Raw genomic sequence first — 114448 nt, 5'->3', positions numbered from 1 at the left:
CTCCGATGGCCCGCTTCGGCGGCCTCGTCGCCTCCGGTCTGCGGGATGTCACCCATGATCCGGAGGCGCTCGACTCCGCCGGGTTCTGGGCCGTGGCCGCGGACTTCGAAGGGCATCTGACCTGCGCCCGTTTCGACGACGTGCGGACCGAACCGGTGCCCGTACCCACGCCGGGGCGGTGGCGGGGACCCGACGCCGGTGGCTGGACGTCGTCGCTCGACCGCACCGCGTACATCACCGGCGTACGCCGCGTCCGCGAACGGATCGCGGCGGGCGACGTCTATCAGGTCAACCTCTGCCGCGTACTCTCCGCGCCGCTGCCCGATCCGGCCGTGGCCGACGTCGACGCGCTGACGGCTCTGCTGGCCCGTGACAACCCGGCCCCGTACGCCGGGACCTTCCGGCTTCCGGGGCACGGCGTGGAGATCGCCACCGCCTCGCCCGAGCTCTACCTGCGGCGATCGGGCCGCACGGTCGAGTCCGGCCCGATCAAGGGCACCGGCCGTACCGCGGCGGACCTGCTGGAGAAGGACCACGCCGAGAACGTCATGATCGTGGACCTGGTCCGCAACGACCTGGGCCGCGTCTGCGCCACCGGCTCCGTGACGGTCCCGGCGCTCTGCGCGGTCGAACAGCACCCCGGGCTCGTCCATCTCGTCTCGACCGTACGGGGCGAACTCGCGCGGAAGGCGGGCTGGCCGGAGCTGCTGCCCGCCACTTTCCCGCCCGGCTCGGTCACCGGCGCCCCCAAGTCCAGCGCGCTGAAGATCATCGAGGAGCTGGAGACGGCCCCGCGCGGCCCCTACTGCGGCGCCATCGGCTGGGTCGACGCCGACCGGGGCACGGCGGCACTCGCCGTGGGGATACGGACCTTCTGGATCGACCGGACCGCTGAGCGGAGCCCGGTGCTGCGCTTCGGCGCCGGCGCCGGGATCACCTGGGGATCCGATCCGGACAGGGAGTGGGAAGAGACGGAACTGAAGGCGTTCCGGCTGCTCGCGATAGCGTCGGGAGTGGATGAGTCCGGAGTGCGCGGGTCCGGAGCGTACGAGGCGAGCGGAAGGACGGAGTAGATGAAGATCTGGGTCAACGACGGACTGCTGGCGGCCGAAGGCGCCCTGGTGTCCGTGTTCGATCATGGACTGACCGTCGGCGACGGCATCTTCGAGACGGTCAAGGCGGTGCAGGGGCGGCCCTTCGCCCTCACCCGGCATCTGGACCGGCTGACGCGTTCGGCCAGGGGTCTCGGGATGCCCGAGCCCGACCACGACCGGATTCGCCACGCCTGTACGGCCGTCCTGGACGCCAACCCCATGGCGCTGGGCCGCCTGCGGATCACCTACACCGGCGGACTCTCCCCTCTCAGCTCCACACGCGGAACGCAGGCCCCCACCCTGGTCGTCGCCGCCGGTGAGATCCAGCGCCGACCCGACACCACCGCCGCCGTCACCGTCCCCTGGACACGCAACGAACGCGGTGCCGTGGCCGGGCTCAAGACCACGTCGTACGCGGAGAACGTCGTCGCCCTGGCCCGCGCGGGCGAGCAGGGCGCCTCCGAGGCACTGCTCGCCAACACGGTCGGGCGGCTCTGCGAGGGCACGGGCACCAATGTCTTCGTCGTCATCGACGGCGAAGCGCACACCCCGCCCCTCGCCTCCGGCTGCCTCGCCGGAATCACCCGTGCTCTGGTCCTCGAATGGTCCGGTGCCCGCGAGACCGATCTTCCGCTGGATGTGCTGGAGCGCGCGGACGAGATCTTCCTGACCTCGTCGACACGCGACGTGCAGGCCGTCCACCGCATCGACAACCGTGAACTGCCCGACGCCCCCGGGCCGGTGACCAGCAAGGCCATGCGCGTCTTCGAGGAACGGGCCGGCGCCGACCTGGACCCGTAGCCGGACCGGAGCAGGCGCGGTGCCGGATCCGTAAATCGGATGACTCGGTACCGCGCCGTGGGTACAACTCCGGTGATGACCACCACCCTGCGGCCGACCGGGCCGCTCCAACTGGCCGACAACGGCGCGAAGTCACGCACCTACGAGGTCCGCGTGAACAGCCGTCCCGTCGGGACGATCGAGCTGGCCACGGACCCCGGCTCAGGTCCCCCCTGCGGGATCGTGCGCTCGCTGCGGATCGACGAACCCGACCGTCGCCGCGGCCGGGCCACCGTAGCCGCGCTCGCGGCCGAAGAGGTGCTGCGCGGCTGGGGATGCGGTGAGGTACAGGCGTCCGCACCGGCCGGCGCCGTCCCCGCGCTGCGCCTGCTGGAGTCCCTCGGCTACACCGAGCGCAGCCGCAAGATGCTCAAGGAACTGCCGCCCGGACCACCGGTTCTCCCGGCGGGCGTCGAGGGCCGTGCCATGACCGAGGACGAGTACACGGCCTGGGCGGCCCAGACCGTCGACCGCTACGCACGGAGCTGGACCGACCACGGCATGCCGCCGGAGGAAGCGCGCGCCAACGCCGAGGCCAGTCACCGGGACATCCTGCCCGACGGTCTCGCCACCCCGGGGATCTCGATGAGTGTCCTGGTCCACGGGGGAGACGTCGTTGGCCATCTCTGGGTCGCGCCGCGCGAGGTCCGCCCCGGCGAGCGGGCGTCGTACGTGTACGACGTGGCCGTCGCCGAGGACCGGCGCCAAAACGGCTACGGCCGTGCGCTGATGCTGCTGGCCGAGCGGGTCGCCCTGGAGGCCGGGGACACGCTGCTGGGCCTGCACGTCTTCACGGACAACACTCCAGCGGTCCGGCTGTACGAATCGCTCGGGTACGAGACGACCGTCCGCAACCACGTGAAGCGGCTGCTCTGACAGGCCTTACGCGGTGTCCGGCGCGAGCCGTTCGACGATCTCCTCGATCCGCTCGCGCAGCCCCTCCTGGCTCTTGCCGCCGTGCAGCAGCTCACCGTCGATGGCGTACGTGGGTGTACCGGTGACCCCGATCGCCTTGCCCTCGGCCTGGTCGGCGTCGACGATCAGCAGATGACGGCCGTCGATCAGGGCGGTGTCGAACTCCTCGGCGTCCAGCCCCAGCTCGCGCGCGACGTCCAGGAGGACGGGTTCGCCCTTGGCCGCCAGGTCCGCCGTACGGGCCAGCAGCGCTCCCGCGTACGGCCAGCCCTGCCCCTGCTCGGCGGCCTCCTCCGCGGCCTGCGCGGCCGCGTAGGCGTGCTTGTGCTTCTCCAGGGGGTAGTGGCGCAGCCGCGGCTCCAATCGGCCTCCGTAGCGGGCGCGCAGGGCCCGCAGATCCTCCAGTGCGCTGTGGCAGTCGGGGCACTGGAGGTCGTACCAGACGTCGAGGACGACGGGACGCGCGGTCGTGGAGTCGCTCATGGAGGCCAGTCTCCCAGTACGCGGACCGTGCGCGGACCGCCGCCCCCGACCGGGACCTGGGGATGACGAGGTCCCCGATATCTCCCCGAGATCCACCCGGCCGCAGCCCCGGACCGTGGCCCCGACCTGCCTGCCAGGTGCAGGATGGAGACAAGGACTGTTCGGCCGATGACACGCTCTGCCTGGAGGACCCGATGATTGCCGAGACCATTTGCGCGGCGGTGTCAGCGGCGGGTTTGGGTATCGCCGCGATCACGGCGTACCGCAAGCGATTCCTCGCGGCGGCCCGTATCGCCGCCTATGCGCTGGTCCCGGCGGGACTGGTGATGACGGGCCTCGTGAAATGGGTCGCCAATACGGCCTTCAGCCCGACGGCGTGGGCGGGCTTCGCCGTCCTCGCGGTGGCGTGGCTGCTCTTCATGACGACCCGCGCGGTGGAGCGGCGCGGCGGCGGGACCCGCAAGGAGCGTCGCGCGGCGGCCAAGGCGGCGCGGCAGGGCGGAGCGGTCGAGCCCGCCGCGTCCGCGCCCTCACTGGGCGCCGGCGACAAGCCCGTCACCCGGTCGAAGCCCAAGCAGTCCGCCGCACAGTCCGGTGACGACTTCAGCGATATCGAGGCCATCCTCAAGAAGCACGGCATCTGACCTGACCAGGCCCCTGTCCAGGGGGCCGGTGGCACGCACCACAGGTGTGCCGATTCCGTAGGGGATTCCCGGTCACAATCCACGGAATATGATGAACTCCCGGCCTGGTGACACGTGTTGGTCAACGGGTGCCTCCCGGTTGCGTCATGATCGCCCCGAGATGCTCGATACCTCCCGGGGGCAGCCCCCCGCACCCACCGATGAGCAGCGCGGTTGCCTTTTCGCGCTCTCCCAGCCGCCGTTGATGATCTTCCTGGCGGTGATCGGCTCGCTGTTGCTCATGGCAGCGGTGCACGATCTGTTTCTGCTGTGAAGGTCAGCCGGCCGCTTCCTTGCGGCGTGCCCGGTAGGCGGCCACATGCAGCCTGTTGCCGCAGGTGCGGCTGTCGCAGTAACGGCGCGAGCGGTTGCGCGACAGGTCGACGAACGCGTGCCCGCAGTCCGGGGCCTCGCAGCGTCGCAGCCGTTCCTGCTCGCCGGCCACGACCATGAAGGACAGAGCCATGCCGCAGTCGGCGGCCAGATGATCGGCGACCGAGGCGCCCGGCGCGAAGTAGTGGACATGCCAGTCGTAGCCGTCGTGGTCGGTCAGCTGCGGAGTGGTCCCCGCGGCGGCCACCAGCTGATTGATCAGGTCGGCCGCGGTACGTGGATCCGGCGCCGCGAGGACCTCCGCGAAGCGTGTCCGTACGGCCCGTACGGCCCGCAGATCCCGTTCGTCGAGGTCACCCACACCGCTGACGTTCTGGTTCCGTACGAACTCGTACAGCGCGTCGAGGTCGGCGAGCCGGTCGGCCGCCGAGTCGCCCGTACCGTCCTGCGGCGCGGTGTTCACCAGATCGACGACGGTGTCCAGTGCGCTCCGGGTGTCGTGTGGAATGAGCACGATCCGCTCCCTGGCCTGCCGCGGGCCGGTGCCCGCCGATCCCGCCGACTGTAGTCGCTGCCCAGGCGGCAGTGGCGGGGCACAGGCCCGCCGGGAGAGCGCCGACGCCGTCGCAGCGGTGGTTTCCGCGGCGACGGCGCCGGTGTCCTCCGTATGCGGTTTTCCGCACGGCGCCGTCTCCCCGAGTCGGACGGCGCCGAGCAGCTCTCGGCCTGGCTCAGCTCTCGGCCAGGATGTGAGAGAGCTCCGTATCGAGATCGAAGTGACGATGCTCGGTGCCGGGTGGCACTGCGGCGTCGGTCCGTTTGAGGAACGACTCCAGGGCCCGGGCAGGGGCCTCGAGCAGGGCTTCGCCCTCCGGGGAGCTCAGAGCGATGCAGACGACGCCTTGACCGTGACTGCGGGATGGCCAGACTCGGACGTCGCCGGTACCGGTGGGCCGGTGCAGCCCCTCGGCGAGAAGGTCGCGGGCGAAGACCCACTCGACCGTCTCTTCGGCTCCGGTGTGGAAGGTGGCGTGCACGGCGTAAGGATCGGCCGTGTCATACCGCAGGCCCGCCGGTACAGGCAGTGAGGACTCGCTGGATACAACGAGGCGCAGGTGCAGCTCGCAGCTGACCGTGGTGTTCATAAGCGCCAGGGCCTTTCGCTCAGTGTGCGCTCGGGGATTCGCACGTCGGCGAAATCGACATGCCACCTACGGTGCCGTTGTAAACCCCTCTGTCTGTTTTGTGATCCTTCGGGTAGCTCGTACGGCGGTGTGTGACTTCGGGCCATACCGCCATTCCAGTGACGCACAGGATTCCGGTAGGTTGGGCGCCATGCATGCGCAGAGTGACGAGCGGGGGAAAAGCATCGTGTCGACGGCCACACGGCCCGCGACGGGGGACGTGACGGGCGACGCCGCGGCGGCGCCCGAGCGGGAGCCGCGGGAGCTGGGCTCGCGCGCGCCGAGATTCATCAAGGCGTCACGGCCGCTCCACCTGAGCTGGCAGGTCGGCGTTTTCGTCGTCGGTCTCGCGGTGGTGGTCGCGGGCGTCTTCATGCTCGTGCTGCCGGGCCCCGGCTGGCTGGTGATCTTCGGCGGCATGGCGATCTGGGCGACCGAGTTCGTCTGGGCGCAGCTGGTGCTCCGCTGGACCCGGCGCAAGGTCACCGAAGCGGCCCAGAAGGCCCTCGACCCCAAGGTCCGGTGCCGGAACATCATCCTCACCACCGTCGGCCTGGTGATCATCGCCGTGCTGGTCGGGATCTACCTCTGGCTGTTCGGAATCGTCATGCCGTGGAAGATCGAGCAGTGAACCGGCAGGCGTCCTGGAGCGCCGCTGACATGGGGTAATGTGTGCGGTGCACCCGGGCGATTAGCTCAGTGGGAGAGCGCTTCGTTCACACCGAAGAGGTCACTGGTTCGAACCCAGTATCGCCCACGTCCGCAGCCGCAGGCCCCGAAGACCGCACAGGTCTTCGGGGCCTCGGTCGTTCCCGGCCCGGACCCCGTCCCGGTGTTCCCGTCCCGCGCCCGGCAACTGGCCTCTGTGTGCGTCGATTCGGGCCGGATCCGGCCGGTGGGCGCCCGCTCCTGAGTGTGTGGCGGAAGCTTCCGCGTGGTCGCGGGGTGCGGTGCGTGCCACGTACGACGCCATCGGTCCCCCGAGCCCCTGATGCCGGGGCGGGTGCGCCTCATTCGGTTTGAACGAAGCCCGCGCGGGCCTGTATGGTTCAGTGCGTTCCCGGGCGATTAGCTCAGTGGGAGAGCGCTTCGTTCACACCGAAGAGGTCACTGGTTCGAACCCAGTATCGCCCACCGGGAAAGGCCGGTCCGTCAGCGACGGACCGGCCTTCGCGCGTTCCGGCCGCCAACTGCCGTCGCGAGGCCGGGTGACGGCGAATCAGGCGGCGGCGGGCAGTTCGGGCCGCAGTGGCCACGCGGTGTCCACCGTCTCCTCCGCGCCGCCCCGCGCGAACCACGTCTGCAGGCTCCGTGCCTGCGCCGCGTGCCACACGGCCTGGAGCGTGTGCAGCTCGGCGGCGCTCAGTCGCTCCATCCGCGAAGCGAAACGGCGGCCGACCGCCCGTACCACCTCCAGTGCCGCGAGTGCGTCGACGGCCGCGTCGTGTGCCCCGTCCAGCTCCACCTCGTACTGGGCGCAGAGGTCGGTGAGCGTGCGGCGGCCCTTGCGGTAGCGGTCCAGATGCCGGTCGAGGACCTTCGGGTCCAGTACGCACAGCGGGACGCCCTCCAGGCGGCGGTCCAGTGACGAGGCCCGGTGGCGCCGTAGTTCACGGTCGAGAATCGTCAGATCGAACGGAGCGTTCATCACCACCAGCGGCCGGCCCGCGGCGCACTGCCCGGCCACCGCGTCGGCCAGCTCGTCCACCGCCGGGGCCGGCCAACGGCCGTTGCGGTGCAGGAAATCGTCGGTGAGACCGTGTATCGCGGTGGCCGCCTCCGGCACCGGGACCCCCGGATCTATCAGCCAGCGGGTCACCCTCGGTCGCGCCCCCGCCATGTCCTGGACGACGAGGGCGGCGGACACGATCCGGTCCTCCTCGACGTCCACCCCTGTCGTCTCGGTGTCGAATGCGGCCAGTGGCCCCTCGTACCAATACGTCATCCCCGAACTCCTCGCGCATACACGGCAGATGGTGTTCATTCCAACCGCCCGAACCGGTGATACCCGGACAGGTGGTGCGGTACGCGCCGTTTACGGAGGGCTCCGGAGGGTGACAACACAGGTGGCGGGCAAGGAAGATGGCAGCCCGTCGTACCAACTGACCGGTACGGCCCGGAAGGCACCAGAGCCATGGCTCTCGCGAAGCCCGACCCGGGCGGGCTGTTGCCCGAGCGGTTAGCGCCGCTGCGCGGAGCGCTCGCCACCACCGCCTGCATGGAGACCCTCCAGGTGGGTTACCTCCACGCGGTCGCGGCCGCCGCCGGCTGCTCCCTCAGTCAGCCCTTTCCCGACAACGGCATCGACTGGCACGTGAGTCACAGCAGTCCCGGGCACCTCGCGGACGACGAAGCGACCATCAAGGTGCAGCTCAAGAGCACGTATCAGCTCGCGGCCCATCCGCAGGGGCTGGCCTTCTCCTTCGCTCTCGACAACGAGCATCTGGTGAAGCTCGCCCGTACCCCTGTCTCGGTGCACAAGATCCTGATGGTGATGATCGTGCCCAGGACCCAGGACGAATGGCTGCGGGCCGGCCACGACCGGCTCGATCTCAGGCACTGCTGCTACTGGATCAATCTGGCGGGCCATCCGGTGACCGGCCGGTACCGCACCACCGTGCGCGTCGCCACCGCACGGATCTTCGACGACCGGGCGCTCTGCGAGATCATGACCCGGGTCGGGTCGGGAGGGAGACCGTGATGAACCCGCCGTCCGACGAGCCGGTCGACGAGGCGATACCGCCAGGTGACCGCGCCCGCCCGGCACCCGCGATTCCCGGGGCCTGGACCGGGGGAGTGGCCCAGGACCCCGACCCCACCGGGACCGATCCCGCCGTCCTCGGCGCGCTGCTCGCCCGGTACGGCTGGCGGCGACGGGGCGGAGCACCCGGGCGCTATGCCCGCTGGACGCCGCCGGGGCCCGGCAGGGGCACGAGTCTGCTCGTCCCGGAGAGCCGCGCCTTCCCGGACTGCGAGGACCTGCTCTCCGAAGCCCTCACCGCGCTCGCGCGCAGCGCGGCCCCGTCCGCGCGGCAGGTGCTCGTCGGGCTCGCCGTGCCCAGCGACGAGATCCGCTGGTGGCGTGACGTACCGCCGGGGCCGCTCGGCGCGGTGGCCTGGACCGTGCAGGAACAGTTGCGTACGGCGGCGCGGCAACTGCTGCTGGCCGGGGCGCTCGCGGTACGGGCCAAGGCCGGTTACTACGGAGCGCGCCACCGCAGGCAGGCCCAGGCCACCCTCGAAGGGGTGCTGACGGGCCCCTCGCCCGGCGGCCGCGAGCTGACCGCCTTCCTGCCCGTGACGGCCGGGAGGGACCTCGCCGTACAGCTCCACCACGCGCTGTGCGCGGCCCGCGAGGCCACCGACTACCAGCGGGCCACCGGCGGCATGGACGCGTTCGACGCGGCGGTGGCGGCAGGCGTGAGCCGGGAGCTCACGGAGGCACTCGTGGCGCTCGTGCGGGGTACGGAAGGCGCCAGGATCGCCCTGGCGTGGGCGCCGGGCGCGGGCGTGCCGGAAGGGTGCGCGGCCCGTCCCGAGCCCGTCGAGTTCTCGCCCGGCGATCTGCCGGCCCTGCGCGAGGCGAGCAGGCGCTATCTGCGGGACGAGCCGTCCGTGCCGGTCCGGATCACCGGCGCGGTGGTCCGGATGCGCCGGTCCGGGGCCGCCGGCGACGGGTCCGTCCGGCTGCGCGTGCTGGCCGGGGCGGAGATCCCGCACATACGGGTGGCGCTCGACGAGGAGTCGTACCGCATCGCCGGGCACGCGCATCTGGTCGGGCTGCCCATCCGGGTGGTGGGCCGGCTGGAGAGCCGGGGAGGGTTCCGCAGGCTCACCGACGCGAGCGGTGTGGTGGCTGTCCAGGTGGACGAGACGGAGCGGGACCGGCTGCTGAAATCCCTCCAGGAGGACGCGGATTTCTTCGAGGAGGCATCCGGCGGGGACGCCTGACGGCAGCTGCCGGGGAGCGTGGTGACGGGCCTCGGCGGCCCTCACGGCAAACCGTTTCGCGAGCGGTCCTCCGGGCTCGGTACGATTCACAGCGCGCAGTGTTCGCTGTCGCGCCCCGTGAGTCAGGAGAGACCGGTGTCAGACGTCCGTGTGATCATCCAACGCGATTCCGAGCGGGAAGAGCGCGTGGTGACGACGGGCACTACGGCTGCCGAGCTCTTCCCCGGCGAGCGCACCGTCGTCGCCGCGCGTGTGGGCGGTGAGCTGAAGGACCTCGCCTACGAGATCGGTGAGGGTGAGGTCGTCGAGCCCGTCGAGATCTCCTCCGAGGACGGCCTCGCCATCCTGCGCCACTCCACCGCGCATGTGATGGCGCAGGCCGTGCAGGAGCTGCACCCGGAGGCCAAGCTGGGCATCGGCCCGCCGGTCAAGGACGGCTTCTACTACGACTTCGATGTCGAGACCCCCTTCACCCCCGATGACCTCAAGGCCATCGAGAAGAAGATGCAGGAGATCCAGAAGCGCGGGCAGCGGTTCTCGCGCCGGGTCACCAGCGACGAGGCCGCGCGCGAGGAGCTGGCCGGCGAGCCGTACAAGCTGGAGCTCATCGGCCTCAAGGGCAATGCCGCGCAGGCCGCCGACGGCGCCGACGCCGAGGTCGGTGCCGGCGAGCTGACCATCTACGACAACCTCGACGCCAAGACCGGCGAGCTGTGCTGGAAGGACCTCTGCCGGGGTCCGCACCTGCCCACCACCCGGAACATCCCGGCGTTCAAGCTCATGCGCTCGGCTGCCGCCTACTGGCGCGGCAGCGAGAAGAACCCGCAGCTCCAGCGCATCTACGGCACCGCGTGGCCGACCAAGGACGAGCTCAAGGCGTACCTGGAGTTCCTGGCCGAGGCCGAGAAGCGTGACCACCGCAAGCTCGGCACCGAGCTCGACCTGTTCTCCTTCCCGGACGAGCTGGGCCCGGGGCTCGCGGTCTTCCACCCCAGGGGTGGCGTGATCCGCAAGGAGATGGAGAACTACTCGCGCAAGCGGCACGAGGACTCCGGCTACGAGTTCGTGAACACCCCGCACATCTCGAAGGAGCATCTCTTCGAGATCTCGGGGCACCTGCCGAACTACTCCGACAGCATGTTCCCGCCCATCGAGTTCGACGGCCAGAACTACCGCCTCAAGGCCATGAACTGCCCGATGCACAACCTGATCTTCAAGGGTCGTGGGCGTTCCTACCGTGAACTGCCGCTGCGGCTCTTCGAGTTCGGGACCGTGTACCGGTACGAGAAGTCGGGCGTCGTGCATGGCCTGACCCGCTCGCGCGGTTTCACGCAGGACGACTCGCACATCTACTGCACCAAGGAGCAGATGGCCGGGGAGCTGGACTCGCTCCTCACCTTCGTGCTCGACCTGCTGCGCGACTACGGCCTGGCCGAGTTCGAGCTGGAACTGTCCACCCGCGACCCCGAGTCCGACAAGTTCATCGGCGAGGACGCGGAGTGGGAGGAGGCCACCGAGGCGCTGCGCGTGGCAGCGGAGAAGCAGGGGCTTCCGCTCGTGCCCGACCCGGGTGGCGCGGCCTACTACGGGCCGAAGATCTCCGTCCAGGCGAAGGACGCGATCGGCCGGTCCTGGCAGATGTCGACCATCCAGGTCGACTTCCAGCAGCCCAAGCGGTTCGGCCTGGAGTACACGTCGGCGGACGGCTCGCGCCAGCAGCCGGTCATGATCCACCGCGCGCTGTTCGGCTCGATCGAGCGGTTCTTCGCGGTGCTGCTGGAGCACTACGCGGGCGCGTTCCCGGCGTGGCTGGCGCCGGTGCAGGCGGTGGGCATCCCGATCGGCGACGCGCATGTGCCGTATCTCCAGGAGTTCGCCGAGGCGGCGAAGCGGAAGGGGCTCCGGGTCGAGGTGGACTCCTCCTCGGACCGGATGCAGAAGAAGATCAGGAACCATCAGAAGCTGAAGGTTCCGTTCATGATCATCGCGGGTGACGAGGACATGGCCAACGGTGCCGTCTCGTTCCGCTACCGCGACGGTTCGCAGGAGAACGGCATCCCGGTCGACGAGGCCATCGCGAAGATCGCGAAGGTCGTCGAGGAGCGCGTGCAGGTCTGACGTACCGGCGGCCGGCAGGAGGGGGCCCGGGAAAGCGTCAGCTTCCCGTGGCCCCCTCCTTGTCCTCCCGGTCGAAGACCTGGACCAGCCACGACGAGAACGAACCGGTCACCGCCCCCAGCAGCGCCACACCGCAGGCCATCAGGAACACCGCGAACAGCCTGCCGAGCGGCGTCACGGGCGTCACATCCCCGTAGCCGACAGTGGTGATCGCCGAGCAGGCCCACCACACCGCGTCGCCGAAGGTACGGATGGTGGCGCCCGGCGCGCCGCGCTCCTGCTGGTAGACGGCGAGCGCGGCGGCGAAGCTCAGCAGGCCGGAGGTGAGTCCCGCGTACGCCATCACCCGCCCGTACAGACTGAGCCGGGGGCGGTCCCGCCGACGCTGCACGGCCACATACGTGTTCACGATCCGCAGGGGGCGCAGCAGGGGCAGTACGAGGACGACGGTGTCCAGCCAGTGCGACCGTACGAACCGCAGACCCTGGCCGCTGAGCACCAGCCGTACCCCGAAGTCCAGGGCGAAGACTGCCCAGATCAGGAGGGCCAGGGACAGCGCGAGGTCGCGCCAGATCGGGTCGGGGCTCTGGTTCAGGACGCGTACCGCGTAGCAGGCGAGGAAGACCGGCGAGGCCAGGAGAAGGGGCAGATCCATGCGCCGGTCCCAGTGGCGCAGCCGGTCCGGTTCATTCTGGACATACATCGCCCCAGCATCCCGGGGGGCTTGAGGAACGGGCCCGGCGACACGCTTCGCGCCGTCGAAGTCATATGCTGCACACCATGACGAGTGAGCCGGAGCAGCAGATCGGAGTGGGGACCCAGGACGCGTTTCGGCGCCTGTGGACGCCCCATCGGATGGCCTACATCCAGGGCGAGAACAAGCCCACCGGGCCGGGCGCCGAGGACGGCTGTCCCTTCTGTTCCATCCCGTCCAAGTCCGACGAGGACGGCCTGATCATCGCCCGTGGTGAGCGGGTGTACGCGGTGCTCAACCTGTACCCGTACAACGGCGGGCATCTGATGGTCGTGCCCTTCCGGCATGTCGCCGACTACACCGAGCTGGACGAGGCCGAGACCGCCGAACTGGGCCTGCTCACCAAGCGTGCGATGACCGCGCTCCGTACGGCCTCCGGGGCGCACGGCTTCAACATCGGGATGAACCAGGGTGCTTCGGCCGGCGCCGGGATCGCCGCCCACCTGCACCAGCATGTGGTGCCGCGCTGGGGAGGCGACACCAACTTCATGCCCGTCGTCGGTCATACGAAGGTGCTGCCCCAGCTGCTGGCCGACACCCGCGCGATGCTCGCGGATGCCTGGCCCGTACAGCCGTAGCCCATCGTCCTGAGGGCCGTCGCTACGCGTCGTAGGCGTCGGCCTTCTTCGGGGACAGGTCCTGCACCGCGCCGCTGAGGGAGGACGACCGGCTGCTGAAGCGGTCGGTGTCCACGCCGTGCTCCTGGAGCACCTTCAGCGCCGCGTTGTGCGCCACCCGCAGCACCGGCGTCGCGGCGCGCATCGCGTCGTCGGCCATGAAGCGGTGACGCCAGGGCTGGTCGGCCCAGGCGTGCCGCAGGCCGAAGGGCTCCGGCAGCGACAGCTTGCCGCCGAGGAAGTCGAGGATCGGCGGATACCAGGTGAACGGCGCGCGCACCGCGAGCCGGACCGCTTCGCGCGGCGTGACCAGCGGCAGCGTGTGCGAGGTGGTCTCCCAGAACCGGACCGTCTTGGCGCGCGTGACGGTCTTCGGCGAGGACTTCGTCGTGAACAGGCCGTGGACCGGGCCCAGGGCGTGCCCCGTCACCTCGATCCGCAGCGTCTCGTGAAGGACGGTGACCGTGATCATCATGGTGATCACCAACTGGCCGTCCCAGAGGACGAACTGCACACCCAGATAGTGGCGGTTGCCACTGCCGAACTGCTGGTGGTTGCAGATCCGCTGTATCTCGTGGCTCTTGACCTGGTACGCCTCCACATCCTGACCGTCGGGCCGGGACACGGAACCGGCGCCCTCACCGACCGGCACCACGATCCAGTGCGTGACCGAAGGCTTCGGGAAACCACCGGAGTTGAGCGGGCCCCGCTCCAGCAGCTTCATCTGGTCGTGGATCGCCCGTATCACGTCATAGCTGCGGAACTGGTGGATGTCCTTGCCCGGCTCCTTGGAGACCAGCTCCTCCGCGAGCTGCCAGCTGCCCCAGCGGGTGCCCATGCCGAGTATCCCCTTGGGACCGGCGTAGAAGACCACGTTCGAGTGCTGCTCGGCGGTGAGCTGGTGCAGCCCTTGGCGCAGCGCCTCCCTGGCCGAGTCTCCCGGGTTGCCCGGGACGGCGTCGGGGATCTTGGCGCCGAGGCCGCCGCCGGAGAGGAGGTTGTCCCAGCGCAGGCGCAGATCCTTCGCGGTGGCCTCGCAGATCCGCTTGGCGAGCACCCAGCCGATGACGGGGGCGACGATCATGCCGCGCAGATACCAGCCCAGGACGCCGGTGAACGGCAGCTTGATCAGGAAGAGCACGGCCAGGACCGCCACTGCCGTCAGCAGGACGCCGCCCAGCAGGCCGGCCCGCTTGTCCTTCGATCCCGCCATGGTGCGGCGCAGCTGGAACACGGCCAGCCAGACCAGCAGACCGGGCAGGAAGAGCACCCCGAACAGCGCGGTCACCGCGGTCAGTTTCTTGTCCCGCTCCTTACGGATGTGCGTAGCGGCCAGGGCGTGCTCGACCACGGTCTGCGGCTCCATGCCGAAGGACTGGATCAGCGCGCCGCGGCCGCCACCGAGCGTCCGCATCTGCACGGCCCGGGAGAACGCCTCGCCCAGATTTGGCTCGAAGAGCGAGAACTTGCCCTTCGACACACCGGACTTGTGCCACTCGTTGTCGGCCTTGAGGATCTCCTCGACCGGACTGTCCCGGTACGCCGCCGAGGCGAGGGCGTGCGTCGCCGCCGTCTGCCCGGCCGCGCCCGTGAGCGGGACCTGTGCCCCCGGGCTGAAGTCGAATACGTTGTCCGCCACTGCCGCCCCCTCGCCGCCAAGCATCCGTTCGCCGGGGCCGGTTCCCGGCCCACGTGCCCCGCACACCTGCTGGAGCTGGGCACCACAGCGTAACCGGGCGGCACCGTTCGCGTCATGGGTCCTGGCTCTCTTCAGCCACCGGTTCGCTCTCCGGGCGGCCTCCGGCCGCGGGCGCGGGCGGGACCTCCACCGGGCCTTCGCCCCGGCGGCACCGGCCCGTCACGTGATCCGCACCAGGTCACCACCCGGCGACGTCTCCCCGGAGCCGCCCGCCGCACCAACTGTGCGGGATCGGCTACGCGTTGCTCGCCTCCCGTTCGTGGAACGTGTCGGCCACGGCGGGTGGAACGGCCGCGTGATGGCTGTACGAGCGGCTGAACCGGCCGGTGCCGTGCGAGACCGACCGCAGGTCCACGGCGTACCGCCCGATCTCCAGCTCCGGCACCTCGGCCTTGACCAAGGTCCTTCCCGGGCCCGCCTGTTCGGTGCCGACGACCCGGCCGCGCCGTCCCGACAGGTCGCTCATCACCGGCCCCACGTACTCGTCGGGGATCATGACCCGTACCTCGGCGACCGGCTCCAGCAGATGGATGGCGGCCTCGCCGGCCGCCTCCCGCAGCGCGAGGGCGCCGGCCGTCTGGAACGCGGCGTCGGAGGAGTCCACCGAGTGGGCCTTCCCGTCGAGCAGGGTGACCCGGATGTCGACCAGCGGATGGCCCGCCGCGCCCCCGCGCGCCGCCTGGATGCGGATGCCCTTCTCGACGGAGGGGATGAACTGCCGGGGCACCGCCCCGCCCACCACCTTGTCGACGAACTCGACACCGGACCCCGGAGGCAGCGGATCGACCTCGATCTCGCAGATCGCGAACTGGCCGTGGCCGCCGGACTGCTTCACATGACGGCCGCGACCCGCCGACTTCTCGCCGAAGGTCTCGCGCAGCGCGACCCGGTACGGTACGGCGTCCACCTGGACCCCGTACCGGCCGCGCAGCCGGTCCAGCGCCACATCCATGTGCGCCTCGCCCAGGCACCAGAGCACCACCTGACGCGTGTCCGGATTCTGCTCCAGGCGCATCGTCGGGTCCTCGGCCACCAGCCGGGCGAGCCCCTGGGACAGCTTGTCCTCGTCCGCCTTGCCGTGGGCCTCGACGGCGAGCGGCAGCAACGGGTCGGGCATGGTCCACGGCTCCATGAGCAGCGGATCGTCCTTGGCGGACAGGGTGTCCCCGGTCTCGGCGCGGGACAGCTTCCCGACGCAGGCGAGATCTCCGGCGACACAGTGGGCCAGCACGCGCTGCTGCTTGCCGAAGGGGGACGAGAGCGCGCCGGTCCGCTCGTCGACGTCGTGGTCCTCGTGGCCGCGGTCGGCGAGGCCGTGGCCCGAGACATGCACCAGTTCGTCCGGCCGCAGCGTGCCGGAGAAGACCCGTACGAGGGAGATCCTTCCGACGTACGGGTCGGAGGCGGTCTTGACCACCTCGGCGACCAGCGGACCCTGCGGATCGCAGCTGATCCCCGGGCGCGGGGTGCCGTCCGGGGTGGTGACCTCGGGGGCCGGGCGCTCCAGCGGGGTCGGGAAACCGCCGGTGATCAGGTCGAGCAGCTCGACGGTTCCCAGCCCCTGGCGGGCACCGTCCGGAGCGGGAGCCGCCGCGAGCACCGGATGGAAGATGCCGCGCGCCACCGCCTTCTCCAGGTCCGCGATCAGCGTCTTGACGTCGACCACGCCGCCGCCGAGGTAGTGGTCCATGAGGGTCTCGTCCTCGCTCTCGGCGATGATCCCCTCGATCAGCCGGCCGCGGGCCTCCTCGATCAGTGGCAGCCGGCCCGGATCGGGCGGATTCTCCCGGCGCTCCCCGGACGAGTAGTCGAAGATCTTCTGGGAGAGCAGCCCGGTCAGCCCGGTGACCGGGGCGTGCCCGTCGGGGCCCTGAGCGCCGTACACCGGCAGATACAGCGGCAGTACGGCGTCGGGATCGTCCCCGCCGAAGATCCGCGCGCAGATCCGGGTCATCTCGTCGAAGCCGGTGCGCGCCGTGTCCAGATGCGTGACGACGATCGCGCGCGGCATGCCGACCGCCGCGCACTCCTCCCAGACGGTGCGGGTCGTACCCGCCACGGCCTGAGCCTCCTGCGCGGCCGACACAACGAAAAGGGCCGCGTCCGCTGCCCGCAGACCGGCCCTGAGTTCCCCGACGAAATCGGCATAGCCGGGAGTGTCCAGCACATTGATCTTGTACCCGCCCCATTCCAGGGGGACGAGCGAGAGCTGTACGGAACGCTGCCGGCGGTGCTCGATCTCGTCGTAGTCGGAGACCGTCGCCCCGTCCTCGACCCGGCCCGCCCGGTTGACCGCCCCCGCGGTGAGCGCGAGGGCCTCGACGAGGGTGGTCTTTCCCGAGCCGCTGTGGCCGACCAGCACCACGTTCCGTACCGACGAGGGACGGTCGGCCGTCGCCCCCCTGCCGGCGGCCCCGGGGTGTGTATGCGCCTTGTCGCCCATGATTCCTGCCTCCCGATCGTTTTCACGGTGAGGGTTGGAGAGAGAAGTGAGGCGCGGTCCGCAGGAGCCGCGCGGCAGCTCCGGCGATGCCCGCGGTGGTCCTTCGAGCTTCGCACTCCCGCCATGGTGCGTCCATACGTCGTACCCGCAGGCCTGATGCGGGTGCCCACCGGTACGGTGTGGCGGTCCTGGCTACGATGGGTCAGCCGGTGGCCGTAGGGGCCGCTCGGCCCACCGAACCTCGGGAAGGCCATGCTGAACAAGTACGCGCGTGCATTCTTCACGCGTGTCCTCACACCGTTCGCCGCATTTCTTCTCCGTCGTGGAGTCAGTCCGGATGCGGTCACGCTCATCGGTACGGCCGGAGTGATGGTGGGTGCGCTGGTCTTCTTCCCTCGCGGGGAGTTCTTCTGGGGCACCATCGTCATCACGATCTTCGTCTTCTCCGACCTCCTCGACGGCAATATGGCCCGGCAGGCGGGGATCTCCAGCCGCTGGGGCGCCTTCCTGGACTCGACCCTGGACCGGGTCGCCGACGGCGCCGTCTTCGGCGGCTTCGCGCTCTGGTACGCGGGCACCGGCGACAACAACGCGCTGTGCGCCGTCGCGATCTTCTGCCTGGCCAGTGGCCAAGTCGTCTCGTACACCAAGGCACGCGGCGAGTCCATCGGTCTGCCGGTGGCCGTCAACGGTCTGGTGGAGCGCGCCGAACGGCTGGTCATCTCCCTCGTCGCGGCCGGTCTCGCAGGGCTGCACACCTTCGGCGTCCCCGGCATCGACATCCTGCTGCCGATCGCGCTGTGGATCGTGGCCGTGGGCAGCCTGGTGACGCTCGGGCAGCGCGTCGTCACCGTACGGCGCGAAGCGGCCCAGGCCGACGCGGAGTCCGGGACCCCGCGGGGAAGCGGGGCAGCGTCATGAGCGCCGCGAAGGACCGGATGACGGACGCGCTGTACGGACTCGGCTGGGGCGTGGTCAAGAAGCTCCCCGAGCCGGTGGCCAAGGCCCTCGGCCGCACCATCGCCGACCTGGTGTGGAAGCGGCGCGGCAAGAGCGTGCTGCGCCTGGAGTCCAACCTGGCCCGCGTGGTGCCCGACGCCGGGCCCGAGCGGCTCGCCGAGCTGTCGAAGGCCGGCATGCGGTCGTACATGCGCTACTGGATGGAGTCGTTCCGGCTGCCCTCCTGGAGCAGGGAGCGGGTGAGCGACGGCGTCGAGATCAAGGACATAGCCTTCATGACCGATGCCCTCGCCGCCGGGCGGGGCGTCGTCCTGGCGCTGCCCCACATGGCCAACTGGGACCTCGCCGGAGCCTGGCTCACCCGGCAGGGCGTGCCCTTCACGACGGTCGCCGAACGGCTCGAACCGGCAACGCTGTACGACCGGTTCGTCGCCTACCGCGAGGGCCTCGGCATGGAAGTACTGCCGCACACCGGCGGCTCCGCCTTCGGCACGCTCGCACGGCGGCTGCGGGACGGCGGCCTGGTCTGTCTGGTCGCCGACCGCGATCTGTCGGAGTCCGGCGTCGAGGTCGACTTCTTCGGCGACACGGCCCGGATGCCGGCCGGCCCCGGTCTGCTGGCCCAGCAGACCGGGGCGCTGCTGATGCCGGTGGCCCTGTGGTTCGACGATTCACAAGTGATGCGCGGGCGGGTGTACCCGCCGGTCGACGTGCCCGAGACGGGGACCCGCGCCGAGAAGACGTCGGTGATGACGCAGGCGATGGCCGACGCCTTCGCCACCGGAATCGCCGAACACCCGGAGGACTGGCACATGTTGCAGCGGTTGTGGCTCGCGGACCTCGAACCCCGCGCGGACGAGCCGGTCGGGGGGCCCCGGTGAAGATCGGCATCGTCTGCCCGTACTCCTGGGATGTGCCGGGCGGCGTCCAGTTCCACATCCGGGACCTGGCGGAGCACCTGATCCGGCTGGGCCACGAGGTGTCCGTCCTGGCCCCCGCGGACGACGAGACCCCGCTGCCGCCGTACGTCGTCTCCGCCGGCCGCGCCGTCCCCGTGCCGTACAACGGCTCGGTAGCCCGGCTGAACTTCGGCTTCCTCTCGGCCGCGCGGGTGCGGCGCTGGCTGCACGACGGCACGTTCGACGTGATCCACATCCACGAGCCGGCCTCCCCGTCGCTGGGCCTGCTCTCCTGCTGGGCCGCGCAGGGCCCGATCGTCGCGACCTTCCACACGTCCAACCCGCGCTCCCGCGCGATGATCGCCGCGTACCCGATCCTCCAGCCCGCCCTGGAGAAGATCAGCGCGCGGATCGCCGTGAGCGAGTACGCGCGGCGGACGCTGGTGGAGCACCTGGGCGGTGACGCCGTGGTCATCCCGAACGGCGTCGACGTCGACTTCTTCGCCAAGGCCGAGATCAACCCGGCGTGGCAAGGGCGCACGATCGGCTTCATAGGGCGGATCGACGAGCCGCGCAAGGGGCTCCCGGTGCTGATGAGGGCCCTGCCGAAGATCCTCGCCACCTATCCGGAGACACGGCTGCTGGTGGCGGGGCGCGGCGACGAGAAGGAAGCGGTGGAATCGCTGCCCGAGGAGATGCGGGCGCGGGTCGAGTTCCTCGGGATGGTCAGCGACGAGGACAAGGCGCGGCTGCTGCGCAGTGTCGACCTGTACATCGCGCCCAACACGGGCGGCGAGAGTTTCGGCATCATCCTCGTCGAGGCGCTGTCGGCGGGCGCGGCCGTCCTGGCGAGCGACCTGGACGCGTTCGCGCAGGTCCTGGACCAGGGCGCGGCGGGCGAACTCTTCACGAACGAGGACGCGGACGCGCTGGCGGGCGCGACGGTACGACTGCTGGGTGACGCGGAGCGGCGCGCGGAGCTGCGGGAGCGGGGGAGCGCGCATGTGCGGCGCTTCGACTGGTCGACGGTGGGGGCGGACATTCTGGCGGTGTACGAGACGGTGACGGACGGCGCGGCGTCGGTGGCGACGGACGAACGAACGGGCCTGCGGGCGAGGTTCGGGCTGGCGCGCGACTGAACGCGGTACGCCGTCCGGCGGGGGCCGTGGTTTGGGGGTGCGTTGTTGGCGGGGGCGCGGTTTTCGTGTGCGGGTTGTTGCCGGGTGCCGCGCAGGGGCCATGTCCTGCACTGCATGATTTACGGCACGTGCGGACCGGATCTCGGCGTACTGGTTGTCGTGCGCCACAAATCACGCTTTACGTTCCGGACACGACCCCTGCGCGGCCCCCTTCACCGCCCGCCACAGACCACCCCCACCGGGCAGGCGGGCGGAGAGGGATGTCCCACCGGCCGGCAGACGGGGAACCGGCGGGAGGGGGGCGGGGTCGCAGGAGGTGATGTGTCCGGACGTAGAGCGTGATTTGTGGCGCTGCTCGGCCCGCACTCCAAAACAAGCCCGCACGCGCCGTAAATCATGCAGTCCGGACATGCGCCTCCGGAGGCCCCGGGCCCCGCACCACCCACACACCGCACCGCACCCCGTCCCCCCGCCGGAAGGCGATACCGTTGGCGTCCGTGATCGAAACCCTTGTCTGGATCGTCGTGGCCGTCGTCGCGATCGGCCTCTACCTCAGCTGGACCGCCGGCCGTCTCGACCGCCTGCACACCCGTATCGACGCCGCCCGCGCCGCCCTCGACGCGCAGTTGCTCCGGCGCGCCTCGGTCACCCAGGAGTTGGCCACCTCGAACGTGCTGGATCCCGCCGCGTCCCTCCTGCTGTACGAGGCCGCGCACGCCGCACGGCAGGCCGAGGAGGACCAGCGGGAGGTCGCGGAGAGTGAGCTGAGCCAGGCGCTGCGCGCCGTGTTCGGGGAAGCCGCGCAGGTCGAGGTCGTACAGGCGGCTCCCGGTGGCGAGGCTGCGGCGGGTGAACTCGCCGCCGCGGTACGGCGCGTACCGATGGCCCGACGGTTCCACAACGACGCCGTACGGGCCGCCCGAGCCCTGCGCAGGCACCGTAAGGTCCGCTGGTTCCGGCTCGCCGGACACGCGCCGTTTCCGCTCGCATTCGAGATGGACGACGAGCCGCCCGTCGCGCTGGCGGACCGGCCGGGGACCTGAGCCAGTACGGGGACATGACCGGCCGGGGACCTGACCTGGCGGAGGTCCGGGGCGAGGAGAACGATCCACCGGCCCGCCATTGGCCCTTGCTGGGGGCCGGTCCCGAGGCGTTCTCTGGTGGGGCAGTTCTCCATCGTTTTCAGCCTGTGAGGTCGCTTCGTGTCCAGCTCGCTCCCCACCACCCCCCAGTCCGTGGAAAACGCCGCGACCGGTACCGCACGCGTCAAGCGCGGCATGGCCGAGCAGCTCAAGGGCGGCGTGATCATGGACGTCGTCACGCCCGAGCAGGCGAAGATCGCGGAGGACGCCGGCGCGGTCGCCGTCATGGCGCTGGAGCGGGTTCCCGCCGACATCCGTAAGGACGGCGGCGTCGCCCGGATGTCCGACCCGGACATGATCGAGGGCATCATCGAGGCCGTCTCGATCCCGGTCATGGCCAAGTCCCGGATCGGCCACTTCGTCGAGGCGCAGGTCCTTCAGTCCCTCGGCGTGGACTACATCGACGAGTCCGAGGTGCTGACCCCGGCCGACGAGGTCAACCACTCCGACAAGTGGGCGTTCACCACGCCCTTCGTCTGTGGCGCCACCAATCTGGGCGAGGCTCTGCGCCGGATCGCCGAGGGCGCGGCCATGATCCGCTCCAAGGGCGAGGCCGGTACGGGCAATGTCGTCGAGGCGGTGCGGCACCTGCGTCAGATCAAGAACGAGATCGCCCGGCTGCGCGGCTACGACAACAACGAGCTGTACGCCGCCGCCAAGGAACTGCGCGCGCCGTACGAGATCGTCAAGGAGGTCGCCGAGCTCGGCAAGCTGCCGGTCGTGCTGTTCTCCGCCGGTGGTGTCGCCACTCCCGCGGACGCCGCGCTGATGCGTCAGCTCGGCGCCGAGGGTGTCTTCGTCGGCTCCGGCATCTTCAAGTCCGGTGACCCGGCCAAGCGCGCCGCCGCGATCGTGCGGGCCACCACCTTCTTCGACGACCCGAAGACCATCGCGGAGGCGTCCCGGGATCTGGGCGAGGCCATGGTCGGCATCAACTGCGACACGCTTCCCGAGGCCGAGCGCTACGCGAACCGTGGCTGGTAAGCACCGATGAGCACACCGGTGATCGGGGTCCTGGCTCTCCAGGGCGACGTACGGGAGCATCTGGCGGCCCTGACCGCGGCGGGCGCCGTGGCCAGGACCGTACGGCGTCCCGAGGAGCTGGACGGGGTCGAGGGGCTGGTGATCCCGGGTGGCGAGTCCACGACGATGTCCAAGCTGGCCGTGCTGTTCGGGATGCTGGAGCCGCTGCGTACGCGGGTACGGGCCGGGATGCCGGTGTACGGCACCTGCGCCGGGATGATCATGGTCGCGGAGAAGATCCTGGATCCCCGCTCGGGCCAGGAGACCATCGGCGGCATCGACATGATCGTCCGGCGGAACGCCTTCGGGCGGCAGAACGAGTCCTTCGAGGCGGCCGTGGAGGTCGCCGGTATCGACGGCGGTCCGGTCGAGGGTGTCTTCATCCGGGCGCCCTGGGTCGAGTCGGTGGGCGCCGAGGTCCAGGTGCTCGCCGAGTACGGGGGCCATGTCGTCGCCGTACGTCAGGGCAATGCCCTCGCGACGTCGTTCCACCCGGAGCTCACGGGAGACCACCGGCTGCACCGGTTCTTCGGTGACATGGTGCGCTCCGCACGGTGACGGGATCCCGGTAGGATCTCTGCCGAACGGAGCAGAACCGGTTACGCGAAGGAGACAGGCAGATGTCCGGCCACTCTAAATGGGCTACGACGAAGCACAAGAAGGCCGTGATCGATGCCAAGCGCGGCAAGCTCTTCGCGAAGCTGATCAAGAACATCGAGGTCGCGGCGCGTACCGGCGGCGCCGACGTGGACGGTAACCCGACTCTCTTCGACGCCATCCAGAAGGCGAAGAAGAGCTCGGTACCGAACAAGAACATCGAATCGGCGGTCAAGCGCGGTGCCGGCCTGGAGGCCGGCGGCGCCGACTACGAGACGATCATGTACGAGGGCTACGGCCCGAACGGTGTCGCGGTGCTGATCGAGTGCCTGACCGACAACCGCAACCGCGCGGCCTCCGACGTACGGGTCGCGATGACCCGCAACGGCGGCTCGATGGCCGACCCGGGCTCCGTCTCGTACCTCTTCAACCGCAAGGGCGTCGTGATCGTCCCCAAGGGTGAGCTGGGCGAGGACGATGTCCTGGGCGCCGTGCTGGACGCGGGCGCGGAGGAGGTCAACGACCTCGGTGAGTCCTTCGAGGTGCTCAGCGAGGCCACCGACCTGGTCGCGGTCCGTACCGGGCTCCAGGAGGCCGGCATCGACTACGACTCCGCCGACGCCAACTTCGTCCCGACCATGCAGGTCGAACTGGACGAGGAGGGCGCCCGCAAGATCTTCAAGCTGATCGACGCCCTTGAGGACAGCGACGACGTGCAGAACGTCTTCGCCAACTTCGACGTCTCGGACGAAGTGATGGAGAAGGTCGACGCCTGACGCGGCCTCACCTGACGGCCGACGGGGACATGTCCACCCGTCGGCCGGCCGCGGCCCCTCGTCGAGCGCTTTCGCACACTCCCCTCGATGTCTGCCCGTCGCGTTGTCAGTGGCGACGGATACTGTGCCGATCAGGGGTTCCGCCCGAGGGCGGAACGGGTGATCGAACGGAGTGGGGCGCTATGCGGGTTCTGGGTGTTGACCCCGGACTGACCCGGTGCGGAGTGGGCGTCGTCGAGGGCACGGCCGGACGGCCGCTGACGATGCTCGGTGTCGGCGTGGTCCGTACGACCGCGGACGCGGAGATCGGGCCCCGGCTGGTCGCCATCGAGCAGGGCATAGAGGCCTGGCTCGACGAGCACCGGCCCGAACTCGTCGCGGTGGAGCGGGTGTTCGCCCAGCACAATGTCCGTACGGTCATGGGTACCGCCCAGGCCAGCGCGGTCGCCATGCTCTGCGCGTCGAGGCGCGGCATCCCCGTCGCCCTGCACACCCCCAGCGAGGTCAAGGCCGCCGTCACCGGCAGCGGTCGCGCGGACAAGGCACAGGTCGGGGCCATGGTGACCCGGCTGCTGCGGCTCGCCGCCCCGCCGAAGCCGGCCGACGCCGCGGACGCCCTCGCGCTCGCCATCTGTCATATCTGGCGTGCCCCCGCCATGAACCGCCTCCAGCAGGCGCAGGCGGCGGCCCGTTCCTCCCGTATCCCCACCACCACATCCGTACGGAAGGTCACGCGATGATCGCCTTCGTCAGCGGCCCGGTCGCCGCCCTCGCCCCGACCACCGCCGTGATCGAGGTCGGCGGCATCGGCATGGCGGTCCAGTGCACCCCCGGCACCCTCGCCGACCTGCGTATCGGCCAGGACGCCAAGCTCGCCACCTCCCTGGTCGTACGGGAGGACTCACTGACCCTGTACGGCTTCGCCGACGACGACGAGCGCCAGGTGTTCGAGCTGTTGCAGACGGCCAGCGGGGTCGGGCCCCGGCTGGCCCAGGCGATGCTCGCCGTACACGCCCCGGACGCACTGCGCCGCGCCGTCTCCACGGGGGACGAGAAGGCGCTGACCGCCGTCCCCGGTATCGGGAAGAGGGGCGCGCAGAAGCTTCTTCTGGAGCTCAAGGACCGGCTCGGCGAGCCGGTCGGCGCCACCGTCGGCCGCCAGGGCATCGGCACCACCGTCTCCGTCTCCTGGAGCGACCAGCTGCACGCGGCCCTGATCGGCCTCGGCTACGCCACCCGCGAGGCCGACGAGGCGGTCACCCTGGTCACACCCCAGGCCGAGGCCGCCGTGGCCGAGGGGACCCAGCCTCCCGTACCGCAGCTGCTGCGCGCCGCGCTCCAGAGCCTGAACAGAACGCGCTGAGCCGGCGCCGGCTCCCCGACCGTGCCGTACTCCATGGGACCGTCCCACGACGGTCCCGCTCCCCGAGGTGAAACTGAGTGAACTGGGACGACACCAGCAGCGAGGCGCCGATGCCGGCCGAGGCGGCCGAGCGGCTCGTCGGCGCGTCCGCCGATGGCGAGGACCAGGCGGTCGAGGCGGCGCTGCGGCCCAAGTCGCTGGACGAGTTCGTGGGCCAGGAGCGGGTGCGTGAACAGCTCGACCTGGTGCTCAAGGCGGCTCGGGCCCGCGGCGCCACCGCCGACCACGTACTGCTCTCCGGGGCGCCGGGACTCGGCAAGACCACCCTCTCCATGATCATCGCGTCCGAGATGAACGCCCCGATCCGGATCACCTCGGGCCCCGCCATCCAGCACGCCGGTGATCTCGCCGCGATCCTCTCCTCCCTCCAGGAGGGTGAGGTCCTCTTCCTGGACGAGATCCACCGGATGTCCCGGCCCGCCGAGGAAATGCTGTACATGGCGATGGAGGACTTCCGGGTCGACGTCATCGTCGGCAAGGGGCCGGGCGCCACCGCCATCCCCCTGGAGCTGCCGCCGTTCACCCTGGTCGGCGCCACCACCCGGGCCGGACTGCTGCCGCCACCGCTGCGTGACCGCTTCGGTTTCACCGGGCACATGGAGTTCTACGAGAGCACCGAGCTGGAGCGCGTCATCTACCGCTCCGCCCAGCTCCTCGATCTGGAGATCGACACCGACGGCGCGGCCGAGATCGCCGGCCGCTCCCGGGGCACGCCCCGTATCGCCAACCGGCTGCTGCGCCGCGTCCGCGACTACGCGCAGGTCAAGGTCGACGGAAACATCACCCGTGAGGTGGCTTCCGCGGCCCTTCAGGTGTACGAGGTCGACGAGCGTGGACTCGACCGGCTGGACCGGGCGGTGCTCCAGGCGCTGCTCAAGCTCTTCGGAGGCGGACCCGTGGGCCTGTCGACCCTGGCGGTGGCCGTGGGGGAGGAGCGCGAGACGGTGGAGGAGGTCGCCGAGCCCTTTCTGGTACGGGAGGGCCTGCTGGCGCGCACTCCGCGTGGCCGGGTGGCCACGCCCGCCGCCTGGGCGCACCTCGGACTCGCGCCGCCGCGGCAGGCCGCCGGTTCCGGTGGGCAACCCGGCCTGTTCGGGGCGTGACGGGAAGCGGCGCCGTCCGGTCAGGAACCCAGGCGCCTCGCCGGGCGTTGTTCCAACGATGCGGACTCGCTTAGACTCCGCCGATGCCGCCCTTCCGGGTCGGCGTGCCCACCCCCGTATATCAGGCCGCTCGACAGCGCGGTCGTGCGAAGGAAGTTCCCTCCCGTGAGTCTCGTGACCCTCCTCCCCTTCATTGTGCTCATCGGGGCCATGTTCCTGATGACCCGGTCCGCCAAGAAGAAGCAGCAGGCGGCTGCGCAGATGCGCGACGAAATGCAGCCCGGCACCGGTATCCGCACCATCGGGGGCATGTACGCCACCGTCAAGGAGGTGCACGACGACATGGTCCTTCTGGAGGTGGCTCCCGGAGTCCACGCCGTCTACGCGAAGAACGCGATCGGTGCGGTCCTGGACGACGACGAGTACAACCGCATCGTGCACGGCGACGACCACATCGAGGCCGACGCCCCGGTCGTTCCGGACGACGCTTCCTCGCTGACCGGCCCTGACGACTCCGCCACCGCGGACAACGCCAAGATCGACCTGGTCAAGGAGCCCGAGGCCGGCGACGCCGCGCCCGAGAAGGACGCCGCGGCCAAGGACAGCGAGGCCGACGACGCCGCGCCCAAGGCCGACGCCGAATCCAAGGCCGAGGCCAAGGACGGCAAGGCCGACGGCGAGGCCGGCGCGAAGTAGTCACGTCCGTGACGGTGGGCCGTCCAGCGGCCCACCGCGGCTCACGAGCGCGCTGATTTCTGCGGGGGCAGGTCCCCAACACTTCGTGGCCGCTCGGCGCACACCCGGCGTGGGGCGGTTGGACAGGGAGAAACGAGAAGGTGGCAGCACCTAATAAGGGCCGAAGGCAGACAGGGTCCCCAGGCAGGCCAGGGCGCACCCTGGTCCTGTTCCTGATTGCCATGGTCGCCCTCACGGGCGGGATGTTCTGGTCCGGTCATGTCACGCCACGACTGGGTATCGACCTCGCGGGCGGCACGAGCATCACGCTCGAGGCGAAGAACACGCCGGGCAAGCCGAACGCCATCAACAAGACCAACATGGACACCGCGGTCAGCATCATCGAGCGGCGCGTCAACGGTCTTGGTGTCTCGGAGGCCGAGGTTCAGACCCAGGGCGACAAGAACATCATCGTCAACATCCCCCGGGGCACGAACGAGAAGCAGGCCCGGGATCAGGTCGGTACCACGGCCCAGCTGTACTTCCGGCCCGTACTGACCGTCGCGGCAGGCAGTCAGACCGCCCCGCAGCCCTCCGCCAGCGGCTCCCCGAGCGGCTCTCCCAGTTCGTCGTCGAGCGCTTCGTCGGGCAAGGACTCCGCCGACAAGCCGGACTCGGAGGCGACGCCCTCGTCGAGCGCCACCACTCAGGGCCGGGCCGTGACGGACGCCCTCAAGAAGGACGAGACTCCTTCCCCGGATTCCTCCTCGGGCACGTCCGACTCCTCGGACAAGTCCGGCTCCTCGCCGAAGCCCGATCCGTCGGCCACGACGCCGCCCGACCCGGCCACCGCCGCGCTGCAGAAGAAGTTCACGGAGCTGGACTGCAAGAACAAGTCCGCGCGCACCAAGGCCAATCTCGGAGCCACGCCCAAGGACACGATCGTGGCCTGCGGCACCAACTCCGCCGGGCAGTGGGAGAAGTACGTCCTCGGCCCCGCCGAACTCGAAGGCACGGACGTCGATGACGCCAAGGCCGTTCTGGACCCCCAGCAGGGGCTCTGGAAGGTCACCATGGACTTCACCGGCGCCGGCACCAAGAAGTTCTCGGCGATCACCGGGAAGCTCGCGCAGCAGCAGTCGCCGATGAACCAGTTCGGCATCGTGCTCGACGGCGATGTCGTCTCGGCTCCCTCGGTGAGGCAGGCGCTCGGCGCCAACGCGGAGATCTCCGGCAACTTCACCCAGCAGTCCGCTCAGGACCTGGCCAACATCCTGTCGTACGGTGCGCTGCCCCTCAGCTTCCAGGAGCAGAGCGTCACCTCGGTCACCGCCGCACTCGGCGGTGAGCAGCTCGACGCGGGTCTGATCGCCGGCGCGATCGGCCTCGGCCTGGTCATCATCTACCTGGTGGCGTACTACCGCGGCCTCGCGGGGATCGCGATCCTCAGCCTCGCCGCCTCGGGCATCATGACGTACACGATCATGGCGCTGCTCGGGCCGGGTATCGGCTTCGCGCTGAACCTCCCCGCGGTCTGTGGCGCGATCGTCGCCATCGGTATCACCGCGGACTCGTTCATCGTGTACTTCGAACGCATCCGGGACGAGATCCGCGAGGGCCGTACGCTCCGCCCGGCCGTCGAACGCGCGTGGCCGCGCGCCCGGCGCACGATCCTCGTCTCCGACTTCGTGTCGTTCCTCGCCGCCGCGGTGCTGTTCCTCGTCACCGTCGGCAAGGTCCAGGGCTTCGCGTTCACCCTCGGTCTGACCACCCTCCTCGACGTGGTCGTGGTGTTCTTCTTCACCAAGCCCGTGATGACGCTGCTGGCCCGCACGAAGTTCTTCTCCGGGGGCCACCCCTGGTCCGGGCTCGACCCGCAGCGCCTCGGTGCCAAGCCGCCGCTGCGCCGCGCCCGCCGTGTCAGCGCTCCCACCGACCCGAAGGAGGCGTGAGATGTCGCGACTCGGCGATCTCGGCGCCCGGCTCTACCGCGGTGAAGTCGGCTACGACTTCATCGGGAAGCGCAAGTTCTGGTACGCGCTCTCCATCCTGATCACCATCACGGCCATCGTCGGCCTGGCGGTGCGCGGCCTCAACATGGGCATCGAGTTCAAGGGTGGCGCGGTCTTCACCACCCCGAGCACGAGCGCCTCCGTGTCGCAGGCCCAGTCGTACGCCTCGTCGGCGTCCGGACACGACGCGATCGTCCAGAAGCTCGGCAACGGCGGACTGCGGATCCAGATCACCGAACTGGACACCAAGCAGTCGGACGCCGTGAAGACCGAGCTGGCCAAGGACCTGAAGGTCGACGAGGCGAAGGTCAACGCCGACCTCGTGGGCCCGAGTTGGGGCGCGACCATCGCCAACAAGGCGTGGATGGGCCTCGGGATCTTCATGATCCTGGTGGTGATCTATCTGGCGATCGCCTTCGAATGGCGCATGGCGGTCGCGGCGCTGGTCGCCCTGATCCACGACCTCACCATCACGGTCGGTGTGTACTCGCTGGTCGGCTTCGAGGTCACCCCGGGCACGGTGATCGGTCTGCTCACCATCCTCGGTTACTCCCTCTACGACACCGTCGTCGTCTTCGACAGTCTCAAGGAGGGGTCGAAGGACATCACCAAGCAGACCCGCTGGACCTACAGCGAGATCGCCAACCGCTCCATCAACAGCACGCTGGTGCGTTCCATCAACACCACCGTGGTGGCGCTGCTGCCGGTCGCCGGTCTGCTCTTCATCGGCGGTGGCTTCCTCGGCGCCGGCATGCTGAACGACATCTCGCTCTCGCTCTTCGTCGGCCTCGCCGCCGGTGCGTACTCCTCGATCTTCATCGCCACGCCGCTCGTCGCCGACCTGAAGGAACGCGACCCGCAGATCAAGGCGCTGAAGAAGCGGGTGCTCGCCAAGCGGGCCGCCGCTGCCGCCAAGGGGGAGGCGGCCGACGAGTCCGCGGACCCCGACGCGGGGGACGGCTCGCAGGTCGGTCCGGCCGCCGAGGCGGCGACCGCCGGCGCGGTGGCAGGTCCGCGAAGCCGTGGTGGCCGCGGTCGTTCTTCGGGGAGGCGTCGATGACGGACACCAGCACACGCGAGCTGTTGCTCAGCCGGATCCGTGATGTCGCCGACTATCCCAAGCCGGGCGTGGTGTTCAAGGACATCACCCCGCTGCTCGCCGACCCGAAGGCCTTCACCGCGCTGACCGAGGCGCTCGCCGAGCTGTGCGTGCGGTACGGCGCGACGAAGATCGTCGGCCTGGAGGCGCGCGGCTTCATCCTGGCCGCGCCCGTGGCGGTCCGCGCGGGCGTCGGGTTCATCCCCGTACGCAAGGCGGGCAAGCTCCCCGGGGCGACGCTCGCCCAGTCGTACGACCTGGAGTACGGCTCGGCCGAGATCGAGGTCCACGCCGAGGACCTGGACCAGGGTGACCGGGTCTTCGTCATCGACGACGTCCTCGCCACCGGCGGTACGGCCGAGGCCTCGCTGGAACTGGTCCGCAGGGCCGGAGCCGAGGTCGTGGGTGTCGCGGTCCTGATGGAGCTCGGCTTCCTCGGTGGCCGGGAGCGGCTGGAGCCCGCGCTGGACGGCGCTCCGCTGGATGCCTTGATCACGCTCTGACACGGCTTCGACAGCCACGAGTGGGCGCCGCGGGAAATCCCGCGGCGCCCGCCTCGTTCCCGGGAGCGTCCGGTAAGGGGCAGCGGCCCTCCGGAGCGCTCCGCGAGAGGCGTCGGACCGGGCTCCCGAGCACGTGTCACGGTAGGGCCGATACCATGGGCAACCCGGGCCTGCTCGAGAGGCCGGGGCCCCGCAGAAGGAGCGCTCTTGCCGGACGAGGTCCAGCCACTGGCCGCCGCAACGCCCGATCACCCCGCAGACCAGGCCGCGGCGGCGTCAGCCGTGCCGCAGAACAACGCCCCGGTCGCCGCCGAGGAGAAGGCCGCACGGCCGCCCGCGGAGACCTCGGACGCACGGCCACGGCCCGTGGAGGCGTCCGTGCCCCCGGAGCGCCCCTCCACGCCCGTCAGCGCCCCCAAACCCGGCCCCGGGGCCGTGCCCCGCTCCGGCGGCGGCTCCTCCAACCGCGTACGGGCCCGTCTCGCCCGGCTCGGCGTGCAGCGCTCGTCGCCGTACAACCCGGTCCTGGAGCCGCTGCTGCGGACCGTGCGGGGCAACGACCCGAAGATCGAGACCGCGACGCTCCGCCAGATCGAGCGCGCCTACCAGGTCGCCGAGCGCTGGCACCGCGGCCAGAAACGCAAGAGCGGCGACCCGTACATCACCCACCCCCTCGCGGTGACGACGATCCTCGCCGAGCTGGGCATGGACCCGGCCACGCTGATGGCGGGCCTGCTGCACGACACCGTCGAGGACACCGAGTACGGCCTGGACACCCTGCGTCGTGACTTCGGCGACCAGGTCGCGCTCCTCGTCGACGGCGTGACCAAGCTGGACAAGGTCAAGTTCGGCGAGGCCGCGCAGGCCGAGACCGTACGCAAGATGGTCGTCGCCATGGCCAAGGACCCGCGCGTCCTGGTCATCAAGCTCGCCGACCGGCTGCACAACATGCGCACCATGCGCTATCTCAAGCGGGAGAAGCAGGAGAAGAAGGCCCGCGAAACGCTGGAGATCTACGCGCCGCTGGCCCACCGGCTGGGCATGAACACCATCAAGTGGGAGCTGGAGGACCTCGCCTTCGCGATCCTCTATCCCAAGATGTACGACGAGATCGTCCGCCTGGTCGCCGAGCGGGCCCCCAAGCGGGACGAATACCTGGCGATAGTGACCGACGAGGTCCAGTCCGACCTGCGCGCGGCCCGGATCAAGGCCACCGTCACCGGCCGGCCCAAGCACTACTACAGCGTCTACCAGAAGATGATCGTCCGCGGCCGGGACTTCGCGGAGATCTACGACCTGGTGGGCATCCGCGTCCTGGTCGACACCGTCCGCGACTGCTACGCGGCGCTCGGCACCGTCCACGCCCGGTGGAATCCGGTCCCCGGCCGGTTCAAGGACTACATCGCGATGCCCAAGTTCAACATGTACCAGTCGCTGCACACGACGGTCATCGGGCCCAACGGCAAGCCGGTCGAACTCCAGATCCGCACGTTCGACATGCACCGACGCGCCGAGTACGGCATCGCCGCGCACTGGAAGTACAAGCAGGAGGCCGTCGCCGGTGCCTCCAAGGTGCGTACGGACGTGCCCAGGAACGCGGGCAAGGGCGCCGGCCAGGACACCGTCAACGACATGGCGTGGCTGCGCCAGCTGCTGGACTGGCAGAAGGAGACCGAGGACCCCAGCGAGTTCCTGGAGTCGCTCCGCTTCGACCTGTCCCGCAACGAGGTCTTCGTCTTCACGCCCAAGGGCGACGTGATAGCGCTGCCCGCCGGCGCGACCCCCGTCGACTTCGCGTACGCCGTGCACACGGAGGTCGGCCACCGGACCATAGGAGCGCGGGTCAACGGGCGCCTCGTGCCCCTCGAATCGACGCTCGACAACGGTGACCTGGTGGAGGTCTTCACCTCCAAGGCATCCGGGGCCGGCCCCTCGCGCGACTGGCTCGGTTTCGTCAAGTCACCGCGCGCCAGGAACAAGATCCGGGCGTGGTTCTCCAAGGAGCGCCGCGACGAGGCGATCGAGCAGGGCAAGGACGCCATAGCGCGGGCCATGCGCAAGCAGAACCTGCCGATCCAGCGCATCCTCACCGGAGACTCGCTGGTCACGCTCGCGCACGAGATGCGCTACCCCGACATCTCGTCGCTGTACGCGGCGATCGGCGAGGGCCATGTGGCCGCGCAGGGCGTCGTACAGAAACTGGTGCAGGCCCTCGGCGGCGAGGAGGCCGCGAACGAGGACATCGCCGAGAGCGCCCCGCCCTCGCACGGCCGCGGCAAGCGCCGCGCCAACGCCGACCCCGGCGTGGTCGTCAAGGGCGTCGAGGACGTCTGGGTGAAGCTCGCCCGCTGCTGTACGCCGGTCCCGGGCGATCCGATCATCGGCTTCGTCACCCGTGGCAGCGGCGTCTCGGTGCACCGCGCCGACTGCGTCAACGTGGACTCGCTGTCCCAGCAGCCCGAACGGATCCTCGAAGTCGAGTGGGCCCCGACCCAGTCCTCGGTCTTCCTGGTCGCCATCCAGGTCGAGGCGCTCGACCGGTCCCGGCTGCTGTCGGACGTCACACGCGTCCTGTCCGACCAGCATGTGAACATCCTGTCCGCGGCCGTCCAGACCTCCCGTGACAGGGTCGCCACCTCGCGCTTCACCTTCGAGATGGGCGATCCGAAGCACCTCGGACACGTACTGAAGGCGGTACGAGGTGTCGAGGGTGTCTACGACGTCTACCGAGTCACCTCGGCCCGCAGGCCGTAGGCCCTGTTTCCCGGATCGCTCCAGGCCCGCGACGCCCGGCACGGCACCCCGAAACAGGCCTGAGGCCCGGACACGCGAAGAGGGGCTCCCCGTACATCACGTACGGGGAGCCCCTCTTCGCGTACCGGTACGGAGCCCTTCAGCCCTTCAGCCGCCGAACTCGTGGAGACCCTTGAGCGCCTGGTCCAGCAGCGCCTGGCGTCCCTCCAGCTCCTTGGAGAGCTTGTCCGCCTTGGAGTTGTTGCCCGCCGCGCGCGCCGTGTCGATCTGCGTACGCAGCTTGTCGACGGCCGCCTGGAGCTGCCCCGTCAGACCCTCGGCACGCGCACGCGCCTCCGGGTTCGTCCGGCGCCACTCGTTCTCCTCGGAGTCCTGAAGCGCCCGCTCCACCGCGTGCATCCGGCCCTCGACCTTGGGCCGGGCGTCGCGCGGGACATGGCCGATGGCCTCCCAGCGCTCGTTCAGGGACCGGAAGGCAGCCCTGGCCGCCTTGAGGTCCTTGACCGGCACCAGCCGCTCGGCCTCGACCGCGAGTTCCTCCTTGAGCTTGAGGTTCTCGGTCTGCTCGGCGTCCCGCTCGGCGAAGACCTCACCGCGCGCGGCGAAGAAGACGTCCTGGGCACCGCGGAAGCGGTTCCACAGATCGTCCTCGGCCTCGCGCTGGGCGCGGCCCGCCGCCTTCCAGTCGGTCATCAGCTCGCGGTAGCGGGCCGCCGTCCCGCCCCAGTCGGTGGAGCCGGACAGCGACTCAGCCTCCGCGACCAGCTTCTCCTTGGCCTTACGGGCCTCCTCGCGCTGCGCGTCCAACGCGGCGAAATGGGCCTTACGGCGCTTGGAGAACGCCGAGCGGGCATGCGAGAAGCGGTGCCACAACTCGTCGTCGGACTTCCGGTCCAGCCTCGGCAGACCCTTCCAGGTGTCCACCAGCGCACGCAGCCGCTCGCCGGACGACCGCCACTGGTCGCTCTGCGCCAGCTCCTCCGCCTCGGTGACCAGAGCCTCCTTGGCGTGGCGCGCCTCGTCGGTCTGCTTCGCCCGCTGCGCCTTACGCTCCTCGCGGCGCGATTCGACCGTCGCCACCAGCGCGTCGAGCCGCTTGCGCAGTGCGTCGAGATCGCCCACGGCGTGGTGCTCGTCGATCTGGCCCCGAAGATGCTCGATGGCGATCGTCGCATCCTTCGCGGACAGATCGGTGGTCTTCACCCGCCGTTCGAGGAGGCCGATCTCGACAACCAGGCCCTCGTACTTGCGCTCGAAATAGGCCAGTGCCTCCTCCGGAGAGCCAGCCTGCCACGATCCGACGACCTGCTCGCCCTCGGCCGTCCGCACGTACACGGTGCCTGTCTCATCGACACGGCCCCACGGGTCGCTGCTCACAGCGCCTCCTCCACCTGATGCCCGTCGGGGGTGTGGCCCCCGGGCATCGTCCACAGTTTCCTGGGGCGGGCCGCGCCCGCCCTGCACAACGCCAATCTAGGCGACCGGCCGCCCGGCTGTCCGCACTCAGCGCGGCCGAAATTCAGAGGGTCACGCCTTGTCGACCGTGCCCTTCTTCACGGTGACGGCCTTCTTCGGCGCACCGTCGCCCTGACCGCCCGCCACTCCGGCCTCCGCCACGGCCTTCACGGCCTTCAGCCCGTCGGCGTCCATCGTCCCGAACGGGGTGTAGCTGGGCGGGAGTTTGGTGTCCTTGTACACCAGGAAGAACTGGCTGCCGCCGGTGTGCGGCTGGCCGGTATTCGCCATCGCCACCGTCCCGGCCGGGTACGTCACGGAGCCGTCCGCACCGGCCTTGCCGAGAGCGGTCAGATTCTCGTCCGCGATCGTGTAGCCGGGGCCGCCGGTCCCGTCACCCTTCGGATCGCCGCACTGGAGCACGTAGATGCCCTGCGTGACCAGTCGGTGACACTTCGTGCGGTCGAAGTAGCCCTTGTCCGTGAGCGACTTGAAGGAGTTCACCGTGTGCGGCGTCTTCTTCGCGTCCATCGCGATCGAGATGTCGCCCTGGCTCGTGGCGAGCGACATCGTGTACTTCGCCGACTTGTCGATCGTCATCTTCGGCTCGGGCGCGCTGCTCTCGCTCGCCGACGGCGAGGGCGAGGGGCTCGACTCCGCGGCGGCGGCGTCGCTCTTGCCGGAGTCGTTCATGCCGATCGAGATGTACGCCGCGGCGCCCGCGACCAGCACTACCGCCAGCGTGGACGCGATGATGGCATTGCGGCGCTTCGCCTTCCTGCGGGCCTCGGTCCGGCGCTGCTGCTGCCGCTCGAACTTCTCCCGGGCGAGCTGCCGCCGCCGCTGATCGCTGTTGACCACCGGGTCTTCTCCTCTTGGGTGTGATCCTGTCCGGTCCGAGCAGGGTCTGTCCGGCCTGGACGAGTCATTCCGAAGTAGCGTCGTCCGCCCCAAGGGGCGGGCCCGGCGGTGTCCGGCTACGTGCGATCGCGAGACGCCGGGGTGCCCTCGTGGCGGAGCTACCAGGGCGATTCGGCAACGCCGCGAGCGTGCGTGCTGGGCGCCGCCGGGCAGACGGGACTTCGGAATGACTCGTCTAGCCCCGTACGGTATATGGGTTCGCTGTGGATTGAGGAGCGCCGGTAGGCTCTGATCTGCTGCATTCTCCCGACGGACGACATATAAGGACGATCGTGCTCATTGCCGGTTTCCCCGCCGGGGCCTGGGGGACCAACTGCTATCTGGTCGCCCCCGCCGCCGGTGAGGAGTGCGTGATCATCGACCCCGGCCATCAGGCCGCCCAGGGCGTCGAGGACGCGGTGAAGAAGCACCGGCTCAAGCCGGTCGCGGTCATCCTCACGCACGGCCACATCGACCATGTCGCCTCGGTCGTCCCGGTGTGCGGAGCCCATGACGTACCGGCCTGGATCCACCCCGCGGACCGGTTCATGATGAGCGACCCGGAGAAGGCCCTCGGCCGTTCGATCGGGATGCCGCTCATGGGCGAGCTGACCGTGGGGGAGCCGGACGACGTCCAGGAGCTGACCGACGGCGCCGAACTGGCGCTGGCGGGCCTGGAGTTCGCCGTCGCGCACGCGCCCGGCCATACCAAGGGGTCGGTGACCTTCAGGATGCCCGAGACGACGGGCGGGGACATCCCGCCGGTCCTCTTCTCGGGAGATCTGCTGTTCGCCGGCTCCGTCGGACGCACCGACCTGCCCGGCGGCGATCAGGCCGAGATGCTCGAGTCGCTGGGCCGTGTGTGCCTGCCGCTCGACGACTCGACCGTGGTGCTGTCCGGCCACGGCCCCCAGACGACCATCGGCCACGAGCGCGCCACCAACCCCTATCTCAGGGCTGTGCTTCCCGGGGGAACCCGACCCGGAAGCACTGGACCCGGCGCCGGTGGCCAGGGAAGCGGCCCGAGCGCCGCTCCACGACGAGGAATGTGACGCAGCGATCTCCATGAGCACCTTTCAGGCCCCCAAGGGCACCTACGACCTGATTCCGCCGGTCTCGGCGACCTTCCTCGCGGTACGCGAGGCGATCTCCGCGCCGCTGCGGAACTCCGGCTACGGCTATGTCGAGACGCCCGGTTTCGAGAACGTCGAGCTGTTCGCGCGCGGTGTCGGGGAGTCCACCGACATCGTCTCCAAGGAGATGTACGCCTTCGAGACCAAGGGCGGCGACAAGCTGGCGCTGCGCCCCGAGGGCACCGCCTCCGTGCTGCGGGCCGCGCTGGAGGCCAACCTGCACAAGGCCGGCAACCTGCCCGTCAAGCTCTGGTATTCCGGTTCGTACTACCGCTACGAGCGTCCGCAGAAGGGCCGGTACCGGCACTTCTCGCAGGTCGGTGCCGAGGCGATCGGTGCCGAGGACCCCGCGCTGGACGCCGAGTTGATCATCCTGGCCGACCAGGCGTACCGCTCGCTGGGTTTGAGCAACTTCCGAATCCTGCTCAACTCGCTGGGCGACAAGGAGTGCCGTCCCGTCTACCGCGAGGCGCTCCAGGGCTTTCTGCGCGCGCTCGACCTGGACGAGGAGACCCGCCGCCGTATCGAGATCAACCCGCTGCGGGTCCTCGACGACAAGCGCGCGGACGTACAGAAACAACTCGTCGGCGCCCCGCTGTTGCGGGACTACCTGTGCGACGCGTGCAAGGGCTACCACGAAGAGGTACGTGAGCTGCTGACCGCGGCGGGCGTGGTGTTCGAGGACGACGAGAAGCTCGTACGCGGCCTCGACTACTACACGCGCACCACGTTCGAGTTCGTCCACGACGGCCTCGGTGCCCAGTCCGCGGTCGGCGGCGGCGGCCGCTACGACGGGCTTTCCGAGATGATCGGCGGCCCCGAACTCCCGTCCGTCGGCTGGGCGCTCGGCGTGGACCGTACGGTACTGGCGCTGGAGGCGGAGGGGATCGAGCTCGACATCCCGCCCGCCACCAGCGTGTACGCGGTACCGCTCGGTGAGGAGGCGAGGAAGCGGCTGTTCGCCGTCGTCACCGAACTGCGCAGGGCGGGTGTCGCCACGGACTTCGCCTTCGGCGGCCGGGGCCTCAAGGGCGCGATGAAGTCGGCCAACAGGTCGGGCGCGCGCTACACGATCGTCGCCGGTGAGCGGGACCTCGCCGACGGCGCCGTGCAGCTCAAGGACATGGAGACCGGCGAGCAGGAGGCGGTCGCGCTGGACGCGATCGTCGGGAAACTGCGGTCACTGCTCGGCTGAGCCCGACATATGTCGCAGGGCCCGGACGGTGATCGTCCGGGCCCTCCTCCGTACGTACTTATCTCCGGCGAACGGTGGGCGCGGGGGTCGGTGCGGCAGAATGACCGTGCCCCTACAGGCCTCAGAGTGATGGAACGGCGATATGAAGAGTGCGGCGGTTGACGACGACATCTCCTCCGGCCGGACGGAGACGCGTGCCGTGGGCGCGGTGGGCGGTGGGCGGGCGTTCGCGCTGCTGCTGGTGATCACGGGTGCGGCTGGGCTGCTGGCGGCGTGGGTGATCACTCTTGACAAGTTCAAGCTGCTGGAGGATCCGGGTTTTACTCCGGGGTGCAGTCTGAATCCGGTGGTGTCCTGCGGGAACATCATGAAGAGTGAGCAGGCTTCGGTGTTCGGTTTTCCGAATCCGATGCTGGGGCTGGTGGCGTATGCGGTGGTGGTCGGTGTCGGTATGGGGCTGCTGGCGGGGGCGCGTTACCGTCGGTGGTTCTGGCTGGGGCTGAACGCGGGGACGTTGTTCGGGGTCGGGTTCTGTACCTGGCTGCAGTACCAGTCGCTGTACAGCATCGGTTCGCTGTGCTTGTGGTGCTGTCTGGCCTGGGCCGCGACGATTCTGATGTTCTGGTACGTCACCTCGCACAACGTCCGTCACGGGATGCTGCCCGCGCCGGGCTGGCTGCGCGGTTTCCTGGACGAGTTCACCTGGGTGCTTCCGGTGCTGCACATCGGGATCATCGGGATGCTGATCCTGACCCGCTGGTGGGACTTCTGGACCGGCTGAGCCGACCGTTGCACCGGGGGGCCTGCCGGGCCCTCCCCGGCGGCTCCCACCGGCGGGACGGCGTTGTCAGTGCCCTGGCATAGGCTTCACACGTGGAGCCCGACCTCTTTACCGCAGCGGCGGAAGACCGCCAGGAGAAGGACCCGTCCAGCAGCCCCCTGGCGGTCCGGATGCGCCCGCGCGTCCTCGACGAAGTCGTCGGACAGGGGCATCTGCTGAAGCCGGGGTCGCCGCTGCGCAGACTGGTGGGAGAGGGAAACGGCGGCCCCGCAGGCCCCTCGTCCGTGATCCTCTGGGGCCCGCCCGGCACCGGCAAGACGACCCTCGCGTATGTCGTCTCCAAGGCGACCAACAAGCGCTTTGTCGAGCTCTCCGCGATCACCGCGGGGGTCAAGGAAGTGCGGGCCGTGATCGACGGAGCCCGTCGGGCCTCCGGCGGCTTCGGCAAGGAGACCGTCCTCTTCCTCGACGAGATCCACCGCTTCAGCAAGGCCCAGCAGGACTCCCTGCTGCCCGCTGTGGAGAACCGCTGGGTCACGCTCATCGCGGCCACGACCGAGAATCCGTACTTCTCGGTGATCTCCCCCTTGCTCTCCCGCTCCCTGCTGCTCACGCTGGAGCCGCTCACCGACGACGACCTGAGCGCTCTGCTGGGCCGGGCCCTCACGGAGGAGCGCGGGCTCGGCGGCGCGGTCACCCTGCCCGAGGACTCCGCGGCGCATTTGCTGCGGATCGCGGGCGGTGACGCCCGGCGCGCGCTGACCGCGCTGGAGGCGGCGGCCGGCGCCGCGATCGACAAGAGCGAGAAGGAGATCACCCTCCAGACGGTGGAGGAGACGGTCGACCGGGCGGCGGTGGCGTACGACCGGGACGGCGACCAGCACTACGACGTGGCGAGCGCGCTCATCAAGTCGATCCGCGGGTCCGATGTGGACGCCGCGCTGCACTATCTGGCCCGGATGATCGACGCGGGGGAGGACCCCCGGTTCATCGCCCGGCGGCTGATGATCTCGGCGAGCGAGGACATCGGTCTGGCCGACCCGACGGCCCTGCCGATCGCGGTCGCAGCCGCCCAGGCCGTGGCCATGATCGGTTTTCCCGAGGCCGCCCTCACCCTCAGCCACGCGACGATCGCGCTGGCCCTCGCGCCCAAGTCGAACGCGGCGACGACGGCGATCTCGGCGGCTCTGGAGGATGTGAAGAAGGGCCTGGCGGGATCCGTGCCGCCGCATCTGCGCGACGGCCACTACAAGGGCGCGGCCAAACTCGGTCATGCCAAGGGCTACATCTATCCGCATGATGTGCCGGGCGGTATCGCCGCTCAGCAGTACGCCCCCGACGAGGTGCGCGGCAGGCGGTACTACGAGCCCACGCGGTACGGCACGGAAGCGCGCTATGCCGATGTCGTCGACAAGGTGCGCGAGCGGCTGCGCGGGGACGGCGCCTGAACCGGGTGCCAGGCGCCGGGATCTTCCCCGCGCGTCGCTCGGCCTCCGTGAGTGTTGCTGCGTTCTGCGTTCTGCGTGCTGCGCGTGCTCCGTGCTGCGGGCGAAGGGGCGTCAGCGGCCCCGGCGCTTCAGCGAGCGGCCGCGTCGAAGAGGGCGTGCATGGCCCGGCGCAGCTCGTTCACGTCCTTCACGGGCTCGGGGAAGTCGAAGCGGGCGTCGAAGCACTGGACGCCGGTGAAGCGCACCCGCAGTCCGAAGCGGTCGAGCGCGACCGGCACGGCCACGGTCGCGGTCCCGGAGCTACCGTCGGCCCGTTCACCGAGGAGCCCGCGCAGTGTCTGGACCTCGGCGCTGTGTGCGGAGTGCAGATGCTGGAGCAGCTCCGCCTCGTGCTCCACCAGCGGGTCCGGCGAGGCCGAGACGAACTCCTCGGGCTCCACGGACTCGGCGCCCCACAGGTCGTCCACGCAGGCCTCGCCGACCTCCAGGCGCAGCACGGTGCGGCCGGGTTCGGCCCGCCCCTGTTCGAGAGTGAGCCAGCCGGAGAGCCAGGCGCGGCCCCTGATCCGGTGCGGTACGGAGACCGGTGCGACGTCCGTCACCTCCAGCACCGCGTTCAGTTCGTCGTCCTGCGCGTGGGTCGCGGCCCGTACGGCGGGGGAGTCGGGGGGAAAGACGAGGAACACCTCGGCGTCGGGCCCGATATGCCGTGAATCGGGCATCAGCTGGTAGGGGAGTGCCCCGTCCAGGCCCGGGATGATCAGCACTGATGAGCATGTACCCTGTACGAGAGTTCGTGTGCGCTCGGCTGCTGACGGCATCCGATCGATTTCAAGCCCGCTGGGACGCGGCTGACCATGAGCTGATCGGACCTCCGTCGAGTCGGCGCCCTGTGCGTCGAGGCTGTCTGTGATGTGTGTGGTGTTCCCAGGGCGAGACATGCGATCTCCTTTGAGTAAGGTGAGCCTAACCTAACCTACAACGGAGGTCTGGAGAACGTGCCTAACCAGTCGCGTCCCAAGGTCAAGAAGTCCCGTGCGCTCGGTATCGCGCTGACGCCGAAGGCCGTCAAGTACTTCGAGGCCCGTCCTTACCCGCCGGGTGAGCACGGTCGTGGACGCAAGCAGAACAGTGACTACAAGGTCCGTCTGCTCGAGAAGCAGCGCCTGCGCGCCCAGTACGACATCAGCGAGCGCCAGATGGCCCGCGCCTACGACCGCGCCCGCAAGGCCGAGGGCAAGACGGGCGAGGCCCTGGTCGTCGAGCTCGAGCGCCGTCTCGACGCGCTGGTCCTGCGGTCGGGCATCGCCCGCACCATCTACCAGGCCCGCCAGATGGTCGTTCACGGCCACATCGAGGTCAACGGTGGCAAGGTCGACAAGCCGTCGTTCCGCGTCCGTCCCGACGACGTCGTGATGGTCCGCGAGCGCAGCCGTGCGAAGGTCCCCTTCCAGGTCGCGCGTGAGGGTGGCTACGACACCGACGGTGAGACCCCGCGCTACCTCCAGGTCAACCTGAAGGCCCTGGCGTTCCGCCTGGACCGTGACCCGCAGCGCAAGGAGATCCCGGTCATCTGCGACGAGCAGCTGGTCGTCGAGTACTACGCCCGCTGACGCAGGCGAAGCAGCTCAACAGCGCTTCGGCCCGCCGCTTCCCCGCCATATCCGGTGGGGGAGCCGGCGGGCTTCCGCGTTCCGGCGTCCGGCGGCAGAACGCGCCTCTCGTTTCCGTACGCTTCCGCGCCGAGCGGGCAAGGGGGGGCAAGGGGCCGGAGCGGGGATAACCCGCGCACGGGGCACGCGGAGTCCTCACCCGACAGCGCTCCGCCGACTCCTCCCGCTCGCTCCCGCACCGGGCAACCGAAATGCGGTACGGGACGTCACCGTCGGCGCGATAGGGTCGGGAGACGACTTTCCAGTCGCTTTCCAGATGACCGTCGATGATCAGGGAGCGGTGCGGCGTGACCGGTGGAGAGGTTGCCGGGATCCTGGTGGCCGTGTTCTGGGCCATTCTGGTCTCCTTCCTGGCCGTGGTGCTGGTGAGGCTGGCCCAGACGCTCAAGGCGACCACCAGACTCGTGGCGGATGTGACCGACCAGGCCGTCCCTCTGCTCTCCGACGCGTCGGAGACGGTCCGCTCCGCGCAGACCCAGCTCGACCGGGTCGACGCCATCGCGACGGACGTCCAGGAAGTCACCTCGAACGCCTCGGCGCTCTCCACGACGGTCGCCTCGACCTTCGGGGGTCCGCTGGTCAAGGTCGCTGCCTTCGGCTACGGCGTACGTCAGGCCATGGGACGCAGAGGAGCCCCGGCCGAGGCGAGCGGGGCCGCCGCCCCGGCGCCCCGGCGCACCGTGGTCATCGGCCGCACGCTGCCGTCCGCGCGACGCAGGAAGAAGAAGGGCTGACGCAGCGATGTTCCGCCGTACGTTCTGGTTCACCGCGGGCGCGGCCGCCGGCGTCTGGGCCACCACCAAGGTCAACCGCAAGCTCCGGCAGCTGACCCCGGAGAGCCTCGCGGCCCAGGCCGCGAACAAGGCACTCGACACCGGGCAGAAGGTCGGGCACAAGGTCCGGGAATTCGCCGTCGACGTCAGGACCGGGATGGTCCGGCGCGAGGCGGAACTGGGCGAGGCGCTCGGCCTGGACGCACCGGCCGACCCCGCGCTTCCCGCACCGCGCCGGCTCCCCGCCCTCGAGCAGGCCGGCGAGCACCCCCGGTCCGCCCGGACCACGCACTCCTACAACCCGCACAACCGGAATGAGGACCACTGATGGAGTCGGCTGAAATTCGCCGCCGCTGGCTGAGCTTCTTCGAGGAGCGCGGGCACACCGTCGTGCCTTCGGCGTCGCTCATCGCGGACGACCCGACTCTGCTGCTGGTCCCGGCGGGCATGGTGCCGTTCAAGCCGTACTTCCTCGGCGAGGTCAAGCCGCCCGCCCCGCGTGCCACCAGCGTGCAGAAGTGCGTCCGTACACCGGACATCGAAGAGGTCGGCAAGACCACCCGGCACGGCACGTTCTTCCAGATGTGCGGCAACTTCTCGTTCGGCGACTACTTCAAGGAAGGCGCCATCACGTACGCCTGGGAGCTGCTCACCAGCTCCGTGGCGGACGGCGGCTACGGTCTGGAGCCGGAGAAGCTCTGGATCACCGTCTACCTCGACGACGACGAGGCCGAGCAGATCTGGCGCGAGAAGATCGGCGTACCGGCCGAACGCATCCAGCGGCTGGGCAAGAAGGACAACTTCTGGTCCATGGGGGTCCCCGGCCCCTGCGGCCCCTGTTCCGAGATCAACTACGACCGCGGCCCCGAATTCGGTGTCGAGGGCGGTCCCGCCGTCAACGACGAGCGGTACGTGGAGATCTGGAACCTGGTCTTCATGCAGTTCGAGCGCGGCCCCGGCGAGGACAAGGAGAACTACCCGATCCTCGGCGACCTGCCGTCGAAGAACATCGACACCGGTCTCGGCCTCGAACGTCTCGCCATGATCCTTCAGGGCGTGCGGAACCTCTACGAGATCGACACCTCGATGGCCGTCATCGACAAGGCCACCGAACTGACCGGGGTCCGGTACGGCACCGACGCCGGCTCGGACGTCTCCCTCCGGGTCGTCACGGACCACATGCGTACGTCCGTCATGCTCATCGGTGACGGCGTCACCCCCGGCAACGAGGGCCGTGGTTATGTGCTGCGCCGCATCATGCGCCGCGCCATCCGCAACATGCGCCTCCTCGGCGCCACCGAGCCGGTCGTCGCCGAGCTGGTCGACGTGGTCATCGAGACCATGGGCGAGCAGTACCCGGAGCTGAGGACCGACCGCAAGCGCATCGAGACCGTGGCCCTCGCCGAGGAGGCCGCTTTCCTCAAGGCCCTCAAGGGCGGCACGAACATCCTCGACACCGCCGTCACCGAGACCAAGGCCTCCGGTGGCCAGGTCCTCTCCGGCGACAAGGCCTTCCTGCTCCACGACACCTGGGGCTTCCCGATCGACCTCACCCTGGAAATGGCCGCCGAACAGGGCCTGTCCGTGGACGAGGACGGCTTCCGCCGCCTGATGAAGGAACAGCGGGAGCGGGCCAAGGCCGACGCCAAGGCCAAGAAGTCCGGCCACGCCGACCTCTCCGCCTACCGCCAGGTCGCCGACAACAGCGGCTCCACGGAGTTCACCGGCTACACCTCCACCGAGGGCGAGTCGACCGTCGTCGGCCTGCTCGTCGACGGAGTGTCCTCCCCCGCCGCCACCGAGGGCGACGAGGTCGAGATCGTGCTCGACCGCACCCCCTTCTACGCCGAGGGCGGCGGCCAGCTCGCCGACCAGGGCCGGATCCGCCTCGACACCGGCGCCGTCGTCCAGGTCCGCGATGTCCAGCAGCCGGTCCCCGGTGTCTCCGTGCACAAGGGAACCGTGCAGGTCGGCGAGGTGACCGTGGGCTCCTCCGCCTACGCCTCCATCGACCTCACCCGCCGCCGCGCCATCGCCCGCGCCCACAGTGCCACGCACCTCACGCACCAGGCGCTGCGCGACGCCCTCGGCCCGACGGCCGCCCAGGCCGGTTCGGAGAACTCGCCGGGACGCTTCCGCTTCGACTTCGGTTCGCCCGCCGCCGTACCCGGCACGGTCCTCACCGACGTCGAGCAGAAGATCAACGAAGTGCTGGCCCGTGAACTGGACGTCCAGGCCGAGGTCATGTCCATCGACGAGGCCAAGAAGCAGGGCGCCATCGCCGAGTTCGGCGAGAAGTACGGCGAGCGGGTCCGCGTGGTCACCATCGGCGACTTCTCCAAGGAACTGTGCGGCGGTACCCACGTCCACAACACCGCCCAGCTCGGCCTGGTGAAGCTGCTCGGTGAATCGTCCATCGGCTCCGGTGTACGACGGATCGAGGCCCTGGTAGGCGTCGACGCCTACAACTTCCTGGCCAAGGAGCACACCGTCGTCGCCCAGCTCCAGGAGCTGGTCAAGGGCCGCTCGGACGAGCTGCCCGAGAAGATCTCCGGCATGCTCGCCAAGCTGAAGGACGCCGAGAAGGAGATCGAGAAGTTCCGCGCGGAGAAGGTCCTCGCCGCCGCCGCCGGACTCGCCGACAGTGCCAAGGACGTACGGGGTACGGCCCTGGTCACCGGCCAGGTCCCGGACGGCACCTCGGCCGACGATCTGCGCAGGCTGGTCCTCGACGTCCGTGGTCGCATTCCCGGTGACCGGCCGGCCGTCGTGGCCCTGTTCACCACGGCCGGCGGCCGTCCGCTGACGGTCATCGCCACCAACGAGGCCGCCCGTGGCCGTGGGCTCAAGGCCGGTGACCTGGTCCGTACGGCTGCCAAGACCCTCGGCGGTGGCGGTGGCGGCAAGCCGGACCTCGCCCAGGGCGGCGGCCAGAACCCGGACGCCATCGGCGACGCCGTCGCCGCGGTCGAGCGCCTCGTCGCCGAGACGGCCTGATCCCGCTATGCGGCGAGGACGTCGTCTCGCGATCGATGTCGGGGACGCCCGTATCGGGGTCGCCTCGTGCGACCCCGACGGGATCCTCGCCACGCCGGTGGAGACCGTGCCGGGACGTGATGTCCCGGCCGCCCACCGGCGGCTGCGCCAGATCGTGGAGGAATACGAGCCGATCGAAGTCCTGATCGGCCTTCCGCGCTCCCTCAACGGGGGCGAGGGACCGGCCGCCGCGAAGGTACGTTTGTTCGCACAGGAAGTGGCGCGGGGCATCGCGCCACTGTCCGTACGACTGGTCGATGAGCGGATGAGCACAGTGACGGCGAGTCAGGGATTGCGCGCTTCGGGTGTGAAATCCAAGAAGGGCCGGTCCGTGATCGACCAAGTGGCGGCGGTCGTCATCCTCCAGAGTGCACTGGAGGCCGAAAGAGCCTCTGGTGAAGCCCCGGGCGAGGGCGTCGAAGTGGTCATCTGATCGCGATACGGTAACGTTCCGCGCGATGTGGTGTTCGAACAGCTACCGCACACCAAAGAGGCGAAACGGAACCCGGCTCTCACGATCGGTGCCCGCCGCCTCGCGGCTCAAGGGGATCGATGACTGACTATGGCCGGGGCTCCGGCTCCGAACCGTGGCACCCAGAGGACCCCTTGTTCGGGGACCCAGGCTGGGGAGCGCAGCAGGCCGTGGACGGCCACGCTCCCTACGGCGGGCAGCCGCAGCAGCATGCGGAGCAGCCCCAGACACAGGCGCAGTACGGGGGAGTTCAGGACCCGTACCAGCAGCAGTACCAGCAGCAGTACGGTGACCCGCAGCAGCAGTACAACGAGCAGCAGCACGGCGGTCAGCAGTTCGACGGGCAGGGCCAGTACCCCCCGCACCAGTACAACGATCCCCAGTACGGAGATCCGCGGCAGCATGCGCCGCAGCAGCCCCAGTACGGCGAACCGCAGCAGCAGCCGCAGTACAACGACCCGCAGTACAACGGCGGTTGGGACACCGGCCAGCAGGCCACGATGCCGTACGCCGGACAGCCGGCCTCCCCGTACGACGAAGGCCGGCAGGGCGGTGCGTACGGAGACAGTCAGGACTCCTACGGTACGCCCGACGCGTATCCGCCTCCGCAGCCGCCGACTCAGCGCCGGGCGGAGCCCGAGCCCGAGCCGGCGAACGAGTGGGACGACGAGCCGCCGAAAGAGACCCACCCCTTCTTCACGGACGGCGGCGGGGGTGACGCGGACCCGGATGAGGACGGCAGGGCCAACGGCCGGGACGGCCGGGGCAAGACCAAGAAAAAGAAGAAGAGCCGCAACGGCACCGCGTGCCTGATCCTTTCCGTGGTGCTCGTGGGCGGTGTCGGTGGAGTCGGCTATGTCGGCTACCAGTTCCTCGCGGAGCGTTTCGGCCCCGCTCCGGACTACGAGGGCGCCGGCTCCGGCGAGGTCCAGGTGAAGATCCCGCAAGGGGCCGGCGGCTACGAGATCGCCGCCATCCTGGTGAAGAACAATGTGATCAAGAGCCAGCGCGCGTTCGTCGCCGCACAGAAGGCCAACCCGCGGGGCAACGCGATCCAGGCGGGCGTCTACCTGCTCAGCAAGGAGATGTCCGCGGCGAACGCCGTGAAGAAGATGCTCAGCCCCAGCAGCCGCAACGCGCTGATCATCCCCGAGGGCACCCGCAACACGGACATCTACAAGCTGATCGACAAGCGGCTGAAGGTGAAGAGCGGCGAGACCGCGGACGTCGCCAAGGCGCAGGCGAAGAGCCTGGGGCTGCCAAGCTGGGCCGACGACAGCAAGACCATCAAGGATCCGCTGGAAGGTTTCCTGTACCCGGCGAGCTATCCGGTCCAGAAGGGTATGAAGCCGGAAGCCCTCCTCAAGGACATGGTGTCCCGGGCCAAGGCCGAGTACGGCAAGCAGGATCTGGAGGCGGAGGCGACGAAGCTCGGGCTGAAGTCCCCGCTCCAGCTCATCACCGTCGCGAGCCTGATCCAGAAGGAAGGCAAGTACAAGCACGACTTCGACAAGGTGTCGCGAGTCGTCTACAACCGCCTTCAGCCGGACAACACGGAGACGGTCGGACGCCTTGAGTTCGACTCCACCGTGAACTACATCAAGGCGACCAGCAGGCTGGACATCGGTGCGGTCGATGATCTGCGCAGGCTCAAGGATCCGTACAACACGTACGACATCAAGGGACTTCCTCCCGGGCCCATCTCCAACCCCGGTTCGGAAGCCCTGCACTCGGCGCTCAATCCGACCCCCGGTCCCTGGTACTACTTCGTCTCGGTGACCGAGGACAAGACGCTGTTCGCCGAGACCAACGAAGAACACGAAGTGAACCGGCAAGAGTATGCGAAGGAAAGCCAGAACAAGTGAGCGCACGTAGGCGAGCGGCGGTCCTCGGATCGCCCATTGCCCATTCCCTCTCCCCGGTTCTGCACCGTGCCGCGTACGGGGAACTCGGCCTCGGCCACTGGTCGTACGACCGTTTCGAAGTGGACGAGGCCGGGCTCCCCGGCTTCTTCGCCGGACTCGACGACTCGTGGGCCGGTCTGTCGCTGACCATGCCGCTCAAGCGGGCCGTCATCCCGCTGCTCGACGAGGTCACGGACACCGCGGCCTCCGTCGAGGCGGTCAACACGGTCGTCTTCGGCGACGACGGCCGGCGCAGGGGAGACAACACCGACATCCCCGGCATGATCGCGGCGCTGCGCGAGCGGGGGGTGGAGCGTGTCGAGTCCGCTGCGATCCTGGGCGCGGGCGCGACCGCGTCGTCCGCCCTCGCCGCGCTCTCCCGCGTCTGTACGGGACCGGTCACCGCTTATGTACGCAGCGAGGCCCGCGCGGACGAGATGCGCGGCTGGGGCGAACGGCTCGGCGTGGATGTCCGGATCGCCCCGTGGGACACGGCGGAGCAGGCACTGCGTGCCCCTCTCGTGATCGCCACCACCCCGGCCGGGACGACCGACGGGCTCGTCGCCGCCGTCCCGGACGCGGTCGGCACACTCTTCGACGTGCTGTACGAGCCCTGGCCCACCGCGCTGGCCGCCGCCTGGTCCACCCGCGGCGGCGCGGTCGTCTCCGGCCTCGACCTGCTGGTGCACCAGGCGGTGCAGCAGGTCGAGCAGATGACGCGCCGCTCGCCCGCACCACTCGCGGTGATGCGCAAGGCCGGGGAACAGGCCCTCGAAGCCCACTAGGTCGTGTCCGGCCGGTATTGCGGGCCCGGCGAAGATCGACCGGACAGGGCCTGAGAGGTCAGGACATCGTCCCGCCTGCTGGACCGGCGGCCGGTTCGCGTCGTCGGCCGTGGGAGGATCGGACATGGCGGGCCAGGGCCGCGCACCCGGTCGCGCCATTGCAGTTCCAGGCGCGAGTATCGAGGAGCACCGTTGAGCAGGTTGCGCTGGCTGACCGCGGGGGAGTCGCACGGACCCGCACTCGTGGCGACGCTGGAGGGTCTTCCCGCCGGTGTGCCCATCACCACGGAGATGGTGGCGGACCACCTGGCCCGGCGGCGTCTCGGCTACGGTCGCGGTGCGCGGATGAAGTTCGAGCGTGACGAGATCACCTTCCTCGGCGGCGTACGGCACGGCCTGACCATGGGATCGCCCGTCGCGATCATGGTGGGCAACACCGAGTGGCCCAAGTGGGAGCAGGTCATGGCGGCCGACCCGGTCAACCCCGCCGTCCTGGCCGAGCTGGCACGTAACGCCCCGCTGACCCGGCCCCGGCCCGGTCACGCCGATCTGGCGGGGATGCAGAAGTACGGCTTCGACGAGGCGCGGCCGGTCCTGGAGCGCGCCAGCGCCCGGGAGACCGCCGCGCGGGTCGCGCTCGGCGCCGTGGCGCGGTCGTACCTGAAGGAGACGGCCGGGATCGAGATCGTGTCCCACGTGGTCGAACTGGCCGCGGCCAAGGCGCCGTACGGCGTGTACCCGACCCCGTCCGACGTGGCCCGGCTCGACGCCGACCCGGTGCGCTGCCTGGACGCGGACGCGAGCGAGGCGATGGTCGCGGAGATCGACCAGGCCCACAAGGACGGCGACACCCTCGGTGGTGTGGTCGAGGTGCTGGCGTACGGCGTGCCGGTCGGGCTCGGCTCGCATGTCCACTGGGACCGCAGGCTCGACGCACGGCTCGCCGCCGCGTTGATGGGCATCCAGGCGATCAAGGGCGTCGAGGTCGGTGACGGCTTCGGCCTGGCGCGCGTACCCGGTTCGCAGGCGCACGACGAGATCCTGGCGACCGACGAGGGTATCAAGCGTGCCTCCGGCCGCTCCGGCGGCACCGAGGGCGGCCTGACCACGGGTGAACTGCTGCGTGTACGGGCCGCGATGAAGCCGATCGCGACCGTGCCCCGTGCGCTGGCCACTGTCGATGTGGCCACCGGCGAGGCGGCGCAGGCCCACCACCAGCGCTCCGACGTGTGCGCCGTGCCGGCCGCCGGGATCGTCGCCGAGGCCATGGTCGCGCTGACCCTCGCGGACGCGGTCGCCGAGAAGTTCGGTGGCGACAGCGTCCCGGAGACGCGCCGCAATGTCCGCTCGTACCTCGACAATCTCTCGATCCGATGAGCGATCCGATGAGCGGGCCGATGAGTGGGCCGATGAGTGGGCCGATGAGCGGGCCGATTCCGACGGATGGACGGACGCTGTGAACGGACCCGTTGTCGTACTGGTCGGCCCGATGGGAGTCGGCAAGACCACCGTGGGCGAGTTGCTCGCCGAGCGTCTGGGCACAAGCTTCCGCGACAGCGACGCCGATATCGTCGCCGCCCAGTCCAGGCCCATCGCCGACATCTTCGTGGACGAGGGCGAGCCGTACTTCCGGGAGCTGGAGCGGGAAGCGGTACGGGCGGCGGTCGACGAGCATCCCGGTGTCCTGGCACTCGGCGGCGGCGCCGTCCTGGACGAGTCCACCCGCGAGCTGCTCACCGGACTGCCCGTCGTCTTCCTGACCATGGAGGTCGGCGAGGCGGTCAGGCGTGTCGGGCTGAACACCGCACGCCCACTGCTGGCGGTCAACCCCCGCCAGCAGTGGAAGCTGCTGATGGAGGCCCGCCGCCATCACTACACGGATGTGGCCCGGGTGGTCGTCACGACCGACGAGCGCACCCCGGAGCAGGTCGCCGAGGCCGTTCTCGACGCGCTGGGGCTGAAGCACGTCCCGGGTACGGAACCCGAAAATCCCGGCAAGGAGAACCTCGCATGACGGACCAGGCAGTCACCCGTATCCAGGTCGGCGGCACCGCCGGACACGACCCGTACGAGGTGCTGGTCGGCCGGCAGCTGCTGGGGGAGCTGCCCGCTCTCATCGGCCCGCAGGCCCGGCGGGTCGCCGTCGTACACCCGGAGGCCCTCGCCGGCACGGGTGAGGCGCTGCGCCAGGACCTCGCGGACCAGGGGTACGAGGCCGTCGTGATCCAGGTGCCCAACGCGGAGGAGGCCAAGACCGCCGAGGTCGCGGCCTACTGCTGGAAGGCGCTCGGGCAGACCGGTTTCACCCGCACCGACGTGATCATCGGGGTCGGCGGCGGAGCAACCACCGACCTGGCCGGATTCGTCGCGGCGACCTGGCTGCGCGGAGTGCGCTGGATCGCCCTGCCGACGACCGTGCTCGCCATGGTCGACGCGGCGGTGGGCGGCAAGACGGGCATCAACACGGCCGAGGGCAAGAACCTCGTCGGCGCCTTCCACCCGCCCGCCGGGGTGCTCTGCGACCTCGCCGCGCTGGACTCGCTGGGCGTCCACGACTACGTCAGCGGTATGGCCGAGGTCATCAAGGCCGGGTTCATCGCGGACCCGGTCATCCTGGAACTGGTCGAGGCCGACCCCGAGGGCGCCCGTACGCCCTCCGGTCAGCACACCTCCGAGCTGATCGAGCGCTCCATCCGGGTCAAGGCCGAGGTCGTCTCCAACGACCTCAAGGAGTCCGGTCTGCGCGAGATCCTGAACTACGGCCACACCCTCGGGCACGCCATCGAGAAGAACGAGCGCTACAAGTGGCGGCACGGCGCGGCCGTCTCCGTCGGTATGGTCTTCGCCGCCGAACTGGGCCGTCTCGCCGGGCGACTCGACGACGCGACGGCCGACCGGCACCGTGCCGTCCTGGAGTCCGTCGGACTGCCGCTGACCTACCGCGGCGACCAGTGGCCCAAGCTGCTGGAGACCATGAAGGTCGACAAGAAGTCGCGCGGCAATCTGCTGCGCTTCATCGTGCTGGACGGTCTCGCCAAGCCGACCGTGCTGGAGGGCCCCGACCCGGCCGTACTGCTCGCCGCGTACGGGGAGGTGTCGGCGTGACCCGACGGGTCCTCGTCCTCAACGGGCCCAACCTGGGCCGGCTGGGCTCGCGTGAGCCGGACGTCTACGGCGCGACCTCGTACGCCGGTCTGGTGGACGCCTGCCGGACGCTCGGCAAGGAGCTGGGCTTCGATGTCGACGTACGCGAGACGAACGACGAGGGGGAGCTGATCCGCTGGCTCCACGAGGCGGCGGACAGTTCGATTCCGGTCGTTCTCAACCCGGGCGCGTTCACCCACTATTCGTACGGAATGCGGGACGCGGCGGCGCAGCGCACGGCGCCGCTGATCGAGGTGCACATCTCGAATCCGTACGCACGCGAGGAGTTCCGGCACACTTCGGTGGTGGCGGCCGTCGCCAGCGGCACCGTCGCGGGCTTCGGAATCGGCTCGTACCGGCTGGCACTGCGTGCCCTCGCGGAGGAACTGACCGGCTGAGCGGGCACGCTGAGAAGTCCCCGGCCGTTCCCACTCCGGCGGCCAGGGGCGGTACCGTTCGGTAACGCGCGGCCCGGGTCGGGTCGTCGCAGGGGGGCATCGTCAGCGTGTCGTCCCCCTGTGACGACCGGCTCCGGGGGCCGCCGACCAGCGTCAGTCGCATGAGACGGAGTGGCACCGGATGCAGCACGCAGTGGGGGCTCCGTTGCCGCCTTCCCAGGGATCCGGGTACGGATCCGGCGGGTGGGCGCCACAGGGATCGCCGTCCGGCCCGCAGGGAGACCCGGGGGCTCAGGGACAGCGGCAGCCGGCCCCGATCTGGACCGGATCGTATCCGGCGCAAGGCCCGCATCCCGGACAAGGGCCTGGTCACGGGCCCGCTCAGGGGCATTCCCAGGGGCCGGGGCCCGGGTCTCATCAGGCCCCTGGACCACACCAGCCTCCCGGGCCGCCGCAGCACCAGCCTCCCGGGCCGCCTCCGTACCGGTCTCCTGGACCGTCCCAGCACCAGCCGCCGGGTTCGCACCAGCCTCCCGGCCAGCACCAGCCCCCTGGGTCACACCAGCCTCCCCCCGGGCCGCACCAGGTGCCGCGTCCCGCCGCCGGGCCGCCTCACCCGGGGGCCGCGCCCCGGCACGCGCCCGTGCCACCGCCGGGGCCGCCGTCCGGGCCTTCGTCCACGGACTCCACCGGGCACATCCAACTGCCGCCCGGCGGCCCGGTTCCCATACCCGCCCCGCCCCCCGTCGAAGGGGGCACCGGCGCCGCGACGCTCGCCGTCCTGCTGATCGGCCCGGCGGGTGCGGGCAAGACGACCGTGGCCCGCCACTGGGCGCAGAGCCGGTGTGTGCCCACCGCGCACATCAGCCTCGACGACGTCCGCGAATGGGTCTGCTCCGGTTTCGCGGACCCGCAGACCGGGTGGAACGAGCACTCCGAGGCCCAGTACCGGCTGGCCCGCCGCACCTGTGGCTTCTCCGCGCGGAATTTCCTGGCCAACGGCATCTCCTGCATCCTCGACGACGCGGTCTTCCCCGACCGGCCGGTCGTCGGGCTCGGTGGCTGGAAGCGCCATGTCGGCCCCGGCCTGCTGCCCGTCGTGCTGCTCCCGGGGCTGGAGATCGTGCTGGAGCGCAACGCCGAGCGCAGCGGCAACCGCCGGCTCTCCGACGAGGAAGTGGCCAGCATCCACGGCCGGATGGCGGGCTGGTACGGCTCGGGGCTGCCGATTATCGACAATTCCAAGTACGACGTGGAGACCACAGCCCGGGTGCTCGACGAGGTACTTGCCCGTGCCCTTGCGAGCCCGCCGAGCTGGTAATCACCGCCCGGCCGTTGTCCTGCGCGCCCCCTGGGCGCGCTGTTCGGCGGTCCGCGCGCACACCCCGGTCGGACGCGCTGAACCGGCCGGGTGACGCCACCGCTCATACGATCGGTTCATGTCAGACGTGTATGCGGCCCGCCGCGCGAGGCTGCGCGACCGGTGCTACGCGGCGGGCGACGCGGCGGCCCTGGTCTCCCGCCCCGCCAACGTCCGCTACCTCGTCGGCGGCGCCCCGCCCGGCGCCGTCCTGCTGCTCGGTCCCGACGAGGACACGCTGCTCTGCCTGCCTTCCCCCATGGGCGACGTCGTCGCCGAACGGCTCGACGACCAGCTGCGGGTGACCGTGCTGTCCAGTACCACGGGTGACCCCGCGGTCGCCGCCGCCGGTGTCCTCGCCCCGTCGGCCGCCGAGTCGCTCGCCGTCGAGGAGCACCATCTGACCGTCGCCCGTCACCGGGCCATCGGCTCGGTCGCGCCCCGGCTGCGTCTGCGGGACCTGGGGTGCGCCGTGGAGCAGCAGCGGATCGTCAAGGACGAGGAGGAGATCGGCTGTCTGCGGATCGCGGCCGAGATCGCCGACCAGGCGCTGGGCGAACTGCTGGAGTCGATCCTGGTCGGCCGGACGGAACGGCATCTCGCGCTGGAGCTGGAACGCCGCCTCGTCGACCACGGCGCGGGCGGTCCCGCCTTCCCGACCGTCGTCGCCACCGGACCCAACTCCGGACGCCGCGGGCACCAGCCGTCGGACCGACGGGTCGAGGAGGGCGATTTCCTCTCCGTCGGTCTCGGCGCCGACTATCGCGGATACCGCTGTCTCATCGGCCGTACGTTCGTGATCGGGACCTCGCCGTCGGACTGGCAGATCGAGCTGTACGAACTGGTCTTCGCGGCACAACGGGCAGGTCGGGAGGCGCTCGTGCCGGGCGCCGGGTACCGCGATGTGGACCGCGCGACCCGGCAGCCGCTGGAGGCCGCGGGGTACGCCGAAGGGCTCGCGTCCCGTACGGGACACGGTGTCGGACTCGAAATCGACGAGGACCCGCAGCTCGCCCCCGCGGCCATGGGTAAACTGGACGCTTGTGTGCCGGTCACCGTCGGACCGGGGGTCCACCTCCCGGGCCGGGGCGGTGTCCGGATCGATGACACGCTCGTCGTCCGCCCCGAGGCGGACGGCGGACCCGAGCTACTCACCATCACGACCAAGGAACTGCTCGCGCTCTAGGTCCTGTCCCACAGGAACCGGCGCGTACCCTCGGTCGTCCACCAGCTTCAGTCCAGGAGATTCCGCAACCGTGGCTTCCACGAACGACCTCAAGAACGGCCTGGTGCTCAAGCTCGACGGGGGCCAGCTCTGGTCCGTCGTCGAGTTCCAGCACGTCAAGCCCGGCAAGGGCCCGGCCTTTGTGCGCACCAAGCTGAAGAACGTGCTCTCCGGCAAGGTGGTCGACAAGACCTTCAACGCCGGCGTGAAGGTCGAGACGGCCACCGTTGACCGCCGCGACATGCAGTTCTCGTACATGGACGGCGAGTACTACGTCTTCATGGACATGCAGACCTACGACCAGCTCATGGTCGACCGCAAGGCTGTCGGCGACGCCGCCAACTACCTGATCGAGGGCTTCACGGCCAGCGTCGCCACCCACGAGGGCGAGGTTCTCTACGTCGAGCTGCCCGCCGCCGTGGAGCTGGTCATCCAGCACACCGACCCGGGCGTCCAGGGCGACCGCTCCACCGGTGGCTCCAAGCCGGCCACGCTGGAGACCGGTTACGAGATCGGAGTCCCGCTCTTCATCACCACCGGTGAGAAGATCAAGGTCGACACCCGCTCCGGCGAGTACCTCGGCCGGGTGAACAGCTAACCGTGGCTGCCCGGAACAAGGCCCGCAAGCGCGCCTTCCAGATTCTCTTCGAGGCCGACCAGCGCGGGGCGTCCGTGCAGACGGTCCTCGCGGACTGGATAAGGCATGCCCGGTCCGACGACCGTCAGCCGCCTGTCGGTGAGTTCACCATGGAGCTGGTCGAGGGGTACGCGCAGTACGCGGACCGTATCGACGACCTCATCACCACCTACTCGGTGGGCTGGACGCTCGACCGCATGCCGGTCGTCGACCGGAACATCGTGCGGCTCGGCGCGTACGAGCTGGTGTGGATGGACGAGACTCCGGACGCCGTGGTGATCGACGAGGCCGTCCAGCTCGCCAAGGAGTTCTCCACCGACGACTCCCCGTCCTTCGTGAACGGCATGCTCGGCCGGTTCAAGGACCTCAAGCCGAGTCTGCGCCGCGGCTGACATCCCAGGGGCCCGCACTGGGCCCCTCAGGCTCCCGAGCAGGCTCCGGCCGTCGCTCGGCCCGCCAGGCCCGAGGCAGAAGACGAATGGTCTTCTGCCTCGGGCCTGGCGCGTTCCGGTACGGCCACCCAGCGCCCGACGCCATGAGGTGAACGCGCCGGAGGGCGGACCCGTGTGCGACGGGTCCGCCCTCCGAGGTGACGTTTCTGCTTGGCCCTGTGCTGCCGGGCCCCGATCAGCCCTCGTCGTGGGAGACCGCGCGGCGGGCGTCCGCGTCCAGGACGCCCCAGCTGATCAGCTGCTCGGTCAGGACCGACGGCGACTGGTCGTAGATGACGGCCAGCGTGCGCAGGTCGTCCTGGCGGATCGACAGCACCTTGCCGTTGTAGTCGCCGCGCTGGCTCTGGATCGTCGCCGCGTAACGCTGGAGGGGGCCCGCCTTCTCTTGCGGCACATGGGCCAGCCGCTCCAGGTCGAGGACGAGCTTCGGCGGCGGCTCGGCGGCTCCGCCGGGCGTCGTGCCGGGAAGGAGCTCCTGCACGGGGACCCCGTAGAAGTCCGCCAGCTCGGCGAGGCGCTGCACCGTGACCGCACGGTCGCCGCGCTCGTACGAACCGACCACCACGGCCTTCCAACGCCCCTGGGACTTCTCCTCCACGCCATGGAGCGAGAGGCCCTGCTGGGTGCGGATGGCGCGGAGTTTGGCCCCGAGCTGCTTTGCGTATTCGCTGGACATATAGCTCCCCGGACGAAGTCTGGTAACTCACTGTGAGGTTACGCAGCGTTACCTGGTTGCGTCAAGCCGAGGGGGTCGGACCGGGGTCGGGACCGTGTCCCGCAGCGTCTCCATATCGCCTCCGCAGGGCCTCCGTACTGCCTCCGTACCGCCTCCGTACGGAGGATCGCGGCCCCGCCCGCGCCGCCGACGTACGGCCCTCAGGCAGGGGGCGGCGGCGAGCGGTCCGGTGCGCCCCTGCTAGCCTGGGTGGCGTAATTTCGACGTCCTTTAACATCCGTCCCGTGAGGCGGAGAAGGAGGTCCGTTTCGTATGGACACAGGTAACGCAGGCAGCCCCGACCGTTCGGCAGCCGGCTCCGACGCGGCACGCCCCGTCCTGGAGGCTCCCGACATCGCGCGGGTTCTGACCCGCATCGCGCACGAGATCGTCGAACGCGCCAAGGGCGCCGACGACGTGGTGCTGCTGGGCATTCCCACCCGAGGTGTCTTCCTGGCCCGCAGGCTGGCCGGGAAACTCGAGGACATCACCGGCCGCTCCATCCCGGTCGGCTCTCTCGACATCACCATGTACCGCGACGACCTGCGCCTGCGGCCCGCCCGCGCGCTGGCCCGTACCGACATCCCGGGCGACGGCGTCGACGGACGTCTCGTGGTCCTCGTGGACGACGTGCTCTTCTCCGGCCGTACGATCCGGGCCGCCCTCGACGCGCTGGGCGACATCGGCCGCCCCCGGGCCGTGCAGCTCGCCGTCCTGGTCGACCGGGGCCACCGCGAGCTGCCCATCCGCGCCGACTATGTCGGCAAGAACCTCCCCACGTCCCTGCGCGAGACGGTCAAGGTCCAGCTCGCCGAGGAGGACGGCCGGGACACCGTGCTGCTCGGCCTCCAGCAGCCCGCCGCGTCCGGCGAGCAGTAGCGAGCACGTCCGTACGCCACCGAGCCCGTACGGACGCCTCTGCGCGCCCGCATGCCCGCACCCCTCCACCACACCGGAGCACTCTCCAGATGCTGCGCCTCCCGGGGGCAAGCCCCCGCACACCCGGCCACCTCATCTCCGCCGCCGATCTCAGCCGCGACGAGGCCGTGCTGATTCTCGACACCGCCGAGGAGATGGCGCGGGTCGCCGACCGGCCCATCAAGAAGCTGCCGACCCTGCGCGGCCGTACCGTCGTGAATCTCTTCTTCGAGGACTCGACCCGGACCCGGATCTCCTTCGAGGCCGCCGCCAAGCGGCTCTCGGCCGATGTGATCAACTTCTCCGCCAAGGGCTCGTCCGTCTCCAAGGGCGAGTCGCTCAAGGACACCGCGCTGACCCTGGAGGCGATGGGCGCCGACGCCGTCGTGATCCGGCACGGCGCCTCCGGAGCGCCCTACCGGCTCGCCACCTCCGGCTGGATCGACGGCGCCGTCGTCAACGCCGGTGACGGCACCCACGAACACCCCACCCAGGCCCTGCTCGACGCCTTCACGCTGCGGCGCCGCCTGGTCGGCGCGGACGCGGGCATCGGGCGCGGGCTCGACGGACGGCGCGTCACGATCGTCGGTGACGTACTGCACAGCCGGGTCGCCCGCTCCAACGTCCTGCTGTTGCACACGCTCGGCGCCCAGGTCACGCTGGTGGCCCCGCCCACCCTCGTGCCCATCGGGGTCGAGCGGTGGCCGTGCGAGGTCAGCTACGACCTGGACCGGGTACTGCCCACGTCCGACGCCGTGATGATGCTGCGGGTGCAGCGCGAGCGGATGAACGCCGCGTTCTTCCCGACCGAGCGCGAGTACTCCCGCCGCTACGGGCTGAACGGCGACCGCATGGGCCGGCTGCCCGAGGAGTCCGTCGTGATGCACCCCGGCCCGATGAACCGGGGCATGGAGATCACCGCCGAGGTCGCCGACTCCGACCGCTGCACGGCCGTCGAGCAGGTCGCCAACGGCGTCTCGACCCGCATGGCCGTGCTCTACCTGCTGCTGGGCGGCAACGAGCCCGCCGTCACCGTCCCGCGTACCGAAACCGGCCGTACCGAAACCGCGCGCACCGAAACCGCCCGCACCGAGGAGAACAAGTAACCATGAGCAAGATCCTTATCCGGGGCGCGAAGGTGCTCGGCGGCGAGGTGCGGGACGTCCTGATCGACGGTGAGGTCATCGAGGCGGTGGGCACCGGCCTGGAGGCCGGTGACGCCACCGTCGTGGAGGCCGCCGGCCAGGTCCTGCTGCCCGGTCTCGTCGATCTGCACACCCATCTGCGCGAGCCCGGCCGCGAGGACTCCGAGACCGTCCTGACCGGCACCAAGGCCGCCGCCGTGGGCGGTTTCACCGCCGTCCACGCCATGGCCAACACCTTCCCGGTGGCCGACACCGCCGGTGTGGTCGAGCAGGTCTGGCGGCTCGGCCGCGAGTCCGGCTACTGCGACGTACAGCCCGTCGGCGCCGTCACCGTCGGCCTGGAGGGCAAGCACCTCGCCGAGCTGGGCGCCATGCACGACTCCGCGGCTAAGGTGCGCGTCTTCTCCGACGACGGCAAGTGCGTGGACGACGCCGTGATCATGCGCAGGGCGCTGGAGTACGTGAAGGCTTTCGACGGAGTCGTCGCGCAGCACGCCCAGGAGCCCCGGCTCACCGAGGGCGCCCAGATGAACGAGGGCATCGTCTCGGCCGAACTGGGGCTCGGCGGCTGGCCCGCCGTCGCCGAGGAGTCGATCATCGCCCGCGATGTCCTCCTCGCCGCCCACGTCGGCTCGCGCGTCCACATCTGCCACCTCTCCACAGCCGGTTCCGTCGAGCTCGTGCGCTGGGCGAAGTCCAAGGGCTGGAACGTTACTGCCGAGGTCACACCGCACCACCTGCTGCTCACGGACGAACTCGTACGGTCGTACAACCCCGTCTACAAGGTGAACCCGCCGCTGCGCACCGAGGCCGATGTGATGGCCCTGCGCGAGGCCCTGGCCGACGGCACGATCGACTGTGTCGCCACCGACCACGCGCCGCACCCGCACGAGGACAAGGACTGCGAGTGGGCGGCGGCCGCCATGGGCATGGTCGGCCTGGAGACTGCGCTCTCGGTCGTCCAGGACACGATGGTCGACACCGGGCTGCTGGACTGGGCGGGCGTCGCCGACCGGATGTCGTTCCGCCCGGCGCGTATCGGCCGGCTCGACGGTCATGGCCGTCCCGTCTCGGCAGGCGAGCCCGCCAACCTGACCCTGGTCGATCCGGCATACCGTGGAGCCGTGGACCCCGCGGGCTTCGCCTCCCGCAGCCGTAACACCCCCTACGAGGGGCGTGAGCTGCCGGGACGCGTGACCCATACCTTCCTGCGGGGCCGTGCCACGGTCGTCGACGGGATTCTGGCGTGACAAGTGCGAAGCTCTACCTCCCCCTGGCCGCCGAGCAGAAATCGGCGGATGTGACCGACTGGGCCGCCCGGATCGGCTGGGTGGTCGGTCTGCTGCTGTTCATCGCTTTCGTGTACTGGCTGATGCGCCAGGGCTGGAAGTGGCGCGGCTCCCTCCAGTCCGGCCTGCCCGAGCTGCCGGCCGCGCCGGAGGCGCCCGGCGAGGCCAGGCTGCGCATGGCGGGCCGCTACCACGGCTCCACGACCGCCGGACAGTGGCTCGACCGCATCGTGGCCCAAGGCCTGGGTAGCCGCAGCAAGGTGGAGCTGACACTCACCGACGCGGGCCTGGACGTCGTACGCCCCGGAGCGAACGACTTCTTCATCCCGGCCGCCCAGCTGCGCGAGGCCCGGCTCGACAAGGGCATCGCCGGCAAGGTCCTCGCCGAGGGCGGGCTGCTGATCGTCACCTGGCAGCACGGAGACACGCTGCTCGACTCCGGTTTCCGCTCCGACCACTCCGCCGAGCACACCGCCTGGGTCGAGGCCATCAACGACATGAACCAACTGACCACGACGGAAGGTCCCGCACGATGACCACCTCCACCCGGGGAACCGCCCAGCACAAGGCGTCTCCCGCCGTACTGGTCCTGGAGGACGGCCGCAGCTTCCGCGGCCGTGCCTACGGGGCCGTGGGGGAGACCTTCGGCGAGGCCGTGTTCTCCACCGGTATGACCGGCTACCAGGAAACCCTCACCGACCCGTCGTACCACCGCCAGGTCGTCGTGATGACCGCTCCGCACGTCGGCAACACCGGCGTCAACGACGAGGACCCGGAGTCCCACCGGATCTGGGTCTCCGGCTATGTCGTACGCGACCCCGCGCGCACGCCGTCCAACTGGCGCTCCCGGCGTTCGCTGGACGACGAGCTGGCCTCGCAGGGCGTCGTCGGCATCAGCGGCATCGACACCCGCGCGCTCACCCGCCATCTGCGCGAGCGCGGCGCGATGCGGGTCGGCATCTTCTCCGGTGAGGCGGTCGCGGACGACGCGACACTGCTGACACGTGTCAGGCAGGCCCCCGAGATGTCCGGCGCCGACCTGTCCGCCGAGGTCGCCACTGAGCAGGCGTACGTCGTCCCCGCGATCGGCCCGAAGCGCTTCACGGTCGCCGCGCTCGACCTGGGCATCAAGGGCATGACCCCGCACCGGATGGCCGAGCGCGGCATCGAGGTGCATGTCCTGCCCGCCACCGCCGGCCTCGACGAGGTGTACGCGGCCGGGCCCGACGGAGTCTTCCTCTCCAACGGCCCCGGCGACCCGGCCACCGCCGACCTCACCGTCGTCAAGGGCGTGCTGGAGCGCGGCACCCCGCTGTTCGGCATCTGCTTCGGCAACCAGCTCGTGGGCCGGGCCCTCGGCTTCGGCACGTACAAACTGAAGTACGGCCACCGGGGCATCAACCAGCCTGTACAGGACCGGACGACCGGCAAGGTCGAGGTCACCGCGCACAACCACGGATTCGCCGTCGACGCGCCGCTCGACCGGATCTCCGACACCCCCTACGGCCGCGCCGAGGTCTCCCACGTCTGTCTCAACGACAACGTGGTGGAAGGCCTCAGGCTGCTCGACCGGCCGGTCTTCAGCGTCCAGTACCACCCCGAGGCGGCCGCGGGCCCGCACGACGCCGCGTACCTGTTCGACCGCTTCGTAGAGCTCATGGAGGCCCAGCGTGCCTAAGCGCACCGATATCCAGTCCGTCCTGGTCATCGGTTCAGGACCGATCGTCATCGGCCAGGCCGCTGAATTCGACTACTCCGGTACCCAGGCCTGCCGCGTCCTCAAGTCCGAGGGCCTGCGCGTCATCCTGGTCAACTCCAACCCCGCCACGATCATGACGGACCCGGAGATCGCCGACGCCACCTACGTCGAGCCGATCACCCCCGACTTCGTCGAGAAGATCATCGCCAAGGAGCGCCCCGACGCGCTGCTGCCCACTCTGGGCGGCCAGACCGCGCTCAACACCGCGATCTCGCTCCATGACGCGGGCACCCTCGACAGGTACGGCGTCGAGCTGATCGGCGCCAATGTCGAGGCGATCAACAAGGGCGAGGACCGTGACCTCTTCAAGGAGGTCGTCCGGGCCGTCCACGCCAAGATCGGCCACGGCGAGTCCGCGCGCTCGGTCATCTGCCACTCGATGGACGACATCCTGGCCGGGGTCGAGACGCTCGGCGGCTACCCCGTCGTCGTCCGGCCCTCCTTCACCATGGGCGGCGCGGGCTCCGGCTTCGCGCACAACGAGGAGGACCTGCGCCGGATCGCCGGCCAGGGCCTGATGCTCTCCCCGACCACCGAGGTGCTCCTGGAGGAGTCCATCCTCGGCTGGAAGGAGTACGAGCTGGAGCTGATGCGCGACAAGCACGACAACGTCGTGGTCGTCTGCTCCATCGAGAACTTCGACCCGATGGGCGTGCACACCGGTGACTCGATCACCGTCGCGCCCTCGATGACGCTCACCGACCGGGAGTACCAGACCCTGCGGGACATCGGCATCGCCGTGATCCGCGAGGTCGGCGTCGACACCGGCGGCTGCAACATCCAGTTCGCCGTCAACCCCGAAGACGGCCGGATCATCGTCATCGAGATGAACCCGCGGGTCTCCCGCTCCTCCGCGCTCGCCTCCAAGGCCACCGGCTTCCCGATCGCCAAGATCGCCGCCCGGCTCGCCGTCGGCTACACGCTGGACGAGATCCCCAACGACATCACCGAGAAGACACCGGCGTCCTTCGAGCCCACGCTCGACTACGTCGTGGTCAAGGTGCCGCGCTTCGCCTTCGAGAAGTTCCCGGCCGCCGACGCCAGCCTCACCACCACCATGAAGTCGGTGGGCGAGGCCATGGCCATCGGCCGCAACTTCACCGAGGCGCTCCAGAAGGCGCTGCGCTCGCTGGAGAAGGCGGGCAGCCAGTTCGACTTCACCGGCGAGGTGGGCGGTGCCGCCGAGAAGGACGCGCTGCTGGCGACCGCCGCTGTCCCCACCGACGGCCGGATCAACACCGTCATGCGGGCCATCCGGGCCGGGGCCACCCCGCAGGAGGTCTTCGACGCGACGAAGATCGACCCCTGGTTCGTCGACCAGCTTTTCCTGATCAAGGAGTACGCGGACGAGCTGGCCGGTGCCGCCGAACTCTCGCCCGACCTGCTCGCCGAGGCCAAGCGGCACGGCTTCTCCGACGCCCAGATCGGCGGCATCCGGGGACTGCGCGAGGACGTCGTCCGCGAGGTGCGGCACGCCCTGGGCATCCGCCCGGTCTACAAGACGGTCGACACCTGCGCCGCCGAGTTCGCGGCGAAGACGCCGTACTTCTACTCCTCGTACGACGAGGAGAGCGAGGTCGCGCCGCGCGAGAAGCCCGCCGTGATCATTCTCGGCTCGGGTCCCAACCGGATCGGCCAGGGCATCGAGTTCGACTACTCCTGCGTCCACGCCTCCTTCGCGCTCAGCGAAGCCGGCTACGAGACCGTGATGGTCAACTGCAACCCGGAGACCGTCTCCACCGACTACGACACCTCCGACCGGCTCTACTTCGAGCCGCTCACCCTGGAGGACGTCCTGGAGATCGTGCACGCCGAGACCCTGGCGGGCCCGATCGCGGGCGTCATCGTGCAGCTCGGCGGACAGACCCCGCTGGGCCTGGCACAGGCGCTCAAGGACAACGGCGTACCGGTCGTCGGCACGCCCCCCGAGGCGATCCACGCCGCCGAGGACCGCGGCGCCTTCGGACGCGTCCTCGCCGAGGCGGGTCTGCCCGCGCCCAAGCACGGCACCGCCACCACCTTCGCCGAGGCCAAGGCCATCGCCGACGAGATCGGCTACCCGGTGCTCGTACGGCCGTCGTACGTCCTCGGCGGACGCGGTATGGAGATCGTCTACGACGAGGTCAGGCTCTCCGCGTACATCGCCGAGTCCACCGAGATCAGTCCCAGCCGGCCGGTCCTGGTGGACCGATTCCTCGACGACGCGATCGAGATCGACGTGGACGCGCTCTACGACGGTACGGAGCTGTACCTGGGCGGCGTCATGGAGCACATCGAGGAGGCCGGCATCCACTCCGGCGACTCGGCGTGCGCCCTGCCGCCCATCACGCTGGGCGGCTTCGACATCAAGCGGCTGCGCGCCTCGACCGAGGCGATCGCCAAGGGCGTCGGGGTCCGCGGGCTGATCAACATCCAGTTCGCGATGGCCGGGGACATCCTGTACGTCCTGGAGGCCAACCCGCGTGCCTCCCGTACGGTTCCCTTCACCTCCAAGGCGACCGCCGTACCGCTCGCCAAGGCCGCGGCCCGGATCTCCCTGGGCGCCACTGTCGCCGAGCTGCGGGCCGAGGGCCTGCTGCCCGCCCGGGGCGACGGCGGCACTCTGCCGCTCGACGCGCCGATCTCCGTCAAGGAGGCCGTGATGCCGTGGTCGCGCTTCCGCGACATCCACGGCCGCGGGGTGGACACCGTCCTCGGCCCGGAGATGCGCTCCACCGGTGAGGTCATGGGCATCGACTCCGCCTTCGGCACGGCGTACGCCAAGTCGCAGGCCGGGGCGTACGGCCCGCTGCCCACCAAGGGCCGCGCCTTCATCTCGGTGGCCAACCGCGACAAGCGTTCGATGATCTTCCCGGCGCGCGAGCTGGTCGCCCACGGCTTCGAGCTGCTCGCCACCTCCGGCACCGCCGAGGTCCTCAAGCGCAACGGCATCAACGCCACGCACGTACGGAAGAACAGCGAGGGCGAGGGCCCGAACGGCGAGAAGACCATCGTCCAGCTGATCCACGACGGTGGGGTCGACCTGATCGTCAACACCCCGTACGGCACCGGCGGCCGCCTCGACGGCTACGACATCCGTACGGCGGCCGTGGCGCGCGGCGTCCCGTGCCTGACGACGGTCCAGGCGCTGGCCGCCGCCGTCCAGGGCATCGACGCCCTCAACCACGGCGAGGTCGGGGTCCGTTCCCTCCAGGAACACGCGGAACATCTGACCGCGGCCCGCGAGGACTGAGCAGCCCTGGGGCGTGCCCGGCGGATCTTCGCGGGCCCGGGAAGACCCGCCGGACACGCCCGAAGCCCGAAGGGGGACACCGAGACCGGTGTCCCCCTTCTCATGAGGAAAGCAATCAACTCCATGTACAGAATCTTCTTCAGGCTCGTCTTCCGGCGGATGGATCCGGAGCAGGCCCACCACCTGGCCTTCCGGTGGATCCGGCTCGTTGCCCGTATCCCTGTGCTGCGTACCTTCGCCGCCGCCGTCCTCGCCCCCCGGTACGAGGAACTGCGCACCGAGGCGTTCGGACTGCGGATGCACGGCCCCTTCGGCCTGGCCGCGGGCTTCGACAAGAACGCCGTCGCCATCGACGGCATGTCCATGCTCGGCTTCGACCACATCGAGATCGGCACGGTCACCGGCGAACCGCAGCCCGGCAACCCCAGGACGCGGCTCTTCCGGCTCGTGGCCGACCGCGCGCTGATCAACCGGATGGGGTTCAACAACGAGGGCTCCGCGTCCGTCGCGGCCCGTCTGGGCGCCCGCAGGCCGGTCTTCAGGACGACCGTCGGCGTCAACATCGGCAAGACCAAGATCGTCCCGGAGAGCGGGGCGATCGGCGACTACGTCCTCTCGACGGAGCGGCTGGCCGGCCACGCCGACTACCTCGTGGTCAACGTCAGCTCGCCCAACACCCCGGGACTGCGCAGCCTCCAGGCCGTCGACCAGCTGCGACCGCTGCTGACCGCCGTACGGGAAGCCGCCGACCGTACCGTCACGCACCGCCGCGTACCGCTCCTGGTCAAGATCGCGCCCGACCTCGCGGACGAGGACATCGACGCCGTCGCGGACCTCGCCGTCGAACTGGGCCTGGACGGCATCATCGCCACCAACACCACCATCGCGCGCAAGAGTCTCGGCCTGGCGTCGGACCCGGCCCTGACCGCCGAGACCGGCGGACTGTCGGGCGCGCCGCTGAAGACGCGCTCGCTGGAGGTCCTGCGGCGGCTGTACGCGCGCGTCGGCGACCGGATCACCCTGGTCGGGGTCGGCGGCATCGAGAACGCAGAGGACGCCTGGCAGCGCATCCTCGCCGGGGCCACGCTGGTGCAGGGCTACAGCGCCTTCATCTACGAGGGCCCGTTCTGGAGCCGCGCGATCCACAAGGGGCTCGCGGCCCGGCTCGCCACAAGTCCGTACGCCACCCTCGCCGAGGCCGTCGGCGCCGACACCCGGAAGGTGACCTCATGACCACGCCCAGGAAGCCCCAGGAACCCTTCGGGGCCCGGCTGCGGCGCGCCATGGACACCCGTGGTCCGCTCTGCGTGGGCATCGACCCGCACGGCTCCCTGCTCACGGACTGGGGCCTGGGCGACGACCTCGCGGGCCTGGAGCGCTTCACCCGTACGACCGTGGAGGCCCTGGCCGACCGGGTCGCCGTACTCAAACCGCAGTCGGCGTTCTTCGAGCGCTTCGGGTCGCGCGGCATCGCCGTACTGGAGAAGGCCGTCGAGGAGGCGCGGGCGGCCGGGGCGCTGGTCCTGATGGACGCCAAGCGCGGCGACATCGGTTCGACGATGGGCGCGTACGCGGCGACCTACCTGCACCAGGACTCACCGCTGTTCTCGGACGCGGTCACGCTCTCCCCGTACCTCGGCTTCGGATCGCTGCGCCCCGCGCTCGACGCGGCGGCGGCCTCCGGATCGGGTGTCTTCGTCCTGGCCCTCACCTCCAATCCGGAGGGCGCCGAGGTGCAGCGCGCCACCGCGGCCGACGGCCGGTCGCTCGCGCAGCTGATGCTCGACCACATGGCCGCCGAGAACGCGGGCGCCACCCCGCTCGGTCCGGTCGGCGCGGTCGTCGGCGCCACCCTCGGCGACGCGGGCGTGGATCTCGCGATCAACGGGCCTCTGCTCGCCCCCGGCATCGGCGCGCAGGGCGCGACCCCCGCGGATCTGCCCAGGGTGTTCGGCGAAGCGGTCGGCAACGTGATTCCGAGCGTCAGCCGGGGTGTTCTGCGTCACGGTCCGGACATCAGTGCCCTCCGGGAGGCGGCCGGGCGTCTGGCGGACGAGGTGAGGACGGCGGTCGGCGGCGCGTAGGGAGCTTTTCGCGGTGTCTCGCGGGGGTTCATGGGGCTTTCGCCGATGTGACGGGAGGGTTTCGCCGGTGCTTCGGTGAGCGTCCGCGGGCGCGTGACGAGGCTTTCGGAGAGGCCTCCGGGCGCCCGGGACTGGACCGATGGCTGGGTTCCTGTCCAAAAACTTGGGCAAAATGACCAAAATGTCGCCCCTCAGCGATGCTGACCAGGACTTTTCGTCTGTTCTCGCTGACTCGGGCGCACTTGGCCGCTAGTCTCCGTCGAGAGCCAACGTGCAGTGCGTTGCCCGTTGCTCGCCTGGTGTGGGCCGTTCAGGTTCCTCACCGGTCCGTATCCGACAGATCGACATCCGAGGTGACGTAGGCGTGGCTCTTCCGCCCCTTACCCCTGAACAGCGCGCAGCCGCGCTCGAAAAGGCCGCCGCGGCTCGCCGGGAGCGGGCCGAGGTCAAGAATCGACTCAAGCACTCCGGCGCCTCCCTCCATGACGTCATCAAGCAGGGCCAGGAGAACGACGTCATCGGGAAGATGAAGGTCTCCGCCCTGCTCGAGTCCCTGCCCGGCGTGGGCAAGGTCCGCGCCAAGCAGATCATGGAACGGCTCGGAATCTCCGAAAGCCGGCGTGTGCGGGGCCTCGGCTCCAACCAGATCGCCTCCCTGGAGCGCGAGTTCGGCGGCAGCGGCGCCTGACGTTCCCGGGCACTCCCGGGAACCTGGATAATCGCTGCATGGCAGCAGAGGTACGACCGCGGCTGACCGTGCTCTCCGGCCCCTCCGGGGTCGGCAAGAGCACGGTCGTCGCGCATATGCGCAAGGTCCACCCCGAGGTATGGCTCTCGGTGTCGGCCACCACCAGAAAGCCGCGCCCCGGCGAGCGCCACGGCGTCCAGTATTTCTTCGTCACCGACGACGAGTTCGACAAACTGGTCGCCAACGGCGAACTGCTGGAATGGGCGGAGTTCGCGGGCAACCGCTACGGCACTCCGCGGCAGGCCGTTCTCGACCGCCTGGGGGCGGGCGAGCCCGTGCTGCTGGAGATCGATCTCCAGGGCGCCCGGCAGGTCAAGGAATCGATGTCCGATTCCAGGCTGGTCTTCCTGGCACCCCCGAGCTGGGACGAACTGGTGCGCCGGCTCACCGGCCGGGGCACCGAATCACCCGAGGTCATCGAGCGCCGGCTGGAGGCCGCGCGGGTGGAACTGGCAGCCGAGTCGGAGTTCGATACGACCCTCGTCAACACCTCGGTCGAGGACGTCGCGCGTGAGCTGCTAGCCTTGATGGCAGTTGCATGATCTTTTGTGGGTTTTCTCTGAATCCAGAATCCCGCAATTCGTCGTTTCAGTCGTTTCCCTGAATTTTCTTCGGAAGGCCAGAGAGTGTCCTCTTCCATCACCACGCCCGAGGGCATCATCAACCCGCCGATCGATGAGCTGCTCGAGGCCACGGACTCGAAGTACAGCCTCGTGATCTACGCGGCCAAGCGCGCGCGGCAGATCAACGCGTACTACTCGCAGCTCGGTGAGGGCCTGCTCGAGTACGTCGGTCCGCTGGTGGACACCCACGTTCACGAGAAGCCGCTCTCGATCGCTCTGCGCGAGATCAACGCGGGTCTGCTGACCTCCGAGGCCATCGAGGGCCCGGCCCAGTAGGCGCTCCTCTCGTCGGCGCCCGCGTTCGCACGCGGGCGGGGCGTATGTTCTTCATCCAGGCCTGGCGGCGCGACTGCCGGGCCTGTGGTGTGTCATGGGTGATGTACGAGACGTTCGATTCGAGACGTACCGAGACGTACGAGGGGGAGACGCGGTGGACAAGTCGGAGAAGTCCCAGAAGCCGAAGGTCGTGCTGGGGGTCGCGGGTGGGATCGCCGCGTACAAGGCGTGCGAGCTGCTGCGACGGCTGACCGAGACCGGCCATGACGTACGGGTCGTACCGACCGCGTCGGCGCTTCAGTTCGTCGGAGCGGCGACCTGGTCGGCGCTCTCGGGGCACCCCGTCTCCACCGAGGTCTGGACCGATGTCCACGAGGTGCCGCACGTACGGATCGGGCAGTCCGCCGATCTGGTCGTCGTCGCCCCCGCCACCGCCGACCTGCTCGCCAAGGCGGCGCACGGCCTCGCCGACGACCTGCTCACCAACACGCTCCTCACCGCCCGCTGTCCGGTCCTCTTCGCACCGGCCATGCACACCGAGATGTGGGAGCACCCCGCCACCCAGGAGAACGTCGCGACACTGCGCCGCCGGGGAGCCGTCGTCATCGAGCCCGCCGTCGGCAGGCTCACCGGCGTCGACACGGGCAAGGGCCGGCTGCCGGATCCGGCGGAGATCTTCGAGGTCTGCCGCAGGGTGCTGGCGCGCGGTACGGCCGAGCCGGACCTGGCGGGCCGCCAGATCGTGATCAGCGCGGGCGGCACGCGCGAGCCGCTCGACCCGGTGCGCTACCTGGGAAACCGGTCCTCGGGGAAGCAGGGGTACGCCCTGGCCCGTACGGCGGCGGCCCGGGGCGCGCGGGTCACTCTGATCGAGGCCAATACGGGGATGACGGACCCCGCGGGCGTCGACGTGGTCCACGTGGGGACGGCCGTACAGCTGCGGGAAGCCGTGCTGAAGGCGGCGGCGCGGGCCGACGCCGTGGTCATGGCGGCCGCGGTCGCCGACTTCCGGCCCGCGGTCTACGCCGAAGGCAAGATCAAGAAAAAGGACGGCGAGGAGCCGGCGCCCGTCGCGCTGGTCCGCAACCCGGACATCCTCGCCGAGATCTCGACCGAGCGGGCCCACCCCGACCAGGTGGTCGTCGGCTTCGCGGCGGAGACGGACGACATCCTCGCCAACGGCCGGCACAAGCTCCGGCGCAAGGGATGCGATCTCCTGGTCGTCAACGAGGTGGGGGAGCGGAAGACCTTCGGCGCGGAGGAGAGCGAGGCCGTCGTGCTCGCGGCGGACGGCGGTGAGACGCCGGTGGCGCACGGGCCCAAGGAGGCGCTCGCGGATGTCGTCTGGGATCTGGTGGTACCGAGGCTCGGAGATGTGACCCGGGAGGCGTGACTGCGGAGATGTGACGCGGGAGGCGTGACTCCGGAGATGTGACCCGGGAGGCGCGACTGCGGAGATATGACCCCGGGACGTGAACCCGCCGACCTGACCTCCGAGACGTGAACCGGGACGTGCGGGACGTGAACGAGGACACACGGCGCGATTCCCGACCGGAGCGGCCGACTCGCACGGTCCGGGTCGTGAACACCGGGCCGATCTGGTGTGAACAGTTCGTTGCGTCCCGGACCGTCCCCTCGGCGCCTTCCACCGGTCTCCGCCGTCTTTTCCCTCGGGACCCGCCGTCCCGCTTCCCTTGGGGCGACTGCTCCGGACCCTCGGGAATGACCGCTCCCGTCCCTCGTGACAACCGCTCCGGCACCGGCCGATCTCCGTCATTCGCTCTCATTCGGCGTGGGTGGGTTCTGGCCAGGGCCGATGCTCGTAACGCATAATGCAGGTCCGCGGGCGGCGGGACTCCCACAGATCGAGACACTTCGCCCCGTCACCGCGCACGACCGATAAAGTGGTCGAGGATCGTCGCGGGGCTGCAGCCCCCCGCCGGTCCGCCAATGATCAGCCAGCAGCCGCTGCAACCACAGGGAGCGATGTGTCCCGCCGTCTGTTCACCTCGGAGTCCGTGACCGAAGGTCACCCCGACAAGATCGCTGACCAGATCAGCGACACCATTCTTGACGCGCTCCTTCAGGAGGACCCGGCTTCCCGGGTCGCCGTCGAGACCTTGATCACCACTGGTCTTGTGCATGTCGCCGGTGAGGTGACCACCAAGGCCTACGCACCCATCGCCCAGCTGGTGCGGAACAAGATCCTCGAAATCGGCTACGACTCTTCGAAGAAGGGCTTCGACGGCGCCTCCTGCGGCGTCTCGGTGTCCATCGGCGCGCAGTCCCCCGACATCGCACAGGGCGTCGACACGGCGTACGAGAAGCGCGTCGAGGGTGACGAGGACGAGCTCGACAAGCAGGGCGCCGGCGACCAGGGCCTGATGTTCGGCTACGCCTGCGACGAGACGCCCGAGCTGATGCCCCTCCCGATCAACCTGGCGCACCGGCTCTCGCGCCGCCTCTCCGAGGTCCGCAAGAACGGGACCATCCCGTACCTGCGCCCGGACGGCAAGACCCAGGTCACCATCGAGTACGACGGTGACAAGGCCGTCCGCCTCGACACGGTCGTCGTGTCCTCGCAGCACGCCTCGGACATCGACCTGGACTCGCTGCTCGCCCCCGACGTGCGTGAGTTCGTCGTCGAGCACGTCCTCAAGGAGCTCGTCGACGACGGCATCAAGCTGGAGACCGAGGGCTACCGCCTGCTCGTCAACCCGACCGGCCGCTTCGAGGTCGGCGGCCCGATGGGCGACGCGGGTCTGACCGGCCGCAAGATCATCATCGACACCTACGGCGGCATGGCCCGCCACGGTGGCGGTGCCTTCTCCGGCAAGGACCCGTCGAAGGTCGACCGCTCGGCGGCGTACGCGATGCGCTGGGTCGCCAAGAACGTCGTGGCCGCGGGCCTGGCCTCGCGCTGCGAGGTCCAGGTCGCGTACGCGATCGGCAAGGCCGAGCCGGTCGGTCTCTTCGTCGAGACCTTCGGCACCGCCAAGGTCGACACCGACAAGATCGAGCAGGCCATCGGCCAGGTCTTCGACCTCCGTCCGGCCGCGATCATCCGCGACCTCGACCTGCTCCGCCCGATCTACGCCCAGACCGCGGCGTACGGCCACTTCGGCCGCGAGCTCCCGGAATTCACCTGGGAGACCACGGACCGCGTGGAAGCGCTGCGCAAGGCCGCGGGGATCTGAGCCACCCGGCTCCTCCCGCGCATCGCGCCGATCGCATCGATCGCCTCAGGGGACGGCCCCGGACCGCACGACGGTCCGGGGCCGTTCCCTGTGCGCCGGAGACCGGTGGGTGGCCGGGGTGTCAGTGCGGTCTGGTAGTTATGAAGCTGTGAGCAGCGATGACAGGCAGCCCGAGGATCCCGCCGGTGGCGGGCCTGAGCAGCTTGCGCTGATTCGGGAGACCGTGCGGACGGCCAAGGTGCCGCGGGCGAAGCCGCGGACGTGGCGGGGGGCCGCGTTGGCCGGGGAGTTGCCGGTGGCGCGGGTGGTGGTGAACAAGGGGGTGCTGCATCTTGATCAGTTCTTCGACTACGCCGTGCCGGAGGAGCTGGACGAGGCGGCCCAGCCGGGCGTGCGGGTGCGGGTGCGGTTCGGGGCCGGGGCGCATCAGGTGCGGGGCGGGAGGCGTGAGGGCGGGCGCCTGATCGACGGGTTCGTCGTCGAGCGGCGGGCCGAGTCCGACTACGCGGGACCGCTCGCCGCGCTGGCGGACGTGGTGTCGCCCGAGCCGGTGCTCAGCGCCGAGCTGCTGGGTCTCGCCCGCGCCGTCGCCGACCGGTACGCGGGCAGCCTGGCGGACGTCCTGCAACTCGCGGTCCCGCCGAGGAACGCGCGCGCGGAGTCGAAGCCCTCCCCGGAGCCGCTGCCGCCCCCACCCGCTCCGGAGCCGGGGACGTGGGAGCGGTACGGGAACGGGGCGGCGTTCCTGGGCGCGCTCGCCGGTGGCGGGGCGCCGCGGGCCGTGTGGACCGCCCTTCCCGGGCCGCACTGGGCGGGCGAGCTGGCGGCGGCGGTGGCGGCGACGCTGGCGTCGGGGAGGGGCGCGCTCGTCGTCGTACCGGACGGGCGGGTCGCCGCGCGGGTCGACACCGCGCTCACGGCACTGCTGGGCGCGGGGCGGCACGCGCTGCTCACAGCCGAGGCGGGCCCCGAGAAGCGGTACCGGGAGTGGCTCGCGGTACGGCGCGGTGCGGTGCGCGCGGTCGTCGGGACCCGCGCGGCCATGTTCGCGCCCGTCCAGGACCTGGGGCTGGTGGCCATCTGGGACGACGGCGACGGCAGCCACAGCGAGCAGCACGCGCCGCAGCCGCACGCCCGTGAGGTGCTCCTGCTGCGTGCCGCGCACGACAAGTGCGGCTTCCTGCTGGGCAGTACGGGATGCACGGTCGAGGCGGCGCAACTGGTCGGGACGGGCTGGGCGCTGCCGCTGGCCGCGGGCCGGGAGCAGGTGCGTACGGCCGCGCCGCTGGTGCGTACCGTCGGCGATGGCGAGCTGGCGCGGGACGAGGCGGCGCGTGTGGCCCGGTTGCCCAGCCTGGCCTGGCAGGCCGTCAGGGAGGGGCTGAAGAGCGGACCGGTGCTGGTGCAGGTGCCCCGGCGTGGTTATGTGCCCCGGCTGGCCTGCGAGCGCTGCCGTACGCCGGCCCGCTGCCGCCACTGCGCGGGACCGCTGGAGGCGCCGCGCGAGCGGGACCTGCACTGCGGCTGGTGCGGCCGCGGCGAGCAGGGCTGGCACTGCGCGGAGTGCGGGAACACCCGGCTGCGCGCACAGATCGTCGGGGCGCGGCGCACGGCCGAGGAGCTGGGCCGTGCCTTCCCCGCCGTCCCGGTCCGTACGTCGGGACGGGACCATGTGCTCGACTCCGTGCCGGACCGTCCCGCGCTCGTGGTGAGCACCCCCGGGGCCGAGCCGGTCGCCGAAGGCGCCGGCTACGCGGCCGCGCTGCTGCTCGACGGCTGGGCGATGCTCGGGCGCCCCGACCTGCGGGCGGGGGAGGAGGCCCTGCGGCGTTGGATGCAGGCGGGCTCCCTGGTGCGCGGACAGAGCGAGGGCGGCACGGTGGTCGTGGTCGCCGAGCCGACTCTGCGGCCGGTGCAGGCACTGGTGCGCTGGGACCCGGTGGGCCACGCCCAGCGGGAACTGGCCGAGCGGGCCGAACTGGGATTCCCTCCGGTGTCCCGGATGGCGGCGGTGACGGGCCGCGCGGACACGGTGGCGACGTTCCTGGCCGCCACCGAACTGCCGGGCGACGCCGAGGTGTTGGGGCCCGTACCGCTGCCGGTCACGGACCCGGGCAGACCCCGCAGGCCGGGCGATCCTCCGCCGGGGGAGCGATGGGAGCGGGCCCTGCTGCGGGTCCCGCCGGGCAGCGGAGCCGCGCTGGCGGGCGCGCTGAAGACGGCGCAGGCGGGGCGGCTGGCCCGGGGTGGAGGCGATCCGGTACGGGTGAGGATCGACCCGCCGGACATCGGCTAGGTCCTGTCCGGTCGGTCGTGTCGGATCAGCCCGGGGCGTCCGGGGCGGTGGATCGCAAGGCGCCGGGGCGCCCGCAGGGTGGTTTCCTGTGGGCGTTTCGGCAGCGCGGCGAGGTGCGGCGCCAGACGACCCGGGCCCGACGAAGTCCGCCGGACAGGACGTGGACGAGTCATGTGGACGAGTCATGCCGACGTAGCGTCGTCCGCCTGAAGGGCGGGCGGGCCCGGCGCCTTGCGATCGCACGCGCCGGACACCGCCGGGCAGATGGGACTTCGGAATGACTCGTGCGGGGCTCTGTCCGGAAAGGTTTGCCGGGGGCTCGCGGCGTCAGGTGCCAGGGGGTACCTCCCCGGCCCCAGGGCCGGGGATCGCGCTCGGACCGGACGTACTCACGCGCGTCCGGCCACGCGGCGAGGTGCCGTGCCGGACGTCGCGAGCCGGTGAACCTTTCCGGCCACAGCGTCAGCGTCTTCCGTTCGGATCGCGGGACTGGATCAGGGAGCGGGGCGCCTGGCCGACGCGAGCGCGGTGCGGGGCCGGGCGCGGACCGACGGCTCGCGTGTGCGCGACGCAACTCGCGCTCCGTCCGGGCACGTCACCTCCTGCGGGCCCGTCTCACTCTCCCACCGGTGGGCCGCCCCCGTCCTGCCCGGTGGGAACGGCCCTCGTATCGACGGGGAAGCGGTCAGCCGCCGCGCGGACCCGGGAAGACCCCCGGGCGGGGTTCCTCGCGCAGGGAGTGGGGGTTCGCCGTCGGCTGCGGCGGCATGGACCGGGCGGCCGGGACCGCCGGTACGGCGCCGGGCATGGCCGACAGAGCCGGGCGGGGCGTGGTGGCGTCGTGCGGGCGGTCCGGCTCGGCCGTCGTCGGCTGCTGCGCGGCGCGCCGCGTGCCGTAACGCCGGTGCACCGCCTGCTTGGTGACGCCCAGCGCGGATCCCACCGCGTCCCACGAGAAGCCCAGTGAGCGGTCGAAGTCCACGGCCGCCGTCACCAAGGTCTCGACGCTGTCCCGGAGTTCCTGTGCGAGGCGTACGGTCGGAGCGGGGGCCCTGCCGTAGACGACGAAGCCCGTGGACGGGCCCGATCGGCGGGGGCGGTAGACGTTGCCCAACTGGGCGGTGAGGGTGCGCAGCGCATCCACCTGCCGCCGTACCCGCTCGATGTCCCGCACCAACAGGTGCAGACTTGCTCGGGCTTGTGCGTCGTGGGTTGCGTGGTCGGCCATGAACAAGCCTCTCGAACCGGCGTTGAAAAGGATCGGGCCGCACCATGGCGCCCGTGTTGGTCAATCTCTCTTGACAACGCGCCACCCGGCGTTGTGGTCACGCTGCGGGGCGTATCCGTACCCGCGCGGGGCGCGCGGGCCGTCGTACGCCCCCTGCGGTGCCGCCCCATAGACTGGTGCGCTGCCCGATGACCGCACGCGGCAGCACCCGCGCACAGCGGCATCACAGCCGTATCCGCACCACAGACCGCACACAGCCGTACGCGCGTCACCGCACGCGGCGGCCCGAGATGTCACCCGCCCGAGAAGCACGTCACCAGTCCGAGAGGCAGTCAGTCACCGATGAAGCTCGTCTTCGCCGGCACCCCCGAGGTCGCCGTACCCGCCCTGGACGCACTGATCGCCTCCGACCGGCATGAGGTCGTCGCCGTCGTGACCCGGCCCGACGCGCCCTCGGGGCGTGGCCGCCGGCTCGTCGCGAGTCCGGTCGCGCAGCGAGCGGAGGAGGCCGGTATCGAGGTGCTCAAGCCGGCGAAGCCGCGCGACGAGGACTTCCTGGCGCGGCTGCGCGAGATCGGGCCGGACTGCTGTCCGGTCGTCGCGTACGGTGCCCTGCTGCCGAAGGTCGCCCTCGACGTGCCGGCCCGTGGCTGGGTGAACCTGCACTTCTCGCTGCTGCCCGCCTGGCGCGGTGCCGCTCCCGTCCAGCACGCCGTCATGGCGGGCGACGAGATGACCGGCGCGGCCACCTTCCAGATCGAGGAAGGGCTGGACTCCGGTCCGGTGTACGGCGTCCTGACCGAGCACGTCCGGCCCACCGACACCAGCGGTGACCTGCTGACCCGGCTGGCCTTCGCGGGCGCGGGGCTGCTCGCCGCGACCATGGACGGGATCGAGGACGGCACACTGCTCCCCGTACCGCAGCCGGGCGAGGGCGTCTCTCTCGCACCCAAGATCAACGTCGAGGACGCGCAGGTGGACTGGGCGGCGCCGGCGTTGCGCGTCGACCGTGTCGTCCGCGCCTGCACCCCGGCGCCCGGCGCCTGGACCGTGTTCCGCGGGGAGCGGCTCAAGCTGGTCCAGCTGGCGCTGCTGCCCGACCGTGCGGAGCTGGCGCCCGGCGAGCTGGCCGCCGGAAAGAACAGTGTCCATGTCGGTACCGGTTCGCACGAGGTGGAGCTGCTCTGGGTCCAGCCGCAGGGCAAGAAGCCGATGCGCGCCGCCGACTGGGCCCGCGGGGTGCGGATCGCCCCGGGCGAACGGCTCGGCTCGGCGGACGTAGGCTGAGAAAGAACGACTCTTCTCACCGCGGAGCACCTTTGAACGAGCAGGCCCGTCGCCGTCCCGCCAAGCCGTACCGCCGCCCCAAGAAGGATCCCGTGCGGATTCTCGCCTTCGAGGCGCTCAGGGCGGTCGACGAACGGGACGCGTACGCGAATCTCGTCCTGCCGCCGCTGCTCAAGAAGGCGCGCGAGAGCAGCGACTTCGAGGCACGGGACGCCGCCCTCGCCACCGAGCTGGTGTACGGCACGCTGCGCCGCCAGGGCACCTACGACACGATCATCTCGGCGTGTATCGACCGGCCGCTGCGCGAGGTCGATCCGCCGGTGCTCGATGTGATCGCGCTGGGCGCGCACCAGCTGCTGGGGACGCGGATCCCGACCCACGCGGCGGTTTCGGCGAGTGTGGAGCTGGCCCGGGTGGTGCTCGGCGACGGACGCGCCAGGTTCGTCAACGCCGTGCTGCGCAAGATCGCCCAGGACGACCTGGACACCTGGGTGGAACGGGTCGCTCCGCCGTACGACGAGGACGCCGAGGACCATCTCGCGGTCGTCCACTCGCACCCCCGCTGGGTGGTCTCCGCGCTCTGGGACGCGCTGGGCGGCGGCCGCGCCGGTATCGAGGACCTCCTCGAAGCCGACAACGAACGGCCCGAGGTGACTCTGGTCGCCCGCCCCGGCCGCTCCACCACCGACGAGCTGATGGACGCCGTGGGCGAGGACTCCGGCCTGCCGGGCCGCTGGTCGCCCTATGCCGTACGGCTCGCCGAGGGCGGCGAACCGGGCGCGCTCGAATCCGTACGCGACGGGCGGGCCGGAGTCCAGGACGAGGGCAGCCAGCTCGTCGCGGTCGCCGTCGCCAACGCACCTCTCGACGGGGCCGACGCCCGCTGGCTCGACGGCTGCGCGGGCCCCGGCGGCAAGGCGGCGCTGATGGCCGCGCTGGCCGCCGGACGCGGCGCCTCCCTGCTCGCCGCCGAGAAGCAGCCGCACCGGGCCCGGCTCGTCGAACGCGCGCTGGCCGGCAACCCCGGCCCCTACCAGGTGATCGCCGCCGACGGCACCCGGCCGCCCTGGGCCCCCGGCTCCTTCGACCGCGTGCTCGTGGACGTCCCCTGCTCGGGTCTCGGCGCGCTCCGGCGCAGGCCGGAGGCGCGCTGGCGGCGACGGCCCGAGGACCTGGAGGGCTTCGCGCCGCTTCAGCGGGGCCTGCTGCGCGAGGCGTTCAACTCCGTACGGGTCGGTGGCATCGTCGGGTACGCGACCTGCTCGCCGCATCTCGCCGAGACCAGGGTGGTCGTGGACGATGTGCTCCACGGGCGCGGCGGTCCGGCGGTCGAGGCGGAATGGGTCGATGCCAGGCCGCTGATGCCGGGCGTACCGGCGCTGGGGGACGGGCCGGACGTCCAGCTGTGGCCGCATCTGCACGGCACGGACGCCATGTATCTGGCGCTGCTGCGGCGTACCGCCTGACGCGCGCTCCCCGGTCCTCGCCCTCCCGCTGCCCGGCCCTCGGCACTGCTCGACCCCGGCCCCGTACCGCTTGGCCATCGCCCCTGTACCGATCGGCGGTCCCGCCGTACGTCGGCCCCTTGCAGAGGAATGTCGTGGGCCGTTGAAACGCGCGGATTGCACGAACTGTTCCGTTCCCGCACGGCATTGGTACGTACCGAGCACAGCCGGTCGGTCAGGAACGGTCAGGAAGTGGTCCCGAGCATGGCAGGCTTGGCACATGGCTCAGATCAACCCCAGCATCCTGTCCGCCGACTTCTCCCGACTCGCCGAGGAGGCGAAGGCGGTCGACGGCGCGGACTGGCTCCATGTCGATGTCATGGACAACCACTTCGTGCCCAATCTGACCCTGGGCGTGCCGGTGGTCGAGGCGCTCGGACGGGCGACGGACACCCCGCTGGACTGCCATCTGATGATCGAGGACCCCGACCGCTGGGCCCCGCAGTACGTGGAGGCGGGCGCCGGTTCCGTGACCTTCCATGTGGAGGCCGCGGCCGCGCCCGTACGGCTGGCGCGGGAGATCCGGGCCAAGGGCGCCAAGGCGTCCATGGCGCTGAAGCCCGCGACGCCCATCGAGCCGTACGAGGACCTGCTCCCCGAGCTGGACATGCTGCTGATCATGACGGTGGAGCCGGGCTTCGGTGGCCAGGCCTTCCTGGACATCATGCTGCCCAAGATCCGGCGTACTCGGGAGATGATCTCCAAGCACGGTCTCGAACTGTGGCTCCAGGTCGACGGCGGGGTCTCGGCCACCACCATCGAGCGGTGCGCGGAGGCCGGTGCCGATGTCTTCGTCGCCGGTTCCGCGGTGTACGGAACGGACGATCCGGCCGCCGCGGTACGGATGTTGCGCAACCAGGCGACCGAGGCCACCGCCTCGGCCTCCTGGGCCTGCGGGCACTGAGCCGAGGGGCCCGAGGCCACTGAGCCGATGACCGTGCGGCGCGCCTGACGGGCGGGGCACCGGCTCGGTGACGGGACGCGGTCGGTGAGCCGGGCCGCCCGGCCGGTCCGCGGGCCAACGGTCACCGGGTCGGGGCCCCGTGGCCACCGCCTCGGCCGCCGAGACGGACAGTGCGCCACAGGAACATGAACGGGGCCCAACCGGGCTGATCAAGGACCGTTGCATCTGACAGGATGAACAGCGAGTCCAGAGTGTGAACAGAAGTGAGGAGATCGCGGTGTCTGGTATGTCGGCAGGTCGGCCAGCCCTGCGGATGGGACCCGCGGAACTGGTACAGGCGGCGGCCATGGCCCGCCGCTTCTATCTTGAGGGAAAGTCCAAGATCCAGATCGCCGAGGAGTTCGGCGTCAGCCGTTTCAAGGTGGCCCGGGTCCTGGAGACGGCGCTGGAACGCGATCTCGTGAGGATCGAGATCCGGGTCCCCGCCGAACTGGACGCGGAGCGCTCGGACGCGCTGCGTGCCCGCTACGGCCTGCGGCACGCGGTCGTCGTCGAGTCGCCCGCCGAGGGCGGGGACGAGTCCCCCGACCCGGAGAATCTCGGCGAGGTCGCCGCCGATCTGCTCGGTGAACTGGTCGTCGAGGGCGATGTGCTGGGCCTGGCCTGGGGCCGCTCCACCATCCACATGGCGGCCGCGCTCGACCGGCTGCCGCCGTGCACGGTCGTCCAGCTCACGGGCGTGTACGACGCGGGCACCGCGGAGCGTGGTTCGGTCGAGGCGGTACGGCGTGCCGCCCAGGTGTCCGGGGGAGAGGCCCACCCCATCTACGCCCCGATGCTGCTGCCCGACCCGGCGACCGCCGCCGCGCTGCGCAACCAGACCGGTATCGCGCGCGCCTTCGAGTACTTCGACAAGGTCACCGTCGCCGCCGTCTCCATCGGATCGTGGGAGGCGGGTATCTCCACGGTGCACGACATGATCACCGAGGAGGAGCGGACCCACTACGCCTCGCTCGGCGTCGCCGCCGAGATGTCCGCGCATCTCTTCGACGCCGAGGGCCGACGGGTGGGCCGTGACCTGGGCGAGCGGTGCATCACGGTCGAGGCCGACCGGCTGCGCCGTATCCCGGAGGTCGTGGCGATCGCGGGCGGGCTGCGCAAGGCGGAGGCGATCGGGGCCGTCCTGCGCTCCGGACTCGTCACCAGCCTGGTCACCGACACCGCGGCGGCGGACTTCCTGCTGACGGAGTTCACGCCGGGGCCCCGGCCCGCGCTGGAGCGGTGCGACCCGGACGCCGTCTGAAGCGTCGTCAGCGGTACGCCCGGGACGCGGAGCGGCCGTCGTCCGGATCCGGGTTCCGGCCCGGCCGCACGGCCGAGGCGGGCGGGTCACCTTGGAGCATCACACCAGGGCACCCCTCCTGAGCTGGAGGTTTCTCCCGGGGTGGGTTCGCGGCAGGGCATGGGACACTGAAGTACGTGCGCTTTCCCCGGCTCCACCGACCGGGGGCCAATTCCGATCGACTGGGAAGTTCAGCACGTGCGTTTCCTCAATGACTTGCAGCCCCCGTACGACCTCACGTACGACGACGTGTTCATGGTGCCGAGCCGCTCGGCCGTGGGTTCGCGCCAGGGCGTGGACCTCTGCTCCGGGGACGGCACCGGCACCACCATTCCGCTGGTCGTCGCGAACATGACCGCGATCGCGGGCCGTCGGATGGCCGAGACCGTCGCCCGGCGCGGCGGGCTCGTCGTCCTCCCGCAGGACATCCCGATCGAGGTCGTCACCGAGGTCGTCTCCTGGGTCAAGACCCGGCATCTCGTACTCGACACCCCGATCGTGCTGGCCCCCACCCAGACCGTCGGTGACGCGCTGTCCCTGCTGCCCAAGCGGGCGCACGGCGCGGGCGTCGTGGTCGACGGCGACCACCGGCCCGTCGGTATCGTCACCGACCACGATCTGACCGGCGTCGACCGTTTCACCCAGCTCTCCGAGGTCATGTCGAAGGACCTGCTGCTGATCTCCGCGGACATGGATCCGGGCGAGGCGTTCAACACCCTCGACAACGCCAACCGCAAGCTCGCTCCGGCCATCGGCACCGACGGCAGCCTGGTCGGCGTCCTCACACGGAAGGGCGCCCTGCGGGCCACCCTCTACACGCCGGCCACCGACGCGGACGGCAAGCTGCGGATCGCCGCCGCCGTCGGCATCAACGGGAATGTCGCGGACAAGGCCCGGCAGCTCCTGGACGCGGGCGTCGACACGCTCGTCGTCGACACGGCGCACGGCCACCAGGAATCGATGATCGCCGCGGTCAGGGCGGTCCGCGCGCTCGATCCGAAGGTGCCGGTCGTCGCGGGCAACATCGTCGCCGCCGAGGGCGTACGCGATCTCGTCGAAGCCGGTGCTGACATCGTCAAGGTCGGTGTCGGACCGGGCGCCATGTGCACCACGCGCATGATGACCGGGGTGGGGCGGCCGCAGTTCTCGGCCGTCATGGAGTGCGCCGCCGAGGCGAAGAAGCACGGCAAGCACGTGTGGGCCGACGGCGGGGTGCGGCACCCGCGCGATGTCGCCATGGCGCTCGCCGCCGGTGCGTCCAATGTGATGATCGGATCCTGGTTCGCCGGTACGTACGAGTCCCCCGGCGACCTCCAGCAGGCCGCCGACGGACGTCTGTACAAGGAGTCCTTCGGCATGGCCTCGGCCCGCGCCGTACGCAACCGTACGAGCGAGGAGTCGGCGTACGACCGGGCTCGCAAGGCGCTCTTCGAGGAGGGCATCTCCACCTCGCGGATGTTCCTCGACCCGGCCCGCCCCGGCGTCGAGGACCTGATCGACCAGATCATCGCGGGCGTGCGGTCCTCCTGCACCTACGCCGGAGCGAACTCCCTGGAGGAGTTCGCCCGGAAGGCGATCGTCGGCGTCCAGAGCGCCGCCGGATACGCCGAGGGCAAGCCGCTGCACGCCAGTTGGAGTTAGGGCGTGGTGCGAGAGTCCGGCCCGGCCCGCGGCGCCGGACTCGGACCTGGCACAACCCGATCTGAAAAACGCAGGCATGAGTCTGTCAGGACGGGGTACACGCCCTCCGCATTGACAATGGAACCAGGGGAGGCCGAAGTGTCCACGGCGAGCACGGTCCCGACCGACAGCACGAGATACGGGAGCCAGCAGCAGGCCGGGGCGGCGGAGCTGGACCTTCCGCACGTGGAGTGTCCGGCGGAAGTGGCACCCAAGGACGCGCGGGAGATCTCGAAGCTCTTCTTCGCCCGGCTGACCGAGCTGGAAGAAGGCACGCACGAGCACCAGTACGTGCGCAACACCCTGATCGAGCTGAACCTGGCGCTGGTCCGGTACGCGGCCACGCGGTTCCGGAACCGCGCCGATCAGATGGAGGACATCGTCCAGGTCGGCACCATCGGCCTGATCAAGGCCATCGACCGCTTCGAGCTCAGCCGTGAGGTGGAGTTCGCGACCTTCGCCGTCCCGTACATCGTCGGCGAGATCAAGCGTTTCTTCCGGGACACCAGCTGGGCCGTGCACGTTCCGCGCAGGCTCCAGGAGCTGCGGATCGACCTGGCCAAGGCGACCGACGAACTGTCCCAGCGGCTGGACCGGGCGCCGACCACGGCCGAACTGGCCGGACATCTCGGTCTTGACGAGGACGAGGTCATCGAGGGCGTCGTCGCGAGCAACGGTTACACGGCCGGTTCGATCGACATGCCGACGGACGACACGGCGCAGTCCCCGGTGCCCCTCGCCGACCGGCTCGGCGCACCCGACGCGGGGATGGAAGCGGCGGAGAACGTCCAGGCCCTGAAGCCGCTCATCGAGGAACTCGACGAGCGTGAGCGGCGGATCCTGCGGATGCGCTTCGGCGACGAGATGACCCAGTCGGAGATCGGCGCCGAGCTGGGTGTGTCCCAGATGCATGTGTCCCGGCTGCTGTCACGGATCACCGGGCGGCTGCGGGAAGGGCTGCTGGTGGTGGAGTAACACCGCGGGCCTACGGTGATGTGCGCAGGGGCGCACCGCGCGATGCGGTGCGCCCTCTCCGTACAACACCGGGTGCGCCCCTCCGTACAACACCGCAGGCCGTTTACGCCCGTCGTCCGTACGGAAGTTGAGCCCGCCCGCGCCGGCGCTTCATACCGGGGAGGGCACGGACGACGACGCCGACCGCTGCCAGACCGCGCGCACCCGTTTGCCGTGCGGCAGCGGTCCGACCTCGACATGACCGGCCAGCCTCAGCACCAGCGGCCAGCCGAATCCCCCGCCACCGCCGAAGTCGGGCGGGCGTGCGACCGGCAGTTCGGGACTGGCGTCCTCCATCTCCACCACCAGGGTCTCGTTCTGCGTGGTGAGCCGGAGCCGCCACCAGCCCGGGGTGTGCCGGATGGAGTTGGCGACGAGTTCGGAGACGACGAGCAGCACCGCGTCGAGGTCGGCCCAGGGACAGTGCTGCGAGAGGAAGTCGGCGGCGGCTCCGCGGGCTGCCGCACTGTCCCCGTACGGCGAGTCCACGACCACCACATGCGGTTCGTTGCTCATCACCGGCTCGTTTACCCCGATATCCGACTTCCATCGGCGATCACTGTCGGCCAGTGGAATCGGCCTCATCGTGCTCGTGGACGCACCCGCGCATGACACCGGGTCAGCGCCTGCCACCGGGCCGGCCAAGGACTTCGGTACGGTCGTCGGATTGACGGATTGGTGTCACTCCTCGCTGGGCAGTGAGCAGGAAAGTCATGTCATGTGCACGACTGTTTCTCCCGTAAGGAGGTCGACCATGCACGTCCGTAAGTTGACCAGCGGGTTCGCTGCCACCCTGGCCGTGACCTTTTCGCTGATGAGTGGCCAGGCCGTGGCCGCTCCCTCCGCGCACGCGGACGCCGACAGAGCCGTGGCCGCTCGTGTGGTCACCTACGACGCCGGCGGTTCCGCCGAGTTCAAGTCCGCGGTCGACCGGGGCGCGGCGATCTGGAACGAGAGCGTCGACGCCGTCGAACTGCGCCCGGTCGCGGCCGGGCAGCGCGCCAACATCCGGGTCCTGGCGGACGACGGCTGGCCCCGCGCCATCACCACCTCGCTGGGCAACGGAACCGTCTACATCGGACGGCAGGCGGTGGACGAGGGCCACAACACGATCCGCATATCGTCCCACGAACTGGGCCACATCCTGGGCCTGCCGGACCGCAAGCCCGGACCCTGCTCCAGCCTGATGTCCGGTGCCAGCGCGGGCACCTCATGCACGAACCCCTACCCGAACACGACCGAGAAGGCCGACGTCGAGGGGTACTTCGATGCCTTGTCCGCGCGGACGGCCGGAGCGGTGCCGCTCAACGCCATGATCGCGCACTGACCCACGGCGCGGGCCCCGAGCGGGAGTTGACCGTACGCCCCGGAGCGCGGATGGCGAATCGCGTTCCGGGGCGTACCCGGCTCTGATCGAAGTCGGGTACGGCCGGGGGCTACCGGCCCTGTTCCTCGTTCTTGTCGTACGCGGAGGTGCCGGAGTCCAGCAGAGGTTCCTGCCCCTTCATGTGCGCCGGGGCGAACGCGCGCAGCACGTGGTAGCCGATGATCACCACGATCGTGCCGAGCGCGATACCGCTGATCTCGAAGTTGTCGGTGATCTTCAGGCTCACTCCGCCGACCCCGATGATGATGCCCGCGGCCGTCGGTACCAGATTCAGCGGATTGCGCAGATCCACCCCGGCGTTGGTCCAGATCTGCGCGCCGAGCAGGCCGATCATGCCGTACAGGATGACGGTGATCCCGCCCAGTACGCCACCGGGCACAGCGGCCACGATCGCCCCGAACTTGGGGCAGACGCCGAAGAGCAGGGCGAAGCCCGCCGCGGCCCAATAGGCGGCGGTGGAGTAGACGCGGGTCGCGGCCATGACACCGATGTTCTCGGAGTACGTGGTGTTGGGCGGGCCTCCCACGGCGGTGGAGAGCATCGATGCCGCGCCGTCGGCCGCGATCGCGGTGCCCAGCCGGTCGTCCAGTGATTCGCCGGTCATCTCGCCGACGGCCTTCACATGCCCGGCGTTCTCCGCGATCAGCGCGATGACGACCGGCAGCGCGACCAGGATCGCCGACCACTCGAAACTCGGCGCGTGGAAGTCCGGCAGTCCGATCCACTCCGCCTTGCCGACGCCCGACAGATTCAGCCGCCAGTGATCGACGGCTTCGGCCCCGCCGGCCGGCGAGTGGATCCGGCCGAAGACCCGGTCGAAGAGCCAGGAGATGCCGTAACCGAAGATCAGCCCGAGGAAGATCGCGATCCGTGACCAGAAACCACGCAGGCAGACCACGGCGAGTCCGGTGAAGGCCATCACCAGCAGGGCCGTCCACTGGTCCTGCGGCCAGTACGTCGAAGCCGTCACCGGCGCCAGGTTGAACCCGATCAGCATGACGACCGCGCCCGTGACCACGGGGGGCATCGCGGCATGGATGATCCGGGCGCCGAAGCGCTGGACCGCGAGTCCCACCAGGAAGAGCGCGAGGCCGACGACCAGCACCGCGCCGGTGACCGTGGCGCTGTCACCGCCGGAGGCCCGGATGGTGGCGGCCACGCCGACGAAGGAGAGCGAACAGCCCAGGTAGCTGGGGACCCGGCCGCGGGTCGCCAACAGGAAGATCACTGTCGCGACGCCGGACATCATGATCGCGAGGTTGGGGTCCAGACCCATCAGGACCGGAGCGACGAACGACGCCCCGAACATCGCCACCACATGCTGGGCGCCGAGGCCCATCGTACGGGGCCAGGACAACCGCTCGTCGGGGCGGACGACGGCGCCTGGGGCGGGGGTACGCCCGTCGCCGTGCAGAGTCCAGCGCACGCCGAGCTTCATGAGGGGGCTCCACTTCTGGGGTTGCTGCCGGGGACAGACCGGCACTGCCACGACTGGCGCCATCACCCTCCGGGCCGTCGCGGCCGGCGCCACGGAGACCGGATCGATGCAGGCTCCATGGCCGAAAAAGATCAGCGCAATGGTAGGTGGCCCCGACGGCCACGCGTCGAGCCGGGGCCCGCTCCGGCGCCGTGTGGCCTCGTCCGTGAATTCCGTTCACGTCATTGTCAGAGGTTCCGCGCGGCTCTACGCTCACACGGTCTCGTTCATGAATCCCGTTCACATATTTGATCGGAGTGCTTGATGAGCGGAACTTCCCGGAGCTTCCGAGCCTTACGGACCCCCCGAGCCGTACGGACCTTCCGAGCCGTACGAGTCGCACGATGGCGTCCGGCTGCCGTGATCGCCACAGCCGTCACCCTCGCCTCGCTGCTCGTCCCGGCCGCGTCCTCCGCGTCCCCCGTATCGTCCTCGGCAGCGTCATCGCCTGCCTCCGCTTCCGCCGCGCCGGAGCCTCATGACCCGCGCCGTACGGCGCCCGGGGCTCCCGCGACGGTGGTGATCGACGGTGAGCGGATGCGGCAGGCCCGTATCGCCCTCGACCGCGGTGATCCCGCCCTCAGGCGGACCGTCACGTCCCTGACCGCGCGGGCGGACACCTGGCTCGGCCAGGGGCCCTGGACCGTCACGGACAAACCCGCGCCTGCCCCCGGCGGCGACCCGCACGACTATCTGAGCCAGGCGCCGTACTGGTGGCCCTCGAAGCCGAGGACCGCCGACAACCCGTGGGGCTGTCCGTACGTCCAGCGCGACGGCGAACGCAACCCGGAGGTCGACACCGGAACCGACCGCCCGGACATCGGCAAGGTCGTCAACTCCACCACCACGCTCAGCCTCGCCTGGTACTACACGGGCCGGAAGCGGTACGCGGAGCACGCCGCCGACATTCTGCGCACCTGGTTCATCAGCTCGGCGACCCGGATGAACCCGAATCTGAACCACGGGCAGTTCATCCCCTGCATGTACGACGGCCGGTCCATCGGCATCATCGACTTCTCCCAGCAGTTCACCAGCGTCCTGGACGCCATCGCGATCCTCGGCACCGGAGCCCCCGGCTGGACCGGGAGCGACCGCGCCGGGATGCGCGCCTGGAACGAGGATTTCCTGGACTGGCTCGTCAACTCGCCCTTCGGCAAGGAGGAGTCGGCCGCGAAGAACAATCACGGCACCTTCATGGACATGCAGGTCGCCGCCCTCGCGCTCGCCACCGGCGACCGGAGCCTCGCGCGCCGGACCGTGCTCGACGCCCGTGCGAAACGCATCGACACCCAGATCGCCGCCTACGGCAGCCAGCCGCAAGAACTCGCCCGTACGCGCAGCTGGCACTACTCGACCTTCGACCTGGTCGCCCACACCCGTCTCGCCGCCATCGGCGAACAGGTCGGCGTGGACCTCTGGGCGTATCGGGGACCGCGCGGGCAGAGCCTGTTCAAGGCCGTCGGCCATCTCCTGCCGGCGGCGACCGGCGCGGCTCCCTGGCCGCACCCGGAACTCGAGTTCCACCGCTACGCGGCGAGCGACATCGTCCACGCGGCGGCCGACGCCAAAGACCCCGGGGCACGCGCCGCCGTGCCGCGTCTTCAGGCGCCACCGGGCGGCGACCTCTGGGCACTGCGTCCCGCCGCCGAACAGCTCGACTCGATCGCGGGCTGATCCCTCCGGCACCTGCCCGCACCACGCCGCCGGAGGTCATGCCTCCTCCGGAGCCGGCGCCGGCGTGCTCCGCGCGCCGGCCTCGGCGGGCCTCCTGTCGCCCGTACGCAGCACCCCGGCGCCCACCAACAGACCGCAGGCGAGCAGCGTCACCAGCCCGAAGGACACCACCAGCGAGGTCGCGTCCGCGACCGCGCCGATCGCCGAGGGGGCGATCAGGCCCGAGGTGTACGTGATGGTGGCGACACCCGCGATGGCCTGGCTCGGGTTCGGCCCGGCCCGGCCCGCCGCCGCGAAGGCGAGCGGTACGACCACGGCCACGCCGAGACCGAGGCACGCGAAGCCGCCCATGGCGACCCCCGGATGGGGCGCCGCGACGACCAGTACTCCGCCCAGCGCGGCCAGCGCCCCGCCCGTCCGTACGGTCCGCACGGCACCGAACCGGTCGATCACCCGGTCGCCCGCCAGCCGGGCGACGGCCATGGTGAGCGCGAAGGCGGTGGTCGACGCCGCGGCGAGACCGGGCGAGGTGTGCAGGACGTCCCGCAGATAGACCGCCGACCAGTCGAGGCTCGCTCCCTCGGCGAAGACCGCGCAGAATCCGACGGCCCCGATGAGCAGCGCGGACTTCGGCGGCAGCGCGAACCGCGGCGGCGCTTCCTCTTCGGGTGCGCTGCGCAGGTCCAGCACCCCCTGACAGGCGATCAGGCCCAGCAGCGTGAGCACGGCGGCCGCGAGCAGGTGGTGCAGCCGCGCGTCACCGCCCAGATGCGCGGCCAGGGTGCCGGCGGCCGATCCGATCAGCGCGCCCGTGCTCCACATGCCGTGCAGGCTGGACATGATCGACTTGTCGAGACGGTTCTCGACCTCCACCCCGAGGGCGTTCATCGCCACGTCCGACATGCCCGAGGTGGCCCCGTACACGAACAGCGCCGCGCACAGCGTGGCGAGATTCGGCGCGAGGGAGGGCAGCGTCAGCGAAAGGGTCCACAGGGCGAGCAGGCCGCGCAGCGCGGTGCGTGCCCCGAGGCGATGGCTGATGGCGCCGGCCAGCGGCATCGCCACCGAGGCGCCGATCGCGGGAAAGGCGAGCGCGAGCCCGAGCTGTCCGGCGCTGACCCCGGCGTGGTCCTGGATCCAGGGGATACGGGTGGCGAAACTGCCGGTGACCGCTCCATGCACACAGAAGACGGCGGCGACGGCGAGCCGGGCGCCGCGTAACCTCCGCTTGTCGTAGCTCACTTCAGCCGACATCCCGTCCCGCCCTCCTTGAACTCCGAAGTCCGAGCCCCGAGTTCCGAAGTCCGAACTCCGCACCGTTGGAGCGCCCTTCCGCAGCGCTGGAGTAAATTATCAGGAACCCTGCCTGATAAATAGACCGCATGGTCGAAGGCGTCAAGAGCGATCTGGAAGGATTCCGGTATGGCCGCATCCCCGAGCACCGCACGGGCCATCAACGACCGGCTCGCCCTCGGGTTCCTCCAGCGCGAAGGTCCTTTGACGGCAGGACAGTTGAAGACCCTGACCGGGCTCTCCCGTCCCACCGTCGCCGACCTGGTGGAACGGCTCCAGGGGGCGGGGCTGGTCCGGGTCGTCGGAGAGGCGGACGACCGGCGCCGCGGTCCCAACGCCAGGCTGTACGGGATCGCCGGGGACCGTGCCCACCTCGCCGCCCTCGACGTGCGTACCCACAGCGTCTCCGTCGTCGTCGCGGATCTGCTCGGCGCCACGCTCGCCGAGGCCACCCTGCCCATCGGCAGCGACACCGCGACGGAGGCGGCCGTCGAACAGGCCGTGGCCCTGCTGGAGCGGACGGCCCGGACGGTCGGCGCGGTGCCCCTGCACAGCGTGGGCATAGGCGCGCCCGGTCTGGTCGATCCGGCCACGGGCGAACTCCGCGACACCGCCGGACTGCCCGCCTGGCACCGGCGGCTCGTCGCCGCTCTCCAGGAACGGCTGCCCGCCACGCTCCTGGTGGAGAACGAGACCAACCTCGCGGCCCTCGCGGAACAGCGTCTCGGCGCGGCCCGGGGTCAGGACACCTTCGTCCTGCTCTGGCTCGGCCATGGCGTCGGCGCGGCTGTCGTGCTCGACGGCAGGCTCCGCCGGGGCGCTTCGGGCGGCGCGGGAGAGATCGGTTTCCTGCCGGTGCCCGGCACCCCGCGGCTGCCGTCGGCGGTGTCCTGCGACGGCGGTTTCCACACCCTGGTGGGCTCGGTCGCCGTCGGTGAACTCGCCGAGCGGTACGGCGTTTCGGCGATTCCGGCGGCGCAGGAACCCCCCTCGGCGGCCCTCGTGCGCGCAGCCGTCGCGGAGGTGACCGCCGTCTCCGGGCCGGGCGCCGGGGAGGTCCTGGCGCAAGGGGGGCGTGGAGCGCACGCCGGAGCCTTTCTCGATGTCCTCGCCGACAGGCTGGCCATAGGTACGGCGGCGGTGAGCGCCGTCCTGGACCCCGGCCGGATCGTGCTGGCGGGCGAACTCGGACACGCGGGCGGCGAGGTGCTGGCCCGCCGCGTCGAGGACCGGCTGGCCGCGATGTCACCGCTGCGCACGGAGGTCAGAGCCGGAGTGCTGGGCGGCGCGGCCGTCCTGCGTGGCGCGCTCCTGACCGCGCGGGAGGCGGCACAGGACGCGTTGTTCGCCCCGGAGGCGTGAGGCGTCCCGAGCCTGCCCGCCCGAAGGTATGAGCTGCCGCGCGCCCCGCATGCCTCCCGGCCCCTGTGAGACAGCCCACACCCCCCACTCGGATGGCGGACGATCAGGCGTGGCACACTGGGCGGGTACCAGAAGCAGCGCACTCCGGGGTCGGTGTAATTCCGAACCGGCGGTTATAGTCCGCGACCCGTCCACATCCAGTGGCCGGTTGACCAGGTGAGATTCCTGGACCGACGGTGAAAGTCCGGATGGGAGGCAGTGCGCGGCGGGCCGTCATCGGTACGCCGCCGTCGGTGGATCGTCCTTGGACGATCCGGATCTTCGGCCTCGGCGTCCCCTTGTGCGTTCCCGTTTTTCTCTGTCGTCATCGACAGGCCCCGGAGTCCGTGCCCGAAGAGGCAGGAGGACCCGGTGGCCACCGAAGCGGAAGCCGTAAGCGATGTCGACGCCATGCGCCGAGCCGTCGCGCTGGCCGCTCGCGGACTAGGCTCCACCAGCCCCAACCCGGTCGTCGGATGCGTGATCCTCGACGCTGCCGGACGGCCCGCCGGAGAGGGATTCCACCAGCGCGCGGGCGGCCCCCACGCCGAGGTCCACGCCCTGCGCGCGGCCGGCGACCGGGCCCGTGGCGGCACGGCGTACGTCACCCTCGAACCCTGCGACCACACCGGCCGCACCGGCCCCTGCTCCCAGGCGCTCGTCGACGCCGGACTCGCCCGTGTCGTGTACGCCGTCGCCGATCCGACCCCGCAGGCCACCGGCGGCGCCGGCACCCTGCGCGCGGCCGGAGTCACGGTCGAGCAGGGCCTGCTCGCCGAGGAGGCCGACGCCGGCAACACCGCCTGGCTCACCTCCGTACGGCGCGGCCGTCCCCACGTCCTGTGGAAGTACGCGGCAACCCTCGACGGCCGGGTCGCGGCCGCCGACTCGACCAGCCGCTGGATCACCTCCGCCGAGGCCCGCGCCGATGTCCACCGGCTGCGCGCGGAGGCCGACGCGGTCGTGGTCGGCTCCGGCACCGCACGGACCGACGATCCGCATCTCGCCGTACGCGGTCTCCAGGGTGCCGTTCAGCCGCTGCGCGTCGTGGTCGACACCGAGGCCACGGCGGTACGGGCGGGTGCCCGGATCCTGGACGACGCCGCGCCCACCCTGATCGCCGTCGCCGAGGACGCCGACACGGGCCATCTGGACGATGCCGTACGGCCGCCTCGTACCGATGTCGTACGACTGCCCCGCGCGGCCCGCGGCCTGGACGTCCCCGCCCTGCTGGCCGCCCTGCACGAGCGCGGCGTCCGCTCCGTACTCCTCGAAGGCGGTCCGGCGCTGGCCGGCTCCTTCGTCGCGGCGGGAGCCGTCGACAAGGTCGTCGGCTATCTCGCCCCCGTCCTGCTGGGCGCCGGCCCCGCGGCTCTCGCCGACGCCGGAATCACCACGATCGGCGAGGCGTTGCGGCTCCGTATGACGCAGACCGTACGGATCGGCACAGACCTGCGGATCACCGCGACCCTCGAACCGGCCGCGGCCGAAACGGCCGCCGGAGCCGCGGCCGAACCCATCACCTACGCAGCCGCCACGAATGTCCCTGCCACGAAGGAGCGTTGAGTGTTCACCGGAATCGTCGAAGAACTGGGTGAGGTCACCGCCGTCGAGGACCTCGGTGACTCCTCCCGCTTCCGCCTGCGCGGACCCGTCGTCACCGAGAACGCCAAGCACGGCGACTCGATCGCCGTCAACGGTGTCTGTCTCACGGTCGTGGACTTCGCGGACGGTGAGTTCACCGCGGACGTGATGGCCGAGACGCTCGACCGCTCCAGCCTCGGCGCGCTGGAGACCGGCTCCCGGGTCAACCTGGAGCGGCCCATGGCAGTCGGCGGCCGGCTCGGCGGACATATCGTCCAGGGCCATGTCGACGGCACCGGCACCATCGTGGAGCGCGAGCCGTCCGAGCACTGGGAGATCGTCAAGGTCTCGCTCCCCGCCTCGCTGACCCGCTACGTCGTGGAGAAGGGCTCGATCACCGTGGACGGCGTCAGCCTCACGGTCGTCGACGCCGGGCCCGACTACTTCACCATCAGCCTCATCCCCACCACCCTCGGGCTGACCACCCTGGGCATCAAGGGCCCCGGCGACCCGGTCAACCTCGAGGTCGACGTCATCGCGAAGTATGTCGAGCGGCTGCTCGGCGCCCGAGCCGAGGAGTCCGCCCAGTGACTGCCCTGACCTGGCTGAACGGTGAGGCCTTCACCGCCTTCGGTCAGCACATCCTGTGGTCCGACATGATCGGCAACATCATCGGTCTGGCGGCCCTCGCCCTCGGCTGGCGGCGCTCCATCCTGACCTGGCCCGCCCAGCTCCTGTCCGGTGTCATCCTCGTCGGCGCCTATGCCTCCGCCCAGCTCAGCGGCGGCGTCGGCAAGCAACTGCTGGTCATCGGCGTGGCCCTGTGGGGCTGGCGCCAGTGGCAGCGCGGCAGGCAGCAGGCCCAGGACGGCTCGATCGCCGTACGGTTCGCCGGCCGGCAGGAGCGCGCGGTGCTCCTCGGCGGTACGGTCCTGGGCACCCTGGCCGTCGGCGGCCTGTTCGCCGCCGTCCCCGAACTGTCCTGGAACCCCTGGCCCGACGCCTACATCTTCGTCGGCACGCTCGCCGCGATGGTCGCCCAGGCCCGGGGCCTGGTCGAGTTCTGGTTCGCCTGGCTGCTGGTCGACCTGGTCGGCGTACCGCTCGCCTTCAGCAGCGGCCTCGTCTTCTCCGGCCTCGTGTACGTGATCTACCTCGCCCTCGTCCTGTGGGGGATGCGCGACTGGTGGCTGCGGTCCCGCGCCGCCGCCGTGCCCCTGGAAGGAGCAGCAGCATGACCACCGCACTGCCCACGTGGTACTCCACCGACAACGTCGAGGACCTCTCCCTGGACCCCGTCGAACAGGCCATCCGCGACATCGCGGCCGGCCGCCCGGTCGTCGTCGTGGACGACGAGGACCGCGAGAACGAGGGCGACCTCGTCATCGCCGCCGAGAAGGCCACCCCCGAGATCATCGCCTTCATGATGAGCGAGTGCCGCGGACTGATCTGCGCCCCGATGGAGGGCACGGAGCTGGACCGGCTCGAACTGCCGCAGATGGTCGACCGCAACACCGAGTCGATGGGCACCGCCTTCACGGTCTCCGTCGACGCGGCGCCCGGCCACGGCGTCACCACCGGCATCTCCGCCGCCGACCGGGCCACCACACTCCGGCTGCTCGCCGCGGGCGACGCGGGGCCCGGCGACTTCGTCCGGCCGGGGCATGTCTTCCCGCTGCGCGCCAAGCCGGGCGGTGTGCTCGTACGCAACGGTCACACCGAAGCGGCGGTCGACCTGGCGAGGCTCGCCGGTCTGCGACCGGCCGGCACGATCGTGGAGATCGCCGGCGAGGACGGCGTGATGCTGCGGCTGCCCGAACTGATCCCGTTCGCCCGCAAGCACGGCCTGACGATCATCTCGATAGAGGACCTGATCGCCTACCGCCGCGGCTCCGAGCCGACCGTCCGCCGCGAGGCCGAGGTCCGGCTCCCCACGGCCCACGGGCAGTTCACGGCGTACGGCTACCGCTCCACGGTCGACGGCGTCGAGCATGTCGCCCTCGTCCACGGGGACATCGGTGACGGTGAGGACCTGCTGGTGCGGGTCCACTCCGAGTGCCTCACCGGCGACATCTTCAGCTCGCAGCGCTGCGACTGCGGGCCCCAGCTCCAGGCCTCCATGAAGCGCGTCACGGAGGAGGGCCGCGGCGTCGTGGTCTATCTGCGCGGCCACGAGGGCCGCGGCATCGGGCTGCTGTCCAAGCTGCGCGCGTACGAACTCCAGGAGCGCGGCCACGACACCCTGGACGCCAACCTGGAGCTCGGCCTGCCCGCCGACGCCCGCGACTACGCGGCCGGCGCGCGCATCCTCGACGATCTCGGCGTCCACAGCCTCCGGCTGATGACCAACAACCCCGACAAGACCACGGCGCTCGTCCGGCACGGGCTCCGGGTCACCGGGCGTGAGCCGATGCCCGTGCAGGCGGGGGAGCACAACCTCCGCTATCTGCGCACCAAGCGCGACCGGATGGGCCACGACCTGCCCTGGCTCGACACCGCCGTCGGCGTGTCCGCCTGCGGCAACCAGTAGGGGCCGTACGGCTCCTGACGGCCGTACGACCAGCACCACCCGTAAGCAATACCGGACGAGAACAGCAAGGCGAGGACTGACGTGAGCGGCAAGGGCGCACCCGAACTGAGCGTGGAGAACTGCGGAGACCTCCGGGTCGCCGTCATCGCGGCACAGTGGCACGAGAAGATCATGGACGGTCTGGTCGACGGCGCTCTGCGCGCCCTGCGGGAGCTCGGCATCGACGAGCCGACCCTGCTGCGTGTGCCCGGCAGCTTCGAGCTGCCGGTCGCCGCCAAGGTGCTGGCGGGACGCGGCTACGACGCCGTCGTCGCCCTCGGCGTCGTCATCCGGGGCGGCACCCCGCACTTCGAGTATGTGTGCCAGGGCGTCACCCAGGGACTCACCCAGGTCTCGGTCGACACCGGCGTCCCGATCGGCTTCGGCGTACTGACCTGCGACACCGAGCAGCAGGCCCTGGACCGGGCCGGTATCGAGGGTTCGTACGAGGACAAGGGCCACGAGGCGGTCACCGCCGCCGTCGCCACCGCGGCCACCCTGCGCGCCATCGCCGAACCCGCGCGCTGAACACACGCCCACCGTCACTCTTCGCGGGAGGCGCTTCGCGCCCCTGTGACATCGCCGCGTAAAGTGAGCGTCACCATGTCCAAGAAGACGTTCGAGGAGCTCTTCACCGAGCTCCAGCAGAAGGCCGCCCACGGCGACCCCGCCACCTCCCGTACCGCCGAGCTGGTGGACAAGGGTGTGCATGCCATCGGCAAGAAGGTCGTCGAAGAGGCGGCCGAGGTGTGGATGGCAGCCGAATACGAAGGCAAGGAAGCCGCCGCCGAGGAGATCTCCCAGCTCCTCTACCACATCCAGGTGATGATGGTCGCGCGCGGAATCTCCCTCGACGACGTGTACGCCCATCTCTGAGCCCGCCCGTACGCCTTCGTACCTTCACCGCGCACACACTCCCCGCGCCACCCGGCCCCGTGCCGCCGCCGACGCGTCGGCACGGATCACCACCCCTACGCACAAAGGAATCCGCCCTCATGCTGCGCATCGCCGTTCCCAACAAGGGTTCACTGTCCGGACCTGCGTCGGCGATGCTCCATGAGGCCGGCTACCAGCAGCGCAAGGAGTCCAAGGAACTCGTCCTGGTCGACCCGGAGAACGAGGTCGAGTTCTTCTACCTCCGCCCCCGCGACATCGCGATCTACGTGAGCTCCGGCAAGCTCGACATCGGCATCACCGGCCGCGATCTGCTGCTGGACTCCGAGGCCGAGGCCGAGGAGATCCTCCCGCTCGGCTTCGCCCGCTCCACCTTCCGTTACGCCACCAAGCCGGGCACCGCCGGCGGCGTCGCGGAGTTCGACGGCATGACCGTCGCCACCTCCTACGAGGGCATCGTCGCCCAGCACCTCGCGGACAACGGCGTCAACGCCTCCGTCGTCCACCTGGACGGCGCGGTCGAGACCGCCATCGAGCTGGGGGTCGCCCAGATCATCGCCGACGTGGTGGAGACCGGCACCTCCCTGCGCAACGCGGGCCTCGAAGTCATCGGTGAGCCGATCATGAAGTCCGAGGCGGTCGTCATCCGCCGCACCGGCGCCGGCACCGACGAGCCGAAGGTGCAGCAGTTCCTGCGCAGGCTCCAGGGCGTCCTCGTCGCCCGCACGTACGTGATGATGGACTACGACTGCCGCGCCGAGCACCTGGAGCGCGCCGTCGCCCTCACCCCGGGGCTGGAGTCGCCGACCATCTCCCCGCTGCACGACAAGGGCTGGGTCGCCGTCCGCGCGATGGTCCCGTCCAAGGAGGCGCAGCGGATCATGGACGACCTGTACGAGCTGGGCGCCCGTGCCATCCTCACCACGGCCATCCACGCCTGCCGCCTCTGACGCCCTCCGCCGACGTCCCGAAGAGACCGAGAACTGATGTCTGCCCCCGCGCCCCAGCCCGGACCGCCCGCGCTTCCGGTCACCTTCCGGCCGACCCGTACCCGGATCGTGCTGCTGAGCGTCGGCACGGTCATGTTCGTCGTCATAACGGCCGTCGCCCTGATGCTGGAGAAGCTGAACGCGGGGGAGCGGACGAGCTTCGTCTTCACTGCCCTGCTCTTCCTCGGCGTGCTGGTGATGCTCGCCCGTCCCAAGGTCGTCGCCGACGACAGCGGGGTGACCGTGGTCAATATCACCCGCAGCCGGCGGCTGGACTGGGCCGAGATCCTGCGGGTCAATCTGCGCGCCGGCGACCCCTGGGTCTTTCTCGACCTCAGCGACGGCAGCAGCCTGCCGGCCCTGGGAATCCAGCCGGGTATCGCCAGGGCGCACGCCGTCCGCGACGCCCGCGCCCTGCGCGTGCTCATGGAATCGCGCGGCACGGGTGACCCCGCCCGCGACCGTGCCGAGGGCGTCTGACCACCCGTGACGGCGGTGCCCGACCGACCGTTCCGTATGCCGTTCCGTACGGCAACCGCCGCACAGAGCACTGCCCTGTCCGCCCTGTCTTGATTACTCTGGTGGCGGAGGCGCCGAGAGCGCCCCGCTCCGCACGTGACGGCCGGTACCGGCCCGCGGGGCACACTGCGACCCAAGGAGTGACTCCCTCCAGCAATGGACGGATCGTCCGGTAGTACCTGCGCCGCCCCCTTCGAAGAGGCGGCGGCATGACCATCCCCCTTCTGCTGCTCGCCGCAGCGTTCCTTCTGATCCTCGCCAACGGCTTCTTCGTGGCAGCCGAATTCGGCCTGGTCACCGTGGACCGTCCGGACGCCGAGCGGGCCGCCGCGGCGGGCGACCGCCGCGCCCGTACCGTCGTCAAGTCGCTGCGGGAACTGTCCTTCCAGCTCTCCGGCACCCAGCTGGGCATCACCATCACCTCGCTCGTGGTCGGCATGCTCGCCGAACCCGCGCTCGCCCAGCTGCTGGACGGTCCGCTGTCCGCGACCGGGATGCCCGAAGGGGTCGTCTCCGGAATCGCGGTCGTGATCGGCATGCTGCTCGCGTCCGCCGTCCAGATGGTGATCGGCGAACTCGTCCCCAAGAACTGGGCGGTCTCGCGGCCGCTCCAGGTCGCCCGCTTCGTGGCGGGCCCGCAGCATCTCTTCGCCACCGTGTTCCGGCCGGTGATCACGCTGCTCAACACCGTCGCCAACCGGCTCGTACGGCTCTTCGGCGTGGAACCGACCGACGAGCTCGCCTCCGCCCGTACCCCCGGTGAACTCGTCTCCCTGGCACGCCACTCCGCGCGGGCGGGCACCCTCGAACAGGACACGGCGGATCTGTTCGTACGGACCCTCTCGCTCGGCCGGCTCACCGCGCAGCACATCATGACCCCCCGGGTGAAGGTGAGCGCCCTCCAGTCCGCAGCGACCGCCGCGGACGTCCTCAACCTCACCCGGGCCACCGGCCTGTCCCGCTTCCCCGTCTACCGGGAGCGCATCGACGAGATCATCGGCATGGTGCACCTCAAGGACGCGCTCTCGGTACCGGTGCAGGAGCGGCTGCGCACCCCGGCCGGACGGATCGCCGTCCCGGCACTGCTGGTGCCCGAGACGCTGCCCGTACAGCAACTGCTGGAGCGGCTGCGCAGCGAGCAGCCCATAGCCGTCGTGGTCGACGAGTACGGCGGTACGGCCGGGGTCGTCACCCTGGAGGACATCATCGAGGAACTGGTCGGCGAGGTACGCGACGAGCACGACGCCGAGGGCGACGGACGGCCGGAACTGGCCCCCGGAGCGCCCGAGGACGGCAGGCCCGCCTGGGAGGCCGACGGCAGCTGCCGGGTCCCCACCCTGCGGCGGATCGGACTCGACGTCCCCGACGGCCCCTACGAGACGCTGGCGGGCCTGGTGGCCGATCTGCTCGGCCGTATCCCGGCCCCCGGCGACAAGGCGGAACTGCCCGGCTGGCGGCTGTCCGTGCGTCAGGTGGACCGCTACCGGGCCGAACGGGTCCGGCTGGTGCGCACGGCCGACGGTCCGGCCGGTGCGCTCGGCGGCATACCGCCCGGGAGCCCGTCGGCCGACGGACCGCACGGCGCCCCGGCCGGTGGGCCGTGCGGTGCGATGACGGATGTGCCGAGCGGAACCGTGGCGGCCGATGCGCCGCCCGCCGTCCCGGCCGAGGTGTCACCCGCCGTTCCGGCCGGCAGAGCGGCTGACGTCGCGGCGGCCGCGGCGATGGCGGAGGGCACCCGATGAGCGCTCTGCAACTCGCCCTCGCCCTCCTGCTGGTCCTGGCCAACGGCTTCTTCGTCGGAGCGGAGTTCGCCCTCGTCTCCGTACGCCGCAGCCAGATCGAGCCACACGCCGCACGCGGTTCCGCGCGGGCCAGGCAGGCGCTGTACGGCCTGGAGAATCTGCCGCAGATGATGGCGGCCGCGCAGTTCGGCATCACCATCTGCTCCCTGACGCTCGGCGCGGTGGCCGAGCCCACGGTGGCCGCTCTGCTGGAGCCCGTCTTCCACGCGGCTCATGTGCCCGAGGGCCTGATCCACCCGCTGGGCTATGTCATAGCCCTGGCCCTGGTCGTCTTCCTGCATCTGGTCATCGGCGAGATGGTCCCCAAGAACCTCGCCATGGCCGCCCCGGAGAAGACCGCGCTCTGGCTCAGCCCCGGCCTGGTCGGCTTCGCCCGGCTGTGCCGCCCGGTGACGGCCGGACTCGGCGCCTGCGCGCGGCTGGTGCTGCGCGCCTTCCGCGTCGAGCCCAAGGACGAGGTGGAGGCGGTCTTCACCAGTGAGCAGCTCAACCGGCTCGTCGAGGACTCGGGCCAGGCGGGACTGCTCGAACCCGAGGCGCAGGAACGGCTGGAGGACGCGCTGGAGCTGGGCAGCCGCCCGGTCACCGACGTACTGCTCTCCCACGCCTCCCTGGTCACGGTGAACCCGTCCGTCACCCCTCGCGAGATCGAGGAGCTGACGGTACGCACCGGCTACTCCCGCTTCCCGCTCTGCGCGGAGAACGGCGGAGCCTTCATGGGATTCCTCCACGTCAAGGACGTCCTCGACCTGGAGGCCCGGGAACGGGCGGTACCGCAGCACGTCTGGCGCCCGATGGCCACCCTGCGGGCCGAACTCCCGCTGGACGACGCGCTCACCGTGATGCGCCGCGCGGCCACCCACCTCGCCCAGGTCGCGGACGCGTCCGGGCGGGTGCTCGGCCTGGTGGCGCTGGAGGACGTACTGGAAATGCTGGTCGGTGAGGTACGGGATCCGTCCCACCGGGAGAGCACATCCCAGGCGGCCGTGCTCGGCGAGCAGCGTCACGGTCGGTCCGACCAGGTCCTGGCGCGCTGACGGGAGCGACCGAAGAGGTGACGGTGCCCCTTCGGCCATCGGCGAGCGAGCCGGTGAGCCGGAGGGGCACCGTCGTAGGGGCACTGTCACAGGGCGCCGCCGATCCCCCTGAAGCGAGCCTCGACCGGGTTCCGGAAGGAGCCCTGAAAGCCAGGGGCCCCTCCGGCCCTCACATCTCCGTGGGGTCCTGGGGGCGGCGGCCCGCAGGACCCCGTCCCGAGAGCACCTCGCCGTACGCCTGCATCAGATCCGGCAGCCGCAGCGTGGCCAGGTCGTCGCGGGTGGGCGCGCCGCTGTAGCCGGAGAGCCGCAGGTCGCGGTACGCGCAGCTCTTCTCGTACAGCGTGCGGACGAAGCGGCCGTTGCCCAGTTCGTCGATCCAGCTCTGGTCGACCACATGCCCGCTGATCGAACGCAGCTCGTCCATCGACTCCTCGTCCCAGACATCGCCGTTCTCGGCGGCCAGTACGCCGCCGATGGCGGTGAGTTCGAGCGGGCGGTAGCTGGGGAAGTCGACCCTGCTGGTGAAGCGCGAGGAGAGCCCGGGGTTGGTGGCGAGCAGCCGGTCCATGCCTTCGGGGTAGCCGGCCAGGATGACCACGAGATGGTCGCGGTTGTCCTCGGCGCGCTTCAACAGCACCTGAAGCGCCTCGTCGCCGTACGCGTCACCCTTGCTGTAGCCGGAGTTGGAGAGGCTGTACGCCTCGTCGACGAAAAGCACCCCACCGATCGCCGAGTCGATCAGCTCATTCGCCTTCACCGCGGTCTGGCCGAGGAACTCGCCCACCAGATCGGCCCGTTGGGCCTCCACCAGGTGGTCGCCGCCGAGCAGTCCGAGCGCGTAGAAGATCCGGCCGAGGATGCGCGCGACGGTCGTCTTCCCGGTGCCGGAGGGACCGGAGAAGACGAAGTGGCGTTTCGGCGGCTGGACGGGCAGCCCCTCGCCGGCCCGTAGCCGGGCCATGTTCAGCTGCGCGGAGATCGCCTTGACCTGCCGCTTCACCGGTTCCAGGCCGACCATGCGCTCCAGCTCGGTCAGTGCCTCGGCGAGCAGCTCGGGGTCGGTGGGACCTTCCGGGAACCTGGGGGGAACGGCTTTCGGGGGCGGTGGCGCCTTCTGCCGTACGGCCTCGGGAACGGCGGGCGGGACACCGCCGCCGAGCGGGACCGGCCCCGGCCCCTCACCGCCGAGCAGTATGTCGGACCCGGGCGGGCCCTCCGCCTCGCTCTGCGCCTCCCCGGAGTCCACCGCGTCCTGGCCGAAGCCGGCCAGTGCCACCGAGGCGAGGCCCACCGGATCGTCCGGCCCTTCGTATCCGTCGGAGTCGGTGATCGCGGCGAGCCGGGCCGCCGTGTCCATGAACGTGGGATCGAGGCGGTGCACGGCCCGGTAGAGGGGGAGCGCGGCGGCGCTGCGGCCGGTGCCCTCGTGGGCGCGCGCCAGCCAGTACCGCAGCTCCTTGCGCTGCGGCTGTTCGCTACGACAGCGCATCAGGGCGGTGGACAGGAGCGGCAGGGCCTGCCCGTACATCTCCAGCCGGACCCGGGCCATCCCGCCGAACAGCCCCGCCTCGATGCCGAGCAGCGAGTCGTTGGCGAGCGGCTCGGTGTGGCGTACCAACTGCTCCCAGTCCTTGACCAGATAGGCGCGGCAGGCGTGCAGGAAGCGCACCTGCGGGTCGGCGTCCACGGGCGGCAGGCCCGCCAACGCCCGGTCCAGGTCCGGCACATGACGGCCGTCCAGCCAGTGCGAGGCGTGCGCGAGCAGCAGATCGCGTCCGCTCTCCAGCAGCGGCTGGACCCACCAGCCCAGCCAGTACCAGGAGTTGAGGGTGCGGCGGTGGCGGGAGCGCTGCTCACCGAAGCGGTCGCGGTGCCGGTACATGTGCAGCAGGGCGGTGGTGGTGTCGACGCGCAGCGCGTGCAGTCCGAGCCAGCCGTCGGCCATCGCGGGATCGAGTTCCACCGCGGTCCTGAACTCCTCCTCCGCCTGGGGGTACGCCCCCATGGTGTAGGCGTCCACGCCGCGCACCCAGGCGAGGTCGGCCGGGGCTCCCGTGCCCTGCGTGCCGAAATCCATCAGGTCCCCCACAAACCGTGCCCCCGTGATGTCCCGCCGGGCGGGCGCCCGTCGGCAGTGTGCTGAACCACCTTTTCGCGGAGGGGAATTGACCGCACCGAGAGGCATCGTACCTGCGCAGAGGGTGTGCGACTAAGGGCGCTACGCATGGGCCAGAGCGGTGACCCAGGGTGAGCGAGGAAGGGGGCGCGGCGGCGGAAACGCGGCGAAGAGGGCAGAACGAAGCCCCCGATCACGGGGGAACAACCGGGGGCCTCGCGTCTGCGGCGGCTCCGAAAAGCCGCACATTGAGAACGTAAGACCTGTCCGGCCCCTCGGTCAAGCCGAGTTGGACACTCTCCTGTGCCGAATCCCGACTGCCCGGTATGGAGGTCACATTCCGTCACGGTGAGTGATGGCCTGGTCCGGACTTGCTGTCATCTGGGGCCCCGGGAGTATCGCGTACCCCTCGCACCTCTCCTGTACCAGGGCATCCGCGAACGGCCGGGATGGGTCCGCTCCGAAATGGCGGATCTCCGCCGGTGTCCAGCCGTCCCAGAAAGCGGACTGCGCGGGTCCGTCCCGCTCGCGCCCGCGTCGCCACGACTCCTGGGCGCCCCGGTCCATCCAGAGCAGACACGCGAGATACGGCCGCAACGCCCGTCGCCCGGCCCCCACGCCCTCGACGACGATCACGGGGGAGGGGGGCAGGGACCGGGGCGCGGTGAAGCGCCGCAGCGTCCAGTCGTACGGCGCGTAGCGCGCGGTCGCGCCGTGCGAGAGCGGCTCGATGACCTGCTCCGTCAGCCGTCCCGTCCACTCGAAGAGTTCTTCGTGTGTCGCCAGATCGTCCAGGCGCAGTACGGGCGCGCTGTCCAGCTCCGCCGCGAGCCGCGTCGCGAAGGTGCTCTTTCCGGAGCCCGCGTGCCCGTCGACGCCGATCAGCCGGACGGGCCCGCAGGAAGGCGGCAGCGCACGCAGGGCGGCGGCCGATGACCGCAGGTCGTTCATCCGTCCCACCCTACGAGCCCCACGAGAGCGCCGGATCCGCTCGCGGGTCTCACGCCCGCCATACCTCCGCAGGTCATGTCACTGGTGAAGACCAATGCAGTTCGGCCGACGCGGCCCGAATCACTGGCAGAAACCCGCCGGGAACCGCGATAGTGGACGACTGCCGAACAACAGTCATCTCTTCGTATCCCGCCGCTCTTCGCATCTCTCCGCGCTCTTCGCTCTCCCAGCTTTCGACCGGAGGTCCATATGACCAGCCCGACGTCGCGCAGAACCGTGCTCGCCGCCGCTCTCGCGGTCGCGGCGGGTGCCGGTGCGGTGTCCGCCGTCCCGGCGGCCGCCGCCCCCTCGGTACCCACGGAACCCGATGCTCCCGCCGCCCCCGCCGATCGCGCCAAGAAACCTCTCGTGGACAACGCCTACGTGGACAACGCCTTCTGGGCCTCGTACGCCGACTGGCGCGCCGGTACGGCCAAGGGCACCCGGGCCGTCCCCGGCATCCGGCCCTCGCTGGTCATCGGTACCCCCGCGGGCCGCACCGACTACGCCGATCCGCACACCGGCAGGACCACCACCTGGGAGTACGCGACCTGGACCTCACCCACGCACCGCTCGAAGGTCCCCGCCACCGAGGTGATCGCCTCCTGGAACGCGCGGACACCGGCCGGCACCTGGCTCCAGATCGAACTGCGCGGCCGCTACGACGACGGCACCGACACCCCCTGGTACGTGATGGGCCGCTGGACCGCCGGGGACGGTGACGATGACATCCGGCGCACGTCCCTCGACGACCAGACCGACGGACGCAGCACCATCTGGACCGACACCTTCTCGGTGGACGACGCGGCGAACGGGCCGCGGCTGGCCTCGTACCGGCTGCGGCTCACGCTCTACCGCAGGCCGGGCAGCGGACTCACCCCCGCCGTCCACCGGGTCGGGGCGATGGCCTCGGACGTCCCGGACCGGTTCACGGTCCCGGCCTCCACGCCGGGGCTCGCACGCGAGCTGACCGTGCCGCGCTACTCGCAGAACACCCACATCGGGCAGTACCCCGAGTACGACAACGGCGGCGAGGCCTGGTGCAGCCCCACCTCCTCGCAGATGATCATCGAGTACTGGGGGCGAGCCCCGTCCGCCGGGGATCTGGCCTGGGTCGACCCGGACTTCGCGGACCCGCAGGTCTGCCACGCGGCCCGGTTCACCTACGACTACCAGTACGAGGGCTGCGGCAACTGGCCCTTCAACGCCGCGTACGCCGCCACCTACCGGGACATGAGCTCAGCCGTCACCCGGCTCGGCTCGCTCACCGAGGTGGAGACCCTCATCCGCGCGGGCATCCCCGTCATCACCTCGCAGTCCTTCCTCAAGGAGGAGCTGACGGGCGCGGGCTACGGCACGGCGGGCCATCTGATGACCGTGATCGGCTTCACGGCCGACGGGGACGTGGTCGCCAACGACCCGGCCTCGCCGGACAACCCGGCCGTACGCCGTGTCTACCGGCGGCACGAATGGGAGACGATCTGGCTGAGGACCAAGCGGTACAACGCCGCCGGCAACGTGGCGTCCGGTACGGGCGGTGTCTGCTACGTCTACTGGCCCGCCGCGCCGACCCCGGCCCAGCGCAAGGCCCTGCGGTCGGTCGGCCTGCTCTGACACCTGGCTGTGCAGTGTGCGCGCTGTGGTGTGCGGCACAGACCGGGACGTACATCCCGCTCTTCGCGCGCCCGAGCGCGCCCGGCTCCCGGGGCAGTGACACAGGTCTCCACCCCGGGGGCCCACATCGCGGCACTGTGGTCCGGTCGCCGGACGGCGACCGGAGGGGGGATCCACCGCCCGTACGACCGAACGAGACGCCATGACCGCCACTGCCGCCACCACTGCCACCGCCACAGCGGGCGCCGCTCTCGCCACCGCCGTCGACCGGGTGCGGAGCCGGGCCGGTACCGGAGGCCCCGAGGACAACGGCCCCCAACTGCTGGAGCACGTTCTCGGCTGGACCCTGGTCGTGCTGCTCGCCGTCCTGGTCACACGCGCGGGTCTGATGTAGCCGCTCCCGCAGGCCACGGGTGCCTCTGCAATCCCCGGTGTCTCTGCAATACTGCGGGGATCTTTGGCAGTCGGAGACCAGGACGCGAATGTGAATCGTAGTCAACAACGGGGCGCCTCAACGAGATCGCAGGTACGGCGCTCCGAACTCATCGCGACCGGCCGGAAGTTATTCGCCAATACTTCGTACGACGCGTTGTCCATGGACGACATAGCCCACCACGCCGGAGTGGCGAAGGGGCTGATCTACTACTACTTCAAGAACAAGCGCGGCTACTACCTAGCCATCGTCGAGGACTCGGTCACGGAGCTGGTGACCCTCGCGGCCGCCAACGGCGCCGAACTGCCGCGTACGGAACGGGTCCAGCGCACCGTCGAGGCCTACCTCCGCTTCGCTCAGCACAACGAAGCCGCCTACCGCACGATCATCACCGGTGGCGTCGGCTTCGACACCCAGGTCCAGGAGATCCGCGACGCCGTCCGCACGGGCCTGGTCTCCACCATCGCCGAGGGCTCCTACGGTCACCACGACATCCCGCCGATCGCCCGGCTCGCGCTGCTCGGCTGGCTGAGCAGCGTCGAATGGCTGACGCTGGAGTGGCTGGAATACCAGGAGCTGACGCTGGAGATCCCGCGCGACCTGATGGTGCGGATGCTGCGTCATACGCTCAACACCATCGAGGAGTTCGCGCCGGAGTGCCCCGCGCCGCCGCAGGATCTCAGCTGGCGGCCGTACACGGGACTGGAGCCCGCGGGATCGACGGCGGGACCGGGTTCGGGACCACCGGAGGACAACCCGCGAGGCCACGACGACGCGCAGGGCGGGGGCCGATAGGGCTCCCCGCCCTCCGGACCCGGACAGGAACCAGGTCCTGTCCGGCCGGTCTTCGCCGGGTCCGGAACGTCTTAGCGACATCAGCCGCCACCGCGGCGGGCGCCACCTCGCCACCTCGCCGCGTTGCCGCGTTGCCGAAACGCCCACAGGAAACCACCCTGCGGGCGCCCCGGCGCCTTGCGATCCACTGCCCCGGACACCGCGGCCTGATCGGCGAAGATCCGCCGGACAGGCCCTAGCCGATGGACTTGATCAGTTCACCGTCGCCGGTGTCCCCGCTCAGCTCCCAGAAGAAGGTGCCGCCCAGGCCCTGCTGGTTCTTGTACGCCATCTTCCCCGCGATGGTGGCGGGCGTGTCGTAGCTCCACCACTGGCCGTCGCAGAAGGCGTACGCCGTACCCGCGACCGTCCCGTTGGCCGGGCAGCTGTTCTTGAGGATCTTGTAGTCCTCGATGCCCGCCTCGTACTTCCCCGGCGCCGCGCCCGTCGCGGTGCCCCCCGGCTCCTTCTGGGTGACGCCGCTCCAGCCGCGTCCGTAGAAGCCGATGCCGAGCAGCAGCTTCTCGGACGGGATGCCGAGTCCCTTGAGCTTGCTGATGGCCGCGTCGGTGTGGAAGCCCTCCGTCGGAATGCCCTCGTACGAGGTGAGCGGCGAGTGCGGGGCGGTCGGGCCCTGCGCCGCGAAGGCACCGAAGAAGTCGTACGTCATCGGGTTGTACCAGTCGAGGTACTGGGCGGCGCCCGCGTAGTCGGTGGCGTCGATCTTCCCGCCGTCCGAACCGTCGGCCGTGATGGCCGCCGTCACCAGATCGGACCCGAACTCGGTGCGCATCGCCGACATGACGTTCTTGAAGGCGCCGCGCCCACTGGTGTCACATGTCAGGCCACAGGCGTTCGGGTACTCCCAGTCGATGTCGATGCCGTCGAAGACATCGGCCCAGCGCGGGTCCTCGACCAGGTCGTGGCAGGACTTCGCGAAGGCGGCCGGGTTCTTCGCCGCCTCGGTGAAGCCTCCGGACCAGGACCAGCCGCCGAAGGACCAGACCACCTTGAGACCGGGGTGCAGCTTCTTGAGCTTGCGCAGCTGGTTGAAGTTGCCGCGCAGCGGCTGGTCCCAGGCGTCCGCGGTGCCGTCCACGCTCTGGTCGGCGGTGTACGCCTTCTCGTAGTCGGCGAACGAGTCCCCGATCGTGCACTTTCCGCCGGCCACATTGCCGAAGGCGTAGTTGATGTGGGTCAGCTTGGCGGCCGAGCCGGAGGTCTCGATGTTCTTGACGTGGTAATTCCGGTCGTAGACACCCCAGTTGGTGAAGTAACCGACGACCTTGTCGCCCGCGGCGGCTGCCGGGGCGGGCGCGGCGGCCGGTGTCTCGCCGGCGGAGGCGCTGCCCGCTCCGGAGAGCAGGGTCACGCCGAGGACGGCGGTACACGCGGTGGCGACCAGCGCCCGGAACCGCGCGCGGTGAAGTCTGATCATGAACTCTCCTCGTGGGGGAGGAAGAACAAGTGGGGGAAATCTGATGTGACAGGTACGCGAAAGGTGTTGAGGGGGACGTTAGAAGGACTAGACCAGTGGGGTCAATGGTGCGGATCATTTTCGGTCGCCTCCGGAAGGCAGCCCTCCTCGGCGTGGCCGAAAAGGATTTCGTCCCTTACCGAGTCGTTGCGGACGTTGCCCTTCCGAACGGTGACGGGAGGCTGTTGATCGGGCATACTCAACGCTCCACAGCCGCTGATCATGACCCTCCGCGCCCCGGAAGGGCAGCATCGACGGGGTGGAACTGCCGTCCGGGTGCACCCCCGGACCCCAGCCGGCGTCGTCGCCGCCCGCCGTGCGCGACCGCCGTAGTGCCCGACAAAAAGGAGAGCGCCGCAATGGCCGACCGCGCCCCGCAACCGGTGGAACGTCAACTGCCCACCGAGGAGGCCCAGGACCTCATCGCGCTCGTACGCGACATCGCCCAGCGGGAGGTCGCCCCCAACGCGGCCGAGGAAGAGGAAGCGGGCCGCTTCCCACGCGAACTCTTCACCCTCCTCTCCGAGTCGGGCCTGCTCGGCCTCCCGTACGACTCGGCCTACGGCGGTGGGGACCAGCCGTACGAGGTCTACCTCCAGGTGCTCGAAGAGCTGGCCGCCGCCCGCCTCACCGTCGCCCTCGGAGTCAGCGTCCACTCCCTCGCCTGTCACGCCCTCGCCGGCTACGGCACCAAGGAACTACAGGCCGAGCACCTCCCCGCCATGCTGGGCGGCGGCCTCCTCGGCGCGTACTGCCTCTCCGAGCCGGCCTCGGGCTCCGACGCCGCCTCCCTCGGCACGAAGGCGGTACGGGACGGCGACGACTGGCTCATCACCGGGACCAAGGCCTGGATCACCCACGGTGGCATCGCCGACTTCTATACGGTGCTGGCCCGTTCGGGCGGAGAGGGCGCGCGGGGCATCACCGCCTACCTCGTACCGGGCGACGCGCCCGGTCTGACCGCGGCTCCGCCCGAGAAGAAGATGGGCATGAAGGGCTCGCCCACCGCCCAACTGCACTTCGACGGCGTACGGGTGGCCGACACCCGCCGTCTCGGCGAGGAGGGGCAGGGCTTCGCCATCGCGCTGTCCGCCCTCGACTCGGGCCGCCTCGGCATCGCCGCCTGCGCCGTCGGAGTCGCTCAGGCAGCCCTGAACGAGGCCGTCGAATACGCCACCGGACGACGGCAGTTCGGCAGGCCCATCGCGGACTTCCAGGGGCTGCGCTTCCTGCTCGCCGACATGGCCACCCGCATCGAGGCCGGGCGGTCGCTCTACCTGGCCGCCGCACGACTGCGCGACGCGGGCAGGCCGTTCTCCCGGCAGGCCGCCATGGCCAAGCTGTTCTGCACGGACATGGTGATGCAGGTGACCATAGACGCCGTGCAGGTGCTCGGCGGCTACGGCTACACCACGGACTTCCCGGTGGAGCGCTACATGCGCGAGGCGAAGGTGTTGCAGATCGTCGAGGGCACCAACCAGATCCAGCGCCTGGTGATCGCCCGCCACCTGGCGGGCCCCGAAACGCGCTGACACTCCGCAGAAGGCCCGGCGCGGCTCTCCGTCACACGGTCAGCGGTCGCGCCGGGGCCCGTACGAGACCCCCTGGACGCCGCCGGACCTCAGGCGGCGTTCCGCTGCATGGCCGGCACCTTGAACGGACGCGAGCCCGGACCGCCGACATGCGAGAAGGGCTGCGTCCGCCAGTTGAGCCCCTGAGGCAGCGTCAACAACAGCGCTGTGTCCTGCTCCTGAGCCTCCGACGACTCGTCGGAAGGCCTTGCCTCCGACGCCGAGCGGCCCGTACCGGCACACACCGACAGCACGAACGGATTCCACGGCGTGGGGCACAGCGCGTGCTCCGGCAGGACGTCTTCGTCCGCCAACAAGGCGATTGGCCGCACGCAGTCCGGGCAGACGACCCGGTACATCTCGAAGGTGTCATACGAATCGATCTCGTCGGCATCGACGAGATCAACGAACTCCGGTGCGGTGCGTCCGGTGCGCTTCAGGCTCTGCATGGAGACATTCCCCCTCGGGTGGGCCGACCAGGCACGTGTGGTCTCGACCACAGCAAGCAATGCCCGCCGCGCGAGCCGGGTAACCGTGAGGTCTCGACGGACCGCGCAACATACCTGTGGTGTTCGTCACATGCCGCTCGCAGGTGCCCCGGAGGGCCGTAACCGACTGTGCCGGAAGTGACCCGGGGCAATAGGTTGATCCGTATGGAGGAGCTGGATCGTCAGATCGTGGAACTGCTCGTCAAGGACGGGCGGACGAGCTACACCGACCTGGGCAAGGCCACCGGCCTGTCCACCTCGGCGGTGCATCAGCGCGTACGCCGTCTGGAGCAGCGCGGAGTCATCCGCGGCTACGCCGCGGTGGTCGACCCGGAAGCGGTCGGCCTTCCGCTCACCGCCTTCATCTCGGCGAAACCGTTCGACCCCAGCGCCCCCGACGACATCGCCGAACGGCTCTCGGGCATCCCCGAGATCGAGGCATGCCACAGCGTGGCGGGCGACGAGAACTACATCCTCAAGGTCCGGGTCGCGACCCCCCTGGAACTGGAACACCTGCTCACCCGAATCCGCTCCCTGGCAGGAGTCTCGACCCGGACAACGGTGGTCCTCTCAACCCCCTACGAGTCCCGACCGCCCTCTTTTTAGAGGCTCGGTTCGCCTCCGGGGCGCTCGCTGTGTCAATCAGCGGCCTCCGGCCGCGGGCACTGCCGACGGCCGACCGTGCTCGGTTCGCTCGTACCTCACAAATCTCCGGGCACCCCACCCTCAGAGGCGCAGGCAGAAGCAGAAGGCGGCCCGCAGACGAGAACGGACGGGAGGGGGTCGGGGGCGCGGGAGGTGACGTGTCCGGACGTGAAGCGTGATGTGTGCCGCACGACAACCCGCACCCGAAAACCAACCCGCACGCGGCGTAGATCATGCAGTCCGGACATGCGCCTCCGGAGGCCCCGGCCCCCGCACCCCCCACGGCACCCACCACACCCGCACCCACCACGGCGTGCACCCGCCCCCGCACGGCTCCCCCTGGCGCCCTCCCCCTCCCCGACACGCCAGACTGGTCCCATGACCGAGCGCGCCACCCCCCAGACCGAACACCGCACCACGCTCCTGCGCGGTGGAGAAGTCCACAGCCCCGCCGACCCCTTCGCCACCGCCATGGTCGTGGAACGCGGCCATATCGCCTGGGTCGGCTCGGAAGGCGCGGCCGACTCCTTCGTCTCCGGTGTCGACGAGGTCGTCGACCTCGAAGGCGCCCTCGTGACCCCGGCGTTCACCGACGCCCACGTCCACACCACCGCCACCGGCCTCGCTCTCACCGGTCTCGATCTGTCCGGCGCGGAGAGCCTGCCGGAGGCGCTCGCGCGCGTACGGACCTACAGCGCCGCCCACCCCGCCGACCGGATTCTCCTCGGCCACGGCTGGGACTCCTCGCGCTGGCCGGAGCAGCGCCCCCCGTCCCGCGCCGAGCTGGACGGCGCGACGGGCGGCCGGCCGCTCTACCTGCCCCGTATCGACGCGCATTCGGCCGTGGTGAGCACCGCGCTGCTCGACCTGGTCCCCGACGTCGTCTCGCTGACCGGTTATCACCCGGACGCCCCGCTGACCGCCGCCGCTCACCACGCGGTGCGCGCGGCCGCTCATGGCGCGGTGAGTGCGCGTCAGCGCGCCGAGGCGCAGCGCGCGGCCCGCCACCGCGCCGCCTCGCTCGGCATCGGCACACTCCACGAGTGCGCGGGCCCGGAGATCTCCGACGAGGACGACTTCGTCTCTCTGCTGAAACTGGCGGGCGAGGAGCCGGGCACCCGGGTCCTCGGCTACTGGGCCGAGCGGGTCGGCGACGAGAAGGGCGCCCGGCGGATCCGTGAGCTGGGTGCCATCGGCGCCGCGGGCGATCTCTTCGTCGACGGTTCGCTCGGCTCCCACACCGCCGCCCTGGAGGCGCCGTACGCCGACATCCACGGTGACGGCGCCCATACCGGCACCGCGCACCTGGACGCCGCCGCCGTCGCGGCGCATGTCACCGCCTGTACCGAGGCCGGGCTCCAGGCCGGTTTCCATGCCATCGGGGACGCGGCGATCAACAGGGTCGTCACCGGGGTGCGGGCAGCCGCCGAGCGGCTGGGGCCGGCCCGGGTCAGGGCAGCCAGGCACCGGGTCGAACATGCCGAGATGCTCACTCCCGCCACGATCGCCGCCTTCGCCGAGCTGGGCCTCACGGCTTCCGTGCAGCCCGCCTTCGATGCGGCCTGGGGTGGCGAGGACGGAATGTACGCGCGCAGGCTCGGCGCCGACCGTGCCCGCACACTCAATCCGTACGCGGCGATGTTGCGCGCCGGGGTCCCGCTGGCTTTCGGGTCCGACAGCCCGGTCACCCCGCTGGACCCTTGGGGGACCGTCCGGGCCGCCGCTTTCCACCGCACTCCCGGCCACGCGATCTCGGTACGGGCCGCGTTCACCGCGCATACGCGTGGTGGCTGGCGGGCCGTCGGCCGCGACGACGCCGGTACGCTCGTGCCCGGCGCCCCGGCGGACTACGCCCTCTGGCGCACCGACGAACTGGTGGTGCAGGCCCCCGACGACCGGGTGTCCCGCTGGTCCACCGATCCGCGCTCGGGGACACCCGGCCTGCCGGATCTCACCCCGGGCCGCCCGCTGCCCGTGTGCCTGCGGACCGTGGTCTCGGGACAGACGGTGTTCGTGCGACCGAACGAGTGACGTACGGACATTTCGTACCGCCGACCGATGCCTCCCGGCCTCCGCCGCGACCTGCGGATCTTCCCCACTGACCTGTCGATTTAGGTCAAAACGGCAGGTCAAACGGCTGTTGACAGTGAGCGTCCACCGACGGGTAGGTTCGGCCGGGTCCACCGCAGGACGTCCGTCCGGCAACCTCCGCGCAGTCGTCGAACGCCGCTGGGTCATGGGGCGGTGTGCCGCACCGGCGCACCACCACTGGGAGCCAGGTCCAGCACTCGCGTCTCGGGGACGAGGGAAGGTTTCAGCCGGCCGGCAGGTGCGACCCGGATCGGGTCCCCGGCGTTCAGTAGACAACGGCTTTCGGCCGACCCGCAGCCAGCGGGTCCCGGGCCGGCCCGAAGGACGCCGGGTCCCGATCCGCAGTTCACGCTCTGTCCACGTCCAAGATCTCCGGTTCCGCACCCCATCTCCGGACATGGCGCCCGCCTCCGTCGACAACCAGTGACCATGGTGGGCGCGGGCCCTCGGCGTGCTCGCTATGGTGGTGCATCGGCGTACGGCTATTAAGGGGCAGCAGTGAACGACGGCGGTGAGAGGCGGTACGGCCCGCTCGGTACAGCCTTGGTGATCATCCCGACCTTCAACGAGGCCGAGAACATCAAGTCGATCGTCTCCCGGGTGCGCGCCGCCGTTCCCAAGGTCGACATCCTTGTCGCCGATGACAACAGCCCCGACGGCACCGGCAAGATCGCCGACGAGCTGGCCGGTGTGGACGACCAGGTCAAGGTGTTGCACCGGAAAGGCAAGGAAGGGCTCGGAGCCGCCTATCTGGCGGGCTTCCGCTGGGGCATCGAGCGTGGCTACGGGGTCCTGGTCGAGATGGACGCCGACGGCTCGCACCAGCCGGAGGAACTGCCCCGCCTGCTCACCGCGCTCAAGGGCGCCGATCTCGTCCTCGGCTCGCGCTGGGTGCCGGGCGGTCGCGTCGTCAACTGGCCCAAGACCCGGGAGCTCATCTCCCGTGGCGGCAGCACATACTCACGGGTCCTGCTGGGCGTCCCGATCCGCGACGTGACCGGTGGCTACCGGGCGTTTCGCAAGGAGACCCTGGAGAGGCTCGGCCTCGACGCCGTCGCCTCGCAGGGCTACTGCTTCCAGGTCGACCTGGCCCGGCGCGCGGTCGAGGCGGGCTGTCATGTGGTCGAGGTGCCCATCACCTTCGTCGAACGCGAGCTGGGCGACTCGAAGATGAGCAAGGACATTCTTGTCGAGGCGCTGTGGCGGGTGACCACCTGGGGTGTCGAGTCCCGGGCGAACCGTCTCCTCGGCCGGAAGCCCAACGGACCGTCCTCATCCCGGTCCTGATCCCTGCTCTCTCCCGATGGCCGGATCCGCCCGAGTGCGCGACCGCCCGATCACCCGACTGCCCTGATCTCCTGTCGTCCTGATCATTTCTGGCTGTTCCCATACGCCATCCGGGCCCGTCCCCAGGCACACTGGAAGCATGACGACCGCGCAATCGCCTCGCACCGCTCCCAAGCGCTCACGCGCCCGCAGCTTCCTCCCCCTGGGCATCGCCGCCTGGCTGGTGCTGGAGATCTGGCTGCTGATCGTCGTGGGTGAGGTGGCGGGCGGACTGGCCGTGCTGGCGCTGCTCGTGGGCGCGGCAGTCCTCGGTGGGGTGGTCATCAAGCGGGCCGGGCGCCGGGCTTTCCGTAACCTCACGGAGACGCTGCAACGTCAGCAGCGGCAGCAGCAGGAACACCCCGGGGAGGCCCTCCCGCCGGAGACCGGAACGGGCAGCACCGGCAATGGATTCCTGATGCTGGGCGGCCTGCTGATCATGCTGCCGGGACTGATCACGGACGTACTGGGCCTGTTGCTGCTCGTGCCGCCCGTACGGGCCGTGCTCGGCCGGTACGCGGAGCGCTCGCTGGAGCGGCGGATGAACGCGGCGGCGGCGGAGCCCGGCAGTCTCGGGAACGCCTTTCAGCAGGCGCGTATGCGCCAGCCGGACGGAAAGGTGGTCCAGGGCGAGGTCATCAAGCACGACGAGACGCCGGACGGGCGCCGCCCCGAGGACGAGGGCCCGCGCCCGCCGCTGACTTCGTGACAGCCCCGGGGCTTTACGTAAAGACTCAGCCCCGTAAAGACTCCGCAAAGAACAACGCAAAGACAGAGCCGGAACAACGTCAAGGCAAAGACGGAGCCGGAGCAACGTCAAGACAGAGCCGTGGGGGGGGGGGGGGGGGGGGGGGGGGGGGGGGGGGGGGGGGGGGGGGGGGGGGGGGGGGGGGGGGGGGGGGGGGGTGGGGGGGGGGGGGGGGGGGGGGGGGGGGGGGGGGGGGGGGGGGGCGGGGGGGGCCGGGGGGGGGGGCTCTGAGAGACTGGGCGGGATGAACG

General features: G+C 70.5%; 104 protein-coding genes, 2 tRNA genes and 1 riboswitch (1 of these 107 cut by a window edge). Of the genes, 87 read left to right on the top strand and 19 right to left on the bottom strand.

Translation table 11 applies throughout. From position 1 onward, the window contains the following. The 3 genes from ACIOJD_RS29390 to ACIOJD_RS29380 all read left to right on the top strand — a co-directional run. Positions 1-1073, top strand: partial view of a chorismate-binding protein gene (locus ACIOJD_RS29390; protein ID WP_401919050.1) — the 3' portion only. It extends 13 nt beyond the left edge of the window; the window shows 1073 of its 1086 coding nt (coding positions 14-1086); its start codon lies beyond the left edge, outside the window; it ends in the stop codon at positions 1071-1073. Next, entirely contained in the window at positions 1074-1895 is an 822-nt protein-coding gene (locus tag ACIOJD_RS29385; RefSeq protein WP_401919048.1) for an aminotransferase class IV, read from the top strand. Between the two features lie 75 nt (positions 1896-1970). After that, a complete protein-coding gene (locus ACIOJD_RS29380) occupies positions 1971-2810 on the top strand; it encodes a GNAT family N-acetyltransferase (protein ID WP_401919047.1) in 840 nt (279 codons plus the stop codon). Positions 2811-2816: 6 nt separating this feature from the next. Here ACIOJD_RS29380 and ACIOJD_RS29375 read toward each other — a convergent pair whose 3' ends face one another. Next, on the bottom strand, positions 2817-3332 hold the full coding sequence (locus ACIOJD_RS29375) for a DsbA family protein (RefSeq protein ID WP_401919045.1): 516 nt from the start codon (positions 3330-3332) through the stop codon (positions 2817-2819). A 194-nt stretch (positions 3333-3526) separates the two neighbouring features. Here ACIOJD_RS29375 and ACIOJD_RS29370 point away from each other — a divergent pair, with 194 nt between their 5' ends. Continuing rightward, positions 3527-3976, top strand: a complete 450-nt coding sequence (locus ACIOJD_RS29370) for a hypothetical protein (protein ID WP_401919043.1) — start codon at positions 3527-3529, stop codon at positions 3974-3976. 160 nt (positions 3977-4136) lie between these two features. Then, entirely contained in the window at positions 4137-4289 is a 153-nt protein-coding gene (locus ACIOJD_RS29365; protein ID WP_401883245.1) for a hypothetical protein, read from the top strand. 3 nt (positions 4290-4292) lie between these two features. Here the strand turns inward: ACIOJD_RS29365 and ACIOJD_RS29360 are convergent, their stop codons facing one another. Both ACIOJD_RS29360 and ACIOJD_RS29355 read right to left on the bottom strand, forming a co-directional pair. Next, positions 4293-4862, bottom strand: coding sequence for a CGNR zinc finger domain-containing protein (locus ACIOJD_RS29360; protein ID WP_401919041.1), 570 nt, complete (start codon positions 4860-4862; stop codon positions 4293-4295). 217 nt (positions 4863-5079) lie between these two features. Next, the gene (locus tag ACIOJD_RS29355) at positions 5080-5493 is read right to left on the bottom strand and encodes an SsgA family sporulation/cell division regulator (RefSeq protein ID WP_003959770.1); all 414 of its coding nucleotides are present in this window, start codon (positions 5491-5493) and stop codon (positions 5080-5082) included. A 190-nt stretch (positions 5494-5683) separates the two neighbouring features. Here ACIOJD_RS29355 and ACIOJD_RS29350 point away from each other — a divergent pair, with 190 nt between their 5' ends. The 3 genes from ACIOJD_RS29350 to ACIOJD_RS29340 all read left to right on the top strand — a co-directional run bounded on the left by ACIOJD_RS29350 (position 5684) and on the right by ACIOJD_RS29340 (position 6666). Beyond that, a complete protein-coding gene (locus ACIOJD_RS29350) occupies positions 5684-6163 on the top strand; it encodes a TIGR02611 family protein (protein ID WP_401919039.1) in 480 nt (159 codons plus the stop codon). Between the two features lie 54 nt (positions 6164-6217). Next, a tRNA-Val gene (locus tag ACIOJD_RS29345) sits at positions 6218-6289 on the top strand. Positions 6290-6594: 305 nt separating this feature from the next. Then, positions 6595-6666, top strand: a tRNA-Val gene (locus ACIOJD_RS29340). A gap of 85 nt (positions 6667-6751) precedes the next feature. Here the strand turns inward: ACIOJD_RS29340 and ACIOJD_RS29335 are convergent. Then, complete coding sequence (locus ACIOJD_RS29335) at positions 6752-7477, bottom strand: 3'-5' exonuclease (protein ID WP_401919037.1); 726 nt, start codon at positions 7475-7477, stop codon at positions 6752-6754. Between the two features lie 189 nt (positions 7478-7666). Here ACIOJD_RS29335 and ACIOJD_RS29330 point away from each other — a divergent pair, with 189 nt between their 5' ends. From ACIOJD_RS29330 to thrS, 3 genes are all read left to right on the top strand, one after another. Further along, a complete protein-coding gene (locus tag ACIOJD_RS29330; protein WP_401919036.1) occupies positions 7667-8233 on the top strand; it encodes a DUF4365 domain-containing protein in 567 nt (188 codons plus the stop codon). Next, the gene (locus ACIOJD_RS29325) at positions 8233-9483 is read left to right on the top strand and encodes a hypothetical protein (RefSeq protein ID WP_401919034.1); all 1251 of its coding nucleotides are present in this window, start codon (positions 8233-8235) and stop codon (positions 9481-9483) included. The genes ACIOJD_RS29330 and ACIOJD_RS29325 overlap by 1 nt, the downstream gene beginning before the upstream one ends. A gap of 135 nt (positions 9484-9618) precedes the next feature. Then, entirely contained in the window at positions 9619-11601 is a 1983-nt protein-coding gene (thrS, locus tag ACIOJD_RS29320) for a threonine--tRNA ligase (protein ID WP_401919032.1), read from the top strand. A 37-nt stretch (positions 11602-11638) separates the two neighbouring features. On the opposite strand, the gene ACIOJD_RS29315 is transcribed toward thrS, so the two are convergent. Then, positions 11639-12304: a potassium channel family protein gene (locus ACIOJD_RS29315; RefSeq protein WP_401919030.1), complete on the bottom strand. Its 666-nt coding sequence runs from the start codon at positions 12302-12304 to the stop codon at positions 11639-11641. Positions 12305-12369: 65 nt separating this feature from the next. Between ACIOJD_RS29315 and ACIOJD_RS29310 the strand changes: the two genes are divergently transcribed. Continuing rightward, on the top strand, positions 12370-12933 hold the full coding sequence (locus ACIOJD_RS29310; RefSeq protein WP_401919028.1) for an HIT family protein: 564 nt from the start codon (positions 12370-12372) through the stop codon (positions 12931-12933). Between the two features lie 22 nt (positions 12934-12955). On the opposite strand, the gene ACIOJD_RS29305 is transcribed toward ACIOJD_RS29310, so the two are convergent. Continuing rightward, complete coding sequence (locus ACIOJD_RS29305) at positions 12956-14611, bottom strand: hypothetical protein (RefSeq protein WP_401919026.1); 1656 nt, start codon at positions 14609-14611, stop codon at positions 12956-12958. Positions 14612-14906: 295 nt separating this feature from the next. Further along, the gene (locus ACIOJD_RS29300) at positions 14907-17114 is read right to left on the bottom strand and encodes an elongation factor G-like protein EF-G2 (protein ID WP_401919024.1); all 2208 of its coding nucleotides are present in this window, start codon (positions 17112-17114) and stop codon (positions 14907-14909) included. A 252-nt stretch (positions 17115-17366) separates the two neighbouring features. Between ACIOJD_RS29300 and pgsA the strand changes: the two genes are divergently transcribed. The 15 genes from pgsA (at position 17367) to ACIOJD_RS29225 (ending at position 33219) form a co-directional block, all read left to right on the top strand. Next, positions 17367-18035 carry a phosphatidylinositol phosphate synthase gene (gene pgsA, locus ACIOJD_RS29295; protein ID WP_401919022.1) on the top strand — a complete coding sequence of 223 codons (669 nt, stop codon included), beginning with the start codon at positions 17367-17369 and terminating at the stop codon, positions 18033-18035. Continuing rightward, a complete protein-coding gene (locus ACIOJD_RS29290) occupies positions 18032-18955 on the top strand; it encodes a phosphatidylinositol mannoside acyltransferase (protein WP_401919020.1) in 924 nt (307 codons plus the stop codon). Before pgsA ends, ACIOJD_RS29290 begins: the two co-directional genes overlap by 4 nt. Continuing rightward, positions 18952-20112, top strand: coding sequence for a glycosyltransferase family 4 protein (locus ACIOJD_RS29285; RefSeq protein ID WP_401919018.1), 1161 nt, complete (start codon positions 18952-18954; stop codon positions 20110-20112). The genes ACIOJD_RS29290 and ACIOJD_RS29285 overlap by 4 nt, the downstream gene beginning before the upstream one ends. A 497-nt stretch (positions 20113-20609) precedes the next feature. Beyond that, positions 20610-21155 carry a hypothetical protein gene (locus tag ACIOJD_RS29280; protein ID WP_401883210.1) on the top strand — a complete coding sequence of 182 codons (546 nt, stop codon included), beginning with the start codon at positions 20610-20612 and terminating at the stop codon, positions 21153-21155. Between the two features lie 159 nt (positions 21156-21314). Next, positions 21315-22238, top strand: coding sequence for a pyridoxal 5'-phosphate synthase lyase subunit PdxS (pdxS, locus tag ACIOJD_RS29275; RefSeq protein WP_401919016.1), 924 nt, complete (start codon positions 21315-21317; stop codon positions 22236-22238). Positions 22239-22244: 6 nt separating this feature from the next. Further along, entirely contained in the window at positions 22245-22835 is a 591-nt protein-coding gene (gene pdxT, locus ACIOJD_RS29270) for a pyridoxal 5'-phosphate synthase glutaminase subunit PdxT (protein ID WP_401919014.1), read from the top strand. Between the two features lie 62 nt (positions 22836-22897). Then, a complete protein-coding gene (locus ACIOJD_RS29265; protein ID WP_401883202.1) occupies positions 22898-23650 on the top strand; it encodes a YebC/PmpR family DNA-binding transcriptional regulator in 753 nt (250 codons plus the stop codon). Positions 23651-23832: 182 nt separating this feature from the next. Continuing rightward, positions 23833-24390 carry a crossover junction endodeoxyribonuclease RuvC gene (ruvC, locus tag ACIOJD_RS29260; protein WP_401919011.1) on the top strand — a complete coding sequence of 186 codons (558 nt, stop codon included), beginning with the start codon at positions 23833-23835 and terminating at the stop codon, positions 24388-24390. Beyond that, positions 24387-25013, top strand: a complete 627-nt coding sequence (gene ruvA, locus ACIOJD_RS29255; RefSeq protein ID WP_401919009.1) for a Holliday junction branch migration protein RuvA — start codon at positions 24387-24389, stop codon at positions 25011-25013. The genes ruvC and ruvA overlap by 4 nt, the downstream gene beginning before the upstream one ends. A 77-nt stretch (positions 25014-25090) precedes the next feature. Continuing rightward, positions 25091-26176, top strand: coding sequence for a Holliday junction branch migration DNA helicase RuvB (ruvB, locus tag ACIOJD_RS29250; RefSeq protein ID WP_401919007.1), 1086 nt, complete (start codon positions 25091-25093; stop codon positions 26174-26176). Positions 26177-26341: 165 nt separating this feature from the next. Beyond that, complete coding sequence (gene yajC / locus ACIOJD_RS29245; protein WP_401919005.1) at positions 26342-26872, top strand: preprotein translocase subunit YajC; 531 nt, start codon at positions 26342-26344, stop codon at positions 26870-26872. A 140-nt stretch (positions 26873-27012) separates the two neighbouring features. Further along, positions 27013-28803: a protein translocase subunit SecD gene (gene secD / locus ACIOJD_RS29240; RefSeq protein WP_401919003.1), complete on the top strand. Its 1791-nt coding sequence runs from the start codon at positions 27013-27015 to the stop codon at positions 28801-28803. Between the two features lies 1 nt (position 28804). After that, positions 28805-29923: a protein translocase subunit SecF gene (secF, locus tag ACIOJD_RS29235; RefSeq protein ID WP_401919001.1), complete on the top strand. Its 1119-nt coding sequence runs from the start codon at positions 28805-28807 to the stop codon at positions 29921-29923. Then, the gene (locus ACIOJD_RS29230) at positions 29920-30465 is read left to right on the top strand and encodes an adenine phosphoribosyltransferase (RefSeq protein ID WP_401918999.1); all 546 of its coding nucleotides are present in this window, start codon (positions 29920-29922) and stop codon (positions 30463-30465) included. Before secF ends, ACIOJD_RS29230 begins: the two co-directional genes overlap by 4 nt. A gap of 207 nt (positions 30466-30672) precedes the next feature. Continuing rightward, complete coding sequence (locus ACIOJD_RS29225) at positions 30673-33219, top strand: RelA/SpoT family protein (RefSeq protein WP_401918997.1); 2547 nt, start codon at positions 30673-30675, stop codon at positions 33217-33219. A gap of 147 nt (positions 33220-33366) precedes the next feature. On the opposite strand, the gene ACIOJD_RS29220 is transcribed toward ACIOJD_RS29225, so the two are convergent. Next, complete coding sequence (locus tag ACIOJD_RS29220; RefSeq protein WP_401918995.1) at positions 33367-34596, bottom strand: DUF349 domain-containing protein; 1230 nt, start codon at positions 34594-34596, stop codon at positions 33367-33369. 150 nt (positions 34597-34746) lie between these two features. Next, on the bottom strand, positions 34747-35535 hold the full coding sequence (locus ACIOJD_RS29215; protein ID WP_401918993.1) for a peptidylprolyl isomerase: 789 nt from the start codon (positions 35533-35535) through the stop codon (positions 34747-34749). 332 nt (positions 35536-35867) lie between these two features. Here ACIOJD_RS29215 and ACIOJD_RS29210 point away from each other — a divergent pair, with 332 nt between their 5' ends. The 4 genes from ACIOJD_RS29210 to ACIOJD_RS29195 all read left to right on the top strand — a co-directional run bounded on the left by ACIOJD_RS29210 (position 35868) and on the right by ACIOJD_RS29195 (position 40131). After that, the gene (locus tag ACIOJD_RS29210; protein ID WP_401918991.1) at positions 35868-36626 is read left to right on the top strand and encodes an MBL fold metallo-hydrolase; all 759 of its coding nucleotides are present in this window, start codon (positions 35868-35870) and stop codon (positions 36624-36626) included. A gap of 13 nt (positions 36627-36639) precedes the next feature. Further along, positions 36640-37902, top strand: coding sequence for a histidine--tRNA ligase (gene hisS / locus ACIOJD_RS29205; RefSeq protein ID WP_401918989.1), 1263 nt, complete (start codon positions 36640-36642; stop codon positions 37900-37902). Between the two features lie 142 nt (positions 37903-38044). After that, entirely contained in the window at positions 38045-38683 is a 639-nt protein-coding gene (locus ACIOJD_RS29200) for a vitamin K epoxide reductase family protein (RefSeq protein ID WP_401918987.1), read from the top strand. A 92-nt stretch (positions 38684-38775) separates the two neighbouring features. Next, complete coding sequence (locus ACIOJD_RS29195; RefSeq protein ID WP_401918985.1) at positions 38776-40131, top strand: replication-associated recombination protein A; 1356 nt, start codon at positions 38776-38778, stop codon at positions 40129-40131. A 128-nt stretch (positions 40132-40259) separates the two neighbouring features. Here ACIOJD_RS29195 and ACIOJD_RS29190 read toward each other — a convergent pair whose 3' ends face one another. Continuing rightward, entirely contained in the window at positions 40260-40952 is a 693-nt protein-coding gene (locus tag ACIOJD_RS29190) for a DUF2470 domain-containing protein (protein ID WP_401918983.1), read from the bottom strand. Between the two features lie 177 nt (positions 40953-41129). Between ACIOJD_RS29190 and rpsD the strand changes: the two genes are divergently transcribed. The 15 genes from rpsD to nusB all read left to right on the top strand — a co-directional run bounded on the left by rpsD (position 41130) and on the right by nusB (position 55930). Beyond that, positions 41130-41744, top strand: a complete 615-nt coding sequence (gene rpsD, locus ACIOJD_RS29185; protein ID WP_401883159.1) for a 30S ribosomal protein S4 — start codon at positions 41130-41132, stop codon at positions 41742-41744. Between the two features lie 347 nt (positions 41745-42091). Next, on the top strand, positions 42092-42538 hold the full coding sequence (locus tag ACIOJD_RS29180) for a DUF948 domain-containing protein (RefSeq protein WP_401918981.1): 447 nt from the start codon (positions 42092-42094) through the stop codon (positions 42536-42538). A 7-nt stretch (positions 42539-42545) separates the two neighbouring features. Beyond that, positions 42546-42905 carry a hypothetical protein gene (locus ACIOJD_RS29175; RefSeq protein ID WP_401918980.1) on the top strand — a complete coding sequence of 120 codons (360 nt, stop codon included), beginning with the start codon at positions 42546-42548 and terminating at the stop codon, positions 42903-42905. Further along, positions 42905-45574, top strand: coding sequence for an alanine--tRNA ligase (gene alaS / locus ACIOJD_RS29170; RefSeq protein WP_401918978.1), 2670 nt, complete (start codon positions 42905-42907; stop codon positions 45572-45574). Before ACIOJD_RS29175 ends, alaS begins: the two co-directional genes overlap by 1 nt. Before the next feature lie 7 nt (positions 45575-45581). Further along, a complete protein-coding gene (ruvX, locus tag ACIOJD_RS29165) occupies positions 45582-46046 on the top strand; it encodes a Holliday junction resolvase RuvX (protein ID WP_401918977.1) in 465 nt (154 codons plus the stop codon). Between the two features lie 119 nt (positions 46047-46165). Continuing rightward, the gene (gene mltG / locus ACIOJD_RS29160; RefSeq protein WP_401918975.1) at positions 46166-47950 is read left to right on the top strand and encodes an endolytic transglycosylase MltG; all 1785 of its coding nucleotides are present in this window, start codon (positions 46166-46168) and stop codon (positions 47948-47950) included. After that, positions 47947-48774, top strand: a complete 828-nt coding sequence (locus ACIOJD_RS29155; RefSeq protein WP_401918974.1) for a shikimate dehydrogenase — start codon at positions 47947-47949, stop codon at positions 48772-48774. The genes mltG and ACIOJD_RS29155 overlap by 4 nt, the downstream gene beginning before the upstream one ends. Before the next feature lie 192 nt (positions 48775-48966). Next, positions 48967-50151, top strand: coding sequence for a chorismate synthase (gene aroC, locus ACIOJD_RS29150; protein ID WP_401918972.1), 1185 nt, complete (start codon positions 48967-48969; stop codon positions 50149-50151). A gap of 112 nt (positions 50152-50263) precedes the next feature. Then, positions 50264-50788, top strand: coding sequence for a shikimate kinase (locus ACIOJD_RS29145; RefSeq protein WP_401919384.1), 525 nt, complete (start codon positions 50264-50266; stop codon positions 50786-50788). After that, positions 50785-51879, top strand: a complete 1095-nt coding sequence (gene aroB, locus ACIOJD_RS29140) for a 3-dehydroquinate synthase (protein ID WP_401918970.1) — start codon at positions 50785-50787, stop codon at positions 51877-51879. The genes ACIOJD_RS29145 and aroB overlap by 4 nt, the downstream gene beginning before the upstream one ends. Then, complete coding sequence (gene aroQ / locus ACIOJD_RS29135) at positions 51876-52316, top strand: type II 3-dehydroquinate dehydratase (protein ID WP_401918968.1); 441 nt, start codon at positions 51876-51878, stop codon at positions 52314-52316. The genes aroB and aroQ overlap by 4 nt, the downstream gene beginning before the upstream one ends. A gap of 316 nt (positions 52317-52632) precedes the next feature. Further along, positions 52633-53637 carry an AAA family ATPase gene (locus ACIOJD_RS29130; protein ID WP_401919383.1) on the top strand — a complete coding sequence of 335 codons (1005 nt, stop codon included), beginning with the start codon at positions 52633-52635 and terminating at the stop codon, positions 53635-53637. A gap of 118 nt (positions 53638-53755) precedes the next feature. Further along, on the top strand, positions 53756-54862 hold the full coding sequence (locus tag ACIOJD_RS29125) for a M24 family metallopeptidase (protein WP_401918966.1): 1107 nt from the start codon (positions 53756-53758) through the stop codon (positions 54860-54862). 70 nt (positions 54863-54932) lie between these two features. Further along, positions 54933-55499, top strand: coding sequence for an elongation factor P (efp, locus tag ACIOJD_RS29120; RefSeq protein ID WP_384189986.1), 567 nt, complete (start codon positions 54933-54935; stop codon positions 55497-55499). Between the two features lie 2 nt (positions 55500-55501). Further along, on the top strand, positions 55502-55930 hold the full coding sequence (nusB, locus tag ACIOJD_RS29115) for a transcription antitermination factor NusB (RefSeq protein ID WP_401918964.1): 429 nt from the start codon (positions 55502-55504) through the stop codon (positions 55928-55930). Positions 55931-56165: 235 nt separating this feature from the next. Here the strand turns inward: nusB and bldD are convergent, their stop codons facing one another. Continuing rightward, entirely contained in the window at positions 56166-56666 is a 501-nt protein-coding gene (gene bldD / locus ACIOJD_RS29110) for a transcriptional regulator BldD (protein WP_401883130.1), read from the bottom strand. A gap of 312 nt (positions 56667-56978) precedes the next feature. Between bldD and pyrR the strand changes: the two genes are divergently transcribed. The 14 genes from pyrR to ACIOJD_RS29040 all read left to right on the top strand — a co-directional run bounded on the left by pyrR (position 56979) and on the right by ACIOJD_RS29040 (position 74272). Continuing rightward, positions 56979-57584, top strand: a complete 606-nt coding sequence (pyrR, locus tag ACIOJD_RS29105) for a bifunctional pyr operon transcriptional regulator/uracil phosphoribosyltransferase PyrR (protein ID WP_401918963.1) — start codon at positions 56979-56981, stop codon at positions 57582-57584. An 89-nt stretch (positions 57585-57673) separates the two neighbouring features. Continuing rightward, positions 57674-58729: an aspartate carbamoyltransferase catalytic subunit gene (locus ACIOJD_RS29100; protein ID WP_401918962.1), complete on the top strand. Its 1056-nt coding sequence runs from the start codon at positions 57674-57676 to the stop codon at positions 58727-58729. Between the two features lie 2 nt (positions 58730-58731). Further along, a complete protein-coding gene (locus tag ACIOJD_RS29095) occupies positions 58732-60018 on the top strand; it encodes a dihydroorotase (protein WP_401883124.1) in 1287 nt (428 codons plus the stop codon). Next, a complete protein-coding gene (locus ACIOJD_RS29090; protein ID WP_401918961.1) occupies positions 60015-60593 on the top strand; it encodes a hypothetical protein in 579 nt (192 codons plus the stop codon). Before ACIOJD_RS29095 ends, ACIOJD_RS29090 begins: the two co-directional genes overlap by 4 nt. Beyond that, positions 60590-61735, top strand: a complete 1146-nt coding sequence (gene carA, locus ACIOJD_RS29085; protein WP_401918960.1) for a glutamine-hydrolyzing carbamoyl-phosphate synthase small subunit — start codon at positions 60590-60592, stop codon at positions 61733-61735. Before ACIOJD_RS29090 ends, carA begins: the two co-directional genes overlap by 4 nt. After that, the gene (gene carB / locus ACIOJD_RS29080) at positions 61728-65048 is read left to right on the top strand and encodes a carbamoyl-phosphate synthase large subunit (RefSeq protein WP_401918958.1); all 3321 of its coding nucleotides are present in this window, start codon (positions 61728-61730) and stop codon (positions 65046-65048) included. The genes carA and carB overlap by 8 nt, the downstream gene beginning before the upstream one ends. Before the next feature lie 123 nt (positions 65049-65171). Then, the gene (locus tag ACIOJD_RS29075) at positions 65172-66281 is read left to right on the top strand and encodes a quinone-dependent dihydroorotate dehydrogenase (protein ID WP_401918956.1); all 1110 of its coding nucleotides are present in this window, start codon (positions 65172-65174) and stop codon (positions 66279-66281) included. After that, positions 66278-67132: an orotidine-5'-phosphate decarboxylase gene (pyrF, locus tag ACIOJD_RS29070; protein WP_401918955.1), complete on the top strand. Its 855-nt coding sequence runs from the start codon at positions 66278-66280 to the stop codon at positions 67130-67132. The genes ACIOJD_RS29075 and pyrF overlap by 4 nt, the downstream gene beginning before the upstream one ends. 364 nt (positions 67133-67496) lie before the next feature. Beyond that, positions 67497-67820, top strand: coding sequence for an integration host factor (locus ACIOJD_RS29065; RefSeq protein WP_066954827.1), 324 nt, complete (start codon positions 67497-67499; stop codon positions 67818-67820). A gap of 38 nt (positions 67821-67858) precedes the next feature. Then, positions 67859-68422 (top strand): guanylate kinase, encoded by a 564-nt coding sequence (gene gmk / locus ACIOJD_RS29060; protein WP_401883107.1) that lies wholly within the window; start codon positions 67859-67861, stop codon positions 68420-68422. 84 nt (positions 68423-68506) lie between these two features. After that, the gene (rpoZ, locus tag ACIOJD_RS29055; protein ID WP_003970369.1) at positions 68507-68779 is read left to right on the top strand and encodes a DNA-directed RNA polymerase subunit omega; all 273 of its coding nucleotides are present in this window, start codon (positions 68507-68509) and stop codon (positions 68777-68779) included. 94 nt (positions 68780-68873) lie between these two features. Then, the gene (coaBC, locus tag ACIOJD_RS29050; RefSeq protein WP_401918953.1) at positions 68874-70172 is read left to right on the top strand and encodes a bifunctional phosphopantothenoylcysteine decarboxylase/phosphopantothenate--cysteine ligase CoaBC; all 1299 of its coding nucleotides are present in this window, start codon (positions 68874-68876) and stop codon (positions 70170-70172) included. Between the two features lie 595 nt (positions 70173-70767). Continuing rightward, entirely contained in the window at positions 70768-71976 is a 1209-nt protein-coding gene (gene metK / locus ACIOJD_RS29045) for a methionine adenosyltransferase (protein WP_401918951.1), read from the top strand. 148 nt (positions 71977-72124) lie between these two features. Next, complete coding sequence (locus tag ACIOJD_RS29040; RefSeq protein WP_401918949.1) at positions 72125-74272, top strand: primosomal protein N'; 2148 nt, start codon at positions 72125-72127, stop codon at positions 74270-74272. Between the two features lie 685 nt (positions 74273-74957). Here the strand turns inward: ACIOJD_RS29040 and ACIOJD_RS29035 are convergent. Then, a complete protein-coding gene (locus ACIOJD_RS29035; RefSeq protein WP_401918948.1) occupies positions 74958-75500 on the bottom strand; it encodes a hypothetical protein in 543 nt (180 codons plus the stop codon). 342 nt (positions 75501-75842) lie between these two features. Between ACIOJD_RS29035 and fmt the strand changes: the two genes are divergently transcribed. From fmt to ACIOJD_RS29005, 6 genes are all read left to right on the top strand, one after another. Then, positions 75843-76787 (top strand): methionyl-tRNA formyltransferase, encoded by a 945-nt coding sequence (gene fmt / locus ACIOJD_RS29030; protein WP_401918947.1) that lies wholly within the window; start codon positions 75843-75845, stop codon positions 76785-76787. Between the two features lie 32 nt (positions 76788-76819). Further along, the gene (locus tag ACIOJD_RS29025; RefSeq protein ID WP_401918945.1) at positions 76820-78253 is read left to right on the top strand and encodes an RsmB/NOP family class I SAM-dependent RNA methyltransferase; all 1434 of its coding nucleotides are present in this window, start codon (positions 76820-76822) and stop codon (positions 78251-78253) included. Positions 78254-78512: 259 nt separating this feature from the next. After that, entirely contained in the window at positions 78513-79196 is a 684-nt protein-coding gene (rpe, locus tag ACIOJD_RS29020; RefSeq protein WP_401883089.1) for a ribulose-phosphate 3-epimerase, read from the top strand. Between the two features lie 253 nt (positions 79197-79449). After that, a complete protein-coding gene (locus ACIOJD_RS29015) occupies positions 79450-80499 on the top strand; it encodes a sugar-binding transcriptional regulator (RefSeq protein WP_401918943.1) in 1050 nt (349 codons plus the stop codon). A gap of 237 nt (positions 80500-80736) precedes the next feature. Further along, a complete protein-coding gene (locus ACIOJD_RS29010) occupies positions 80737-82179 on the top strand; it encodes a GuaB1 family IMP dehydrogenase-related protein (protein ID WP_401918942.1) in 1443 nt (480 codons plus the stop codon). A 138-nt stretch (positions 82180-82317) separates the two neighbouring features. Next, positions 82318-83193 (top strand): RNA polymerase sigma factor SigF, encoded by an 876-nt coding sequence (locus tag ACIOJD_RS29005; RefSeq protein ID WP_401918940.1) that lies wholly within the window; start codon positions 82318-82320, stop codon positions 83191-83193. A 150-nt stretch (positions 83194-83343) separates the two neighbouring features. Here ACIOJD_RS29005 and ACIOJD_RS29000 read toward each other — a convergent pair whose 3' ends face one another. Next, complete coding sequence (locus ACIOJD_RS29000) at positions 83344-83748, bottom strand: ATP-binding protein (protein ID WP_401918938.1); 405 nt, start codon at positions 83746-83748, stop codon at positions 83344-83346. Positions 83749-83986: 238 nt separating this feature from the next. Between ACIOJD_RS29000 and ACIOJD_RS28995 the strand changes: the two genes are divergently transcribed. Next, positions 83987-84559, top strand: coding sequence for a snapalysin family zinc-dependent metalloprotease (locus tag ACIOJD_RS28995; protein WP_401918936.1), 573 nt, complete (start codon positions 83987-83989; stop codon positions 84557-84559). A gap of 109 nt (positions 84560-84668) precedes the next feature. On the opposite strand, the gene ACIOJD_RS28990 is transcribed toward ACIOJD_RS28995, so the two are convergent. Continuing rightward, positions 84669-86057 (bottom strand): uracil-xanthine permease family protein, encoded by a 1389-nt coding sequence (locus ACIOJD_RS28990; RefSeq protein WP_401918934.1) that lies wholly within the window; start codon positions 86055-86057, stop codon positions 84669-84671. Between the two features lie 402 nt (positions 86058-86459). Here ACIOJD_RS28990 and ACIOJD_RS28985 point away from each other — a divergent pair, with 402 nt between their 5' ends. Beyond that, positions 86460-87770: an alginate lyase family protein gene (locus ACIOJD_RS28985; protein WP_401919381.1), complete on the top strand. Its 1311-nt coding sequence runs from the start codon at positions 86460-86462 to the stop codon at positions 87768-87770. A gap of 36 nt (positions 87771-87806) precedes the next feature. Here ACIOJD_RS28985 and ACIOJD_RS28980 read toward each other — a convergent pair whose 3' ends face one another. Next, positions 87807-89024, bottom strand: coding sequence for an MFS transporter (locus tag ACIOJD_RS28980; protein WP_401918933.1), 1218 nt, complete (start codon positions 89022-89024; stop codon positions 87807-87809). A gap of 168 nt (positions 89025-89192) precedes the next feature. Between ACIOJD_RS28980 and ACIOJD_RS28975 the strand changes: the two genes are divergently transcribed. The 11 genes from ACIOJD_RS28975 to ACIOJD_RS28925 all read left to right on the top strand — a co-directional run bounded on the left by ACIOJD_RS28975 (position 89193) and on the right by ACIOJD_RS28925 (position 99861). Beyond that, positions 89193-90425: an ROK family transcriptional regulator gene (locus ACIOJD_RS28975; RefSeq protein WP_401918931.1), complete on the top strand. Its 1233-nt coding sequence runs from the start codon at positions 89193-89195 to the stop codon at positions 90423-90425. 135 nt (positions 90426-90560) lie between these two features. Continuing rightward, a riboswitch (FMN riboswitch) is annotated at positions 90561-90691 on the top strand. Positions 90692-90875: 184 nt separating this feature from the next. Then, on the top strand, positions 90876-92030 hold the full coding sequence (gene ribD, locus ACIOJD_RS28970) for a bifunctional diaminohydroxyphosphoribosylaminopyrimidine deaminase/5-amino-6-(5-phosphoribosylamino)uracil reductase RibD (RefSeq protein WP_401919380.1): 1155 nt from the start codon (positions 90876-90878) through the stop codon (positions 92028-92030). Further along, the gene (locus ACIOJD_RS28965) at positions 92031-92639 is read left to right on the top strand and encodes a riboflavin synthase (protein ID WP_401918929.1); all 609 of its coding nucleotides are present in this window, start codon (positions 92031-92033) and stop codon (positions 92637-92639) included. Beyond that, positions 92636-93286 (top strand): nicotinamide riboside transporter PnuC, encoded by a 651-nt coding sequence (pnuC, locus tag ACIOJD_RS28960; protein ID WP_401918928.1) that lies wholly within the window; start codon positions 92636-92638, stop codon positions 93284-93286. Before ACIOJD_RS28965 ends, pnuC begins: the two co-directional genes overlap by 4 nt. Beyond that, the gene (locus ACIOJD_RS28955) at positions 93283-94578 is read left to right on the top strand and encodes a bifunctional 3,4-dihydroxy-2-butanone-4-phosphate synthase/GTP cyclohydrolase II (protein ID WP_401918926.1); all 1296 of its coding nucleotides are present in this window, start codon (positions 93283-93285) and stop codon (positions 94576-94578) included. The genes pnuC and ACIOJD_RS28955 overlap by 4 nt, the downstream gene beginning before the upstream one ends. A gap of 81 nt (positions 94579-94659) precedes the next feature. Further along, positions 94660-95145 (top strand): 6,7-dimethyl-8-ribityllumazine synthase, encoded by a 486-nt coding sequence (ribH, locus tag ACIOJD_RS28950; RefSeq protein ID WP_401918925.1) that lies wholly within the window; start codon positions 94660-94662, stop codon positions 95143-95145. Positions 95146-95220: 75 nt separating this feature from the next. Next, positions 95221-95493 (top strand): phosphoribosyl-ATP diphosphatase, encoded by a 273-nt coding sequence (locus ACIOJD_RS28945; RefSeq protein WP_401918923.1) that lies wholly within the window; start codon positions 95221-95223, stop codon positions 95491-95493. A 119-nt stretch (positions 95494-95612) separates the two neighbouring features. After that, complete coding sequence (gene hisG / locus ACIOJD_RS28940) at positions 95613-96461, top strand: ATP phosphoribosyltransferase (protein ID WP_401918922.1); 849 nt, start codon at positions 95613-95615, stop codon at positions 96459-96461. A 36-nt stretch (positions 96462-96497) separates the two neighbouring features. Next, positions 96498-96980 carry a PH domain-containing protein gene (locus tag ACIOJD_RS28935; protein WP_401918921.1) on the top strand — a complete coding sequence of 161 codons (483 nt, stop codon included), beginning with the start codon at positions 96498-96500 and terminating at the stop codon, positions 96978-96980. 248 nt (positions 96981-97228) lie between these two features. Further along, complete coding sequence (locus tag ACIOJD_RS28930) at positions 97229-98764, top strand: hemolysin family protein (RefSeq protein ID WP_401918919.1); 1536 nt, start codon at positions 97229-97231, stop codon at positions 98762-98764. Then, positions 98761-99861: a hemolysin family protein gene (locus ACIOJD_RS28925; RefSeq protein WP_401918918.1), complete on the top strand. Its 1101-nt coding sequence runs from the start codon at positions 98761-98763 to the stop codon at positions 99859-99861. Before ACIOJD_RS28930 ends, ACIOJD_RS28925 begins: the two co-directional genes overlap by 4 nt. Positions 99862-100030: 169 nt before the next feature. On the opposite strand, the gene ACIOJD_RS28920 is transcribed toward ACIOJD_RS28925, so the two are convergent. Beyond that, positions 100031-101941, bottom strand: a complete 1911-nt coding sequence (locus tag ACIOJD_RS28920; protein ID WP_401918916.1) for an AAA family ATPase — start codon at positions 101939-101941, stop codon at positions 100031-100033. Positions 101942-102313: 372 nt separating this feature from the next. Further along, positions 102314-102931 (bottom strand): uridine kinase, encoded by a 618-nt coding sequence (locus ACIOJD_RS28915; RefSeq protein WP_401918914.1) that lies wholly within the window; start codon positions 102929-102931, stop codon positions 102314-102316. 249 nt (positions 102932-103180) lie between these two features. On the opposite strand from ACIOJD_RS28915, the gene ACIOJD_RS28910 reads away from it, so the two are divergent. From ACIOJD_RS28910 to ACIOJD_RS28900, 3 genes are all read left to right on the top strand, one after another. Beyond that, entirely contained in the window at positions 103181-104584 is a 1404-nt protein-coding gene (locus tag ACIOJD_RS28910; protein WP_401918912.1) for a peptidase C39 family protein, read from the top strand. A 202-nt stretch (positions 104585-104786) separates the two neighbouring features. Continuing rightward, a complete protein-coding gene (locus ACIOJD_RS28905; protein ID WP_401918911.1) occupies positions 104787-104978 on the top strand; it encodes an SCO1431 family membrane protein in 192 nt (63 codons plus the stop codon). Positions 104979-105068: 90 nt separating this feature from the next. Then, positions 105069-105812, top strand: a complete 744-nt coding sequence (locus tag ACIOJD_RS28900; RefSeq protein WP_401918910.1) for a TetR/AcrR family transcriptional regulator — start codon at positions 105069-105071, stop codon at positions 105810-105812. Positions 105813-106047: 235 nt separating this feature from the next. Here ACIOJD_RS28900 and ACIOJD_RS28895 read toward each other — a convergent pair whose 3' ends face one another. Next, positions 106048-107289 (bottom strand): glycoside hydrolase family 18 protein, encoded by a 1242-nt coding sequence (locus ACIOJD_RS28895; protein ID WP_401918908.1) that lies wholly within the window; start codon positions 107287-107289, stop codon positions 106048-106050. 398 nt (positions 107290-107687) lie between these two features. Here ACIOJD_RS28895 and ACIOJD_RS28890 point away from each other — a divergent pair, with 398 nt between their 5' ends. After that, positions 107688-108860 (top strand): acyl-CoA dehydrogenase family protein, encoded by a 1173-nt coding sequence (locus ACIOJD_RS28890; RefSeq protein ID WP_401918907.1) that lies wholly within the window; start codon positions 107688-107690, stop codon positions 108858-108860. Positions 108861-108949: 89 nt separating this feature from the next. Here ACIOJD_RS28890 and ACIOJD_RS28885 read toward each other — a convergent pair whose 3' ends face one another. Beyond that, positions 108950-109348 carry a hypothetical protein gene (locus ACIOJD_RS28885; RefSeq protein ID WP_401918905.1) on the bottom strand — a complete coding sequence of 133 codons (399 nt, stop codon included), beginning with the start codon at positions 109346-109348 and terminating at the stop codon, positions 108950-108952. 204 nt (positions 109349-109552) lie between these two features. Between ACIOJD_RS28885 and ACIOJD_RS28880 the strand changes: the two genes are divergently transcribed. The 4 genes from ACIOJD_RS28880 to fxsA all read left to right on the top strand — a co-directional run bounded on the left by ACIOJD_RS28880 (position 109553) and on the right by fxsA (position 114158). Beyond that, complete coding sequence (locus tag ACIOJD_RS28880) at positions 109553-109993, top strand: Lrp/AsnC family transcriptional regulator (RefSeq protein WP_401918903.1); 441 nt, start codon at positions 109553-109555, stop codon at positions 109991-109993. 417 nt (positions 109994-110410) lie between these two features. After that, a complete protein-coding gene (locus ACIOJD_RS28875) occupies positions 110411-112063 on the top strand; it encodes an amidohydrolase (RefSeq protein ID WP_401918901.1) in 1653 nt (550 codons plus the stop codon). A 558-nt stretch (positions 112064-112621) separates the two neighbouring features. Beyond that, positions 112622-113410, top strand: a complete 789-nt coding sequence (locus ACIOJD_RS28870) for a polyprenol monophosphomannose synthase (protein WP_401918899.1) — start codon at positions 112622-112624, stop codon at positions 113408-113410. A gap of 139 nt (positions 113411-113549) precedes the next feature. Continuing rightward, the gene (fxsA, locus tag ACIOJD_RS28865) at positions 113550-114158 is read left to right on the top strand and encodes an FxsA family membrane protein (protein WP_401918898.1); all 609 of its coding nucleotides are present in this window, start codon (positions 113550-113552) and stop codon (positions 114156-114158) included. The last annotated feature ends 290 nt before the right edge of the window (positions 114159-114448 follow it).

It is taken from the genome of Streptomyces sp. NPDC088116 (assembly GCF_044741745.1).
GTDB lineage: Bacteria > Actinomycetota > Actinomycetes > Streptomycetales > Streptomycetaceae > Streptomyces.
Note: the sequence above shows the minus strand (reverse complement) of the source record. Positions and strands in the feature narration are given on the sequence as shown.

Excerpts from the sequence above, each read along its gene's own strand:
- ACIOJD_RS29385 (WP_401919048.1), top strand. The coding sequence starts at position 1,074 with ATGAAGATCTGGGTCAACGACGGACTGCTGGCGGCCGAAGGCGCCCTG.
- ACIOJD_RS29380 (WP_401919047.1), top strand. The coding sequence starts at position 1,971 with ATGACCACCACCCTGCGGCCGACCGGGCCGCTCCAACTGGCCGACAAC.
- ACIOJD_RS29375 (WP_401919045.1), bottom strand. The coding sequence starts at position 3,332 with ATGAGCGACTCCACGACCGCGCGTCCCGTCGTCCTCGACGTCTGGTAC.
- ACIOJD_RS29370 (WP_401919043.1), top strand. The coding sequence starts at position 3,527 with ATGATTGCCGAGACCATTTGCGCGGCGGTGTCAGCGGCGGGTTTGGGT.
- ACIOJD_RS29365 (WP_401883245.1), top strand. The coding sequence starts at position 4,137 with ATGCTCGATACCTCCCGGGGGCAGCCCCCCGCACCCACCGATGAGCAG.
- ACIOJD_RS29355 (WP_003959770.1), bottom strand. The coding sequence starts at position 5,493 with ATGAACACCACGGTCAGCTGCGAGCTGCACCTGCGCCTCGTTGTATCC.
- ACIOJD_RS29350 (WP_401919039.1), top strand. The coding sequence starts at position 5,684 with ATGCATGCGCAGAGTGACGAGCGGGGGAAAAGCATCGTGTCGACGGCC.
- ACIOJD_RS29335 (WP_401919037.1), bottom strand. The coding sequence starts at position 7,477 with ATGACGTATTGGTACGAGGGGCCACTGGCCGCATTCGACACCGAGACG.
- ACIOJD_RS29330 (WP_401919036.1), top strand. The coding sequence starts at position 7,667 with ATGGCTCTCGCGAAGCCCGACCCGGGCGGGCTGTTGCCCGAGCGGTTA.
- ACIOJD_RS29325 (WP_401919034.1), top strand. The coding sequence starts at position 8,233 with ATGAACCCGCCGTCCGACGAGCCGGTCGACGAGGCGATACCGCCAGGT.
- ACIOJD_RS29315 (WP_401919030.1), bottom strand. The coding sequence starts at position 12,304 with ATGTATGTCCAGAATGAACCGGACCGGCTGCGCCACTGGGACCGGCGC.
- ACIOJD_RS29310 (WP_401919028.1), top strand. The coding sequence starts at position 12,370 with ATGCTGCACACCATGACGAGTGAGCCGGAGCAGCAGATCGGAGTGGGG.
- ACIOJD_RS29300 (WP_401919024.1), bottom strand. The coding sequence starts at position 17,114 with ATGGGCGACAAGGCGCATACACACCCCGGGGCCGCCGGCAGGGGGGCG.
- pgsA (WP_401919022.1), top strand. The coding sequence starts at position 17,367 with ATGCTGAACAAGTACGCGCGTGCATTCTTCACGCGTGTCCTCACACCG.
- ACIOJD_RS29290 (WP_401919020.1), top strand. The coding sequence starts at position 18,032 with ATGAGCGCCGCGAAGGACCGGATGACGGACGCGCTGTACGGACTCGGC.
- pdxT (WP_401919014.1), top strand. The coding sequence starts at position 22,245 with ATGAGCACACCGGTGATCGGGGTCCTGGCTCTCCAGGGCGACGTACGG.
- ACIOJD_RS29265 (WP_401883202.1), top strand. The coding sequence starts at position 22,898 with ATGTCCGGCCACTCTAAATGGGCTACGACGAAGCACAAGAAGGCCGTG.
- ruvC (WP_401919011.1), top strand. The coding sequence starts at position 23,833 with ATGCGGGTTCTGGGTGTTGACCCCGGACTGACCCGGTGCGGAGTGGGC.
- ruvA (WP_401919009.1), top strand. The coding sequence starts at position 24,387 with ATGATCGCCTTCGTCAGCGGCCCGGTCGCCGCCCTCGCCCCGACCACC.
- secF (WP_401919001.1), top strand. The coding sequence starts at position 28,805 with ATGTCGCGACTCGGCGATCTCGGCGCCCGGCTCTACCGCGGTGAAGTC.
- ACIOJD_RS29230 (WP_401918999.1), top strand. The coding sequence starts at position 29,920 with ATGACGGACACCAGCACACGCGAGCTGTTGCTCAGCCGGATCCGTGAT.
- hisS (WP_401918989.1), top strand. The coding sequence starts at position 36,640 with ATGAGCACCTTTCAGGCCCCCAAGGGCACCTACGACCTGATTCCGCCG.
- ACIOJD_RS29200 (WP_401918987.1), top strand. The coding sequence starts at position 38,045 with ATGAAGAGTGCGGCGGTTGACGACGACATCTCCTCCGGCCGGACGGAG.
- ACIOJD_RS29190 (WP_401918983.1), bottom strand. The coding sequence starts at position 40,952 with ATGCCGTCAGCAGCCGAGCGCACACGAACTCTCGTACAGGGTACATGC.
- ACIOJD_RS29175 (WP_401918980.1), top strand. The coding sequence starts at position 42,546 with ATGTTCCGCCGTACGTTCTGGTTCACCGCGGGCGCGGCCGCCGGCGTC.
- alaS (WP_401918978.1), top strand. The coding sequence starts at position 42,905 with ATGGAGTCGGCTGAAATTCGCCGCCGCTGGCTGAGCTTCTTCGAGGAG.
- ruvX (WP_401918977.1), top strand. The coding sequence starts at position 45,582 with ATGCGGCGAGGACGTCGTCTCGCGATCGATGTCGGGGACGCCCGTATC.
- mltG (WP_401918975.1), top strand. The coding sequence starts at position 46,166 with ATGACTGACTATGGCCGGGGCTCCGGCTCCGAACCGTGGCACCCAGAG.
- ACIOJD_RS29145 (WP_401919384.1), top strand. The coding sequence starts at position 50,264 with ATGGGAGTCGGCAAGACCACCGTGGGCGAGTTGCTCGCCGAGCGTCTG.
- aroB (WP_401918970.1), top strand. The coding sequence starts at position 50,785 with ATGACGGACCAGGCAGTCACCCGTATCCAGGTCGGCGGCACCGCCGGA.
- ACIOJD_RS29125 (WP_401918966.1), top strand. The coding sequence starts at position 53,756 with ATGTCAGACGTGTATGCGGCCCGCCGCGCGAGGCTGCGCGACCGGTGC.
- bldD (WP_401883130.1), bottom strand. The coding sequence starts at position 56,666 with ATGTCCAGCGAATACGCAAAGCAGCTCGGGGCCAAACTCCGCGCCATC.
- pyrR (WP_401918963.1), top strand. The coding sequence starts at position 56,979 with ATGGACACAGGTAACGCAGGCAGCCCCGACCGTTCGGCAGCCGGCTCC.
- ACIOJD_RS29100 (WP_401918962.1), top strand. The coding sequence starts at position 57,674 with ATGCTGCGCCTCCCGGGGGCAAGCCCCCGCACACCCGGCCACCTCATC.
- ACIOJD_RS29095 (WP_401883124.1), top strand. The coding sequence starts at position 58,732 with ATGAGCAAGATCCTTATCCGGGGCGCGAAGGTGCTCGGCGGCGAGGTG.
- carA (WP_401918960.1), top strand. The coding sequence starts at position 60,590 with ATGACCACCTCCACCCGGGGAACCGCCCAGCACAAGGCGTCTCCCGCC.
- ACIOJD_RS29075 (WP_401918956.1), top strand. The coding sequence starts at position 65,172 with ATGTACAGAATCTTCTTCAGGCTCGTCTTCCGGCGGATGGATCCGGAG.
- pyrF (WP_401918955.1), top strand. The coding sequence starts at position 66,278 with ATGACCACGCCCAGGAAGCCCCAGGAACCCTTCGGGGCCCGGCTGCGG.
- gmk (WP_401883107.1), top strand. The coding sequence starts at position 67,859 with ATGGCAGCAGAGGTACGACCGCGGCTGACCGTGCTCTCCGGCCCCTCC.
- coaBC (WP_401918953.1), top strand. The coding sequence starts at position 68,874 with ATGGGTGATGTACGAGACGTTCGATTCGAGACGTACCGAGACGTACGA.
- ACIOJD_RS29035 (WP_401918948.1), bottom strand. The coding sequence starts at position 75,500 with ATGGCCGACCACGCAACCCACGACGCACAAGCCCGAGCAAGTCTGCAC.
- fmt (WP_401918947.1), top strand. The coding sequence starts at position 75,843 with ATGAAGCTCGTCTTCGCCGGCACCCCCGAGGTCGCCGTACCCGCCCTG.
- rpe (WP_401883089.1), top strand. The coding sequence starts at position 78,513 with ATGGCTCAGATCAACCCCAGCATCCTGTCCGCCGACTTCTCCCGACTC.
- ACIOJD_RS29000 (WP_401918938.1), bottom strand. The coding sequence starts at position 83,748 with ATGAGCAACGAACCGCATGTGGTGGTCGTGGACTCGCCGTACGGGGAC.
- ACIOJD_RS28995 (WP_401918936.1), top strand. The coding sequence starts at position 83,987 with ATGCACGTCCGTAAGTTGACCAGCGGGTTCGCTGCCACCCTGGCCGTG.
- ACIOJD_RS28990 (WP_401918934.1), bottom strand. The coding sequence starts at position 86,057 with ATGAAGCTCGGCGTGCGCTGGACTCTGCACGGCGACGGGCGTACCCCC.
- ACIOJD_RS28980 (WP_401918933.1), bottom strand. The coding sequence starts at position 89,024 with ATGTCGGCTGAAGTGAGCTACGACAAGCGGAGGTTACGCGGCGCCCGG.
- ACIOJD_RS28975 (WP_401918931.1), top strand. The coding sequence starts at position 89,193 with ATGGCCGCATCCCCGAGCACCGCACGGGCCATCAACGACCGGCTCGCC.
- ribD (WP_401919380.1), top strand. The coding sequence starts at position 90,876 with ATGCGCCGAGCCGTCGCGCTGGCCGCTCGCGGACTAGGCTCCACCAGC.
- ACIOJD_RS28955 (WP_401918926.1), top strand. The coding sequence starts at position 93,283 with ATGACCACCGCACTGCCCACGTGGTACTCCACCGACAACGTCGAGGAC.
- ACIOJD_RS28945 (WP_401918923.1), top strand. The coding sequence starts at position 95,221 with ATGTCCAAGAAGACGTTCGAGGAGCTCTTCACCGAGCTCCAGCAGAAG.
- hisG (WP_401918922.1), top strand. The coding sequence starts at position 95,613 with ATGCTGCGCATCGCCGTTCCCAACAAGGGTTCACTGTCCGGACCTGCG.
- ACIOJD_RS28935 (WP_401918921.1), top strand. The coding sequence starts at position 96,498 with ATGTCTGCCCCCGCGCCCCAGCCCGGACCGCCCGCGCTTCCGGTCACC.
- ACIOJD_RS28930 (WP_401918919.1), top strand. The coding sequence starts at position 97,229 with ATGACCATCCCCCTTCTGCTGCTCGCCGCAGCGTTCCTTCTGATCCTC.
- ACIOJD_RS28925 (WP_401918918.1), top strand. The coding sequence starts at position 98,761 with ATGAGCGCTCTGCAACTCGCCCTCGCCCTCCTGCTGGTCCTGGCCAAC.
- ACIOJD_RS28920 (WP_401918916.1), bottom strand. The coding sequence starts at position 101,941 with ATGGATTTCGGCACGCAGGGCACGGGAGCCCCGGCCGACCTCGCCTGG.
- ACIOJD_RS28915 (WP_401918914.1), bottom strand. The coding sequence starts at position 102,931 with ATGAACGACCTGCGGTCATCGGCCGCCGCCCTGCGTGCGCTGCCGCCT.
- ACIOJD_RS28910 (WP_401918912.1), top strand. The coding sequence starts at position 103,181 with ATGACCAGCCCGACGTCGCGCAGAACCGTGCTCGCCGCCGCTCTCGCG.
- ACIOJD_RS28905 (WP_401918911.1), top strand. The coding sequence starts at position 104,787 with ATGACCGCCACTGCCGCCACCACTGCCACCGCCACAGCGGGCGCCGCT.
- ACIOJD_RS28895 (WP_401918908.1), bottom strand. The coding sequence starts at position 107,289 with ATGATCAGACTTCACCGCGCGCGGTTCCGGGCGCTGGTCGCCACCGCG.
- ACIOJD_RS28890 (WP_401918907.1), top strand. The coding sequence starts at position 107,688 with ATGGCCGACCGCGCCCCGCAACCGGTGGAACGTCAACTGCCCACCGAG.
- ACIOJD_RS28885 (WP_401918905.1), bottom strand. The coding sequence starts at position 109,348 with ATGCAGAGCCTGAAGCGCACCGGACGCACCGCACCGGAGTTCGTTGAT.
- ACIOJD_RS28880 (WP_401918903.1), top strand. The coding sequence starts at position 109,553 with ATGGAGGAGCTGGATCGTCAGATCGTGGAACTGCTCGTCAAGGACGGG.
- ACIOJD_RS28875 (WP_401918901.1), top strand. The coding sequence starts at position 110,411 with ATGACCGAGCGCGCCACCCCCCAGACCGAACACCGCACCACGCTCCTG.
- fxsA (WP_401918898.1), top strand. The coding sequence starts at position 113,550 with ATGACGACCGCGCAATCGCCTCGCACCGCTCCCAAGCGCTCACGCGCC.